The organism is Streptomyces tendae, assembly GCF_014650435.1.
Classification (GTDB): Bacteria; Actinomycetota; Actinomycetes; order Streptomycetales; family Streptomycetaceae; genus Streptomyces; species Streptomyces tendae.
Window position 1 is genome coordinate 57672 of the sequence record NZ_BMUY01000001.1, and the last position, 112006, is coordinate 169677.

A 112006-nucleotide genomic window follows, 5' to 3' on the forward strand; every position below is an offset into this window, starting at 1 on the left:
CGCCGCCCGCGGCCACCGGGACGGCCGCCCCCGGCCCGGCCGTCTCGACGGGCTCGAGCGCCTCCGCGTCCCCCAGTCCCGACGGCGGCAGGAAGAAGGATCAGGACAAGGGCGAGGACAAGGACAAGAGCGAGGGCAAGGGCGAGGGCGAGGAGAGCGGGAAGGACGGCGGGACCGGGGACGCGGCCGCCGCCGCGGGGGCGGCCGGCGACGGTTCGGACTCCGGCGACGCCTCCGGATCGGGGGGATCCGCCAGTGCGGGAGGGTCGTCCGGCGCGGGTGGCTCGTCCGACACGGACACGTCCGCCGGCTCCGGAAGCGGGTCCGGGGAGAGCGGGGCCGGCGACGACGGCTCGGACGACGGCGGGTCCGCCTCGGGCAGCTTCATGCTGAAGAACGGATCGAGCGGGAAGTGCATGTACGTCGGCACGCCCATCGACGACGGCGCCTGCTCCGGCGACATCGCCGTCTTCCGCTTCCAGAGCACCTCGGGCGGGGCCTTCAGGATCCTCAACGTGGGCACGGCCCAGTGCATCCACTCCAGGAGCGCGAACGCCTGGCTCGTCAAGGGCACCTGCGGCTCGTTCGGAGGAGACTGGCGGGAGAGGGCGAACGGCTCGCTCAGGAACCTCAACACCGGTGGCTGCCTCGACCTCAACCGCCGGGCGTCCATGATCGGCCTGACGACCACGACGTGCACCGGCTCCGCCTCCCAGCGCTGGACCAGGACGTAGCCCCGTGCCCGCGTCCTAGTCCTTGCCCCGGTCCTGGTCCTTGTCCCCGTCCTTCTCGTCGTCCTTCTCCAGGGACTTCAGGAAGTCGGGGTTGTCGTCGGGAGCCACCCACTGCCGCCGACCGCCGCCGCCCTGCCAGGGCGAGGATCCGGTCGGCTGCCGCTTCTTCCCGGCGATGATCCAGGAGATCGAGCCGACCAGCGGGAAGAGCAGCACGAGGATCGCCCACAGCGGCTTCGGCATGTGGCGGATGTCGGCATCCTTCGTGCTGATGCAGTCGATGAACGCGTAGACGCTCAAGGCCAGTGGGACGAGGAACATCAGCACCCGGAGCATGGGCCTCTCCAGCTCAAGCGAGGGGTGGGGACGCGTCACGGCCCCCAGGTACAGGGCCAGGGTAGCCGCTCGGGGATACTGGACCGCATGGCTTACGACGATCTTCGCTCCCTGCTCAGGGCGCTGGAGCGCGAGGGCGACCTCAAGCGCATCAAGGCCGAGGTGGATCCGTACCTGGAGGTCGGGGAGATCGTCGACCGGGTGAACAAGGCCGGCGGCCCGGCGTTGCTCTTCGAGAACGTGAAGGGCTCCGACATGCCGCTGGCGATGAACGTCTTCGGCACCGACCGCCGCCTGCTCAAGGCCCTCGGCCTCAAGGCGTACTCCGACATCTCGGACAAGATCGGCGGGCTGCTCCGCCCCGAGCTGCCGCAGGGCTTCATCGGCGTGCGCGAGGCCTTCGGGAAGCTCGGCACGATGACGCACGTACCGCCGAAGAAGGTGAAGCCGGGCAGCGCGCCCGTCCAGGAGGTCGTCCTCACCGGCGACGACGTGGACCTGGACCGCCTCCCCGCCCTCTTCACCTGGCCGGACGACGGCGGTTCCTTCTTCAACCTCGGGCTCACCCACACCAAGGACCCGGAGACGGGCATCCGGAACCTGGGCCTCTACCGCCTCCAGCGCCACGACAAGCGCACCATCGGAATGCACTGGCAGATCCACAAGGACAGCCGGAACCACTACCAGGTCGCCGCCCGGCGCGGCGAGCGCCTGCCGGTCGCCATCGCCTTCGGCTGCCCGCCCGCCGTGACCTACGCCTCCACGGCGCCGCTCCCCGGCGACATCGACGAGTACCTGTTCGCCGGGTTCCTCCAGGGCAAGCGGGTCGAGATGGTCGACTGCAAGACCGTCCCGCTCCAGGTCCCCGCGCAGGCGGAGGTCGTCATCGAGGGCTGGCTGGAGCCCGGCGAGATGCTCCCCGAGGGCCCCTTCGGCGACCACACCGGCTTCTACACCCCGCAGGAGCCCTTCCCCGCCCTGAAGATCGACTGCGTGACGATGCGGAAGCGCCCGCTGCTCCAGTCGATCGTGGTCGGCCGCCCCCCGACCGAGGACGGCCCCCTCGGCCGGGCCACGGAGCGCTTCTTCCTGCCCCTGCTGAAGATCATCGTCCCGGACATCGTGGACTACCACCTCCCCGAGGCCGGCGGCTTCCACAACTGCGCGATCGTCTCGATCGACAAGAAGTACCCCAAGCACGCCCAGAAGGTGATGCACGCCATCTGGGGCGCCCACATGATGTCCCTGACCAAGCTGATCGTGGTCGTCGACTCCGACTGCGACGTCCACGACCTGCACGAGGTCGCCTGGCGGGCCCTCGGCAACACCGACTACGGCCGTGACCTCACCGTCGTGGAAGGCCCGGTCGACCACCTCGACCACGCCTCCTACCAGCAGTTCTGGGGCGGCAAGGCGGGCATCGACGCCACGAAGAAGCTGCCCGAGGAGGGGTACACCCGCGACGGGGGCTGGCCGGACATGGTGCTGTCCGACCCGGAGACGGCGGCGAAGGTCGACCGCCGCTGGAAGGAGTACGGACTGTGACCTCGGCTTCCGCCGCCCTGCCCCAGCAGCCGGGGCGCACCAAGGCGTTCCTGCGCCTGGTGATGATCGAGCACTCGGTGTTCGCGCTGCCCTTCGCCTACATCGCCGCGCTGACCGCGATGTACGAGTGGGACGAGAACATCCACTGGGGCAGGCTGCTCCTGGTCACCGTCGCCATGGTGGGCCTGCGCACCTTCGCGATGGCGGTCAACCGGATCATCGACCGCGAGATCGACGCCCGCAACCCGCGCACCGCCCACCGCGAACTGGTCACCGGTGCCATGTCGATCAAGCACGCCTGGACCGGCGCGCTCATCGCCCTCGTCGTCTTCCTGGGCGCGGCGGCCCTGCTCAACCCGCTCTGCCTGGCCCTGGCCCCCGTCGCGGTGATCCCGATGGTGGTCTACCCGTACGGCAAGCGGTTCACGAACTTCCCGCAGGCCATCCTGGGTCTCGCCCAGGCCATGGGCCCGATCGGCGGCTGGCTGGCGATCAGCGGCGAGTGGTCCTGGGAGGCCGTGATCCTCGGCCTCGCGGTCGGCATCTGGATCGGCGGCTTCGACCTGATCTACGCCTGCCAGGACGTCGAGACCGACCGGCAGGTCGGCGTGAAGTCGGTCCCGGCCCGCTTCGGCGTCCAGGCCGCGATCTGGGGCGCCCGCGCCTGCCACACGGTCACCACGGCCCTGTTCGCCTGGTACGCCGTCGCCACCGACGCCGGTGTCTTCTTCTGGCTCGGCCTGCTGATCGTCGCGGGCGCGTTCCTCTACGAGCACACCATCGTCCGCCCCACCGACCTGACCCGCCTCAACAGGGCGTTCTTCAGCGTCAACGGCTTCATCGGCATCGCACTCTTCGTGTGCGCGCTGCTGGATCTGCTCGTACGGGGCCTCACGGTCTGAATACCCTGAGCCTGCGACTAGGCTCGACATCATGAAGCCAGGACAGACGCAGCGCGTGCCTTGGATCGTGGGGGTGTCCGGGGCCTCCGGCACCCCGTACGCCGCCGCCGTGCTGCGTGCGCTGCTCGCCGCCGGCGAGAGCGTCGACCTGGTGGTCAGCCGGGCCTCGCGGCTCACCCTGCTCGACGAGACCGGCATCTCCTTCCGCGACGCCCACTGGCGGCACGACCTGCGCGAATGGCTGGCCCGCGGAGCCGACGGCAAGCCCGGCACCTTCGACGTCGACCTCGACGGCGACCGGGTACGGCACTGGAGCGCGGGCGACCTCGCGGCCGGGCCGTCCTCGGGGTCGTACCCGACGAAGGGCATGCTGATCGTGCCCGCGTCCACGGCCTGCGTGGCCGGTGTCGCGCTCGGGCTGTCCAAGGACCTGCTCCAACGCACCGCGAGCGTGACCCTCAAGGAGCGCCGCAGGCTGGTCGTGGCCGTACGGGAGACCCCGCTGGACGGCCGGACGCTGCGTCACCTGGTGACCCTGGACGACGCCGGCGCGAGCGTGGTGCCCGCCTCCCCGGCCTTCTACGCGGGGGCGACGCACATCCAGGACCTGGTGGACTTCGTCGCCGGACGCGTCCTCGACGCGGCGGGCGTCGGGCACGGCCTCTACCGCCGCTGGCGCGGCGACCTCGGCGGGGCCCGCCCCACCGACTGAGCACCATCTCCCCCCACACGTTTGTTACCCACATCTTCAGAATTCTTCAGTGGAAGGCTTCGATCGCATGGACGCGGTGGACAGGCAGCTCATCCAGGCCCTGAGGGAGAACGGCCGGGCCTCCTACGCGGAGCTGGGGCGCCTGGTCGGACTCTCCGGACCCAGCGTCACCGACCGCATCAACCGGCTGGAGGCGGCCGGAGTCATCACCGGCTACCGGGCCACCGTTGACGCCGCCTCGCTCGGCCTCGGCGTCACCGCCCTGATCGGCGTCTCGCTCTCCGACGCCGCCGACCACGAGGACGTGGCGCAGCGTCTCAAGGAGCTGCGGGAGATCGAGGACTGCTGGTTCATCGCCGGTGACGACTCCTACATGCTCAAGGTTCGCGCCGCCGACGTGGACGGCCTGGAGAGCATCATCCGGCGGCTGTCGGGCACGAAGGGCGTGTCCCGCACCCGCACCACCATCGTCCTCTCCACCAAGTGGGAGAACCGGGTGGGCGAGCTGCCCGAAGAGGTCTAGCCTCCGGGACCGGCCGCCGGGCCGAGGCGTACGGTTGACCAGTCTGTCTCAGAAAGAGGTATCGCATGGACGCCGGGCTCAAGCGCGAGCTGGAGCAGAAGGTCCGCTCCGGTGAGCGGCTGACCCGCGAGGACGGCATCGCGCTGTACGAGTCGGACGATCTCGCCTGGCTCGGCGGCCTCGCGCACGAGGTGCGGACGCGGAAGAACGGCGACGTCGTCCACTTCAACGTCAACCGCCACCTCAACATGACCAACGTGTGCACCGCCTCCTGCGCGTACTGCTCCTTCCAGCGCAAGCCGGGGGAGAAGGACGCGTACACGATGCGCATCGAGGAGGCGGTGAAGCTCGCCAAGGCGATGGAGGGCGAGAACCTCACCGAGCTGCACATCGTCAACGGCCTGCACCCCAACCTGCCGTGGCGCTACTACCCGCGCTCGCTCAGGGAGCTGAAGGCCGCGCTGCCGGACGTCTCGCTGAAGGCGTTCACGGCGACCGAGATCCACCACTTCGAGACCATCTCCGGGATGTCCGCCTCCGACATCCTGGACGAGCTGATCGACGCCGGTCTCGAGTCCCTCACCGGCGGCGGCGCGGAGATCTTCGACTGGGAGGTGCGGCAGCACATCGTCGACCACCGCACCCACTGGGAGGACTGGTCCCGCATCCACCGCCTGGCCCACGAGAAGGGCCTGAAGACGCCGTGCACCATGCTCTACGGCCACATCGAGGAGCCCCGCCACCGCGTGGACCACGTGCTGCGCCTGCGTGAGCTGCAGGACGAGACGGGCGGCTTCCAGGTCTTCATCCCGCTGCGCTACCAGCACGACTTCGTGGACATGAAGGACGGCAAGATCCGCAACCGGCTCCAGGCACGGACGCAGATGGCGACCGGCGCGGAGGCCCTGAAGACCTTCGCGGTCTCGCGACTGCTCTTTGACAACGTCCCGCACGTCAAGGTCTTCTGGGTCATGCACGGCGTCCAGACCGCCCAGCTGGCCCTCCAGCACGGCGCGGACGACATGGACGGCTCGGTGGTCGAGTACAAGATCACCCACGACGCGGACGACTTCGGCACGCCGAACAAGCTGACGCGGGAGGACCTGCTGGACCTCATCCGCGACGCCGGGTTCCGGCCGGTGGAGCGGAACACGCGGTACGAGGTCCTCCGGGAGTACGAGGGTCCCGACCCGGCGCGTCGGGAGGCGCCGCAGCCGATGCGGGTGTGAATTCCGCGGTAGTTCTCCGGCTGCCGGCCGGTGGGGGCTGGTCGCGCAGTTCCCCGCGCCCCTTTCAGGGGCGGTCCAGTGCACGTGCCCCGAAGGGGCGCGGGGAACTGCGCGAGCAACCCCTCACCCACCCGCACCCGGCACGGATCCGAACCGCCCCCGGCGGGTACCCGCACCGCATGGCCGGTACCGAGGACGCTTACACCGCCGAACCCTTCGTTCCGAGGCGCGGCGGCCTCCCCGCCCTGCGCCGGGCGGCAGCCGAATGCCGCGGCTGCCCGCTGCACCGGGACGCCACCCGGACCGTCTTCGGCGCCGGCAAGGCGTCCGCCCGCGTCATGCTCGTCGGCGAGCAGCCCGGCGACCAGGAGGACCGGCAGGGCAAACCCTTCGTCGGCCCCGCCGGGCACCTCCTGGACCGGGCGCTGGCGGAAGCCGGCATCGACCCCGCGGACGCGTACGTCACCAACGCGGTCAAGCACTTCAAGTTCACCCGGACCGAGCCCCGCAAGCGCCGCATCCACAAGGCGCCCACCCTGCGCGAGATGACCGCCTGCGGCCCCTGGCTGGCCGCCGAGCTGGAGCGCGTGGAACCCGAGCTGATCGTGGTGCTGGGCGCCACCGCGGGCAAGGCGCTGCTCGGCTCGTCCTTCCGGGTCACTCAGGTGCGCGGCACGGTGCTGGAGGAGGAGATCCACGGGCGTCCGGAACGGCTGGTGCCGACCGTGCACCCGTCGGCGGTGCTGCGGGCCGACGACCGGGACGCCGCCTACCGGGGACTGCTCTCGGACCTGAAAGTCGCCGCACGGGCGCTCGCGTAATAGCTACTATGGCTGAGTGTCCCTTACTTTCACTTTCGATCCGGCCGTCACCCCCGACCTCCGCGACGGCGTCCTCGACCTGTGGACCGACGTCTCCAACGCCGGCGGCTCGGTGGGCTTCGTACCGCCGGTGACCCGGGAGGACATCCGTCCCGCGCTGGTCAAGCACCTGGCGGGCATGGCCGAAGGGCGTACCCGTCTCCTCGTCGGACACGACGAGGAGGGGCGGGTGGCCGCCACCGCGTTCCTCGCCCTCAACACGCACCGGCTGATGCGGCACTGGCTGTGGCTCTACACGGCCATGGTCCACCCGCGCCACCAGGGCCGGGGTTACGGCCGCGACCTGATGACCGCCGCCGCCGACGCCGCCCGCACCTGCGACGGCATCGAGGCGATACGCCTCACCTGCCGCGGCGGGCTCGGCCTGGAGCGGTTCTACGAGTCCTGCGGCTACAAGGAGGTCGGCCGGGTCCCCGGCGCGATCCGGGTCGCCCCGGGCGACGACCGGGACGACGTCTTCCTGCTGCTGCCCCTGGCCTGACCCCCCGGCCGCCGCCCGGCCGACCCCCCTGCAAGATCGACGGACCGGCATGTTTCACTGGACAGTGCCTCTTTGTGCCAGAAACGGAAGAGTGGATTGAGATGCTCCGCTACACGCTGATGCGCCTCGGGATCTTCGCAGGCTGCCTCGTGGTCGTCTGGGGGCTCGTCTACGCCGGAGTGTTCCCGCGCGGTCTCGGCGACTCCAACGGCATGTGGATCCTGCTGCTCTCCCTGCTGATCTCCGCCCCGATCAGCTACGTCGCGCTGCGCAAGGAGCGGGACCGGGCCTCGGTCCAGGTCGTGGGCCGGGTGGACCGCATGAAGGCCAACCTGGAGGCCAACCGCGGCCAGGAGGACGGCGCCGACGACACGGCGCGCGCCCAGGGCCAGACCTCGTAACGTCCGTCACGCTCGTACGCCGCCCCGGCTTCCGAATTCACCGGAAACCGGGGCGCTTTGCGTTTTGCGGGCAGTAGCGCACTCCTGCCTCTCAAAGTATGGCTTTGAGTGTCTCAAAGCATGGGTGTTAAAGTCGTGTGCATGAAGCAAGCAGCCGCGCCCACCTCACCACAGCGCCTCGCGCTCGTGGCGCGCCTGCACGTGGACCTCTGCCGGTGCGCGTCCGCGAACTGTCGCCCCTGACGTTCCCCCCTCGCCAGTCGTCCCCACGTCAGCTCAGCGCATCCCATCCCGCGTCCCGTCCCCCTACGGAGCATGTCCGTGTCTTCACCCTCTTCTTTCACGAAGTACCTGAAGGTGCCCTTCTGGGCCCAGATACTCGCCGGTCTCGTACTCGGCGTCCTGCTGGGCTGGCTGGCCCGCAGCCAGGACATATCGTGGCTGGTCACCACCCTGGAGAAGGTCGGTGACACCTTCATCGGCCTGCTGAAGCTGGCCGTCGCCCCGCTGGTCTTCTTCGCGATCCTCGTCTCGATCACCAACCTGCGGAAGGTCAACAACGCGGCCCGCCTGGCGTCCCGCACCCTCCTCTGGTTCATGATCACGTCGCTGATCGCGGTGGCCATCGGCCTCGTCATCGGCCTGGTCACCAACCCCGGCTCCGGCACCGGCCTCACCCCGGCCGACGGCGCCAAGCCCGAACACACCGGTTCCTGGATCGACTTCCTGACCGGCATCGTGCCGACCGACGTCATCACGCCGTTCACCGAGCTGAACGTCCTGCAGATCGTCTTCATGGCCGCCGTCGCCGGTATCGCCGCCCTCCAGCTCGGCGAGAAGGCCCAGCCGATCCTGAACCTGAGCGAGTCGATCCTCGAACTCCTCCAGAAGGCCCTGTGGTGGGTCATCCGCCTCGCCCCGCTCGGCACCGTCGGCCTCATCGGCAAGGCCATCGCCACCTACGGCTGGGACCTGATCGGCAAGTACGCCACCTTCACCGCCGACATCTACGTCGGCTGCGCCATCGTGATGTTCGTGGTCTACCCGACGCTGCTCGCCACCGTCGCCAAGGCCAGCCCGCTCCAGTTCTTCAAGGGCGCCTGGCCCGCCATCCAGCTGGCCTTCGTCTCCCGCTCCTCGGTCGGCACCATGCCGCTGACCCAGAAGGTCACCGAGCGCCTCGGCGTCCCGAAGGAGTACGCGTCCTTCGCGGTGCCGTTCGGCGCGACGACCAAGATGGACGGCTGCGCCGCGATCTACCCGGCGATCGCCGCGATCTTCGTCGCGCAGATCTTCGACATCCAGCTCGGTGTCGGCGACTACCTGCTGATCGCCTTCGTCTCGGTGGTCGGCTCCGCCGCCACGGCCGGCCTCACCGGCGCCACGGTCATGCTCACCCTGACCCTGTCCACCCTGGGCCTGCCCATGGAGGGCGTCGGCCTCCTCCTCGCCATCGACCCGATCCTGGACATGATGCGCACGGCGACGAACGTCGCGGGCCAGGCTCTCGTTCCGGTCATCGTCTCGGCCCGCGAGGGGCTGCTCGACCGCAAGGCGTACGACGAGGCGCACGCGTCGCCGATCGACGAGCCCGAGCGGGAGAAGCAGGACGCGGAGCCGGTTCCGGTCGCCGCCTGACCGTCGACCGACAGGTCGGACGACGCCCCGTACCGGGATCCGGTGCGGGGCGTCTCCCTGCACGGGCGGGGACCTCGGCGCGAACCGCTGGGCCTGGACCGAGCCCATACGCCTGCCTACGCTGGACACGTCCCGATTGCGCCGGGCGGGGGGGGCGGAGCATGAGCGCGGAACATGTCGTGGGCATCGTCGGAATCGTCGTCATCGCGGCGTGCCTCGTGGTCATCGAGGAGATGCTGCGCAGGGACATCAAGAAGCACGGGAAGCGGGTCCTCCCCGCCCCGACACCGCGGTGCACGTCCTGTGGACACGACAACGCGTATCACCAGCGGGGCAGTTGCCGGTACGAGCGCGGTGACGTCCGCGACGGAAACGACTCCTACGGCACCACCTGGAAGGGGTACACCACCCGGGAGCTGTGCGGTTGCACCAAGACACCGTCTCAGCTGTAGTCCGACCAGTGACCCGCCTCGGGGTCGGACGTGTCGCGGTGCACGGGGTTGTGGGTGTCCACGGAGACCCAGACGAGGAACGCGCCCGCGCACACCACCAGCAGACCGATCGGAATCAGTACGGCGATCAGCCACTCCGGCATCGATTCCCCCCCATCGTCCGGCGGGCCGTGACGTTCATCGTCCCACCACGCGTCGTCGATGCGTAGGTGCCGTGCCGTGCCGCACCGTGCCGGGTGCGCGGACGTCCCGGTCACCGCCGCGCGGACCGTACGCTGATGCGCATGGGTGCTGGGAAGACCAAGCGGATGCCGCGTGCGGTCCGCGAGCAGCAGATGCTGGACGCCGCCGTGAGCGTCTTCGGGCGGCGCGGGTACATGGCGGCGTCGATGGACGAGATCGCCGAACTGGCGGGCGTGTCCAAGCCGCTGGTGTATCTGTACCTGAACTCGAAGGACGACCTCTTCAGCGCCTGCATCGGCCGCGAGGCCCGTGCCCTCACCGAGGCGGTGCGGGCCGGTGTGCGTCCTGGGCTGTCCGCCGACGGGCAACTCTGGTCGGGCCTGCGGGCGTTCTTCGACCACACCGCGCGGCATCCGGACGCCTGGCGGATGCTGCACCTGCACGCCCGGACCCACGGCGAGCGGTTCGCGGCCGAGGTCGCGGCGATGCGCGAGGAGATCGTGGCGTTCGTGACGCAGCTGATCGCCGCCGCGGCGCGTGACGCGCACCGGGACCCGCACCTGCCCGAGGGCGAGGTCGCCGGGCTGGCCGAGGCGCTGGTCGGCGCCGCGGAGTCGCTGGCCGACTGGGCCGGTGCCACCGAGGGCGTCACCGCCAAGCAGGCGGCGGCGACCCTGATGAACTTCGCCTGGGCGGGTCTGGGCGACCTGATGGCGGGACGGCCCTGGTCCCCGCCGGAGGACGCCGAGCCGGTGCCGGATGCCGAGCGGGTGCCGGACGCCGAGCCGGTGGCTCAGGCCGCCGGGTAGGGGCCCACCTCGCCGGTCAGGTGCAGCCGCCGTCCTCCGTCGCCGCCGCGCAGCTCGAACCGGCCGTCCTCGGCGCCGTACGCCACCGTCCCCGGCAGCAGCACCGGCGCCCTGAACTGCGCCCGCACCACGGCCGCGTCCGGCGTCCCGTGCTCGGCGAGGCACCGGGCCACCGTCCACATGCCGTGTGCGATGGCCCGCGGAAAGCCGAACAGGCGGGCGGTGAGCGGGTGCAGGTGGATCGGGTTGCGGTCGCCGGAGGCGGCACCGTAGCGGCGTCCGACGTCACCGGCGAGGTGCCACTCGGCGCGAGCGGGGAGAGGTTCCCGCTCTCCCGCGGGGCCCCCACCGGCGGCGGGGGGCGGGGCGGCGGTGCGGTGCCGGGCCAGGTAGGTGCTGCGGGACTCCCACACGAGGTCGCCTCCGGTACGGACCTCCGTGACCACCGTCGCCTCGGTGCCGCGCCGGTGCGGGGCCAGCCCTTCGACGTGCACGGTGAGTTCGTACTCGGCGGTCGCGGGCAGGGCGGTGCGCCGGGTGATGCCGATGGACGTGTGGACGAGCCCGAGCAGGGGCAGCGGGAAGTCCCGGCCGCTCATCAGGCGCATGGCCAGCGGGAAGCCCAGCACGTGCGGATACGTCACCGGCAGCGCGTCCGCACCGGTCGCGAACCCGCACGCCCGCTCGTACGCCGCCAGCCGCGCGAGGTCCACGCGCAGGCCGGGCAGCACCAGCCGGGTGCGGGGGAAGTCCGCGTCCGGGCGGGGGCGCCTGAGGGGCGACAGCAGGGCGCCGCGGGCGAGGAGCGGCGCGAGGGCGGGGACGCCGGTCAGGGTGCTGGTGGTCGGGGCGGCGGTGGTCATCACGCCCCCAGCAGGCTCTGGCCGCAGACCCGTACGACCTGGCCGTTGACCGCGCCGGACGCCGGGTGCGCGAGCCAGGCGGTGGTCTCGGCGACGTCCACCGGCAGGCCGCCCTGGGCCAGGGAGTTCATGCGGCGCCCGGCCTCGCGGATGAAGAGGGGGACCGCCGCCGTCATCTTGGTCTCGATGAAGCCCGGTGCCACCGCGTTCACCGTCACCCCGTGGGCGTCGAGCGCGCGCGGTGCGAGGGAACGGACCAGGCCGACGATCCCGGCCTTGCTCGCGCCGTAGTTGGTCTGCCCCGCGTTGCCCGCGAGCCCGGCGATGGAGGCCGTCGCCACGATCCGGCCGCCCCGGTTCACGGCGCCCGCGGCGAGCAGCGCGTCCGTGGTGCGCAGGACGCTCGCGAGGTTGACGTCGAGGACGGAACTCCAGCGTTCGGCAGGCATGTTGACCAGCCGCCGGTCGCGGGTGACGCCCGCGTTGTGGATCAGGATGTCGAGCCCGCCGGGCAGCGCGGCGGCGATCCGCTCGCCCGCGTCGGCGGCCGTGATGTCCAGCGCGAGGGCGATGCCGCCAAGGCGTTCGGCGGCCCGGCGGGCGGCGTCCTCGGCCTGCGGCACGTCCAGGACGACGACCTGGGCGCCCTGACCCGCCAGCGTCTCGGCCACCGCCGAGCCGATGCCGCGGGCGGCGCCGGTGACCAGGGCGGTGCGCCCGGCCAGGGGGAGGGTCCAGTCGTCAGGGCCGGCGCCCTCGCCCGCCGCCCCCACCTCGATCACCTGGCCGCTGACGTAGGCGGAGGCGGGGGAGAGGAGGAAGCGGAGGGTGGACTCGGCGGGTGCCGCGTCGGTGAGCCGTACGAGGTTGACGGTCCTGCCGCGCCCGATCTCCTTGCCGAGCGAGCGCGTGAACCCCTCCAACGCCTGCTGGGCGGCGGCCTGGTGGTGGTCGGCCGGGTCGAGCGGGGCGCCGAGCACCACCACGCGGCCGCTCGCGGCGACGGACCGTACGACGGGGTGCAGTGCGGCGTGCACCTCGGCGAGCGCGTCGACGTCCCGTACGCCGGTGGCGTCGAGGACGACGGCTGCGGGCCGGCCGTCCTCGTCCCGGGGCAGGCCCGTGCGGGCCAGGACGGGCACGAGGTCGAGGTCCGTCTTGCCGGCCGTGAGGTGCAGCAGACCGCCGTCGAAGGCGTCGCGCCGCAGCTCGGCGGGTTGTGGCAGCCCGAGCCTGCGGGTGAGGAAACGGCCGGGTGCGGTGCCGGTGAAGCTGAGATAGCGGTCGGCCATGTCTGTCTCCCAGGCGGCGGATGGGGGTCCCCCGCGCGAGCGTGTTCGAGCGTGGGGGAGTGTCCAGGGGCCGGCGGTCGGGCTCGTGCCGCCCACTGATGCTTACTCTGGAGTAAGGTTACCGGAGGTAAGCCTATGTCACGGGTGAGGAGCAGGTCGAGATGAGCCCTCTGGCACCGCAGCCCCCACGCCGCGTCGCGGTCATCGGCGGCGCCCGCGTCCCCTTCGCCCGCTCCGACGGGCCGTACGCCACCGCCTCCAACCAGGAGATGCTCACCGCGGCCCTGGACGCCTTGGTCGAGCGGCACGGCCTCCAGGGGCCGGGCGCGGTCGGCGAGTTCGTGGCCGGCGCGGTCCTCAAGCACAGCCGGGACTTCAACCTCGCCCGCGAGACGGTCCTCGGCTCGGCCCTCGACCCGCGCACCCCCGCCTACGACATCCAGCAGGCCTGCGGCACCGGCCTCCAGGCCGTGATCGCCGCCGCCAACAAGATCGCCCTCGGTCAGACCGAGTCGGCGATCGCGGGCGGCGCCGACACCGCGAGCGACGCCCCGCTCGGCGTCAACGACCGCCTGCGCCGCATCCTCTTGGAGGCCCGCCGGGCGAAGACCACCGGCGGCAGGCTGAAGGCCCTGGCCAAGGTCCGCCCGGGACACCTGGTCCCCGACATCCCGCGCAACGCCGAGCCGCGCACCGGCCTCTCGATGGGCGAGCATGCCGCGGTCACCGCACGCGCCTGGGGCATCTCCCGTGAGGAACAGGACGTGTTGGCCGCCGCGAGCCACCAGCGGCTGGCGGCGGCGTACGAACGCGGCCTCTTCCAGGACCTGGTGGTCCCCTTCCGCGGCCTGGCCCGCGACCAGAACATGCGCCCCGGCTCGACGGTGGAGAAACTGGCCGCGCTCAAGCCGGTGTTCGGCCTCGGCGCCCCCGGTCCCACCATGACGGCGGGCAACTCCACGCCCCTGACGGACGGCGCCGCGACGGTGCTGCTGGCGAGCGAGGAGTGGGCCGAGGCCCGCGGCATCGAACCCCTCGCGTACCTCACGGCGTACGAGACGGCCGCCGTGGACTTCGTCGGCGGGGACGTGGCCGGTGGCGAGGACGGCCTGCTGATGGCGCCCGCGTACGCGGTGCCGCGGATGCTGGAGCGGGCGGGGCTCGGCATCGGGGACTTCGACCTCGTCGAGATCCACGAGGCGTTCGCCTCCCAGGTGCTGGCCACACTGGCCGCCTGGGAGAAGCGCGGCCTGGCCCCGGTGGACCGGGCCCGCCTGAACGTGGCAGGCTCCTCCCTCGCCACCGGCCACCCCTTCGCCGCCACCGGCGCCCGGATCGTGGCGACCCTGGCCACCCTGCTCGCCGAGCGGGAAGGGCCGGGGCGCGGCCTGATCTCCGTCTGCGCGGCGGGCGGCCAGGGCGTCACCGCCATACTGGAACGAACGTGACTTACCCTCAGGTAACCCCCAACACTGCACACGTCCGGCGCGGGAAGATCGTGGAACGCGCACCAAGTCCCCACCTGGGCGCCGTACGATCCCGGAACTGACCGCCGGTAACCCCTTTCCGCGGAACCGGCGATGAACGCCTCGGCGCGCGAGGCACGTACGTCATGCAGCAGAACCAGCGACAGCCGAAGCAGCGGCACCGGAAGCCGCGACCGCAGAAGCAGAAGCAGTGTCTTTGCTGCACGTCCCAGGAGCCGCCCGTGTCCACCCCGCTTCCGTCCTTCGCCGCATCCGCCGCCTACGCCGACTCGCCGGGTCCCACCCTGGTGGCGCCCGAGACGCGGATGCTGGACGGGACCGTCAGGGAGGCGTACGTACCGCCGTTCGCCCCGCCGGTGCGCCGCGGGTCCCTGGCCGACCTGCCCTTCGACAACGCGGCGGCGGTGCCCGGGCAGGTCGTCCTCAGCCGCAGGTCGCCGGACGGCGACTGGAGCGACGTCACGGCGGCCGAGTTCGCCGGGCAGGTGCTGGCGGTGGCCAAGGGCATGATCGCCGAGGGGCTGATGCCGGGCGACCGCATCGCGATCATGGCCCGGACGACGTACGAGTGGACGCTGCTGGACTTCGCCGCGTGGGCGGCGGGACTGGTCACCGTGCCGATCTACCCCACCTCCTCGCTCTTCCAGACCCGCTGGATCCTCCAGGACTCCGGCGCCGTCACCCTGGTCACCGAGACCGCCGCGCAGGCCGCGGCCCTCGGCCCCGAGCTGGACCGCATCCCCGACCTGGGGCACCTGTGGGTCATGGAGAAGGGCCACGTGGAGCGGCTGGCCGAGCTGGGCGAGCGGCTCCCGGACGCGGAGGTGGAGGTGCGCCGCGGCATGCTCGGCCCGTCCACCCTCGCCACCCTCATCTACACCTCCGGCACCACCGGCCGCCCCAAGGGCTGCGTGCTCACCCACGGCAACTTCTTCGCCGAGGTCGACAACGCGATCGAGCTGCTCTACCCCGTCTTCAAGGCGGAGACCGGCGAGGAGCCCTCGATCCTGCTCTTCCTGCCGATGTCCCACGTCTTCGGCCGCATGGTCGCGGTGGCCTGCGTCCGCGCCCGGGTCCGCCTCGGCCACGCGCCCAGCCTGAAACCCGAGGACCTCCTCCCCGACCTGGCGGCCTTCCGGCCGACCTGTCTGCTGACCATCCCGTACATGCTGGAGAAGGTCTTCAACAGCGCCCGCGCCAAGGCCGAGTCCGGCGGCCGAGCCTCGGCCTTCGACCGCGCCGTCTCGGTGGCGGTGCGCTACGGTGAGGCCAAGGAGGCCCGCCAGACCGGCACCGGCAGCGGCCCCGGCCGCGGCCTGAAGACCGCCCGCTCCTTCTACGACCCGCTCGTCTTCCGGAAGATCCGGGGCGCCATGGGCGGCCGGGTCAAGTACGCCATCTGCGGCGGTTCCCCGCTCGGCCGTCGCCTGGCCGCCTTCTACGCCGGCGCCGGTATCGAGATCTTCGAGGGCTACGGCCTCACCGAGACCACCGCCGCGGCCACCGTCACGCCCCCGCTCAAACCGCGCCTGGGCACCGTCGGCTGGCCGCTGCCCGGCACCCGTATCCGCATCGCCGCCGACGGCGAGATCCTCGTCGCGGGGGAGCAGGTCCTGCACGGCTACTGGGACCCGCAGGCCGGCGGCGTCGTCCAGGCCGCACCCGACGGCTGGTTCGCCACCGGCGACATCGGCAGCCTGGACGACGAGGGCTATCTGACGATCACCGGCCGCAAGAAGGAGCTGCTGATCACCGCGGGCGGCAAGAGCGTCGCCCCGGCCCCGCTGGAGAACTGGCTGCGCTCCCACCCCCTGATCTCCCAGTGCATCGTCCTGGGCGACCGCCGGCCCTACGTCTCCGCCCTGTTCACCCTCGATGCGGACGGCGTCACCCACTGGCGCCGCATGAACGGCAAGCACCCGGTGCCGCCGGAGCTGCTGGTGGACGACGAGGAGGTCCACGCGGTGCTCCAGCGCGCCGTCGACGAGGCCAACAAACTGGTCTCCCGCCCGGAGTCCATCCGCCGCTTCGCCGTCCTGCCCAGGGACTTCACCGAGTGGGAGGGCCACCTGACCCCCTCCATGAAGCTCCGCCGCGAGGTGATCATGCGGGACTTCGCGGGGGCGGTGGAGGGGCTGTACGAGGGATAGGACCCCCTGGGCTCAGCGACAGGACCCCCTGGGCTCAGCGGCGGGCGATGAGGAACGCCTGCGGGACCTGGGCGAGGGTGGTCTCCTCGGTGAACCGCACCGTCCGGGACAGCACGGTGAACCCGACCTGCTCCAGCAGCTCGGCCATCGGCTCCGGCCGTCGCCGTTCGAAGTCCAGGGCGACCGGGTGGCCCCACGGGCGATTGTGGTGGTTCGGCTCGTCACCGACCTGGAAGCCGAGCAGCAGATGCCCGCCCGGGGCCAGCACGCGCCGCACCTCGCCGAAGAGGTCCGGCAGCCGCTCCCACGGCGTGTGGATCGAGGAGTACCAGGAGACCGCTCCCGCGAGGGCGCCGTCGGGCAGGTCCAGCTCCAGCATGGACCCCTGCTCGAACCGCAGCCCGGGGTTCTCCCGGCGCGCGATCGCGAGCATCGAGGAGGACAGGTCGAGGCCGAAGACCCGTAGGCCCAGCGAGGCGAGGTGCGCGGTGACCAGGCCGGGCCCGCAGCCGAGGTCGGCCACCTGCCCCTCCGGCCCGACCAGCTCGGCGAAGGCGCCCATCAGCGCCCGGTCCAGCGGGGCGTCGTCGAGCACGGTGCGGAAGCGGGCGTGGTAGTCCTCGGCGATGGCGTCGTAGAAGGTCCGGGTGGTGGTCACGAAGGCGGGGTCGGCAGTCATGGGCGGACCCTAGCGGCAGCCACTGACAGCCGGGTCCGGTGACGACAGCCGGGTCCCGGTGAGGAATTCACGAAGGATTCATGAAAGGCAGGAGCCCCGTCGCCGAAACCGGCGCGGGGCTCCTTGGGTACTGCTGTCAATCAGACAGGAGTGACATTCTCCGCCTGCGGACCCTTGGGGCCCTGCGTGACGTCGAAGGACACCTGCTGGTTCTCCTCGAGGGACCGGAATCCGGTCGCGTTGATCGCGGAGTAGTGGACGAAGACGTCGGGGCCGCCGCCTTCCTGGGCGATGAAACCAAAGCCCTTTTCGGCGTTGAACCACTTCACGGTTCCGGTAGCCATAAGCCCTCCTTGGGCCCAAAGGGTTGCCCTGCTCCAGAACCAGCAAGTGTGAAGACTTTGAATGTCGCACAACTGCATACGTCTGAGAACGACGAGAGCCCGCGGTCACATGCTCCGCAGGCTCTGTACTGCAAGGGAAACCAAACTGCAACTTGCTGTGAGCCTAGCACGCAGGCCCCCGAGCGCAACAGAGGTCAAGATCACTTCACCCGGACGTTTGAACCCCTGTGCCGTTCGGCTGACGCCGGGGGTCGGCGACGGGCGGTTCCCGGGGGAGGGCTAGCCTCGCGATGTGGACAATTCTCGCACCCGGCCGCGCGTCGGCCACATCCAGTTCCTGAACTGCCTGCCCCTGTACTGGGGGCTCGCGAGAACGGGGACGCTCCTCGACTTCGAGCTGACGAAGGACACCCCGGAGAAGCTCAGCGAGCAGCTGGTGCGCGGTGATCTCGACATCGGTCCCGTCACCCTGGTCGAATTCCTCAAGAACGCCGACGACCTCGTCGCCTTCCCGGACATCGCCGTCGGCTGCGACGGCCCCGTGATGTCGTGCGTGATCGTCTCCCAGGTCCCGCTGGACCGCCTGGACGGAGCCCGCGTCGCCCTCGGGTCGACCTCGCGCACCTCCGTACGCCTCGCCCAGCTCCTGCTCGCCGAGCGCTTCGGGGTCCAGCCGGACTACTACACCTGCCCGCCGGACCTGAGCCTGATGATGCAGGAGGCCGACGCGGCCGTCCTGATCGGGGACGCCGCCCTGCGCGCCAACATGATCGACGGCCCGCGCTACGGCCTCGACGTGCACGACCTGGGCGCCCTGTGGAAGGAGTGGACGGGCCTGCCGTTCGTCTTCGCGGTCTGGGCGGCCCGGCGCGACTACGCGGAGCGCGAGCCGCTCATCACCCGCAAGGTGCACGAGGCGTTCCTGGCCTCCCGCAACCTCTCCCTGGAGGAGGTCGAGAAGGTCGCGGAGCAGGCCGCCCGCTGGGAGGCCTTCGACGAGGACACCCTCGCGAAGTACTTCACCACCCTCGACTTCCGCTTCGGCGCCCCGCAGCTGGAGGCGGTCACCGAGTTCGCCCGCCGCGTCGGCCCCACCACGGGCTTCCCGGCGGACGTGAAGGTGGAGCTGCTGAAGCCCTGACACGGCCGGGGCGTCGCCGCGGGCCGCCCACTACCCTGCTGGCAGGTACCGGCGTACGGGGGAGGGGTGGACGCCATGCGGCCGCTCGAAGTCGACGAACCCACCGTCGTGGGCCCCTACCGGCTGCTCGGCCGGCTGGGCTCCGGCGGCATGGGCCGGGTCTACCTGGGCCGCAGCGCCGGCGGCCGCACGGTCGCGGTGAAGATCGTGCACCCGCACTTCGCGCTGGACGAGGAGTTCCGGGCCCGGTTCCGGCGCGAGGTGGCCGCCGCGCGCCGGGTCGGCGGCGCCTGGACCGCACCCGTGCTGGACGCGGACCCCGAGGCGCGCGTGCCGTGGGTCGCCACGGCGTACGCGGCCGGCCCCTCCCTGACGTCGGCCGTAGCGGACGGCGGCCCGCTGCCCGCCCACTCGGTACGGGCGCTCGGCGCGGGCCTCGGCGAGGCGCTGGCCGCGGTGCACGAGCTGGGCCTGGTCCACCGCGACGTGAAGCCGTCCAACGTCCTCCTCACCCTCGACGGCCCCCTCCTGATCGACTTCGGCATCGCCCGCGCCACGGACGGCACCGCCTCCCTGACCTCGACGGGTGTGTCCATCGGCTCGCCCGGCTACATGTCCCCCGAGCAGATCCTCGGCAAGGGCGTGACCGGGGCGGCGGACGTCTTCTCGCTGGGCGCCGTGCTGGCGTACGCGACGACGGGGCAGCCGCCCTTCCCGGGTGACTCCTCGGCCGCGCTGCTCTACAAGGTCGTCCACGAGGAGCCGAGCCTCGACGGCCTGGGCGACGGGGAGCTGCGCGAGCTGGTCGCGTCCTGCCTCGCGAAGGACCCGTCCGCCCGTCCGGCCCCCGCCGAGGTCGCCCGGCGCCTGGCCCCCGAGGGCGCGGCCCGCCTGGTGACCGGCGGCTGGCTGCCGGGAGCGCTGGTGGAACGGGTCAGCCGGAGCGCCGTACAGCTGCTGAACCTGGAGGCGGGGGAGGCGGAGACCGGGGCCTCGGGGCCCGTGGGGTTCAGCCGGCCGTCGGTCACGGCGGGGGGCGACGCCGGGACGGCGGCCCCGGCGCCCGGTGTCTTCGGCCCGCCCCCGGTGATGCCGACGCCCACGTCGCCCTCGTATCCGCCCTCGTCGCCCGCCCCTGCCCCTGCCCCTGTCCCTTCTCCCGCCCTCCCGTCCGTCCCCGGCCCGAGGGACCCCGGGCCACCGAACGACGGCGCGGGCGCCGGGGCGGGCACGACGCACTCCCCGGGCAGGCTCGCCCTCTCCGTCGCGGCGACCTCGACGCAGGGCGCCCAGGGACGCGGCCGGCGGATCAGCTGCACCGTGGCCCTGGCGGTGGCGGGCGCGCTGGCGGCGGTGACGGTGGGGTCGGTGTTCGTCCTGGACCTGCTGCCGGGCCCGGGCAACGACGCGAACAACGCGGGCGGCAACGAGGCGTCCCACGATCCCCCGGCCGCCACCCCCGGCGGGCTGCCCGCGCGCTACCTCGGCGCCTGGGAGGGCCAGGCCGCCGCCCTGGACGGCAAGCTGCCGCTGGGCACCTTCCGGATCACCATCAAGCAGGCGAAGGTCGGCCAGGAACTGGGCAGGCTCCACCAGACCGACGCGCTGGGCGGCGTCTGCGTCGACGTGATCACCCTCAAGAAGGTCACGGAGAAGCAGCTCGTCGCCGGTTCCGTCGGCGCCGAGGGCAACCACGACGGCTGCAACCCGGCGCCCACGACCGTCACCTTCACCCCGGTCGGCGACGACCTCGACTACGCCTCGAAGAGCGAGGAGTCGGGCCGGCCGAAGGCACGGCTGTCGAAGATCGGGTAGCGGCGCCCCGGTCTCCACCGGTCCGCCGCCTCCACGCCGCCATGCCCCGGTAATGGCCCTGACCCCGTTGTCACTACTGTGGCTGCGACACGAACACCGGCGATGAGTTGACCGTTCGTCAAGGCGTTCGCCAAGGTTTCGCTACGGGGAAGGCCCGCCATGGAGACACTGCAGTCGGACGATCCGCGTGAGCTGGGCAGTTACCGCCTCCTGCGAAGGCTCGGCGCCGGTGGAATGGGCCGTGTCTACCTCGCCCGATCGCCCGGCGGCCGTACCGTCGCCGTCAAGGTGGTCCGCCCCGATCTCGCCGCCGACCACGACTTCCGCGAGCGCTTCCGGCACGAGGTCGAGATCGCGAAGGCGGTCTCCGGCCGGTTCACCGCCCCCGTCGCGGACGCCGACCCGGACGCGCCGCTGCCCTGGCTCGCCACGTCGTACGTCCTCGGGCCCGACCTGACCGACGTGGTCGCGGTCCATGGGGCGCTGCCCGAACGCACGGTTCGCGCACTGGCCGCCGGTCTCGCCGCGGCTCTGCGGGACATCCACGCGGCGGGCCTGGTGCACCGGGACCTCAAGCCGTCCAACGTCCTGCTCGCCGCCGACGGACCCCGGCTCATCGACTTCGGCATCGCACGGGCGGTGGACGGCAGCCGTATGACCCAGACCGGAGTGGTGGTCGGCTCGCCCGGCTACATGTCGCCGGAGCAGGCGATGGGCAAGGACGTCGGCGTCGCGGGTGACGTCTTCTCCCTCGGTTCCGTGCTCGTGTTCGCGGCCACCGGGCGGGGTGCCTTCGGCGACGGCACGACCTCGCACGCGGGGATGCTCTACCAGGTCGTGCACGGCGAACCCGAGCTGACGGACGTGCCTCCGTCGTTGCTGGGACTCGTCCGTGCCTGCCTGATGAAGGACCCGGCGCAGCGTCCGGCGCCGGGTGAGATCGTCGCCGCGCTGGCCGGGCAGGGCATCGACGCCGCCCTCCACGACTGGCTGCCGTCGGCCGTCGCGTCGACCATCGCGACCCACGCCGCGGGGATCCTGGACCTGGAGGCACCCGGAACGCCGCGGACCGCTCCGCAGCCGGAGCACCGTCCGGCGACCGGCTTCGGCCCGGCACCGACCATGCTCGACGGCGCGTCGTCGACCGGAACGCCCGCCCACGGCACGGCGCCCGGCGGCACCCCGGTACCCGCGTACGGGACTCCGCTGCCCGGCACCGTCCGAGTCGGACAGGCCGCACAACCCGCTCCCGCCCGCTCCCGTCGTCGCGTCCTCGGCATCGCCCTGGGCGGCGCGGCGGCCGTCGCGGTGGCCGGGGGCGGCATCGCGTGGGCACTCACGTCGGACGACGCCTCCGACGATGCGAAGGGGACAACCGGCACCGGGACTTCGGCCGATCCGGCGGACGACGACTTCACGACCCCGCCCGCCGGGGTGGCTCCCCAGCCGCTGTGGCACAAGTCGGCCGGGAAGGACAGCACCAGCCCGCGCGTACCGCCCCTCACCCACGACGGACTGCTCCTGGTCAGCGGCGACCCGCTCGTGGCCTACGACGTCCGGACCGGCGAGGCCCGCTGGACCAAGGCGGGCATCTGTCGGCCGGGGGCCCAACTCCTCTTTCACAACGGCAAGGTGTTCCTCGCCGACGGCGACTACGAGGGCGCCCTGGTCGCCTACGACGTCAAGACCGGCGAGGAGGCATGGCGCAGCCGCCTCGGCAAGCAACTGTCCGTCGAGGACACCATCGCGATCGACGACAAGAACGTCTACGTCACGGCCACCGACTACGGCCAGTCCAAGAGCGCCACCGAGTACCGCACGGCCGTCGCGGCCGTCAGCCACACCACGGGAAAGAAGACGTGGATACAGCACCGGGACTGGGGCACGAAGGACTACGACGTCCAGGGCACCGCCTCCGGCAAGTACCTGGTCTACGCCGACTCGAACCTCAACCTCACCGTCCGGGACACCGCCACCGGCGGCCAGGTGTGGACCAGGAAGATCGGTGACGAGTGGTCCTGGCAGCCCACGGTCGCAGGCGGCCTCGTCTTCCTGCCGGGCGACGAACTCGAGGCCGTCGACGTGGAGAAGGGCGAAACGGCCTGGACACTCGCCCCGGCCGGCCGACGCGGCTTCGACAACCCGACGGTCGTCGACGGCGTGCTCTACGTCAGCGACCACGACGACGGCGTATGGGCGGTGAACGTCAGGACCGGCAAGCGGAACTGGCTCTGCGACGAACTGGACATCGACGGCCCGGAGTCGTTCCGCCGCGTGGGCTCGACCCTGTACGGCGCCAGCGGCGCCGTCGACGGCGGCATCGTCGCCCTGGAGACGCGGACGGGCAAGCTCCGCTGGACGTACACCGACAGCAAGGCCGTCGGCGAGCCGTGGCAGGTCGCCCTCGCGGGCAACCGATTGATGGCGACGCACGGCCACGAGATCTACGCGCTGCCGGCGGTGTAGCGAGAGCGAGGACGACGGGCCGCGGAGACCTCTCGGTCCCGCGGCCCGTCGTCCTTTCCGGGCGGCCGGTGCCCGTCACATCGGCGTCGTGACCGTCAGGTGCTCCCCGCTGCCGAGGTGCAGCATGCCCTTGCCGGGAGTGATCTGGCCGCCGACCATGCTCCGGTTCGTGCGGATGCCGATCAGCTCTCCCGCGGAGCTGTCCTGCGGGGACAGCAGGATGCCGCGGCGGGCCTTCTTCATGTCGACCTGCCAACCGGAGAAGCCGTCGCAGATCTCCTCCTCGTCACCGGCGATGACGACGGCCAGACCTTCCTCCACCCCGCGTTCGACGATGCGCTTGAAGACGTCCTCCGCGTCGCAGTCGTCGTGCACCTCCGCGTCGTCGACCAGGACGACGATCGGCTGCTCGGGACTGGCCGTCCCGACGAGCTCCTCCATCTCGTCCTCGTCGATGTCCCGGCCGGTGAAGACCTTAAGGACGCCCTCCGTCCCCTCCAGTTCACGCAGCGGCGACGGGCGGGGCGCCGCCAGGACCAGCCGTACGCCCTGGGCGAGGCAGGAGCGCGCCACGTTCAGCAGCACGGTGCTGCGCCCGGACTTCGCGGGCCCGCCGATCACGAACGCCGGGACGCCCTGGGCGAGGTCGGGGCCGAAGGCGGTGAGCTCGTCGCCGCCGACACCGACCAGCGCCCACAGCGGGGAGGCGCTCGCCGCCGGGTCGCGCATGGCCCAGGCGTCGGCGAAGGAGATCCGGCTGGGCAGGACGTCGACGCGGAACGGGCGGCGGGAGCGCGGCAGCCCGGCGTCCCGGGCGGTCGCCGCCTCGCCGATCGCGGCGAGCGCGGCAGCCTGACCCTGACCGGTGGTGTCTTCGGCGAGCAGGGCGAACTGGGTCTCGGTCGCCGTCCCGCTCGCGAAGCCGCGGCCGGGCGGAATCTCCTCGGGGATCTTGCGCGCGTTGATGTCCAGCAACGAGAAGTCGCCGCGGTCCGCGAGGCGCAGACCGTACTTGTCCTCGGTGAGGGAGGAGATCCGCCCCGTCAGCAGTTGACGGTCGCCGGTGATCACCAGGTGCAGGCCGACGCTCGCGCCCTCGCGCATCATCGCCATCACCTGGTCGGTGAGGTCGCCGTGGTTGTACTCGCCGAGCGTGGGCAGCCAGCCCTCCCAGCGGTCGAGGAGGACCACGATGTGGGGCAGTCGCTCGTCCTCGGCCGCGGCGGCCCGCTGCTCCCCGATGTCGGCGTAGCCCTCCTCCGCCAGCAGGTCCTGCCGCCGGGTGAGTTCACCGGTGAGCCGATTGAAGAACCGGATGACGCGTTCCTGCTGATTGCGGCTGACGACCGCGCCGCAGTGCGGCAGCCGGGTCAGCGCGTTGAGGGCGCCGTTGCCGCAGTCGATGCCGTACAGATGGACGTCGGCGCTCGACAGGGTGCGGGCCAGGGAGCCCGCGATGGTGCGCAGTACCTGCGAGCGGCCGCTGCGCGGGCCACCGGCGACGAGCAGGTGCCCGAAGGCGGCGAAGTCGACGACCACGGGGCGGCGGGCCTGGTCGGACGGCAGGTCCGCGATGCCGTACGGGGCCGCCGGCAGCGCCCCCTGGCTGCGCACCTCCGGAATGTCGTCCAACAGCAGGGCCTCGTCCAGGGCGGGCAGCCACGGAGAGTGCTGGGCCGGAATGCCGAGGCTGTGGTTGGCCTCCCGGATGGCGTCGACCAGGACCTTGAGGTCGGTGATCTCGTCGTCCTCCCGCGCCTCGGACTTGGGCTTCGTCAGCGCGGCCCGTCCCAGTTCCTGCCAGGAGAGCTGCCCGGCCCACGGGGCGAGCGCCGCCGGATCGGCCGCACCCGGGCGGCGGCCACCCACGCGGCCGGACTGGAAGGGGATGAGGGAGGCGTGGCCGAGACGGACGTACGCGCGGCCCGGGGTGCTCTTGGCGATGTGACCGGCTTCGGGAGCGTCGATGACGTCCGTCGACTCACCGGCGTCGGTCACGCGCAGGGCGATCCGCAGGTTGGTGTTGGCGCGGATCTCGGGCGAGACGACACCACTCGGCCGCTGGGTGGCCAGCAGGAGGTGAATGCCGAGGGAGCGGCCTCGCTGCGCGATGTTGACGAGGCCCGTCACGAAGTCCGGCAGGTCGCGCACCATGGAAGCGAACTCGTCGATGACGATGAGCAGTCGGGGAACGGGTGCGTGGGACGGGTCCCGGCGCGCCAGGTCCTGGTAGTCCTCGATGTCCTTGGCGTCGGCGGCGGCGAGGATGTGCTCGCGCCGCTTCAGCTCCGCGCCCAGCGATTCCAGGGCGCGTTCGACGAGGTGCGCGTCGAGGTCGGTGACCATGCCGACGGTGTGCGGGAGCTTGACGCAGTCCTTGAAGGCGGACCCGCCCTTGTAGTCGACGAGGACGAACGTCATGTTCTCGGGGGTGTTGGCCACGGCGAGCGCGGCCACGATGGTCTGGAGCAGCTCCGACTTGCCCGAACCGGTCGTACCGGCGATGAGGCCGTGCGGGCCGTCGCGCCGGATGTCGATGCCGAAGGGACCGTCGTAGGACTCACCGATCACCGCCATGGTGGACTGGCCGCCCATGCGCCAGCGCGCGGCGACGTCGTCGCGGGTCGGGGGCTCCAGCTGGAGCACGTCGAGGAGCCGGCTCGAGGACGGGAGCGCGGAGTCCTCGGTCTCGCCACTGATGTCGCGCAGGGGCGCCAGCGCCCGGGACAGCCGCGCGCACCAGGCGGGCGAGACGAGGTCGGGCCGCACACCGGACCTGCGCCGGGCGCCGGTCTGCTCGACACGCAGTCGCAGTTCGGGGGCCCGCTCGGCGGCCTGCTCGTTCTGCTGGGCGCCCTGGTGCCAGGCTTGGAAGGAGGGGAAGCCACCGGCGGCGGCCGGCGGGGCGTTGCCGGGCCGTGCCGCGGCGGTGGCGTCGTGGGCCAGTGGCTCGGCGACGACGAATGCCTGGCATTCGCCGGGCAGGAAGCGCTCCTCCTCGTCCAGGCAGATCGCGTACATGGCGACCGCCGGCCCTTCCCGCAGGAGCCGTACCACGCCCGGCAGCGACCTCAGCCGGCGCGATCCGTCCCACACGACGACGATGTCCGGGTCGGAGAAGGCGGGGCCGGCACCACCGCTGTTGTTCTCCTTCAGGGCCTTCTGCCTGGCGTCGAGCAACTGCGTCAGCTCGCCGACCCGGGCGCTCACGGTCTCGGAGTCCGTCCCGATCACCACGTTGACGTCCTGGCCGCTCGCGGGGCGGGCGTGCGGGAGCCAGCGGACCCAGTCCCAGCGCGGCTGCGCGTGGTTCTCGGTGAGCACGTAGAACTGGACGTCCATCGGGCTGTGCAGCACCGCGGTCTGCGCCACGGCCCATCTCGCGAGTGCCTGCGCCGAGTCGCCGGGCCCGGCGACACCGATGACGCCCAGGTCCCTCAGCGGCAGTGTGACGGGCGAGTCCTCGATCTCCCAGGTGACCTGACGCTTGTGCTCGTCCTGCTCCGGGTCGTCGAGAACGACTTCGGACGGCACCTGGCCGGTGCCGACCCGCAGGAGCAGATGGTCGGCGTCCGTGCGCCGCCTCTCCCACAGCCGGGTGCGCGGGCCGGTGCCGAAGGCCAGCACGGAGGCGGGGTCGGGACTGGCGCCGCGTCGGTCGAGCCGTTCCAGCCGCAGCGCGTCCTGGGCGTCCTTCTCGATCCGCTCCTTGGTCTCCTTGTACTCCTTGACCTGCTTCGCATGGGACTTGCGCCCGTGCTTCTTGTCATTGAAGTAGTTGCCGAAAAGCATGATCGGACTCAGCAGAGCCATGATCAGGTAGTACCAGCGCCCGAAGATCATGACGGATACGACCGCGCCGACCAGCGGGAACAGGGCCATCAGCCAGGGCAGCGGCCGGACTTCGTACTCCCTGGGCGGAGAAGGCAGCCGGAACTGCGTCGTGCGCTCCGCCGGGCGCAGTCGCGGAGGCCGGTTGTAGTCGAGCCCGGCTCCGTCCTCCGACCATTTCAGGGCAGCGTCGGGAGGGGTGTAGGCGGCTATCTCCAGGAGCGTGTTGCCGAGGGCGAGTTGGGCCCCCAGGGGCCAGCTGCCACCCTCGAACGCCTCGCCGTCGAGCCGGGGATGCGCGCTGTCGCCGGCGCTCTCCGCCTCCTCCTTATTCTTCCCCTTCTCCCTCTTCTTCTCCTCGTCCGCGGTGTTCTTCGGCTCGATGCCGTGCAGAGTGACGTCGCAGGTACCGTCCATGGCGATGGACAGCGTGGCGGCACGCGTGGCGAGTTCGGGGTCGTCGATGCGCAGGTGCGCGGCCGGGCCGCTGCCGATGTCGTACCGACCGACACCCAGCCGGTGCACGGCACCGGCCGCGGGACCGCTGGCCACGCGGAACTCCACGACCCCCGTCGGCTCGCCGGACACGCAGCCCGCTGGATCGTGCAGACTGACGACAGCGCCCTCGCGCAGTGGCGAGCCGACGATGTTGGCGTCGGGGTCGAGGGCGTAGCCGTCGACGAAGGCCTGCGGTGTACCGCCGGGGCCGGGTCGCCCGCCGATGGGGATGATCTCCGCACCACCGGTGACACCGACATGGCGCGCCAGCTCCCGAGTGATGTCGCCGACCGACGACTCCGGATCGGCGTCGAGCACTACATCGGTGCTGGCTCCGCCGACCGGGTCGACGACGGTCAGACTCAGGCGCACGTTCGTCCTCCTCGCTGGGCTGAGGCCGCCCCCGGAAACGCTTCACACAGTGAAGCGACCTTAGCCGCCGTACCTCACCCCCGTGCAACGGGATGCGCCGGGCCGCACGGGTCGGGATGTGCACCGGTTCACGCTGGTGCTGCCGGGCATCCCTGTCGTCCCAAGTGCCTCACCCGTAGGATCTTTGCTCATGCGGACGGCCGGTGGACGAACGGCCGGGTGGACCGCGTCAGTCACGCCACGGGGGAAGGCCCTGAGGCGATGGGAGGGAGAGCTGTCATGGCGAAGGACACGGACCTTACTTATGCCGAGATGGAGAAGAAGGCCACCGACCTGATCAAGGCGATGGGCGACATGGAAGACATGTTGAAGGCCATCGAGAAGGGTGTGGAGGAGCTGGTCGCCAACGGCTTCACCACGCAGAAGGCGTCCGGTGCGTACGACGAGTCCATCAAGGACTTCACCAAGGGCGCGGCCAAGACCGTCAAGGGCCTGGAGGGCCTGTCCAAGTTCCTCACCAACGCCAAGAAGGCGTACGAGGACCTGGACGAGCAGCTCGCCAAGGGCGCCAAGGGCTGAGCCGGGGCGCACGTGACACAGCCCGGTGTGGCGGGGCGTGAGCCGTCCTGTCGCACCGGGTCGTCCGTCTGGACAAAGCCTCCAGAAGGTGGCCGGAACCGGCGTGCCCTGTCTGTAGCCGCACGAAAGGTCCGAGCATGACCGCACCGGACGATCCCGCTCCGCTGGATGAGACCTTCGAGTGCACCTTCGAGTTCCAGCCCGGCTGGATCGATCTCACGTTGCGCGAAGGAACCCGGGCCGAGGCCAAGGCGCTGGCCACGGAGGTCGTGAACCGGCTCAATCCACTGGGCCTCGAGATCGAGAAGAGCGCGGTCTTCGACGATGTGGTCGAACGTGCCGTGGACCTCAACGGCGACGTGCCCACACTCGCGGCGGCGTACTACTCCGAGGCGGGGGAGGCTCTGGCCAACCTCACGGTCGACTCGTACGGAGACGAGGGCGTACCCCGTCCAGGCCCGGAAGAGGTTATCCCGCTGCTTCTGCAGTGGGGCAACGCACAGGTCACGGGTGACCCCCAGATCACCCGCCTCGCGTTGGCCGCGGGGCCCGCCGTGCGCATTCAGGCGATGCTCAAGGTCAGGCGGATGCTCGGCTTCGGCCGCAAGCTGGCCGCGTTCATCAAGTACGCCGCCTTCCCACCCGGCATGGAGAGTCTCGTCGTCGTCACGGTGATCTGGGAGAAGGTCGCCCTCACGGAGCAGATCACCGAGCTGGCCGACGAAGCGGTCCGGACCATGCGCGTCACTCCGCTCCCTGGCGGGTGACACGGAGGCCACGGGTCGGGCCACCCGGACTCTTCGCCGGGCTGAGGCCGCTTCACTGGCCGGATATGTGCACCGGTTCACGTTTCCGCCGTCAGGCGTCCCTGTCGTCCCAACAGCTCCACCCGTAGGATCTTCGCTCATGCGGACGGCCGGTGGACGAACGGCCGGGTGGACCGCGTCAGTCACGCCACGGGGGAAGGCCCTGAGGCGATGGGAGGGAGAGCTGTCATGGCGAAGGACACGGACCTTACTTATGCCGAGATGGAGAAGAAGGCCACCGACCTGATCAAGGCGATGGGCGACATGGAAGACATGTTGAAGGCCATCGAGAAGGGTGTGGAGGAGCTGGTCGCCAACGGCTTCACCACGCAGAAGGCGTCCGGTGCGTACGACGAGTCCATCAAGGACTTCACCAAGGGCGCGGCCAAGACCGTCAAGGGCCTGGAGGGCCTGTCCAAGTTCCTCACCAACGCCAAGAAGGCGTACGAGGACCTGGACGAGCAGCTGGCCAAGGGCGCCAAGGGCTGATGTCGACGTCACTCCCTTGTCCGGGCGTGAGGCGGCACATACCGTGTCCAGCCGTGCCCGGATGAGGCGGTGCCTGAGGAAGAAAGTCTGAACGGGTGGCAGACAGAACTCGGCTCGACCTTGACGTGATCAAGGAATGCTCGAAGTCCCTGTACCGGATGCACCGGGAGTTCAAGGACAACGGCAACCCCGCCGAAGAGTACGGCGACGCGCTGGGCAGCGACAAACTGCGGGACGTCTTCAGCGACTTCTCCGACACCTGGAAGAAGAACCGCAAGAAGCTCATGGAAGACATCGAGAACCTCGCCAAGTACACCGGTAACGCGGCCAAGGCGTATGAGGACGTCGACCACGAGCTGGCGAACGCGCTCAGGGACGCCAAGAAGAGCGGGAAGAAGGAGAAGTAGCAGTGACAGCCCGTCCGCAGGACTGGTCACCGATGTACGACTCCGATCCGGTGCCCGGCGACCCGTATGAGGTGGCGCGGCTCGGCAAGGAGCTGCGCGGCATGGCAGACGAGATCGACAAGCAGGCGCGGAACATCAAGGCGCTGGCGTCGGTCGACGGCTGGGACAGCGACGCCGGCCGGGCGTTCCACGAGATCGCAGGCGACACATCGAGTCGCCTCAAGGACGCCTACGACCGCTACGACGAAGCCGCGATCGCCATGGGCACCAAGGTCCGGGAAGGAGGTGGAGAGTCGTCCGAGTACGCCAGCGAACTGCACCGGGCCCAGCAGTTGGCGGACAAGGGACTTCAGGAGTATCGGGACGCCGAGGTCGACTACAAGGCGGCCAACAAGATCCTGGACCCGCTCAATGGGAAAGTGCTGACGGGCGACGACGCGGTGCAGCACAGCAAGCAGCAGAAGAAGAGCGACGACGCCGCGCAGCTCATGCTCGAAGGCGAAAAAAAGATCATGAGGGCGAAGGCCATCCGGGACGATGCGGCGCGCCATGCCGCCCGGAAGATCAAGAACGTGATCCACCATGACGGGGTCAAGGACCCCGGAGGCTTCATGAACTGGATCGCGGATCACGCTGACTTGTTTTCCGCCGTGGGGACGTTCTTGGCCGTGGCGGCTTTGGTGGCTGCGGTTGTTCTTTCCGGCGGTACCCTCGCGGTGTTCCTCGTCGTTGCAGCCGGAGTGATGAGTGCCACCGCGCTGTCAGGGCGCCTTTATGACTACTTCGCTCGAGGTGGAAAGCTCGACCTGCTCAAGATGGGCCTCGACGTCCTGGGGATCATTCCCGGACTCGGGGCGATCAAGGGCCTCACGGCGGCGGCAAAGGGAGCACGCCTGCTCGCTGCGAGGAACGCCATCTGGTCCGGATTCACCAACGGGTTCGCGGTGAAGAACTTCAACAAGGGAGTCGTCTGGGCCTCGAAGTTCTTGAAGAGCAAGGACATCACCAAGATCAAGCTGCCGCCGGGTGGATTCAGCCCGGAAGTCCTTACCCGTTACATCAAGGGTGGATCGTTGGTCAACTTGGGCGTACACAGCGTGGTGAAGTTGAAGAACCGGTTCGAAGAACTCGGTGACTCGTCCAACGAGGGCAGGACACCGAACCAAGGACCCCGGCCCACACCGTCGCCATCGCCGCAGCCAAGCCCGAAACCGCGGTCGACGGCATTCCATTCCGCACTCGCCCCCACTGGGTAAGGAGATGACCCTGTGAGCGACTACCACGCCATGGAGCCCGGAACGTTCGTCGACGACCAGGGTGCCGTCCACACCATGGTGCCGTCGTCGGTCGTGGCCGCCGTTCCGGAAGCCAAGGCCGCCGCCGAGCGTTTCGGGCAAGAGGTGCGCTTCGACTTCCTTGACGACAGGGCCGTGCACTGGATGCTCTTCCAGCGGCGTGAGGACACGGAGAAGGGGAGCCTTCTTGGGTGTCTGCTCGCCCTGCCACTGTTTGTCTTCGGTGTGGGGGCCTGGCCTTTCTGGGATCTCGTCGCATCCCAGAAGCCGCGCCAGTTCCAGATCGCCTTCATCGCCGTGGACGCCGTCATCGTCTGCGCCGCAATTGTCGCCATCGTCCTGGTCCGGCGGCGCAGCCTCCTCGACCCGGTCGTGCGCAATGTGCGGTGCCGCGCCCGTCTGTACCGAAAGATCGTCGGCATGGCCCGCAAAGGTGGGGCCGAAATTCCGAGCATGTACCCCTATTACGGTATGTACGCCACCTCGCGGAAGTTCTTCCCCGAAGCGCCGGAACGCCCCATACCTGAGAGGGAAGAGTCCCCGTGACGAGCCAGCCCGAACTCGCCGAGTTGATACCCACCCACCCTGCCCCGCCCGTGCTCCGCGCAGACGATATCCAGGTGCGGTGGGTGATGCCGGAGATCTTCCACGACATCCCGATCCAGGAGACGGACGACGACGAGGCGGTCCGCCTGCTGGGCGAACTCGTGGAGAAGGCCCTTCCGGGGGCCGGGCAAGAGGCTCAGACGGCACTCGCAGTCACGTGTGCGCTGGGCGTCGACGACCTGCTGGCGGCGGGCGCCCAGTACGCCGGTCTCTGCGTCACGGCGGTCGACGACACCCCCTGCACCGCGACGGTGTACGCCGCCCTGGTGGACAGTCCGGAAGACTCGGACGTGGCCGATGCGGTGAAGGCGATCGCCGCGGACCTTCGCAAGTCCGGCGACGCGGAGGTCTCCGAGATCGAGCTGCCGTGTGGATCAGCCGTGTCGTATATCGGCAGCCGCGAGGACAAGCTGGTCGCTGAACTTACGGCCTCGGGCGAGGAGCTCACCTTCCCGAACTGGTACATACGGGTCTACGTGCCGCTTCCGAACGGCACCTCTCTCATGATGGAGATGTCGACGCCCACCATGGCGGGGTGGGACGTGTTTTCGACCATGTTCGGCAACACCGTCAGCAGCATCCGCTTGTTCCGCGCCGACGGAACGCCGCTCATCACCTCCGCGGCGGCAACGTGACCGGGCCCGTACCTGACGCCCCGCCCTCGGACTACCGCATCCTCGTACCCCGCGACTGGTTTCGTGTCGACCTCACGCAGGAGCGCTGGCGCGGTCAGTTGAAGACTTACGTGGACAAGGAGTTCGCCGGGAGCGGGACTTCCGGGGACGTCCCCCGCAGCGTCTGGACCATCCTCCGCAACACGGCCGAGAACGGCCTGGCCCGCGGTGCGCTGGAATTCTTCCTCCGCACGGAATCGTCCGAGGGCACGGCGATCGCACCGGCCTCCCTTCTGATCTCCTGGCCACCGATGCCTCGCGGAGTTGCGCCGACGGCCGAGGCATTCGCCGAGGCGTTGAGCGAGCGCAGAAGCTCGGATCGCGACGCCGAGGCCGACGTGGGCGTCGTCGACATGCCGGCCGGGCCTACGGTGCGAGTCCGCACGGCGACGACGCTGGATCACCATGTTCGGATGCCGGGTGATGCGGGCTACCTGCACCTGGCTTTTTCGATGCCGCTCAGCGGTACCGAGGGACCCATGGGCGATCTTTGTGACGCCATGGCCGAATCCCTGCGCTGGGTTCCGGGGCGGTCACTGTAACCACAAGGACCCTTCTCTCCTACACGGCGAACCCGCCCCATCAGCGGTTGACCGCCTGGATTTCCTGGACCGTGACGGCCTGGGCGTTCTCGAAGGTGCCGTCGGGCAGGTCGCCGCCCGCGCCGCCGGTGCCGGTCCAGGCGATCTCCCAGGTGATGGTGGCCTGGAGGTCGAAGGTGCCGTCTCCGGAGGAGCGGAGGTACTTGATGCCGCAGGGCGGAGTCCGGTCGGCCTTGCCCTGGGCGTAGGGCTCGCCGATCGAGCCGTCGACGTTGATCGTGCACTCGCCTGAGGCGGGGTACGTCTCGGCATCCGGGGTGCCCGGCTCCAGCTTGAGCGATACCGGCTTCGCGGTGGTCGTGGCCGTGAGGGCGAAGCCGGGGGCGTCGATGGCCGCCGTGGCCTGGACCTCGTGGAAGTCGGCCTTGTCGAGCCAGGCCCAGGTCGGCAGGTTCACCTTCGTGGTCACGGCGGGGGCGAGGGTGACCTCGGTGCCGGGCAGCTCCATGTGCTGGTACGCGAGGGCGGCGAGTATCTCCGGCGTGATGGCCTCCTCGTACTGGGGCGGCGGGGCCTCGCCGTTGTCGACCCAGAACGGGAGGTCGGTGCACGAGTTGCGCTTCAGATAGTCGGGCTCGTTCGGATTCTCGACGCCGGCCCAGAACATCCCCTCGCCGTCCTTGGCGACGTTGTAGTCCTTGTAACCGGGGGTGTCCGTCCAGCCGTACTCGTCCTCGTAGTGCGCCTTCGTCTGGCCGATCGCCGCGGCGGGGGTCCCGGTCATGCCGGGCGCGCTCGCGGCCTCCTCTATCTCGGCGGACATCTTCTTCTTGAAGTCCTTGGCGCCGAGGTAGGGGGCGTACCAGCAGGGCGGGGGAGTCCAATCGACGTCGGCGGACGTCACGTTTCCGGTGCCGCCGTTCGGGGCGACGGAACCGGAGTACGTGATGCGTGCGGCTGCGTAGATGCCGGTCTTGTCGCCGCCGCCGGACTGTTCGGTGTCGGCGCCCTGGCCGTTGCTCGGCTGCTCTCCCGCGTACGCAGGATCCGCGAGGGAGGTGCCCAGGGCCAACGTCAGAGCAGCCAGGCCGGTGATGAGGGCCGTGCGCCGTGACGTCGTCACTGACATTTCGCCGCCTTCGTTTCGACGAACACCTTGGACGCCTGCCACATCCCGTCCCCCGTCGGGTACTTGGACATGACGATCTTGAAGTAGTCGAAGTCCGTGATGCTGGGTGTGCCCTTCAGGACTTTCCCGGTCTTGACCTCTTTGGAGTAGAACTTGCTCGAGTCCACGCAGAACGCGACTTCCACCGAGTTGCCGTTGGGGGCGGACCGAGTGGTGGCCTGGTAGTGGCGGCGGGTGCCGGTCGACGTCCAGTCGCCTTCGAGTCGGGCGTCGATCTGCGTGCGCGCGTACTTCAGCCCGTCCCCGGTGGCGTAGGTGGCCAAGGAGGCGTCCTTGGTCGTGCGCTTGTCGACGCCCCGGTAGATGGCGCGAACGTAGTTTGCCGCGTCGTCCATCGCGGCCGCTTCGTTCTTGTCCTTCGGCTTGTCCCAGTCGAAGACCAGGTTCATGTCCTTGGGGAGGGACAGGTCCACGCCGTCCGGCTTGTCCTCCGCCGGTGCCGCCGAAGACTCGGCTGTCGCGCTCGGGGTCACAGACCCCTGGTCCGCTCCCGCGATCTTGTCGTTGTCGCTGGACTTGTCGTCCCCGCCTCCGCAGGCCGTCAGCAGCAAGGCGGCTGAGGCGGCGAGCGCGGCAGCAACGGGCAAAGAGCGGCGCTTCACAGTGGACTCCCCGTGAGACAGAAGTGCGGTCGAGGCTACTGACCGTATCTGCGTGCTTCCCGATTTCGCCAGAGCGCTAGGCAAGTGACGGATTCGAGGGCCAGTCGACCCCGGAGTCCCGGAGCACGCGACTGTATTTCCTGTACCGGTGCCGTGCGATGGCGAGGCCCGTCAGCCACAGGGCGGCGAAGAACAGCCAGACGGCGCCGCACACCAGCAGCGACTGGGCGCTGAAACCGGTCTGGGACAGGGGAATGAGCATGGCCACCAGCAGGACCAGGAGGGCGGTCAGTCCCCGGCGTCGGTGGGTGCGGCTGTAGTCGACCATGATGCGGGCGTGCAGGAGATCGACCTCGTGCCGCACCTCGGGCAGTGGCCGCAGGCGGCGGCCCCCGGGGCGCATGCCGGGCAGCGGCCCGCCGTCCGGCGCAGCGGGGTAGTGCTGTGCGCTCCACGCCGCCCGCTCCGGCGCGTCCGGCAGTCGGCGGAAGGCGAAGTACGGGTTCGGGCTCCCCTTGGGGGAGAGCGGGGAGAGCCCGTCGTACCGGTATCCGTACTGCTCGGCGATGTAGGCGAAGGCCGCGAATCTGCGCCACGACCATTGGAGATTGCGCGTTTCATACCGCTCCCGGCTCCGCGCACTCTCCCGGAGCAGCGCTCTGAGCTGAGCTTTCAGCATCCATGCCGTCCCGGGGCAGGGTCGGCGTCCCCGTGTGGCTCGCCGAACCTGAGCGTGCGGCCGATGTGGGCGAGGCGCGCGCTGTAGGAGTCGAGCAGGAAGACGGACGGTGTGGAGATGGTGACGTACACGCAGTAGCTGTGGGGTGCCGGGACGATCAACTGCAGGGCCGCCATCGGAAGGGGTGGTACGGCGATCCCGGCCTCGATGGGGGGAAGTCGCAGCGTGCGCAGGGACGTCGACATGACGCCCGGCCCGCACGGAAGCTTCGTGGCGAGCACCATGTCCTGGGGACCCTGCAGCCCCTCTCCCAGAGGGAAGGCGATCTCTTCCAGGCGGTCTTCGACGACGTTTGCGAAGAACTTCTTGGCGGTCGCCTGGTAGATGCCCTCGGCGGTGAAAAGTCGTCGGGCGGGGCTGTGCCCACTCGGGCGGACGGTGACCGCGAGCAGGCCCATGGACAGGCGTTCTCCCCCGTCCACCTCCTCCGTGCCGACGCACATGGCGGTGAGGAGCACGTTCTCCCTGGCGCTCAGCAGCGGCAACTGGCGGCGCAGGCCCTCGCTGGCGGCGTCCCGTGCCTCCGCGTCCGCTCCCGGCAGCAGTTCCGCCATGGCCTCGCGCCAGCCGTCGGACTCCGTCGGTTCCGGAAGCCGGACGAATTCGTCCGGAACGTCGTGGTGGAAGGCGTAGTGAAAGGGCGCGGTCGTGCTGCGCTCGATGTCACCGGTCGGGCCGTGGGACACGGCGCTCATGCGGCCGTACCCATCTGCGAGGGATCGAGGTGCTTGGTGAAGGTACCGCCCGACGAGGTGAGGGCGGTCTGCGTGTCGAAGGTGGGGGACGTCGGTCCGGGTGCCATGACCTCGCCGTCGTCGGTGGCGCCGAAGTAGTCCATGAACGGTCCGACGACCGGAATGTCGCCGATCTTGAACTCGCCGTCCGTCCACCGGCCCTGGTCCCAGGTGCCGTTGTGCATGTTGGAGCCGATCGCCAGCGCGGCACCGGACCACGTCGCCGCCTTGTCGACGGCGGTGCCGGCGGCGACGAACGACCAGCCCTTGCCTGCCATGCCCAGACCCCGTGCGGAGTTGGCGACCCCGCTGGGAAGCCCGCGCAGGCCGTTGAGGATGTTGCCGAACCGGACGTTGCCGAGTGCCTTCATGAAGCCGGACGACAGCCGCAGTTCCCGGCCGGCGTTGACCAGGGCGCGGCCGGACTGGGCGAGCCGGGCGCCGGCCAGGCTGAGACCGCCGGCGAACACACCGACGGCGTCCCATGCGATGGTCTCCCAGGTCACGTCGGCTCCACCGGCCTTGGCAGCCAGGTGGAAGGCGAGCGCCAGCCCTGCGATGACGAACGCGGCCACTCCGAGGCCGGAGAAGAAGATCGCGAGGACACCGACGACCATGGCGATGTCCGCGAGAATGTCACCGATCAGCTTCCAGAAGTTCGGGTCCGTGATGGTGTCCCAGGCGTCCGAGAGCAGGTCGCCCACCGCGTCCAGCGCCTCCTCGAACCAGCCTGGCTCGGGAGGCGCGTCGTCCGCGGCACCCTTGACCAGACGCGTGACGTCCGCCGCCGCCTGACCATGCTCGCTCTGGAGCGAGTGCGCCCGGCTGCGGATGGCGGACAGTTCTCCGCTGGCGGTCTCCAGGGACTTCTTCTTCTCCTTGGAGTCCTTCTCGTGCTTCTTCTCGTCCGCGTCCGACAGCCCTACGGTGGACGAGGGCAGCGAATCCACCGCGCTCTGCGCGGAGTTGACTTTCCGGGCCGCTTCCGCCGCCTCTTCCTCCAGCTTCCGTGCCCTGGACTGGAATCCGTCCAGCTGCGTCTCCCAGCTGCCGAGGGCCCGGTGCGCGGCGTCCAGCGACCCCAGAGCCTTCTTCAGGTACGGGGGAACGGGCGAGTAGGTGTCCTGGAACGCCGTGGCCGCTTTGCCCGCCCAAATGCCGTCCGCGGTTCCCATTTTGCTCAGCTCCGTCTGGGCGGTGTCGCTGCCGCTGGTGACACGGCCCACCGCCTTCACCAGATCCCGGACGGCCTCAAGATCGCCGGGTGCTGGATCGAACCCCAGATTCGGGTATTTTTCGGAACTCATCGGACTTCTCCCCGTGCTTTTGTGCTGGCTGAGCCGGTAAGTTACCAGCGGCGTCCGTATGTCACGATGGGGCGGCCCCGTACGAGCCGAGGAGGAGGCGGTCATGGACGAACGGCATCTCCTGAACGGGCTGATGAAGGCTGTCGCGGAGGAGGCGCGTGAGTTCACCGTCAGACCGCATTTTCCCGGCCTGAAGAAATTCGCGGCCTTCGCGTATGTTGCCGCGAGTTTCGGCTATCGCTACGTCGGACACGCTCCCGGAAACGCCGCCCTGAACAATCCCTTCTTCCTGTTTGTTCGCATGCCTGACGCTCGTGAGCGGACCGCGGCTCTCCAAGCCGTCCGCCGACAGGCTCCCGGCCGGACCCCGCTGCCGGGCATGCGCCCGGGATCTGGTCTCACTCCGGTCCCGGAGGTACGGCCCCAGGTGGAACTGCTCTACTCGCAGATGGTTGTCGACGCGAGCGGCCGGTACAACCCGCGCGTCCTGAGCAACATCCTCATTCTGCCGGTCGTCATGGCGATCTTCCTCATCTTTCCCGGGTACACGGTGAAGAACGTCCTCGTCGCGGCGGGAATCTGGCTCGTCTTCTTCGTCCTCTACCTCGTCGGTCTCGGCGTGACGCGGCGGCGAAGGCGCACACATCTCAGCCGTCTATCCGCCGCGGGCGTGGAGTGGCCGCCACGAGTCGAGGTGTGAGCCGTTACTTCTCGGACTTCGCTGCGGTCTTCTTCAGCTCGTCGTAGAGCGACTGATCCATTTTGAGGAACTCCTCGGACGCCTTGTTCGCGAACTTGGAGACACCCTTCGTCAGCTTCGACAACTGTCCGAATCCGTAGTCCCAGGAATCGGCGAAGTCGTCGCATGCCGACTGGAGTTCGGCGTGCCCGACCTGGCTGGAGTCGGCCCGCTTCATCTCCTGCGACGCCTCCTTCATGCGGCCGCCGCTGTTCTCCAGCGTTTTCGCCATCTCCTTGACGTCGTCGGAGAAGAATTTCAGGAACGACATGTGTGCCTGCTCTGTGGGGTGGTGGTCATCGGTCGATCAACTGGATTTCCTGCACGGTGACCGCCTGGGCGTTCTCGAAGGTGCCGTCGGCAGTCGCCGGTGGCGCAGGTGGCCAAGGCGCTTCACAGTGGACTCCCCGTGAGGCAGAAGTGCGGTCAAGGCTACTGACGCTATCCGCGTGCTTCCCGGTTTCGCCAGAGTGAACTGACTCGGGAATCGCTACGGTGCTCTGGACGCGCGAGGGACTTCCGCCACGTGACTCCTCGTCCCCCGCCACTCCGTAGGGGGAGAGGGGGTCAGTGGTGGTCGTCGAGCAGTGCGCGCAGCTGCGGGGAGAGCTCCGGTACGCTTGCGCCCGCTGCCTGCGCGGCCTGAAGCTCCTTGACGTACTTCAGGGCTTCCTCGCGCAGCGCCTCCTTCTCGCGGCCCTGGCGACGGCCCGCGAGCCAGACCCAGATGGCCACGGGGACGAGGAGGAGGGCCGCGAATCCGACCTCCGTGCCCACGGTGACGGCCCATGTCACGCCGCCCCCGCCGGCCAGGACCAGGAGCCAACCCACCTCGTCGTGCCAGCCGCCCGCGTCCGCCGTTTGCTCGTAGTAGGACACGGCCCAGGGCTTCGGCGGGACGGGGACAGGGGCGGTGGCGGGCAGGGTGACCGAGGACGAGGGGGCCGTCTCCGTCTCGGCGGGGGCCTCCGGTGCCGGTTCCACCGGCGGATACGTCGGGATCGGGGCCGCGCCCGTTCCGCCTCCGCCGTTCGTCCGGCCCTCCAGCCATGGCGGTATGTGTGCCAGCGGGATGCCGTGGGCGCGGGCGACGCCGAGGACCTCGCGGTAACCGGCCAAGGGGCCGTTGCGCAGTGCGTGCTTCCACTGGGCTCGCGCGTGTACGAGCAGGGCAGCGCCGATGACCGTCAGGCCGCCGGCGGTCCCCAGCACGGCGAACAGGTGGGCGTCCAGCACCGGGGACAGCGGGATCCCGAACGGCAGGAACATGCCTGCCATCAGCGTCAGCAGCCCCAGATAGGCCGCCGGTCGGCGTTGTTCCCTCTCCAGGGACCTGCGGCGCTCGGTCAGCAGCGCCGTCACGGCCGCGTCGTCGGTGTAGTCGACGCCGTACCGGGCACCGATGCCCCGCGCGGCCTCCCGTACCCGGGCGTCGGCTCTCAACGCCGCGCCGCTCACCGGAAGTAGCCCCATTTCTGTCCCCCACTCTCTCTGCGTACGCACCCCGTCACCGATCCGAGCGAAGATCATGGCACGGGCCGTCGGGTCCCTCGTGAGTGAATCGTGCAGGACCGATGGGCGCTGCGTGACGAACAGCACGCGGACGGTGTCCGGGGCTGGTCGTCGTGGATTCGCGCGAGCACAGTGAGAGTGACTGCTTGGCGGGCCGTGCTCAAAGGGGCTCCACCGGTGCGAAGTTGCAGATGAGTAACGGCGTGCGGGGGTGTCGGGCAGGGGGTGGGCATGCCTTGAGGGGCTTATGTGCGGCTGATACGGTGCGATGGCTTGACACTCGCCTTACTGCTGGTTATTCGCCCAGGTCGGGCGGGTGCGTCAGGGGATGCCCCGGGACGCCAACGGTCGGGCGGGCACGGGCGAAGTGTCCGAAATTGCAGATGATTCTGCGGACTTGGGCGATCGACGCCCGAGTGAGTACGTGGCAGACAACTTTCTTGGTCGTACGGGGAGCGGTTGCGTGAAGATCCAGGAGCGTACGGGGGCGGGCGCGGGACGTTCCGCGGCTCCGGCTCAGCCGTCGGTCGGTGACCGGCTTCCCAGCCCTCCTCGCGAGCGCAAACCGGCGCTGGCCGCGCTGGCGGTGCTGCTGATCCTGGTGGGCGCGCTGGGCGCGACGATGCTGGTGCTGCGGGCCGGGGACCGGGTGGAGGCCATCCAGCTGACGGCCGACGTCAAGGCAGGTGAGTCCATCACCGACGACAACATCAAGTCCGTCATGGTGAACGACGACTCCGGGGCCAACTTCGTCGCCTGGTCCCAGCGCGAGAGCCTGATGAAGCTCCAGGCCAAGTCCACCCTCTACAAGGGCACGGTGGTCGTCGGCGAGATGTTCGCCGACAAGTCCGGCATGGAGGAGGGCAAGGCCACCGTCGGTGTCTCCCTCAAGGAGGGCCAGTACCCGAAGGGCCTGGGCTCGGGCGACAACGTCGCCGTCTACCGCGTCGGCAACAAGACCTCCGGCGGCGACCAGGACGGCGGCGCCTCCGGCTCGGCCGGTGCCGACAACTCGCTGCTGGTCGAGCGCGCGGTGGTCGAGTCCGCCGGTGCGAGCTCGAGCGACAGCATCACCAGCACCAACCTGCCCGTCACACTGACCGTCGACGCCGCGGACGTCCCGGCGCTGACACAGGCCGCGTCCGCCGGCGAGGTCGCCGTCGTCCTCATCCCCGGCAACTAGAAGGCGACGACGTAGCCATGGCCCTCATCGCTCTCGCCGCCGACAAGGGTTCCCCCGGCGTCACCACCGCGGCCGTCGCCCTCGCGGCGGTCTGGCCGCGCCGTGTCCTGCTCGCCGAGACCGACCCGGCGGGCGGCGACCTGGTGTACCGGTCGGCCGCCGCGCACGGCGGTCCGCTGAACCCGAACACCGGCATGCTGTCGATCGCCGCCACCGCGCGCCGCGGCCTCGTGCCCGACCAGCTCTGGGACCACGTACAGCCGCTCAGCGGCGGCCTCGAAGTCCTCGTCGGACTCGGCATCTCCGAGCAGGCCGCCGGGCTCGCCGGGCTGTGGCCCACCCTGGGCCGGGCCTTCGCCTCCCTCGCCGACTCCCCGAACGCGCCCGCCGACGTCATCGCCGACTGCGGCCGCGTCAGCGGGGACTCCCCGGCCACCGAACTCTTCCCGCACGCCGCCCTGGTGCTGCTGATCTCCCGTACCGAACCGGAGGCCATCGCCCGGGTACGGGACCGCGCCGCCGCCCTGTCCAACAAGCTGCACGGCGGAGCGCGCGGTGCCTCCGGGCTCGGCCTGCCGCTGATCGGCGTCGTCCTCGTCGCCGACACGAACAACGCGGCCAAGCTCTCCGGCCAGGTCAACGACATGCTGGTGCACGCCCAGACCGGCGCCCGCGTGGTCGGCACGATCGCCGACGACCCGGCAGGCGCGGACCAGTTGGCCGGGCGCAGGCGGGGCCGGCTGGAGAAGTCGCTGCTCATCCGCTCGGCCCGCAAGGTCACCTCGGACCTGTACCAGCAGTTCGGCGCCGCCTGGTCGATGCCCACCACCGGTCCGGCCGGCCACCCCGGCCCCGGTGCCGCGGGCCATGCCGGGCCGGCCGGCATGTCCGGCCAGGCGGGGGCCGGCCGATGACCGCTGTCGACCACTCGTTGGTCAAGCGGTTCCGGCAGGACGCCGGTGACCGCATCGCCGAGCAGCGCCGCCAGGACCAGGTCTCCGGTGTCACGCCGATGTCCACCGAGGACGAACGGCACTACGCCCGCGCCGTCATCGCGCAGATACTCGAGGAGTACGCCCGCGCCGAGATCAACGCCGGGCGTACGCCGCTGGACGCGGAGACGGAGGAGGCGTACGCGGCCGCCGTGCACGCCGCGCTCTTCGGCGTCGGGCGGCTGCAGCCGCTGCTCGACGACCCCGAGGTCGAGAACATCGACATCAACGGCTGCGACCACGTCTTCGTCGGCTACTCCGACGGGCGTGAGACGCGCGGCGAGCCGGTCGCCGAGACCGACGAGGAACTCATCGAGCTGATCCAGATCCTCGGCGCCTACTCGGGCCTGTCCTCCCGCCCCTTCGACTCCGCCAACCCGCAGCTCGACCTCAGGCTGCCGGACGGTTCGCGACTGTCGGCGGTCATGGACGTCGCCCGGCGCCCGGCGCTCTCCATCCGCCGCGCCCGCCTGGGCAAGGTCTTCATCTCCGACCTGGTCGGCAACGGCACCCTCACCCCCGAGCTGGGCCACTTCCTGGCCTGCGCGGTCCGGGCCCGCAAGAACATCATGATCGCGGGCGCCACCAACGCCGGCAAGACGACGCTGCTGCGCGCCCTCGCCAACGAGATCCCGCCGCACGAGCGGCTGATCACCGTGGAACGCGCGCTGGAGCTGGGCCTGGACACCTTCCCCGAACTCCACCCCAACGTCGTGGCGTTCGAGGAGCGGCTGCCCAACTCCGAGGGCCAGGGCGCCATCACCATGGCGGAACTGGTCCGCCGTTCCCTGCGTATGAACCCCTCCCGCGTCATCGTCGGTGAGGTGCTCGGCGACGAGATCGTCACCATGCTGAACGCGATGTCGCAGGGCAACGACGGCTCGCTCTCCACGATCCACGCCAACAGCTCGCACGAGGTCTTCAACCGCATCTCCACGTACGCCCTCCAGGCGACCGAGCGGCTGCCGATCGAGGCCAGCCAGATGCTGGTGGCCGGCGCCGTCAACTTCGTCGTCTTCGTCCAGCGGCGCAACGACTTCCAGAGCGGCGGCCGCCTCCAGCGCATGGTGACCTCGGTCCGCGAGGTCAACGGTGTCGACGGCCGCGTGCTGTCCAGCGAGGTGTTCGCCGAGGCGCCCGACGGCCAGGTCGTACCGCACGCCCCCATCGCCTGCCTGGAGGATCTCATCGCCTACGGCTACCGGCCCAACGGAACGTGGGGGTGACGAGGACGATGCGGACGACCACACTCGCGGCACTGGACTCGCTCGGCTCCATGGGCGGACTGTTCTCGACCACGATCCTGTACGCGCTCGGCTGCGGTGTCGCCGTCGGCGGCGGCCTCGCCCTCTTCCTGGTCGCGGTACGCGGACTGCCCGCCAAGCCCGAGCACGAGAAGCGGCAGGCCAGCGAGCGCGTCAACGAGCTGATCCGCTGGGCCGGCCGGCGCGGTTCCGCCGCGGCCCTCGTCGGCCTCGTCGTCCTGCTCCTGACCCGCTGGGCGGTGCTCGGCATCGCGGCCGGCGTCCTGGTCTTCTTCTGGGACCGCCTCTTCGGCGGTGCCGCCGAGGAACGCGCCGCCATGAAGCGGGTCGAGGCGCTCGCCTCCTGGACCGAGTCGCTGCGCGACACCATCGCGGGCGCGGTCGGCCTTGAGCAGGCCATCCCCGCCTCCGCCCGAGCCGCCGCGCCGGTACTCCGCCCCCACCTGGACGCCCTGGTCGACCGGCTGCGCTCGCGCACCCCGCTGCCCGACGCGCTCCAGCACCTCGCGGACGAGATCGACGACGCGTCCGCCGACATCATCGTCGCGGCGCTGATCCTCAACGCGCGGCTGCGCGGCCCGGGTCTGCGGCAGGTCCTCGGCGCGCTCGCCAAGTCGGCGCGCGAGGAGGTCGACATGCGCCAGCGCGTGATGGCGCAGCGCGCCTCGACCCGCCGCTCCGTACAGATCGTGGTCGCGGTGTCCGTGCTCTTCGTCCTCGGCCTGTCCATCTTCAACCGGGACTTCGTCGAGCCGTACGGCTCACCCGTCGGCCAGCTCGTCCTGGCCTGCGTGTGCGGGCTGTTCGCGCTCGGCTTCTGGTGGCTGCGCAAGCTGTCGACCATCGAGACGCCGGAACGCTTCCTGGTCCGCGACGGTTCCGACGTCCAGTTCGTACGGCCCCGCACGCCGGGTCAGCCGGGCCACGCCGGCCAGCCGGGCCAGCCCGTGCAGCGCCTGCCGCATCCGACGCAGTCGGCGCAACCGGCGCAGCCGTCGTCGGCGTCTGGGGACGAGGGGGTACGACGATGAACCTGACAATGCCGGTGCTGGTCGGCGCCGTCATCGGGCTGGGGATCTACGCCCTGGTCCGGGCCCTGATGCCGAGCAGACGCAGCCCGATCCAGCAGGTCGCCCGGATCGACGCGATGCGGGCGCGCGGGGCGGCGTACGAGTCGTCCCGTGCGGCGAAGGACACCAGCCGTCTCGGTTCGCTGCGGGCCCAGGTCGGCGCCCGGGTCGCCGAGCTGTACCTCCAGCAGGGCTGGGAGCAGCGCTCGCTGCGCGCGGACCTGGCGGTGCTCGACCGGAGCTGGGAGAAGTTCCTGGCGACCAAGGCGCTGCTGGCCGCGGGCGGGCTGTTCTTCGGCCCGTTCCTGTTCGCCATCGTCTGGCAGCTGGGCTTCGGCAGCAGTCCGATCATCCCGGTCTGGCTGGCCCTGCTCTGCGCCGGGCTCTTCTTCTTCCTCCCCGACCTGGAGGTGCGCAGGGACGCCGCCGAGAAGCGCCGTGACCTGCGGCGCGTGATCGGCGCCTACCTGGACCTGGTCTCCATGAGCCTGGCCGGCGGCCGCGGTCTGCCGGAGGCGCTGATGGCGGCGGCGGAGGTGTCGGACGGCTGGGCCACCCACCGCATCCGCAACGCGCTGGCCGACGCGCGCATCACGGGCATCAGCCAGTGGCAGGCGCTGGGCCAGCTCGGCGAGGACCTGGGCGTCGAGGAACTCAAGGACCTCTCCGCCTCCCTCGCCCTGGTGGCGGACGACGGCGCCAAGGTCCGCGAGTCCCTCGCCTCCCGCGCCGAGACCATGCGGCACCGCGAACTCGCCGAGATCGAGGGCAGCGCGGGCGAGAAGTCCCAGTCGATGCTCGTGGCCCAGCTCCTGCTGTGCGCCGGGTTCCTGGTGTTCCTGATCTATCCGGCGGCGATGAGGGTGTTCCAGGTGTGACGCACTCTCCGGCGCACCTGCCGCCGCCCCGATCCAGCAGCTCCGAGCCGCTTCGCTCCCAGAACTGACACGAGAGGACAGAACCCACCATGAACGGACGGAACTTCCGCACCGGCACCACGGGCATCGTGCCCGTCGACTTCCTGATCACTTTCCTGCGGGCCCGTGTGGACCGCGCCCGCTCCGGTGAGCTGGACCGCGGCGCCTCCGCGGTCGAGTGGGTCATCATCTCCGCGGTCGTCGTCGCGATCGTCGGCGTCGTGGCCGCCATCATCAACGCCGCGCTCAGCGACGGCGCCAACAAGGTCGGCGACTGCATCAAGGGCGCGGACGCGGGCAAGACCTGCTGACCGGCCGCCGGCGCAGGGCACTGACGGGGACGACGTGACGGGACAGACGGGGACGAGGGCGCCGGGCGCTGTGCGCGGCGTGCTCAAGGGCGCACTCGGGGGCGTGCACAGACGGGTGCGCCGCAGGGTGGACGCCGCGCGGGAGGCAGCGACCACCCGCGGCGACGACTCCGGCATGACCGCGATCGAGTTCGTGCTGCTCACTCCGGTCCTGTTCTTCATGATCTTCGCGACGGTGCAGTTCGGTCTGTACTTCTTCGCCGACCACGTGGCGCAGGCCGCGGCCCAGGCGGGCGCGCGCAAGGCCCGCGCGACGGCCGACGCCCAGCCCGGCGCGTGGCGGGGCGAGGCCCAGGACGTGGTCGACAGCTACATCCGCCAACTCGGCCCGCAACTGGTCCTGTCACCGGACGTGAAGCTGCTCCAGCCGGAGCAGAACACGGTCGGCGTGGAGATCACGGCCCGCATCCCCACGGTCTTCCCGGGCCTGGACCTGACGGTGCACGCCCAGTCGGCGGGCCCGGTCGAGCGCTTCGTGCAGGAGGGCGGCAACTAGATGAACCTCTCCCGCCGCTTGGACGACCGTCTGCGTCGCGACGGGGCCGACCGGGGCCTGTCCACCATCGAGGTGGTCATCCTGGCCCCCGTGATGATCCTCTTCATCCTCGTCCTGGTGGCCTTCGGCCAGCTGGTCGACGGCCGCGGCGCACTCGACGGCGCCGCAAGGGACGCGGCCCGCGCGGGCTCGATCCAGAAGGATCACGGTACGGCGATCGCGGAGGCGAAGAGGGCCGCCGAGGCCAACCTCGCGGACGTCTGCTCCGGCCCGGTCACGGTCGTCCAGAAGAGCCCCGGCTTCGAACCGGACACCCTCTTCACGGTCGAGGTGAGCTGCGAAGTGCGCGGCCTGGCCTCGATCGGCCTGAACATCCCCACCACCCTGTCGGCGACCTTCAGCTCCCCGCTGGACCCGTACCGGAGGACGGCGTGAGATCCCAGGTACGCGAGTGGCTCGCGGACCGGCGCACCCGGCTGGACGACCGCGGCTCGGGCGCCGGCGCGGTCATCATCTTCGCGCTGGTCTTCCTCTCCCTGTCGGCCTTCGTCATCGACGGCGGCATGTCCATCTCCAAGCGGGAACGCGCCGCGGACATCGCCGAACAGGCGGCGCGCTACGCCGCCCAGGACATCGACCGCGAGGCCCTCTACGACGACGTGGGCGGCCCGGCCCCCATCAACTACGAGAACTGCAACGCCCGGGTCAAGGCATTCGCCGCCGAGATGGACATGACCGGCGCGGACATCGCCGCCACCCACTGCGTCACGGCCGACGCGGCGCAGGTACAGGTCGAGGTCCAGCTCACGTACTCCCCGGTCTTCACCGGCATGTTCTACGGCGGCGACGTGGTGGTCCACGGCCAGGCGGTGGCGGAGAACGAGGTGGGGTGAGCGAGCGCAACGACGACGCTCAGCCCATGGGGATCCCGAGATCCCGCGTCAGAATCTCGACTAGCCTGCTCTCCGGGACCTCCGGGGGCGAGTAGCCCAACTCTCCGACGCACGCGACGAAGTCTCCGGGCAGGGCCAGGTGATACCGGTCCACGTAGTATGCGAGATCGTCCCGCCAGAGCCAGACACCGTCCGTGAGAAGCGAACCGGCGCTCACCAGGACCGGCCCTTCGGGATCCAGCACGTCCGCCTGCGCGCCCATCTCCGACCAGATCCCGGCGCCTTGCCGGAGGTACTCGACGAGTCGGTGCTCGTCCGCGTCCGCCGACGACCTCACCGCGTCCTTGATCGCGCCCTCGGTGGGGAAGCCCCAGCCGGGCGAGAGTTCGTCGAAGAACCCGACGGCCCGGACCGTACGTGCGCCCCGGGGACCCTCAGTCGGGCAACGGGATGCCCTCGGCCCGTGCGATGTCGAGTGCTCGTTCAACGCTGACCTCCGGGGCCGAGAAACGGAGCGAGACGGCGTGCTGGACGAAGGCCGGTGGCGGCGCCACGCGGTGATGGCGGACGTGGTCCGACCAGGCGAGGGTCCAGACCCAGTGTCCGTCGGTCATGATCCCCACGCGTACACGCATGTGCGCCGAGTCGGAGAACGGGTCCGGGAGAGTGCCTGGAGCGAACAGTACGGGTTCCGCCTCCTCCAGGAACCTGGCCAGGGCCTCGGCGGCCTCGTCGGGGAGCGTGCCGGGAGCGAAGTCGGCCCCCAGCTGCGGCTCGCCGACGAGGTGAGGCACGGGCACCCTGGCCATCGGCTACTTGTCCTTGCCGCCCTTGCCGCCGCCCTTGTCCTCCGTCTTCACGGCGTCGTTGACCTTCTTGGTGAGATCGTCATCGAGTTTCTTGAACTCGCGGACCACGGTGTCCGACATGCTCGCGAGGGCGTCGAGCTGCTGGGTGATGTCCTCGCGGCCGTCCTCCCAGTTGGACTCGAAGTCGTCGAGCGCGTCGTTGACGCTGCCGTCGCCGATGTCGTCCTTGTAGGACTCGAAGAGCTTCTTCGTGTGGTTCAGCCGCGTCTTGAGCGACCGCAGCTGGCGACCGTAGTCCTCCAAGTCGCTCAACGGGATCGCGAGGTCGCTCTTGCCCATGGCCCGAAGTCCCTTCTGCGGGTCAGACGAAACGGAACGTGCCGGTCACAGCGTCGAAGATGTCGTGGAACGCCCTGGTTCCCGGGACAGAGGAATTATGTCTGCGTCAGCACCATACGAAAGATGCGAGCACGTGCGATGCCCTCGCTCGGCCCGCCCGGTCAGATCGTGGCCCTCTTGAGGCTCTGAACGAGGGCGTCGAAAGAGCCGACGGGGATGGTGAGTGTGCCCTGGGAGGGCGCCTTCGAGTCGCGTATGGCTATGCGGGTGTGCAGGTCTGCGATCTCCACGCAGGTGTTGCCGTCGCCGCCGCCGGAGAACGACGATTTCCGCCAGCGCAGCGTCTCGGTCACTGCTCGCCTCACAGTTCCTTCGTCAAACGGTGGATGAAGTCCCGGGACGCCGCAGGGCTCAGCGACGCCTTCTCCACCTTACGGAACAGTGTTCGAAGCTGGTTCAGTTGAGGTTCCGCATCAATGAAGGCAGTGCCCGTGGGTGAGTCCCGAAGCACCGTGTCCAACCGGGGCACAGGACCGCATGCCTGCATCATCGAAGCTTCGGCGCCGGCGAAACCGTCCTGGTCGGCGGGGATGATGCGGACGGTCGCGTGACCGTCCTCGATCTGCGTCAGAATCTGGCGTAGCTGAGCCTGTGCCACGGCACGGTCGGCAACACGAACCCTGAGGGCGAACTCATGAATGATCGTCTCGTAGGGCGTCGGTTCGGCACCCTCGATCACGCAGCGCCGCCGCATCCGGTGCTCGATGCGCGGCGTCAGTTCGCTGTCGGGCAGGCCCGGCATCATGTACGTGTACACCGCGCGGGCATAGTCGGTGGTCTGGAGCAGTCCGGGGACGTGAGTGATCACGATTTCCCGCAGGGCCGTCGCATGATGTTCGACCTCGGCGGTGTCCAGGAAAACTGGGGGCAGTACGCCCCGATACTCCTCCCACCAGCCACGGGTGCGGTCGGTGGCCATGGCCACCAGTGCCTCGATCAGCCCTTCGTCCGGGCAGGCGTAGTGCACCGCGAGACGGCGTACGCGTTTGGCGCTTACTCCGGCGACCCCGGACTCGATTTGGCTCATCTGGACCGAGTCGGCGCCGAGTAGTGCGGCGGCCTCCCTGGACTTCATGCCCATCGACTCACGCAGTTTGCGCAGCTCAGAGCCCAAGCGCACCCTGCGGGCCGTGAGATGTCTCTTCGGCGGCAACCGACGCCTCCTGGTTTCAACTGCTCGCGCTGCGTAGCTCGTTCGGGGGTCAGAATACGGTAGGCGCTTGCAGTTTCCTAAAACTAGGAAATACCGTCGGTGACGCAACGCGTACTGTGCGATGCCGACGTGTGCCGGAAGTGCACCGATTCACTACGCCTTGGTGAGCGGCGAAGCCACCGGCCAACCATCCAACCACCGAACGGAGTTCACCCATGCCCGAGAACGAGCCTGTCGATCCTGCAGCCCCCTGGGAGTACACCCTCTACATCCCCAACGACCTGCGCGCCGTCACCGTCTGCCGCCGCACTCTCCGTCTCATCCTCACCATGCACGGCCTCATCCGCCTCGTGGACACCGCCGAACTGCTCGCGACCGAACTCGTCTCCAATGCCGTACGGCACACCAAGGGGCCCGCCGCGCTGCGGGTGCGGTGGGCGGCGGGTGTGCTGCGGGTCGGGGCGTGGGATGCCGACCCGGGGCCGCCGGAGCCGTCCGGGAACCTGGACGCGCTCACGGACTCGGAGGAGGGGCGCGGTCTCGCGCTCGTGCGGGCGTGCGCGGACCTGTGGGGGTGGCAGCCGCTGGCCAGGGGCGGGGACCGGGGCAAGTACGTGTGGTGCGACCTTGTCGCGGCGTAACGGGACGATCGGGCCGTACCGGAGAGGTGGGACGCATGCCTAGGAAGATCCGTTACTTCTTCGACAACCCAGTGGCTCTGCAGGTGCGTGAGGAAGGCCGGGTCGAGGGCCGGATCGAGGAGCGTGCCCGGATGACGCTCCGCATTCTCGAGTGGCGGGGCATCCCGGTGTGCTTCGCTCTGCGGGAGCGCGTGCTCGACTGCTGGGACCTCGGCCGGCTCGAAGTCTGGGCGCGGCGTGCGCTCAGCGTCGAACGGGCCGAGGATCTGTTCAGCGGTTGATGGACTGGATTTCCTGGACTTCCATGTCCTGGGTCGTCTCGAAGGTGCCGTCCGGCAGGTCGCCCTGGGCGCCGTCGGTGCCCTCCCAGGAGATCTCCCAGGTGATCGAGGCATTCAGCTGGTACGGCTCGCCGTTCGACGCGCGGAGGTAGCGGATGCCGCAGGGCGGGGTCTGGTCGGCCTTGCCCTTCGTGTACGGCGTACCGATGGAGCCGTCGGCGTTGATCTCGCAGTCGCCGGAGGCGGGGAAGGTCTCGGCGTCGGCCGTGCCGGGTTCCAGGTGGAGGGCGACGGGCTTCGCGGTCGTCTCCGCCCACAGCCCGGTGCCCGGCAGCTCGGCCCGGACCTTGACCTCCTTGAAAGTGCCCTTGTCCAGCCAGACCCAAGTCGGCAGGTTCACCGTCGACTTCGTCTGGGGCTTCAGCTCGACCTCGGTCTTGGGTACGTCGATCTGGTCGTACGCGTAGGCCGCGAGCGTCTCCGGGGTGGGGGCGTGGGGGTCGTCCGGGATCGTGCCGGCGTCCTGCCAGAACATGACGCGGCCGCAGTCCCATGCCTCGGTGTCGTGCTCGTGCCCCTTGCGGACCACGCTGCGCCAGAACATCCCGTCCTTGCCCACGTTGTAGTCCTTGTAGCCGTTGGCCATGGTGTTCTTCGACGAGTTGATGTCGAAGTTGTCCTGCTCCTCGCCCTCCTCGTAGTGATCCACGAAGATGCCCGAGGTCCAGAACTCATGGGCGTTCACGGCGCCCAGGCCGCCGTTCTTCTTCAGGTCCGCGACCGCGGACTTCAGCTGCTCCGGCGTGAACACCGGCTCGTACCAGCAGACGGGCGGTTCCCAGTTGGGGTCGACGGAGGTCAGATCCTCCATGGAGCCGCTGCCGGTCCGGCCGTCGGGGTAGGTGACCTGGATCCTGGACTGGGAGACCGACGACAGCAGGGTGCGGCCGTTCGCGTCGCCCTTCGGCTTGTCGCTGCCTCCCGGCGTCGGGGTGGTGCCACCCACAGGTTTGTCGGCATTGGCCACTCCCGCCGCCCACAACACGGAACCAGCGGCAAGCGCAACGGCCCACTTCGCACGGCCGGGAGCGATCAGCCTCGGCATTCCGCGGCCTTCCCCTCAACGGTGATCTGCTGAGCCCGCCATACCGGCGAGTCCTGCTGGGGTGCCATGAGGAGGCTGAACTTCTGGTAGCTGGCCAGGCTCTCCTCGGTGCGGTGGACCTTTCCGGTCTTCACTTCCCTGCCGTAGGCCTTGGACTGGTCCTCGCAGAACGTGACGAGGATCGACTTGGCCTTCTCGCCGTCACCCACAGGGCTGGTTTCTGCCTGGTAGTACCGGTCCTCACCGGTCAGGGTCCAGCCGCCGTCCACGTACTCCTGGATCTGCGACTCGGCGTACCGAGCGGCGCCGGCCGCCGAATAGAAGCCGTAGGCGGGGTCCTTGACATCCTGCTCGGTGATGCCGTGGTTCAGCGCTCTGATGTAGTTTGCGGCGTCGTCCAGCGCGGCAGCGGCGTCAGCGTCCGACGGCTTCTCGAAGTCGAAGACCAGCTTCAGGTCCTCGGGCAGGCTCACATCCGGGCGCTTCACGTCGGCCGCATCCGACGCCGAGGCCGACGGCGAGGAACTGCTCGCCCCCGTCTCCGCCCCCTTGATGTCGTCCGGCGAGGAATCCTCTCCGCCGCAGGCGGTCAGGAGCAGGGCCGTCGTCGCGGCGAAGGTGGCGGCGGTCATGGTGAGTGCGCTGCGGGCCACTGGTGTTCCCCCCGGAGGTACGGCGTGTGCGACAGGGAACGAAGCTACCAGGGGCGCGTGCACGGCCTCTGGCCGGTTTTCGGGGATTGTGTGCGGTGTGTGAAGGCGGTCTCCGCAGAGGCGGTCAAAGGGCGTGAAACGGGCGGGCGTTGTGATGTGGGCCTCCCTGGCCCCTTCGCCGCCGCCGGTGGGAGTCCATAAGATCTCGGTAGGCTCAGCACACCCTCTTGCCGGACGCCCCCGCGGCCTTCGCCGCCCACGACCACGACCCAGGACTTGGCCCATGCCGCGACGCCGCACCACCAGCTCGTCAAGCTCGACGGCTCCCTCGGCACCGAGAAACCGCACGCCGCAGCCCGTGCGGGTGCGGCGGCGGTCGTTCGGGGACTTCGTCAAGGCGTTCCTCGCCTTCCTGGTGCTGCTGGTGCTGGTCGTCGGGGTGCCGCTCGCGCTGGCCACCCAGATCGGCTGGCCGTTGCCCGACGGCGCGCCGAGCCTCGACTGGCTGCAGCGTGAGATCACCGTGCAGACCTTCCTGCACATCCTCACCGTCATCGTCTGGTTCGCCTGGGCGCAGTTCACCGCCTGTGTGCTCGTCGAGGTCAAGGCCGCGCTGTCCGGTGTCGGGGTGCCGGGGCGGGTGCCCGGATCCGGGCCCAGTCAGCTGCTGGCCCGGCAGCTCGTCGCCGCCCTGCTCCTCGTCGGTGCCACCGCGGCGAGCCTCACGCCTGGGCTGTCGCAGCTGGGGCAGAGCCTGGAGGGGAACCAGAAGCCCTCCGTCGCCGCCGCCCAGCAGACGCCGGGGATCTTCGCCCAGCAGCAGGAGCAGGCGGCCGCCACCGCCAACGCCCTCGCCGAGCAGGCGGGACAGGCGGGCCAGGACGCCGCCCGCGCCGACGGCGGCTCCTCCGCCGCGCACGGCGACACGAAGTACTACCGGATCCAGCCGCCCGAGGGACGTCACCACGACTCCCTCTGGGAGGTGGCCGAACGGCACCTCGGTGACGGGCGGCGGTACAAGGAGATCTTCGAGCTCAACAAGGACCGGGTGCAGCCGGACGGTTCCCGGCTGTCCGAGGCCAGCCTCATCCGGCCCGGCTGGATCATGGAGATGCCCGGCGACGCCCGCGGCGGCGAGCTGGTCGAGATGCCCGACGAGGCGCCGAACGTCTCCGAGCAGGTGCAGCAGCAAATCAGCGACTACGCCCGGACCGGGGACCATGCCCAAGGGAGTGGCGGTGGTGACGCCCAGGTCTCCCTGCCCGAGCAGCGGCCCGCGCCTGCCAGCCCCGCCAACCCCATCAACCCCGTCACGCCCGCCACCCCCGTCCCCGGCACGGGTGGGGAACACGCCGCTCCCGTCGCCGGACAGGAGGGCCACTCCTTCGGGCTGCCCGAGGCGCTCCTCACCGCGCCGCTCCTCGCCGCCGGTCTCCTCGGCGCCCTCGGGCGCAGGCGCCGGCAGGCGATGTGGCAGTCGGCGCTCGGCGCGGTCGGCGGCCGGCGCGGCATGGAGCCGCCCACGCCGACCGGCGACGCCCAGGACGCGCAGGACGCGCTCCTCGTCGGCGCCGACCCCGAGGGCGTACGCCTGCTCGACCGGTCGCTGCGCGGGCTGGCCGCCTCCCTCGCCGCCGAGTCCCGCCCGCTGCCCGTCGTCTACGCGGCCTGGATGAGCGGCAACGGCGACCTGCACCTCCAGCTCGCCCAGCCCGCCGGGAAGCCGCCCACGCCCTGGCAGCAGGGGCAGGACCAGACCTTCTGGATGCTCGCCCGCTCCGACGCCGAGGGGTACGAGGAGGCCGAGACGGCCGCGCCGTACCCCGGGCTCGTCAGCCTCGGCACCATGGACGACTCCCGGCTGCTGCTCAACCTGGAGGCCGTGCCCGGCATCGTCTCGCTCGGCGGCACCGAGGCCGACCGCGCCGCCGTCTTCGCGTCGGTCGCCGCCGAACTGGCCACCAACGGCTGGTCGGACCGTATGACCATCACCCTGGTCGGGTTCGGGGACGACCTCACGCCCCTCGCGCCCAACCGGATCCGGCACCTCGACGGGTTCGAGGACCTGTTCGAGACCATGTCGGCCGAGACCCGGCAGCGGCGCGGCGCGCTCGGCGCCGCCGGGCACGACTCCGTGCTCACCGGCCGCACCGGGCCCGCCCAGCACACCCGCTGGGCCCCGCACCTCGTCCTCCTCGCCGCCCAGCCCTCCGACGACGACGCGCTCAGGCTCGCCGAACTCGCCGCCGACGCCGGTCGGCTCGGCATCGGCTACCTCGTCGGCACCCAGGGCACCGACCTGCCCGGCGCCGCCTGGGAGATGGAGATCACCCGAGAGGGCCGACTGCTCGCACCGCTGCTCGGGCTCGAACTGGACGCCCAGATGCTGCCGACCGCCCAGCGGCGCGCCGTCGTCGAGCTGTTCACCGACGCCGATCCCGGCTCCGACCCCGAGGGCGGCCCCGGCCGGCCGGCCAACGCCCCGCCGTTCCTCGTCGACATCAGCGAGCAGGGCCGCCCCGCGGTGTACGCCCGCCTCGTCGGGTCGTACGAGATCATCGGTCTGGACACGCCCGACGGCGAGCGCAGCGCCCTGCTGCACGAGGCACTGGCGCTGCTCCTGCTGCACCGCGAGGGCGTCCACCCGCGCGTGCTGTCCTCCGCGCTGTGGCCGCGCGGCGTGACGGCGGACGTGCGCGACGCACTGTTGGAGCGGCTGCGGACCTGGCTCGGCTCCGACCCCGACGGCACGCCCCGGCTCGCCACCGACGCCACCGGACGCCTCACCCTCGCCAAGTCCGTCGTCTCCGACCTCGACGTGCTGCGCTCCCTCTACTACGAGGCTACGCAGGGCCGGGGCGTCGACAGCCGCCAGGTGCGCGGGCGGCTGCTCACCGACGCCCTGGTGCTGGTGCGCGGACCGCTGCTCGCCGACCGGCCCGAGGGCCGCTACCGCTGGCTCACCCACGAGATCGTCGACGCCCAGCTCCCGCTGCTCGTCGCCGACACCGGGCTTGCGCTCTCCGAGTTCCACCTGGAGCGGGACCGCGCGGAGAAGGCCATCGAGGCGCTGAACGCGGCCCTGCGCACGGCTCCCGCCGACGAGCGCCTGTGGCACGAGCTGCTGCGCGCCACCCACACCACCGGCGACCCCGACCGGCTGCGCGCCCTCGCCGCCGACCTCGTCGACCGCAGCGGGGCACGCGGGCTGCCGCCCCGCACCGAGGCGCTGCTCGACGAACTGCTGCCGACCTGGCGCGAGGGCGTCTCCGCCGCCGGATGAGCATCGATCTCGACCTCCTCGCCGTCCTCGTCGCCGCGGTGTGGGGCGCGGCGACGGGCGCGTTGCTGCCTCGCGCGGCCTACCGGTTCTCCGCCCCGTCCGGGGAGGCGTGGCACGAGCGGTGTCCGGACGGGCACCCCGTACGCGGCTGGCTCGGCCGGGCCCGGTGCGGGCAGTGCGCGGCAGATCAGGCGTCCTACGGCCCGCGCACCGCGTCCCTCGCCGTCGCCACCGCCCTGGTCTGCGCCGCGCTCGCCGCCGCCACCGGCACCTGTCCCGAGGTCGCCGTCTGGCTGCTGCTCGCCCCGGTCGGCGTGCTGCTGGCCGTCGTCGACCTGAAGGTACGGCGGCTGCCCGACCCGCTCACCCTGCCGCTGGCCGGGGCCGCGCTGGTCCTGCTGGGCCTCACCGCGCTCGTGCCCGAGCACGCGGGGGAGTGGACCACCGCCCTGCTGGGCGCCCTCGCCCTCGGCGCCGGCTATCTCGTGCTGTTCCTCATCAACCCGGCCGGCATGGGCTTCGGCGACGTCAAGCTCGCCCTCACGGCCGGAGCCGTCCTCGGCTGGTACGGCTGGCCCACGCTGATGCTGGGCACCTTCGCCGGGTTCCTGCTCGGGGCGTTGTACGGCGGCGCCCTCCTCGTCGCCCGGCGCGCGCACCGCAAGACGGCCATCCCCTTCGGGCCGTTCCTCATCGCGGGCGCCTTCCTCGGCGTCCTGGCCGGGGCCTACGCGGCCTGAGCACGAGCGGGCAAAACGCCTGGCGTACGCTGGGCGGGTCCGTCCACAACCCTTACGAACCTTGCGAAAGGGACGCCGGTGACCGAGAAGGCCGACCTTCAGCCCATCCTCGACCGCGCCGCCGCCGGTGGGCGGATCACCCCCGAAGAGGCGCTCGTCCTCTATCGCGACGCCCCGCTGCACGCGCTGGGCGCCGCCGCCGACGCCGTACGCAGGCGCCGGTACGCGGGTACGGAGCACATCGCCACGTACATCATCGAGCGCAACATCAACTACACGAACGTGTGTGTCACGGCGTGCAAGTTCTGCGCCTTCTACGCGGCCCCCAAGGACACCAAGAAGGGCTGGTCCCGCGACCTCGACGACATCCTGCGCCGCTGTGCGGAGACGGTCGAGCTGGGCGGCACGCAGATCATGTTCCAGGGCGGCCACCACCCGGACTACGGCGTCGAGTACTACGAGAGGCACTTCGCCGCCATCAAGAAGGAGTTCCCCGAGCTGGTCATCCACAGCCTGGGGGCGAGCGAGGTCGAGCACATGGCGCGGATCTCGAAGGTGTCGGTCGAGGAGGCCATCACCCGTATCCACGCCGCCGGGCTCGACTCCTTCGCCGGTGCCGGCGCCGAGCTGCTGCCCGAGCGGCCGCGCAAGGCCATCGCGCCGCTGAAGGAGTCCGGCGAGCGCTGGCTGGAGATCATGGAGATCGCGCACGGGCTGGGCGTCGAGTCGACGTCCACCATGCTGATGGGCACCGGCGAGACCAACGCCGAGCGCATCGAGCACCTGCGCATGATCCGGGACGTGCAGGACCGCACCGGCGGCTTCCGCGCCTTCATCCCGTACACCTACCAGCCCGAGAACAACCACCTGAAGGGCCGCACGCAGGCCACGCTCTTCGAGTACCTGCGCATGATCGCCATCGCCCGGCTGTTCATGGACAACGTCGCCCACATCCAGGGCTCCTGGCTGACCACCGGCAAGGAGGTGGGCCAGCTCTCCCTGCACTACGGCGCGGACGACCTCGGCTCGATCATGCTGGAGGAGAACGTCGTCTCCTCCGCCGGCGCCAAGCACCGGTCCAACCGGCTGGAGATCATCGACCTGATCCGCAAGGCGGGGCGCGTCCCGGCGCAGCGGGCCACGACGTACGAGCACCTCGTCGTGCACGACGACCCGGCGAACGACCCCGTCGACGAGCGCGTCGTCTCCCACATCTCCTCCACGGCGATCGAGGGCGGCACGGCGCACCCCGAGCTGAAGCTGCTCGCCTCCAACTGACGCCGCCGTGCTGACGATCCACGTCGCCGAAGCCTCGCCCGAGGCGGCCGTAGTGGTCGACGGCGCGCAACTCGCCGCCGTCGGCCCGTACGAGGCACTGGCCGCCGACCACCCGCGGGCGCGGGTGCGCCGGTGGCCCGGCATCCTGACGCCCGGCCTGCTCAACCCGTACGGGCCGGAGCTGCTGGAGCAGGCGTACCACCCCGACCCGCGTGAAGCGGACCGGCTGGGCGCCGAGCCGATCTTCGGGAAGCGCGCGCTCGCACTGCTCGGCGCGGACGCGTCCGCGCGGGGCGCCAGCGCGCGCCGAGGGGTACAGCGCATGCTGGCGCACGGAACGGTCGCCGTCGCCGGTGAACTGCGGGGGCGCGCGGCGCTGGACGCGGTGCGGGGAGCGGGGCTCGCCCTGGCGGGGCGTCCGGCCGGACTGCCCGGGCCCGCGTCCTTCTCGCCGGTGCCGCTGGTGCTGCTGCCCGCGCTCGCTCCCGGCAGGCCCGCCCGGTTCGCGGTGTTCGACGTACCCGACCGGGCCGCGCTCGTGCGAGAGGGCGCGGCCACGTGCGTGGCCACCGTCGTGGGCGGCCGTCTGGTGTACCGGGGGCGCTGACCGCGCGGCCCCGCCGGGCCCGTCCGACGTCCCCGGGCTACGCGCCGAACGCCGTCCCGAACGCCCCGTCCTCCTGCGCCACGCCGCTGCACGTGGTGAGCGCGTCGGTGGCCGAGGCGTCCTCGGCGCACTGCTTGTCCCGGAAGGCCGCCCACATCGACACCCAGGCGACGCCCTTCTCCTCGGCGAAGGCACGCACCTCGGCCGCGTCCGCGAGCGTGAACGTCTCACCGGCGACGTCGTTGACGCCGAGCATCGAGGTGAGTGCCATGCCCCGCCAGGCGTCCGCGTCGGAGGTGCCGAAGACCTTCCTCAGCTGGGTGTGCGCCGCCTTCGCCGAGGTGAGGGCGTAGTCACCCATGTCGTCGGTGTACGACTCGCCGTAGTTCATGGTCATGAGGTTGACGGTGGCGACCCGTACGCCGTGGTCGTTGGCCGACGCCAGCAGCGCCAGACCGTCGGTGTCCAGACCGGAGGGCATCACCGGGAGGGTGAAGGAGACCTCCAGGCCGCTGCGTTCCTCCTGGAGCAGCGCGATCGCCTCCGAGCGCAGGGCGACGGACTCGGCGTCGGTCAGCGCGTCGCCCTCGATGTCGAAGTCCGCCTGCGTGGACCCGGCGGCGTCCAGGGCCGCCCCGTACGCCGCCGCCAGTGCCGAGGCGCTGTCGCAGGCCGCCGCCAGCTCCGTGCCGGACGCGCCGCCGAAGGAGAGGCGGACGGTGGCGCCGGACTCCGTCAGCTTCTCGACGCGGGAGGCGACGGAGGCGTCGTCGATGTCCTGGACGCCGTTCCAGCGCGGCACGCAGTCGTCGCCGGACGAGATGACGAACGCCAGGTTGTACGCCGTGGGGGAGCCCGCCGAGTCGGTGTCGGAGGCGGTGGTGGCACTGACGTAGGGGGCGTAGGCGGTGGTTGACGCGGAAGATCCGGAAGACCCGGATGACGCCGACGGCGATGCGGGGGCCGCGTCGGTCGTGCCGTCGTCCTGTCCGGCGCAGCCCGCGGTGGCCAGGGCGAACAACAGGGCGCACCCGGCTGCCGCGGTCCGGTGAACCCTCATGAGCGCACTCTCCCGTTTCTTGTCCAATGTCGTCGTCGGACCAGTGAAGGTGCCACGTCTACCTGGGCCTTCGCTGAGGAAAGGGCACTGTTTGACGTCATCTCCCAGGAAACGGACAGGAATGGCCGCCTTTCACCGGGATCTCTCAGGGAACTGCCAGTTCGCGACAGACAAGGCTCCCTAACGTCCGGGGAATGCGATCCGAGCCTGTCACCGCCTCCCGAGCCGCCACGCGCGGCCGTCGTCGCAACCGCGGCACCGCGCCCGCCGAGGGGCCCGTGTTCGTCGACAGCACCGGACGCCGGGCCCGGCTGCTGCGCCGGCTCGGGCTCCTGCTCGGGGCCGTGTGCGTCGGCTACACGGCCGTCCTGGGCCTGGCCTTCATGGGCGTCGGCATCTCGGTCAACCCGTCCTCGCTGCTGCCCTTCGGCGTCGGCGGCGGCGGGGGACCCGAGGGTGGCCCGGGGCCCGGCGGCGGCACGCGTCCGCAGGGCGGCGTCGCACCCACGGGCGCTCCGCCGAGCACCGCGCCCTCCGTCTCCCCCAGCACGGTCCCCAGCACCGCCGGCACCGCATCCGCCTCCACCGCATCCGCCTCCACCGACTGACCGGACGCCCTCACCCTCATGACCACGCCCACCACGCCCAGCACACCCCCCACCCCGCCCGCCCGCGGCCGCCGCCGCGCCCCGTCCCGCATGGAGCGGGCCGCGGGCCGGGCCGCCGCGCTGCAGCGCCCCCGCGTCCTCCTCGCCCTGCTGCTCCTGCTCGCGCTGACCTGCGTGATGCTCCTCGACGGCTATCTGCGCGCCGAGGTCGGTGGCGACCAGCGCGTCCGCACCGGCGCCTCGGCCAGCGACGTCCCCGACGACGTACTCGACGGCGGGCCGATCCTGTCCTTCCCGGGCGGACAGGCCACCACCGTCTCCGTACCGGACAAGACGATCGTGCTGACCTTCGACGACGGCCCCGATCCCACCTGGACGCCGCAGGTGCTGGAGATCCTGGAGAAGTACGACGTGCCCGGCACGTTCTTCCTGGTCGGCTCGATGGTCTCGCGCCACCCGGGCATCGTGCGGGACATGGTCGAGCAGGGCAACGAGGTGGGCGTCCACACCTTCACCCACGTCGACCTCTCCTACCAGAGCCAGGCCCGCGTCACCCGCGAGATCGAGCAGACCCAGCTGGCCCTGGCGGGTGCGGCCGGCATCACCACCACGCTGTTCCGGGCGCCGTACTCCTCCGAGACGGACGCCATCGACAACTACAGCTGGCCCGTCTACGAGAGCCTCGGCGCGGACGGCTACACCAGCGTCTTCATCGACACCGACAGCGACGACTGGAAGCGGCCCGGCGTCTCGAAGATCGTCGAGTGGGCCACGCCGGAGGACGACGAGGGCGCGTCCGTGCTCTTCCACGACGCCGGGGGCGAGCGGTCGCAGACGATCGAGGCGCTGCCGAAGTACATCGAGAAGATGAAGGCGAAGGGCTACACCTTCACCACCGTCAGCGGTGCCATGGCCGATCAGCAGCCCACCGGCGCCGGACCCGCCGGCGAGCAGGGCCTCCAGGCCGCCCACCACGAGGCCACCGGCGCGACCCTCTACGAGGGCAAGGCGCTCGTCGCCGCCGTCGCCGTCGCCGAGTGGACGGTCCCGGCGCTGTCGGTCGGGCTCGTGATCGTGGGCGTGGCCGTGATGGGCCGGTTCGCGATGATGCTGGTCCTGGCCCGTCGCCACCACCGGCAGCGCAACAGACGCCGCTTCAGCTGGGGCCCGTCCGTCACCGGCCCGGTGAGCGTGGTCGTCCCGGCGTACAACGAGAAGGAGTGCATCGAGGCGACCCTGAGATCGCTGGCGCGCAGTACGCACCCGATCGAGATCGTCGTCGTGGACGACGGCTCGACGGACGGCACGGCGGAGATCGCCGAGTCCCTGGGGCTGCCCGGCGTCCGCGTCGTGCGGCAGGCAAACGCGGGCAAGCCCGCCGCCCTCAACAACGGCGTCCGGCACGCCCGGTACGACATCGTCGTGATGATGGACGGCGACACCGTCTTCGAGCCCGACACCGTACGGCACCTGGTGCAGCCCTTCGCCGACCCCTCCGTCGGCGCGGTCGCGGGCAACGCCAAGGTCGGCAACCGGCGCACCCTCATCGGCGCCTGGCAGCACATCGAGTACGTCATGGGCTTCAACCTCGACCGGCGCATGTACGACCTGCTGCGCTGCATGCCGACCATCCCCGGTGCGATCGGCGCCTTCCGACGGGAGGCGGTCCTCCAGGTCGGCGGCATGAGCCACGACACCCTCGCCGAGGACACGGACATCACCATCGCCCTGCACCGCGCGGGCTGGCGGGTGGTCTACGAGGAGCACGCCCGCGCCTGGACCGAGGCGCCGGGGTCGCTCGGCCAGCTCTGGTCGCAGCGCTACCGCTGGTCGTACGGCACGATGCAGGCGCTGTGGAAGCACCGCCGGTCCCTGACGGACAAGGGCCCCTCGGGCCGCTTCGGGCGGGTCGGCATGCCCCTGGTGGTGCTCTTCCAGGTGGTCACGCCGGTCTTCGCGCCGCTCATCGACGTGTTCACCGTCTACTCGATGGTCTTCGTCGACTTCCGCGCGGCGCTCCTCGCCTGGCTCGCGGTGCTGGCCGTGCAGCTGGTGTGCGCGGCGTACGCCTTCCGGCTCGACCGGGAGAAGTACCGGTACCTGCTGATGATGCCGCTCCAGCAGCTGGCGTACCGGCAGATGATGTACCTCGTCCTCATCCACTCCTGCGTCACCGCGCTGACCGGCGGGCGGCTGCGCTGGCAGAAGCTGAAACGGACCGGCGAGGTCGGGACCCCGGCGGGGACGGCGGGGACCACGGGGACGGGCACGGGCTGATGGGCGCGCACCGCAAGGACCCGGTGCCCGCCGGGCAGGCCGTGCGGGCCGGGCGGGCCGTGCGCGTCGATGCGGGTGTCCCGGCACCGAGCGGGCGGGACCGGTACTTCGACACCCTGCGTGCCCTCGCCCTCGTCCGGGTCGTCGCGTACCACGCCTTCGGCTGGCCCTGGGCCGGGCTGGTCTTCCCGTCGATGGGGGTGATGTTCGGCCTGGCCGGCACCCTGATGGCCCGCTCGCTGCAGCGGCCCGCCGCGGCGGTGGTCCGGAGCCGGCTGCGCCGTCTGCTGCCGCCGTTCTGGTGCTGGGGCCTCTTCGTGGTCGGCGCGATGCTGGTGCGCGGCTGGATGCCGGGGTGGCAGATCGTCTACTGGGTCGTGCCGCTCGGCGATCCGCCGGGCAGCGCGTGGGGCGAGCAGGCATGGGAGATCCTCTGGTACCTCAGGACGTACCTGTGGTTCGTGCTGCTGTCCCCGCTGCTGCTGCGGGTCTTCCGGCTCGCGCCCGTGCCGGTGCTGCTGCTGTCCCTGGCGCCGATCGTGGCGTTCCAGTTCGTCTGGCAGCCGCCGGAGAACCGCTTCGGCACCGGACTGCTCGACCTGGCGACGTACCTCTTCTGCTGGGTCCTCGGCTTCGCCCACCGCGACGGTGTGCTGGCCCGCCTGAAACCGGCCGCCGTCGTCGTCCTGTCGCTCGCGGCCCTCGTCTGCGGCGCCTGGTACGCCTTCGCGCACCGGGCCGAGTACGGCACCTACGACCTCGACGACATCCCGCTCGCGCAGGCATTCTGGTCGGCCGGGTTCGTGACGCTGCTGATGTACTCCAAGGCGCGGCTGAGGGTCGACTTCTCGGGACTGGTCCGGCTGCGGCGGCTGGACCGGCTGGTGAGCGTGTTCAACGCCCGCGCGGTGACTGTCTACCTCTGGCACGAGCTGGCCCTGGTCCTGGCCGTGCCGCTGATCGACCGGTGCTGGGACGTGCCCGCCTTCGAGGCGTACCTGCCGCTGGGGAGCCAGTGGTTCCTGCTGGCGGTGGGCTGGGTCCTGGTCGCGGTGTTCGTGCTGCTGTTCGGGTGGGTGGAGGACGTCGCCGCGCGGCGCAGACCCCGCCTGCTGCCGTGAGCCGGGGCTGCGGCTCGGGGTGCGGGGTGGGGCCGCGGGACGGTGGCGTGGGACGGGGCTGCAACAATGGGCCCGTGACCCGCGCCTCCCTGAACAAGCAGCCGCACGAAGTCGCCTCGATGTTCGACCACGTCGCGGAACGGTACGACCTGACGAACGCCGTGCTCTCGCTCGGCCAGGACCGGGCGTGGCGCAAGGCGGTCGCCAGAGCCGTCGACGCCCGCCCCGCGCAGAAGGTCCTGGACCTGGCGGCCGGCACCGCCACCTCCTCTCTGCCCTTCGCCCGCACCGGTGCCTACGTCGTCCCCTGCGACTTCTCCCAGGGCATGCTCCAGGTCGGCAAGGAACGGCACTCCTGGCTGCCGTTCACCGCGGGCGACGCGACGCGGCTGCCGTTCAGGGACGACGTCTTCGACGCCGTCACCATCTCCTTCGGGCTGCGCAACGTCCAGGACACGGACGCCGCGCTGCGCGAGATGTACCGGGTGACGCGTCCCGGCGGGCGGGTCGTCATCTGCGAGTTCTCGCACCCGACCTGGGCGCCGTTCCGCACCGTCTACACCGAGTACCTGATGCGCGCCCTGCCGCCGGTGGCCCGGGCGGTGTCGTCCAACCCGGACGCGTACGTCTACCTCGCCGAGTCCATCCGGGCCTGGCCCGATCAGCCCGCGCTCGCCGCGCGGCTGGGCAAGGCCGGCTGGTCGAAGGTCGCCTGGCGCAATCTGACGGGCGGCGTGGTGACGCTGCACCGCGGCTTCAAGACGAGCTGAGCGCGGCGCAGTAGGACGGCGGTTCCCCCGGCTCCGCCAGCTCCCGGCGGAGCCCGCCCAGCGGAGGACGCGGCACACGCGGCTCGCGGATGCCCCCGCCGCCCTCGCCCTCCCCGAAGTCGAACCACACGTACACCGCCGACTTCCGCGGCACCTGCGCGCCGGGCGGCGGGTACTGGCGTACGACGTGGTCGACGGCGGCGGCCCGGAGATCGGGCCGGTCCGGCGCGGTCAGGAACAGGTCCTGCGCGCGGGCGGCCTCGTGCGCGTCCACGGCCATCAGACCGACCAGGCGCGGCACGCGGACGTCGCGGTTCTCGGGAATCTCGGGTACCAGGCGCACGGACGTCACCCCCAGCGGTACCCGGCAGCGTAGCCCCGCCGCGCACCGCCCGGAAGCGTCAAGTGGCTTACTGTGACAGTCGATTACCCTGCGTCACGCACTGGTGGGGGCAGCGGACGGCTGGGACAGGGGAAGGCGGTAGCAGTGCCCCCGCTGCTCGGACGACGGGATCGTGAAGACCTCGGCGAGCCGCATGCCCAGCCGCTCCGTGACCGCGATGGACCGGGCGTTGCGCGCGTTGACCATCGCGACCACCTCCGCCACACCCGCACCGCGCACCCGCTCCAGCGTCTGCCGGGCGGCCGCCGTGACGTACCCCTTGCCCCAGTGGGCCCGGCCGAGCCGCCAGCCGATCTCGATCTCGCCCCTGGGGCCCCAGTCACCCGGCCACGGCTGGGCGCCGGTGAACCCTATGACCTGCCCGGACTCGTCCACCATGGTCCACAGGCAGAAGCCGTGCTCGGCGTCGTGCCGGCGCTGGCGGGCGGTCAGCTCCTCGTAGACGGACAGCTCCGCGGGCCTCCCTCCGTGGAACTCCATGACGTCCGGGTCGTCGAAGATCCGGTGCCAGGCGACGGCGTCCTCGTCGGTGGGGACGCGCAACCGTACAACGGGGAGAGGTCGCTTCACTGGGCAGCCCTTCAGCCGGGTGATCGGTGACGCTGAATAGACTGCCCATGACCAGTGCCGGTCGGCACGCAGATTCCGAACTTGGGGAGATCCCGCCGTGACCGTCGAGACTGAGCCGCTCTCCGAGAACACCGCCGACGTCATCGTCGTGGGCGCGGGGCCGGCCGGCTCCACCACCGCGTACCACCTGGCCAAGTCGGGACTCGACGTCCTGCTGCTGGAGAAGACCGCCTTTCCCAGGGAGAAGGTCTGCGGCGACGGCCTGACCCCGCGCGCGGTCAAGCAGCTGGTCGCCATGGGCATCGACATCTCCGAGGAGGCCGGCTGGCTGCGCAACAAGGGCCTGCGCATCATCGGCGGCGGCTCGCGCCTCCAGCTGGACTGGCCGGATCTGGCCTCCTTCCCCGACTACGGACTCGTCCGCAAGCGCGACGACTTCGACGAGCAGCTCGCCCGGCAGGCCCAGAAGGCCGGCGCGCGCCTGTACGAGCGCTGCAACGTCGGCGCGCCGATCGTCGACGACCGCACCGGCCGCATCACCGGCGTGCACGCCAAGCTGGGCGAGGACAAGCGCGAGGTCACCTTCCACGCGCCGCTGGTCGTGGCCGCCGACGGCAACTCCACCCGGCTGTCCCTGGCCATGGGCCTGCACCGCCGCGAGGACCGCCCCATGGGCGTCGCCGTCCGCACGTACTTCACCTCGCCCCGCCACGACGACGACTACCTGGAGTCCTGGCTGGAGCTGTGGGACCGGCGCGGCGCGCAGGACCGTCTGCTGCCGGGCTACGGCTGGGTCTTCGGCATGGGCGACGGCACCTCCAACGTCGGCCTCGGCGTCCTGAACACCTCCGCCGCCTTCAAGGAGCTGGACTGGCGCGAGATCCTCAAGGCATGGTGCGCGTCCATGCCCGAGGACTGGGGTTACACCCCGGACAACATGACCGGCCCGATCCGCGGCGCCGCCCTGCCCATGGCCTTCAACCGCCAGCCCCACTACACCAAGGGCCTGCTCCTCGTCGGCGACGCCGGCGGCCTGGTGAACCCCTTCAACGGCGAGGGCATCGCCTACGCCATGGAGTCCGGCCAGATCGCCGCCGACGTCGTCGTCCAGGCCCACGCGCGGGCGACGCCGGCCCAGCGCGAGATCGCCCTGCAGCGCTATCCGCGCGTCCTGAAGGACACCTACGGCGGCTACTACAACCTGGGCCGCGCCTTCGTGAAGCTCATCGGCAACCCGAAGGTCATGCAGATCGCGACCCAGCGCGGCCTCACCCACCCGATCCTGATGAAGTTCACCCTGAAGATGCTCGCCAACCTGACGGACCCGACGGGCGGCGACGCGATGGACCGCATCATCAACGGACTGAGCAAGGTCGCACCGAAGGCGTGAGGCCGGCGCCTTGGGCAGGGCCCTGAGCCTGGGGCCCGGCCGGACTCCGGGCCCCAGGGCCGGTCAGGCGGTGAAGGCCGCGGCGTTGGCGGCCCGGCGCGCGAAGACCTCCTCGCGCCGGTCCGCCGACTGCCGCAGCGCCGCCTTCCGCTCCCGGCCGGAGAGCCGGTCGAGGTAGACGTGCCCGTTCACGTGGTCGGTCTCGTGGGCGAGGCAGCGCGCGAAGTAGCCCGTGCCCTCGACGAGGAGCGGCGCGCCGTCCTTGTCCAGGCCGCGCACGACGGCCCGGTCGGGCCGCGGTACGGCCATGGTGGCGCCCGGCACCGACAGGCACCCCTCGCCCTCGTCGAGCAGCCGGCGCGCGGCCGGGTCGAGGGCCTCCAGCACCGGATTGACGATGTGCCCGACATGTCGGACACCATCGTCGTCCGGGCAGTCGTAGACGAACAGACGCAGGTCGACCCCGACCTGATTGGCCGCCAGGCCGGCTCCCTCCGCGACGTACATCGTGCGGAACATGTCGTCGATGAGCGCGGCGAGGTCGGGCCCGAACTCCGTGACGTCCCGGCACGGCCTGTGCAGCACCTCCTCGCCGACCTCGGTGACGCGCCGCACCGATCCGCGCCGGGCCTCGGGCGCGAACGGGGGATAGGAGGCGGTGGGCCGCCCCTGGACGAAGACGCTCGGCATGACGTTCTCTCTCCTTCGGCTCGTGGACGGGCCGGAAGGAACCGGCCCGCGCCCGAGCATGCCAGGAGCCCGCGAAGGGCCGCAGCCCCCGAGCGGCTGCGGCCCTTCGCGCGTACTTCGTGTGTACGGGTGGGTGCGGTTACAGCACGCGCACCGCGCCGCTCGGCGGGTCGTACGAGAGCGGCTTCTCGACGACGCCCGTGGAGGAGTTCTGCGCGCCGACGAACATGCCGCCGCCGACGTAGACACCCACGTGGTACGCGCTGCCCGCGCCGCCCCAGTAGAGGATGTCGCCCGGCTGGAGGTTGTCCAGCCCGACCTGGGTGCCGGCCGTCGACTGCGCCTGGGAGACGCGCGGCAGGCTGATGCCGACCTGCTTGAAGGCGGCCTGCACGAGACCGGAGCAGTCGTAGGCGGACGGGCCGGTGGCGCCGGAGACGTACGCCTTGCCGACCTGGGCCTGCACGAAGGAGACGACGGCGGCGGCCGAACCGGTGGCCGTGGACGTGCCGGTGCTGCTGTTGCTGCTCGTGCCGGTGGAGGAACCGGTGTCCGAGGAAGCGCTCAGAGTGGTGCGCTCGGCGGCGCGCGAGGCGCGCTCGGCGGCCTCCTTGCGCTCGGCCTCCTCGGCCTTCTTCTTGGCTTCCGCGGCCTTCTTCTTGGCCTCGGCGAGGTCCGTCTTGGCCTGCTTGGCGGCCTTTGCGGCCGCCGCGTCACGCTCGGCCTGCAGCTGGTAGCTCGCGGCCGCCTGCTGCGTGACGTCCGCGGACTGGGCGACCTGAGCGGCCAGGTCGGCCGTCAGGGTGGGCAGTTCAAGGGTCTGCGTCACCGGTTCGGCCGCGTTGGCCGACCCCGACGCACCGGCCACTGCCAGGGTGCTGAGGACGCCACCGGCAACTCCGGCCCGCATCGCGATCGTCGACGCGCTGCGGCGGGGCTTCCGGTGGCTGCGTATGTGAGCGGTGTGGGACATAGGGACAACCGGTATCAGTAGCTCCTCCATACCTTCAAGAAACGTGTGCTGCGCCACAGTTGTTCAATCGAGCCGTTGAATCCCGGGCGTGTCGCTCTTTATTGACGCCGTAACGGACATAGTGGACGGGCCGTAACCAGCCTGTGATCACGGTCTTTGATCGTTACGCCCGAATTGCCCCACGCTTACCACTTGTTGGGACACTTGGCCAAGCCCGGTTCTCAGACACCTCTCATGAATGTGGCACAGGTCACGGAACGGTTACCCCGACGCACGCGTCCGTCGCGTGCGAGGCACCACGGCAACGCCTGCCGGCGCTCGTGAACGCGTGCACGTGTCCACACCGGTCCCCGACCCTCCCCCTCAGGTGTGAACGCCTCCTCTATCAAGGGACTGCGTCCAGCACCAATTTGCATGCAAGGGAAGCCTCTTGATATGGAGACGCGCTGTGTGTCGACCCTCTGGCCAGCGGCGACGAGCGAAATTGTCACCTCTGGTGATCAGGTGAACGCTTCTTGTGTGAAGATCACCGCTCATCCGACTTCATGATCGTTCGTCAGGTGGTGGAGATCACAAAGCTTGTGTAATACCCCGTGTCGCAGATCACAGAGTGTCGGGCATAGGATGCGAGGCAGTTGGGCTTGTGACCTGCTTCACATGTTCGCGATCTTCGTCGGGACGGGCGGGGCTCGTGGGGCTGTTGGGGCGGCTGTGAGTCCAGTGCAACCGCCAGCAGTCAGTGCCGACTGAGAGGAGCGAGGAGCGGTGAACGCGTATGCGCCCATCCTCGTACTGGGAGCCCTCGGGGCAGGCTTTGCGATCTTCTCCGTGGTGATGGCCACGCTGATCGGTCCGAAGCGGTACAACCGGGCGAAGCTCGAGGCCTACGAGTGCGGCATCGAGCCGACCCCCACGCCGGCCGGCGGCGGGCGCTTCCCCATCAAGTACTACCTGACGGCGATGCTCTTCATCATCTTCGATATCGAGATCGTCTTCCTCTACCCCTGGGCCGTCACCTTCGACGCCCTGGGGATTTTCGGGCTCGTGGAGATGCTGCTCTTCGTGCTCACCGTCTTCGTCGCGTACGCGTACGTATGGCGGCGCGGCGGCCTGGAATGGGACTGAGGGGCCTTTGACATGGGACTCGAAGAAAAACTGCCGAGCGGCTTCCTGCTGACCACCGTCGAGCAGGCCGCGGGCTGGGTGCGCAAGTCGTCCGTCTTCCCGGCCACGTTCGGCCTCGCCTGCTGTGCCATCGAGATGATGACCACCGGCGCCGGCCGCTACGACCTGGCGCGCTTCGGCATGGAGGTCTTCCGCGGCTCACCGCGGCAGGCGGACCTCATGATCGTCGCGGGCCGGGTCAGCCAGAAGATGGCGCCGGTGCTGCGGCAGGTCTACGACCAGATGCCGAACCCGAAGTGGGTCATCTCCATGGGGGTCTGCGCCTCCTCGGGCGGCATGTTCAACAACTACGCCATCGTCCAGGGCGTCGACCACGTCGTCCCGGTCGACATCTACCTGCCCGGCTGCCCGCCGCGGCCCGAGATGCTGATGGACGCCATCCTCAAGCTCCACCAGAAGATCCAGAGCTCCAAGCTCGGGGTGAACGCGGAGGAAGCGGCCCGCGAGGCGGAGGAAGCGGCACTCAAGGCCCTGCCCACGATCGAGATGAAGGGGCTGCTGCGGTGAGCGACGCGAACAACACCGCGGGTGACGCGAACGAGGTCAACCCCGAGAAGGACCTGTCCGCGGAGAACCTGCCAGGCCAGCGGGGCCAGGGCGGCGAGGAGATCCGCGTCCAGCGCGGCATGTTCGGCGCCAACAACGGCGGCGACACCTCCGGCTACGGCGGCCTGGTCCGCTCCGTCCGGCTCCCCGGACCGGCGAGCCGGCCCTACGGGGGTTGGTTCGACGAGGTCGCCGACGAGCTCGAGGGCGCGCTGGAGGAGCAGGGGCTCCTGCCCGACAACGCCATCGAGAAGACGGTCGTCGACCGCGACGAGCTGACCTTCCACATCGAGCGCGAGCACCTGGTCCGCGTCGCCCGCACCCTGCGCGACGACCCGGCCCTGCGCTTCGAACTGTGCACCGGCGTCAGCGGCGTCCACTACCCGCACGACAAGGGCCGCGAGCTGCACGCCGTCTACCACCTGCGCTCGATCACCCACAACCGGCTGATCCGCCTCGAAGTCAGCGCCCCCGACGGTGACCCGCACATCCCGTCGCTGGTCTCCGTCTATCCGACGAACGACTGGCACGAGCGCGAGACGTACGACTTCTTCGGCATCGTCTTCGACGGTCACCCGGCCCTGACGCGGATCATGATGCCGGACGACTGGCAGGGCTTTCCGCAGCGCAAGGACTACCCCCTCGGCGGCATCCCCGTCGAGTACAAGGGCGCCCAGATCCCGGCTCCGGACCAGCGGAGGTCGTACTCGTGAGCACTTCCCACGCCTCCCCGAGGGAGACGACCGAAGGCACCGTCTACACGGTCACCGGCGGCGACTGGGACGAGGTCGTCCAGTCCGCGGCCCGCGCCGACGACGAGCGCATCGTCGTCAACATGGGCCCCCAGCACCCGTCCACGCACGGCGTGCTCCGCCTCATCCTGGAGATCGACGGCGAGACGGTCACCGAGGCCCGCTGCGGCATCGGCTACCTGCACACCGGCATCGAGAAGAACCTCGAGTACCGGACCTGGACGCAGGGCACCACGTTCGTGACGCGCATGGACTACCTGACGCCGTTCTTCAACGAGGCGGCGTACTGCCTGGGCGTCGAGAAGCTCCTCGGCATCGAGGACCAGATCCCGGACCGGGCCACGATCATCCGGGTCCTGCTGATGGAGCTGAACCGGCTCTCCTCGCACCTGGTGGCCATCGCCACCGGCGGCATGGAGCTGGGCGCCACCACGATCATGATCTACGGCTTCCGCGATCGTGAACTGATTCTCGACATCTACGAGCTGATCACCGGCCTCAGGATGAACCACGCGTACATCCGCCCAGGCGGGCTCGCCCAGGACCTGCCCCCGGGCGCGGTGGACCAGATCCGCGAGTTCGTGAAGAAGATGAACAAGAACCTCCCGGAGTACGACAAGCTCGCCACCGGGAACCCCATCTTCAAGGCCCGCATGCAGGACGTCGGCTACCTCGACCTGGCCGGCTGCATGGCGCTCGGCGCCACCGGCCCCGTCCTCAGGTCCACCGGCCTCCCGCACGACCTGCGCAAGACCCAGCCGTACTGCGGCTACGAGACGTACGACTTCGACGTCCCGACCGCCGACACCTGCGACTCCTACGGCCGCTTCCTGATCCGGCTGGAGGAGATGCGCCAGTCGCTCAGGATCGTCGAGCAGTGCCTGGACCGGCTCCAGCCCGGCCCGGTCATGGTCGCCGACAAGAAGATCGCCTGGCCCGCACAGCTCGCCCTGGGGCCGGACGGCCTCGGCAACTCCCTCGACCACATCAAGAAGATCATGGGCACCTCCATGGAGGCCCTGATCCACCACTTCAAGCTGGTCACCGAGGGCTTCCGGGTGCCGCCGGGACAGGCGTACGCGGCGGTCGAGTCGCCCAAGGGCGAACTCGGGGTGCACGTCGTCTCCGACGGCGGCACCCGCCCCTTCCGGGTCCACTACCGCGACCCGTCCTTCACCAACCTGCAGGCCATGGCGGCGATGTGCGAGGGCGGCCAGGTCGCCGACGTCATCGTCGCCGTGGCATCCATCGACCCCGTGATGGGAGGCGTCGACCGGTGACCACCTCTTCTTCGGAGCGGGGCGTCAGCCTGGGCATGCCGGAACTGCCCGCGCCCGCCTACCCGGACGACGTCCGGGCCCGGCTGGAGACCGACGCGCGCGAGGTCATCGCCCGCTACCCGGACTCCCGGTCCGCCCTCCTGCCGCTGCTGCACCTCGTGCAGTCGCAGGAGGGGCACGTCACGCGCACCGGGATGCAGTTCTGCGCGGACATGCTGGGCCTCACCACCGCCGAGGTCACCGCGGTCGCCACCTTCTACACCATGTACCGGCGCGGGCCGAGCGGTGACTACCAGGTCGGCGTGTGCACCAACACGCTGTGCGCGGTGATGGGCGGCGACGCCATCTTCGAGTCCCTCCAGGAACACCTCGGCGTCGGCAACGGCGAGACCACCGAGGACGGCAAGGTCACCCTGGAGCACATCGAGTGCAACGCGGCCTGCGACTTCGCACCGGTCGTGATGGTCAACTGGGAGTTCTTCGACAACCAGACCCCGGCGAGCGTCAAGGCGCTCGTCGACGACCTGCGCGCGGGACGGCCGGTGACGCCCACGCGCGGTGCGCCGCTGTGCACCTTCAAGGAGACCGCCCGGATCCTGGCGGGCTTCCCCGACGAGCGGGACGGCGCCGTCGCGGCCGGCGGCAGCGCGGGTCCCGCCTCCCTGGCCGGACTGAAGCTGGCGAAGGGCGAGGCGTCCGCCGCGCGCGTCGTGCACCCGCGGGACGGCGGACCGCACGACGCGCCGCAGGACCGGGCCGTGCACGACCCGTCCCCGACGGAACACCTCAGCTCGCACGACGCGCCGCAGGACACATCGGCATCCGACCCTTCCAACCCGGCAGGGCCTACCGCCGAGGAGGGGGAGTGATGACCGTGGCAGCCGAGATCAGGGGCAGCAGCCCGGAGAAGCTGCTCGCACCCGTGCTGTCGGCCTTCTGGGACGAGGACGAGTCGTGGACTCTCGACGTCTACCGGAGGCACGAGGGGTACGAGGGGCTCCGCAAGGCGCTGGCGATGGCGCCGGACGACCTGATCGCGTACGTCAAGGAGTCCGGTCTGCGTGGACGCGGCGGTGCCGGGTTCCCGACGGGGATGAAGTGGCAGTTCATTCCTCAGGGGGACGGCAAGCCTCACTATCTAGTTGTCAACGCCGACGAATCGGAGCCGGGGACCTGCAAGGACATCCCGCTCCTCTTCGCGAACCCGCACAGCCTCATCGAGGGCATCGTCATCGCGTGTTACGCCATCAGGTCTTCGCATGCCTTCATCTATCTGCGTGGTGAAGTCGTCCCAGTGCTGCGGCGGTTGCACGAGGCCGTGCGCGAGGCCCACGAGGCCGGCTTCCTCGGCGAGAACATCCTGGGCAGCGGACTCGATCTCACCCTCACCGTGCACGCGGGCGCGGGCGCGTACATCTGCGGTGAGGAGACCGCACTGCTCGACTCGCTCGAAGGCCGCCGGGGTCAACCGCGGCTCCGTCCCCCCTTCCCTGCTGTGGCCGGCCTCTATGCCTGCCCGACTGTGGTGAATAACGTCGAATCGATCGCTTCGGTTCCCGCGATCCTGAACAAGGGCAAGGACTGGTTCAGGTCGATGGGCAGCGAGAAGTCCCCGGGCTTCACGCTCTACTCGCTCAGCGGCCACGTCGCGGGACCCGGCCAGTACGAGGCGCCGCTCGGCATCACGCTGCGCCAGCTCCTCGACATGAGCGGCGGCATGCGGCCCGGCCACCGCCTCAAGTTCTGGACGCCCGGCGGTTCCTCGACGCCGATGTTCACCGACGAGCACCTCGACGTCCCCCTGGACTACGAAGGAGTGGGCGCCGCCGGTTCCATGCTCGGCACCAAGGCGCTCCAGTGCTTCGACGAGACGACCTGCGTCGTGCGCGCCGTCACCCGCTGGACCGAGTTCTACGCCCACGAGTCCTGCGGCAAGTGCACACCCTGCCGCGAAGGCACGTACTGGCTCGTCCAGTTGCTGCGCGACATCGAGGCCGGCAAGGGACAGATGTCCGACCTCGACAAGCTGAACGACATCGCCGACAACATCAACGGCAAGTCCTTCTGCGCCCTCGGCGACGGTGCCGCCTCGCCGATCTTCTCCTCGCTCAAGTACTTCCGCGAGGAGTACGAGGAGCACATCACGGGCCGCGGCTGCCCCTTCGACCCGGCCAAGTCGACGGCCTGGGCCGACCGCACGGAGGTGAAGGCATGACAGTGACCACCAATGCTCCCTCGGGAGGGGGAGAGGCGGCGGTCCCGCCGGAGGACCTCGTGTCGCTGACGATCGACGGCGCCGAGATCAGTGTCCCCAAGGGCACCCTGGTCATCCGGGCCGCCGAGCAGCTCGGCATCGAGATCCCCCGGTTCTGCGACCACCCCCTCCTCGACCCGGCCGGCGCCTGCCGCCAGTGCATCGTCGAGGTCGAGGGCCAGCGCAAGCCCATGGCGTCCTGCACCATCACCTGCACCGACGGCATGGTGGTGAAGACCCAGCTCACCTCGCCCGTCGCCGAGAAGGCCCAGCACGGTGTGATGGAGCTGCTGCTCATCAACCACCCGCTGGACTGCCCGGTCTGCGACAAGGGCGGCGAGTGCCCCCTGCAGAACCAGGCCATGTCGCACGGCCAGGCCGACTCCCGCTTCGAGGGCAAGAAGCGGACCTACGAGAAGCCCGTGCCGATCTCCACACAGGTCCTGCTCGACCGCGAGCGCTGCGTCCTGTGCGCCCGCTGCACCCGGTTCTCCAACCAGGTCGCGGGCGACCCGATGATCGAGCTGATCGAGCGGGGCGCGCTCCAGCAGGTCGGCACCGGCGAGGTCGACCCCTTCGAGTCGTACTTCTCCGGCAACACCATCCAGATCTGCCCGGTCGGCGCGCTCACCTCGGCGGCCTACCGGTTCCGCTCCCGGCCCTTCGACCTGATCTCCTCGCCGTCGGTGTGCGAGCACTGCTCCGGCGGCTGCGCCACCCGCACCGACCACCGGCGCGGCAAGGTCATGCGGCGCCTCGCGGCCAACGAGCCCGAGGTCAACGAGGAGTGGATCTGCGACAAGGGGCGCTTCGGATTCCGGTACGCCCAGCAGCGCGACCGGCTCACCACGCCCCTGGTGCGCAACGCCGAGGGCGAGCTGGAGCCGGCCTCCTGGCCGGAGGCGCTGCAGATCGCCGCACAGGGACTGCTGGCCTCCAGGGGCCGCACCGGCGTCCTGACCGGCGGACGGCTCACCGTCGAGGACGCCTACGCGTACAGCAAGTTCGCGCGCGTGGCGCTCGACACCAACGACATCGACTTCCGCGCGCGCGTGCACAGCGCCGAGGAGGCCGACTTCCTGGCCGCCCGGATCGCCGGACGGGGCCGCGACCTCGACGGAACCGGCGTCACGTACACGTCGCTGGAGAAGGCGCCCGCCGTCCTGCTGGTCGGCTTCGAGGCCGAGGAGGAGGCGCCCGGCGTCTTCCTCCGGCTGCGCAAGGCGTGGCGCAAGCACGGGCAGAAGGTCTTCTCCCTGGCCACGCACGCCACGCGGGGCCTGGAGAAGGCGGGCGGCACCCTGCTCCCCGCCGCTCCCGGCACCGAGACCGAGTGGCTGGACGCCCTCGCCAGCGGCGTCGGCCTGGAGGAGGGCGGCACCCAGGCCGCCGAGGCACTGCGCGCCGAGGGCGCCGTGATCGTCGTCGGTGAGCGGCTGGCGTCCGTGGCCGGCGGCCTCACCTCCGCCGTACGGACCTCGGCGGCGACCGGCGCCCGGCTGGTGTGGATCCCGCGCCGGGCCGGGGAGCGCGGTGCGATCGAGGCGGGTGCGCTGCCGTCGCTGCTGCCCGGCGGACGCCCGGCGACCGACCCGCGCGCGCGTGAGGAGGTCGCCGCCCTGTGGGGCCTGGCCGACCTGCCGCACCGCTACGGGCGCGACACCGGCGAGATCGTCGAGGCCGCGGCCCGGGGCGAACTGCAGGCGCTGCTCGTGGCGGGCGTGGAGGTCGCCGACCTGCCCGACCCCACGCGCGCGCGTGCGGCACTGGACGAGGCCGGGTTCGTGGTGTCGCTGGAGCTGCGGCCCGGCGAGGTCACCGAACGCGCCGACGTGGTCCTGCCCGTCGCCGCGGTCGCCGAGAAGCCCGGCACCTTCCTCAACTGGGAGGGCAGGGTGCGCTTCTTCGAGGCCGCGCTCAAGCCCGACCAGATGACCCGGCGGCTGGCTCCCACCGACGCCCGCGTCCTGCAGATGCTGGCCGACGCCATGGACGTACACCTGGGCCTGCCCGATCTGCGCACCACGCGCGCGGAGATCGACCGGCTCGGCGCCTGGGACGGGCCGCGGGCCGGTGAGCCGCTGCAGACCGCGAGCGCGCTGCCGCGGCCGGCCGCAGGAGAGGCCGTACTGGCCGGGCACCGGCTGCTGCTCGACCAGGGCCTGCTCCAGCAGGGCGACGAGGCGCTGGCCGGCACCCGGCACGCCGCCCGCGCGCGGCTGTCGGCCGCAACGGCCGCCGAGGCGGGCGTCAAGGACGGCGACGTCCTTGCCGTGACCGGGCCCGCCGGAGCCGTCGAATTCCCGCTGCAGGTCACCGAGATGCCCGACCGGGTGGTCTGGCTCCCGTTGAACTCGGCCGGCACCGGCGTCGCCTCCAACGCCGGGGTACTGCCCGGCACCCTCGTCCGCATCGGTCCGGCGACGCCCGAGGGTGCCGCCCCCAAGGAGGTGGAGGCATGAGCCCGTACCTCGCCGCTGAAGACCTCTCGATGTTCGGCACCGACCCCTGGTGGCTGGTCGTCATCAAGGCGGTCTTCTGCTTCGCCTTCCTGATGGTGACCGTGCTGTTCTCCATCGTGTGGGAGCGCAAGGTCGTCGCCTGGATGCAGCTGCGCATCGGCCCGAACCGGCACGGCCCCTGGGGCATGCTCCAGTCGCTCGCCGACGGCATCAAGCTGATGCTCAAGGAAGACGTCGTCGTCAAGCGCGCCGACAAGGCGGTTTACATCCTCGCGCCGATCGTGGCGGCCATCCCGGCCTTCATGGCGATCGCGGTGATCCCCTTCGGGCCGGCCGGCAACGAGGTCTCGATCTTCGGCCACCGCACCGCCATGCAGCTCACCGACCTGCCGATCGCGATGCTGTTCATCCTGGCGGTCGCCTCGGTCGGCATCTACGGCATCGTGCTCGCCGGCTGGAGCTCCGGATCGACGTACCCGCTGCTCGGCGGACTGCGCTCCTGCGCGCAGATGATCTCCTACGAGATCGCGATGGGCGCCGCGTTCGCCTCGGTGTTCCTCTACTCGGGTTCGATGTCGACCTCGGAGATCGTCGCCCAGCAGGACGACCGCTGGTACATCGTGCTGCTGCCGGTCTCCTTCATCCTGTACATCGTCACGATGGTCGGCGAGACCAACCGCGCCCCCTTCGACATGCCCGAGTCCGAGGGCGACCTGGTGGGCGGCTTCAACACCGAGTACTCGTCGATCAAGTTCGCGATGTTCATGCTCGCCGAGTACGTGAACATGGTGACGGTCTCGGCGGTCGCCACCACGCTGTTCCTCGGCGGCTGGCGGGCCCCCTGGCCGATCAGCACCTTCTGGGAGGGCGCCAACCACGGCTGGTGGCCGCTGCTCTGGTTCGTGGTCAAGGTCCAGTTGCTGCTGTTCTTCTTCATCTGGCTGCGCGGCACCCTGCCCCGGGTCCGCTACGACCAGTTGATGAAGCTCGGCTGGAAGGTCCTCATCCCGGTCTCCCTGGTCTGGCTGATGCTGGTCGCGACCGTGCGGGCCCTCAGGAACGAGAACTACGGCTTCAGCGACATCGCCCTCTACATCGGCGGCGGCGTCCTGGTCCTGCTGCTGTTGTCGTTCCTCGTGGACATGTACCGCGACAAGGGCGGCAAGGCCGCCGACCAGCCTGCCGAGACCGGGACCGGGACGGAGGCCGGGACCGGGACGGAGGCCGCCTTCGACCCGATGGCCGGCGGATTCCCCGTCCCGCCGATGCCCGGACAGCAGGTGCCGCCGGTGCCCAGGCGCCGTCCCCGCCGGGAGCGGGAGCTGATTGTCAGTGGTGGGCCCGATACTCACAGTGACGGACCTGCGGGCGGACCTACGGATGGAAAGGAGGTGTCCGATGGCTGAGGAACGCGAGGAACACCGGGACACCACGGAAAACGTGGACCGCAAGGGGACCGAGCCCGGTTTCATGAACCCCGTGGCCGGCTTCGGCGTGACCTTCAAGGCCATGTTCAAGAAGCGGCTGACCGAGCAGTACCCGGAACAGAAGAAGACCACCGCTCCGCGCTTCCACGGACGGCACCAGCTCAACCGCCATCCGGACGGCCTGGAGAAGTGCGTCGGCTGCGAGTTGTGCGCCTGGGCCTGTCCCGCCGACGCCATCTACGTCGAGGGCGCGGACAACACCGACGAGGAGCGCTACTCGCCGGGCGAGCGGTACGGCCGCGTCTACCAGATCAACTACGCCCGCTGCATCCTGTGCGGCCTGTGCATCGAGGCGTGCCCCACGCGCGCGCTGACGATGACCAACGAGTTCGAGCTGGCCGACTCCAGCCGCGCCAACCTCATCTTCACCAAGGACCAGCTGCTCGCCGGTCTGGAGGAGGGCATGGTCGACTCGCCGCACGCCATCTACCCCGGCACCGACGAGCAGGACTACTACCGGGGCCTGGTCACCGAGGCCGCGCCGGGCACGGTCCAGCAGGTCGCCCACTCCAAGGGCGAGGTCGTCCAGGAGGGCGACTCGACCTTCGGCGCGACCGAGCCGGCGTCGGAGGAGGTGATCCGCCGATGAGCGCGCAGCTCGCCGCCGCGGCGACCCTCTCCGCCGGCACCTCCACCGGAGAGGCCGTCCAGTTCTGGATCCTCGGCACGGTCGCGGTGATCGGCGCCCTGTGCACCGTCTTCATGAAGAAGGCCGTGCACAGTGCGCTGTGCCTCGCCGGGACGATGATCGTCCTGGCGGTGTTCTACCTGGCCAACGGCGCCTACTTCCTCGGCATCGTGCAGATCGTCGTCTACACCGGCGCCATCATGATGCTGTTCCTGTTCGTGGTGATGCTCGTCGGTGTCACCGCGGCGGACTCGCTGAAGGAGACCATCAAGGGCCAGCGCTGGCTGGCCCTGCTGTCCGGGCTCGGCTTCGGCATCCTGCTGATCGCCGGCATCGGCAACGCCTCCGTCTCCGAGTTCACCGGCCTCGCCCAGGCCAACGCGAACGGCAACGTGGAGGGCATCGCGTCCCTCATCTTCACGAAGTACGTCTTCGCCTTCGAGATCACCGGCGCGCTGCTCATCACGGCAGCCGTCGGCGCGATGGTGCTCACCCACCGCGAGCGCACCGAGCGCGCAAGGACCCAGCGCGAGCTGTCCGAGCAGCGCATCCGCGACGGCAAGCACCTGCCGCCGCTGCCGGCACCCGGCGTGTACGCCCGGCACAACGCGGTCGACATCGCGGGCCTGCTGCCCGACGGCACCCCCTCCGAGCTGACCGTCAGCAAGACGCTGCGCGAGCGGGGCCAGATCCGCGACGTGTCGATGGAGGCGCTCGGCGACCTCAAGGCGCTGGAGCAGCGGGCCGAGGAGCGCCTCGAACGCAAGGCGGTCGGCCCGGCGGGCTCCGGGCGGTCCGGAGCCGGGCGGTCCGACTCCACGCGGTCCGAGGAGGCGTCGAAGTGAATCCCGTGAACTACCTCTACCTCGCGGCCCTGTTGTTCACGATCGGCGCCACCGGCGTGCTGATCCGGCGCAACGCGATCGTGGTCTTCATGTGCATCGAGCTGATGCTCAACGCCTGCAACCTCGCGTTCGTCGCCTTCTCCCGCATGCACGGCAACCTGGACGGCCAGATCATCGCCTTCTTCACGATGGTCGTCGCCGCCGCGGAGGTCGTGGTCGGGCTCGCGATCATCGTGTCCCTGTTCCGTTCCCGCCACTCGGCCTCGGTCGACGACGCCAGCCTGATGAAGCTGTGAGGGGCTGCTGAAACGTGGAGAACCTGATTGCGCTGCTGGTGGCGGCGCCCCTGCTAGGAGCGGTCGTCCTGCTGTGCGGCGGACGCCGGCTGGACCGCGTCGGCCACTGGATCGGCACGCTGCTGGCCGCCGTGTCCTTCGTGATCGGCGTCGTCCTCTTCGCCGACCTGCTCGGCAGCGGCGCCGAGGACCGCACCCTGACGCAGCACCTGTTCAGCTGGATCCCGGTGGAGGGCTTCCAGGCCGACGTCGCCTTCCGGCTCGACCAGCTGTCGATGACGTTCGTCCTGCTCATCACCGGTGTCGGCTCGCTCATCCACCTGTACTCGGTCGCGTACATGGAGCACGACGAGCGCCGCCGCCGCTTCTTCGGCTACCTGAACCTGTTCCTCGCGGCGATGCTGATCCTCGTCCTCGCCGACAACTACCTGCTGCTGTACGTCGGCTGGGAGGGCGTCGGTCTCGCCTCCTACCTGCTGATCGGCTTCTGGCAGCACAAGCCCAGCGCCGCCACCGCCGCGAAGAAGGCCTTCCTGGTCAACCGCGTCGGCGACATGGGCCTGTCCATCGCGATCATGCTGATGTTCCTGTGGTTCGGCACCTTCGCCTTCGGGCCGGTGCTCGGCGGCCACGGGGAGGCCGGACTCGCGAGCGGGGCGGACGAGGGCAAGCTCACCGCCATCGCCCTGATGTTGCTGCTCGCCGCCTGCGGCAAGTCCGCCCAGGTGCCGCTGCAGTCCTGGCTCGGCGACGCGATGGAGGGCCCGACCCCGGTCTCGGCCCTCATCCACGCCGCGACCATGGTGACCGCGGGCGTGTACCTGATCGTGCGGTCCGGCGCCATCTTCAACGGCGCGCCGGACGCGCAACTGGTCGTCACCATCGTCGGCGCGTTCACGCTGCTCTTCGGTGCGATCGTCGGTTGCGCGAAGGACGACATCAAGAAGGCGCTGGCCGGCTCGACCATGTCGCAGATCGGCTACATGGTGCTGGCCGCGGGCCTCGGCCCCATCGGCTACGTCTTCGCGATCATGCACCTGGTGACGCACGGCTTCTTCAAGGCCGGGCTGTTCCTCGGCGCCGGCTCCGTCATGCACGGCATGAACGACGAGGTCGACATGCGCCGCTACGGCGGACTGCGCAAGTACATGCCGGTCACCTTCGTCACCTTCGGCCTCGGCTACCTCGCCATCATCGGCTTCCCCGGCCTGTCCGGCTTCTTCTCCAAGGACAAGATCATCGAGGCGGCGTTCGCCAAGGGCGGCACCGAGGGCTGGATCCTCGGCGCCTGCGCCCTGCTGGGCGCGGCCATCACCGCGTACTACATGACGCGCGTGATGCTGATGACGTTCTTCGGCGAGGAGCGCTGGCGCAACGCCCCGACGCCGTCGCCGGCCAAGCCCGACGTGGAGCCCGCCGCCGAGACGCGCGGCGAGTACGAGCCGCCGCACCCGCACGAGTCGCCGGGTCTCATGACGATCCCGATGATCGTGCTGGCCGTCGGATCGGTCGCGGGCGGTGCCTTCTTCAGCATCGGCGACCGCTTCCTGCACTGGCTGGAGCCCATCACCGGGCACAGCCACGGCGACGCGCCGATCAGCGCCGGTACGGTCACCGGGGCGACGGTGGCCTGCATGGTCGTCGGCGTCGCCCTCGCCTGGGCGCAGTACGGGCGCCGTCCGGTCCCGGCCGTCGCCCCGCGCGGGTCGCTGCTCACCCGGGCCGCCCGCCGCGACCTGCTCCAGGACGACTTCAACCACGTGGTCCTGGTCCGCGGCGGCGAACACCTCACGCGCTCCCTGGTCTACGTCGACCACACCCTGGTCGACGGAGTCGTCAACGGCACGGCGGCCTCGGTCGGCGGCCTGTCCGGGCGGATGCGCAAGCTGCAGAACGGCTTCGCGCGCTCGTACGCGGTCTCGATGTTCGGCGGTGCGGCGCTCCTGGTCGCCGCGACCCTGCTGATGAGGGCGGTCTGATACCGATGTCCTTTCCCCTGCTGACAGTCACGGCGGCCCTCCCGGCCGTCGGGGCGATCGCCACGGCAGCCGTGCCGGCCGCGAAACGCACCGCGGCCAAGTGGCTGGCGCTGCTGGTCTCGCTGGCCACGCTCGGGCTGGCGATCGCGGTCCTGGTCCGCTTCGACCCCGACGGCGACCGCTACCAGCTCACCGAGTCCCACTCCTGGATCGCGGACTTCGGCGTCCGGTACGAACTGGGCGTGGACGGCATCGCGGTGGCGCTGATCGCGCTGACCACCCTGCTGATCCCGTTCATCATCCTCGCGGGCTGGCACGACGCCGATCCGCTGGAGACCGGCAGCAGCCGGTGGCGGCCGACGCAGGGCTTCTTCGCCCTGATCCTGGCCGTCGAGGCGATGGTGATCATCTCCTTCGAGGCCACCGACGTCTTCCTCTTCTACATCTTCTTCGAAGCCATGCTGATCCCGCTGTACTTCCTGATCGGCGGCTTCGGGGACCGGGCGCACGAGCACGGTGAGAAGACGGCGGCGACCCAGCGGTCGTACGCCGCGGTGAAGTTCCTCCTCTACAACCTGGCCGGCGGTCTGATCATGCTGGCCGCGGTGATCGGCCTGTACGTGGTCGCCGGGAACTTCTCGCTCACGGAGATCGCCGAGGCGCGGGCCAACGGCTCGCTGGACATGGCGACCAGCACCGAGCGCTGGCTGTTCCTCGGCTTCTTCTTCGCCTTCGCGGTGAAGGCGCCGCTGTTCCCGCTGCACACCTGGCTGCCCAACGCCATGGGGGAGTCGACCGCGCCGGTCGCCGTGCTCATCACGGCGGTCGTCGACAAGGTCGGCACCTTCGCGATGCTCCGCTTCTGCCTCCAGCTCTTCCCGGAGGCCAGCAAGTGGGCGACGCCGGTCATCCTGGTCCTGGCGGTCATCAGCATCATCTACGGCGCGCTGCTCGCGGTCGGCCAGCGCGACATCAAGCGGCTGATCGCCTACGCGTCGATCTCGCACTTCGGTTTCATCGTCATGGGCATCTTCGCGATGACCAGCCAGGGCCAGTCCGGCGCCACGCTGTACATGGTCAACCACGGCATCTCGACCGCCGTGCTGATGCTGATCGCCGGGTTCCTGATCTCGCGGCGCGGCTCGCGGCTCATCGCCGACTTCGGCGGTGTGCAGAAGGTCGCCCCGATCCTGGCCGGCACCTTCCTGATCGGCGGCCTCGCGACCCTCTCCCTGCCGGGCCTCGCGCCCTTCGTCAGTGAGTTCCTGGTCCTGGTCGGCACGTTCACGCGCTATCCGGTGATCGGCATCATCGCCACCCTCGGCATCGTCCTCGCCGCGCTCTACACCCTCGTCCTCTACCAGCGGACGATGACGGGCCCGGTGAAGGCGGAGGTCAACGGGATGCCCGACCTGCGGGTGCGCGAGCTGGTGGTGGTGGCGCCGCTGGTGGCGCTGCTGATCTTCCTCGGCGTCTTCCCGAAGCCCGTGACGGACATCGTCAACCCGGCGGTGGAGCAGACCATGTCCGACGTACACAAGACGGACCCTCAGCCTGAGGTGGAGGCGGCCAAGTGAGCGCAACAGCCGTCCACAGCCTGTGGACAACGGCGGCGACGGCGGCCGACCCGATCGCCAAGATCGACGCGCCGAAGATCGAGTACGGGCAGCTGTCGCCCGTCCTCATCGTCCTCGGCGCGGCGATCATCGGAATCCTGGTCGAAGCATTCGTGCCGCGCAGGTCCCGCTACTACGCGCAGATGTTCGTGTCCGCCGTCGCGCTGATCGCGGCGTTCGCGGCGATCGTCGCCCTCGCGGCGGGCGGATACGGCACGACCAAGGCCGGCATCGCGGCGATGGGTGCCGTCGCCGTCGACGGACCGGCCCTGTTCCTGCAGGGCACCATCCTGCTGACCAGCCTGGTCGGCCTGTTCACCTTCGCCGAGCGGCGCCTCGACCCCGAGCAGCACGGCAACCGCGTCGACTCCTTCGCCGCGCAGGCGGCAGCCGTACCCGGCAGCGAGAGCGAGCAGAAGGCGGTCAAGGCCGGCTTCACCACGACGGAGGTCTTCCCGCTCCTCCTCTTCGCCGTCGCCGGCATGCTGGTCTTCCCGGCGGCCAACGACCTGCTGACGCTCTTCGTGGCGCTGGAGGTCTTCTCCCTCCCGCTGTACCTGCTGTGCGCGCTGGCCCGCCGCAAGCGGCTCATGTCGCAGGAGGCGGCGGTCAAGTACTTCCTGCTCGGCGCCTTCGCCTCGGCGTTCACCCTGTTCGGCATCGCGCTGCTCTACGGCTACGCGGGCTCCATGTCGTACGGCACGATCGCCAAGGTCGTCGACGGCACCGTCCAGAACGTCACCCCGGCGCTCGCGGACACCATGGGCAACGACGCGCTGCTGCTCGTCGGCTCCGCGCTGATCGTGATGGGCCTGCTGTTCAAGGTAGGCGCGGTGCCGTTCCACATGTGGACGCCGGACGTGTACCAGGGTGCGCCGACGCCGGTGACCGGCTTCATGGCGGCGGCGACCAAGGTGGCCGCCTTCGGCGCCCTGCTCCGCATCCTCTACGTCGTCCTGCCCGGCCTGCGCTGGGACTGGCGGCCGGTGATGTGGGGCGTGGCGATCATCACGATGCTGGCCGGTGCGATCGTCGCGATCACCCAGACCGACATCAAGCGGCTGCTGGCGTACTCGTCGATCGCGCACGCGGGCTTCATCCTCGCCGGTGTCATCGCGACCACGCCGGAGGGCATCTCGTCCGTCCTCTTCTACCTGGCCGCGTACTCCTTCGTCACGATCGGCGCCTTCGCGGTCGTGACACTGGTGCGCGACGCGGGCGGCGAGGCGACGCACCTGTCGAAGTGGGCCGGACTCGGCCGCAGGTCCCCGCTGGTGGCGGCCGTCTTCGCGGTGTTCCTGCTGGCCTTCGCCGGTATCCCGCTGACCTCCGGGTTCTCCGGGAAGTTCGCCGTGTTCAAGGCGGCGGCGGAGGGCGGCGCGGCCCCGCTGGTCGTGATCGGTGTGATCTCGTCCGCGATCGCGGCGTTCTTCTACATCCGGGTGATCGTGCTGATGTTCTTCAGCGAGCCGCGCCCGGAGGGCCCGACCGTCGCGGTGCCGTCCCCGCTGACGATGACGGCGATCGCCGTGGGCGTGGCGGTCACGGTGGTGCTCGGCGTGGCGCCGCAGTACTTCCTGGACCTGGCGGGTCAGGCGGGGGTGTTCGTGCGCTGACGCGGCGCTCGCGGCTTCGTGGCTGCACGGCGTGGTCCGGTACCTCCTCGAGGAGATGCCGGACCACAGCCGTTCGCGGGGGGAGGGGGCTACTCGCCGCCGCGGCGCGGTTTGACGGCGGTCAGGTCCAGGTCCATCGGGAAGGGGGCGCTCACCTTCATGCGCTCGCGGAAGATGCCGACGCTGGTGTAGGCACGGGTGGTGGGCTCCAGCTCGAAGGCGTGGACGACGGCGAGGCCTTTCTCGCTCTCCACCCGCCAGTAGTGGGCGATACCGGCCCGGGCGTACTTCACGGGTTTGGTCTCGCGGTCGCGGGAGACCGACTCCGCGGAGACGACTTCGATGGCCAGGGTGACGGCCTCGGCGGGGTAGCGGGTCTGCTCCGGGTCGTCCACCACGTCGCCTCGCACGACGATCACGTCCGGCTCCGGCCGGTTCTGCCGGTCGATGTCGATGGTGAACTCTCGGACGACCTCGAACTCCGCCGGGGCGAGGGAGTGAAGCTGCCAGTTGAAGAAGTCGACAGCGCGTGAGTGGAAAAGAGTCTGCGGACTCACGAAGACGAGACTCCCGTCGATCAGCTCCGTGTGCGGAGGCAGGTTCGGAAGCCGGTCCAGGTCGTCCGCGGTCCAGCCGCCCTCCGGCGGGGTCGGCCAGTCGGGTGTGGACGCCTTCGGTGCGACGCTCATCAGTGCTCCCATGGGACGGAGTCTCGCGGGTGCAATCAGACTATCCGCCGGAAACGGGCAGGTCTCCCGCGAACGTGTGAACGATCGTCGTGTTCTTGACGCAGGCCGCGTCGGGCAGCCTGTGGATAACTCCCGGGCTGTCGGTGCGGACCCCTATCGTTGAGGCAGTGGTCGAGGCAGGACGGACCAGATGGACCGGACAGACCGGACGGGCGAGGTAGTACGTACGGGGGACGAGACGATGGGCGGGACGGGCGTGATCGGCGAGATGACTGAGGCGGCGCAGGTGAGGGACGGGGACAGCGAGGCGCTGGCCACCCTGCACCGGGTCTTCGGGTACGACGCCTTCCGCGGTGAGCAGGAGGCGATCGTCGAGCACGTGATCGCCGGCGGCGACGCCGTCGTGCTCATGCCGACCGGCGGTGGAAAGTCCCTGTGCTACCAGATCCCGTCCCTGGTCAGGCCGGGCACCGGCATAGTGGTCTCGCCGCTGATCGCGCTGATGCAGGACCAGGTCGACGCGCTGCGGGCGCTCGGCGTGCGGGCCGGGTTCATGAACTCGACGCAGGACTTCGACGAGCGGCGCGTGGTGGAGGCCGAGTTCCTCGCCGGGGAGCTGGACCTGCTGTACCTGGCGCCCGAGCGGCTGCGCCTGGACAGCACCCTCGACCTGCTCTCCCGCGGCAAGATCTCCCTCTTCGCCATCGACGAGGCGCACTGCGTCTCCCAGTGGGGCCACGACTTCCGGCCCGACTACCTCTCCCTGTCGCTGCTCGGTGAGCGCTGGCCGGACGTGCCCCGGCTCGCGCTCACGGCCACGGCCACCGACGCCACCCACCGCGAGATCACCGAGCGGCTGCACATGCCGGCGGCGCGGCACTTCGTGGCCAGCTTCGACCGGCCCAACATCCAGTACCGGATCGTGCCGAAGTCCGACCCCAAGAAACAGCTCCTGAGCTTCCTGCGGCAGGAGCACCCCGGGGACGCCGGCATCGTGTACTGCCTCTCGCGCAACTCGGTCGAGAAGACCGCCGAGTTCCTCTCGCGCAACGGAGTCGAGGCGGTGCCGTACCACGCCGGTCTGGACGCGGGCACCCGCGCGGCGCACCAGTCGAGGTTCCTGCGCGAGGAGGGCCTGGTGGTCGTGGCCACCATCGCCTTCGGCATGGGCATCGACAAGCCGGACGTGCGGTTCGTCGCCCACCTCGACCTGCCCAAGTCGGTGGAGGGCTACTACCAGGAGACCGGCCGCGCGGGGCGGGACGGCCTGCCCTCCACGGCGTGGATGGCGTACGGCCTCAACGACGTCATTCAGCAGCGCAAGCTGATCCAGTCCGGCGAGGGCGACGAGGCGTTCCGCCGCCGGGCCCAGTCCCACCTGGACGCCATGCTCGCCCTGTGCGAGACCGCCCGGTGCCGCCGGGGTCAGCTCCTCGCCTACTTCGGCCAGGACCCGGACGGGTCCGCCTGCGGCAACTGCGACACCTGCCTGACCCCGCCCGAGACCTGGGACGGCACGGTCGCGGCGCAGAAGGTGCTGTCGACGGTGGTGCGGCTGAAGCGGGAGCGCGGGCAGAAGTTCGGCGCCGGGCAGATCATCGACATCCTGCTGGGCAAGCGCACCGCCAAGGTCATCCAGTTCGACCACGACCAGCTCTCCGTGTTCGGCATCGGCGAGGAGCTGACCGAGGGCGAGTGGCGGGGCGTCGCCCGGCAGCTGCTGGCCCAGGGCCTGCTCGCGGTCGAGGGTGAGTACGGCACGCTGGTGCTGACCGACAGCAGCGGCGAGGTCCTGCGGCGCGAGCGTGAGGTGCCGCTGCGCAAGGAGCCCAAGAGGCCCGCCGCGGCCAAGTCGGCGGGCGGCGGACGCGGCGAGCGCAAGGCGAAGGCGGCCGCGGTCGAGCTGCCGGCGGAGCTGGTCCCCGCCTTCGAGGCGCTGCGCGCCTGGCGCGCGGAACAGGCACGTGAGCAGGGCGTCCCGGCGTACGTCATCTTCCACGACGCCACCCTCCGGGAGATCGCCACCGTCTGGCCCACCTCGGTGGCGCAGCTCGGCGGCATCAGCGGCGTCGGTGAGAAGAAGCTGGCGACGTACGGGGAGGGCGTGGTCGAGGTGCTGGCCGGACTGGAGGGACCGGGCTCCGCCCCGGCGCCCGCGCCCGACTCGGCGCCCGCGCCCGCCCCGGCGGACGGGCCGGGCAGCGCTTCCGGTGGGCACGGCGACGCGGACGACTGGCCCGAGCACGAGCCGGAGCCCGAGCCGGAGGACTGGATATAGGGACTCGCCGGAGGGGAGCCTCCGTGCCCGTCCCCGGAGTCACAACGCCCGGTTCGCGTACGCCCTGACGTCGGCGTCCGTGTCGCCGGTGACGGTCGCCAGCGCCGTCCGGGCGTCCTCGGTGGTGGCCGTGTGCCGGGTCAGGGCGAGGACCGCCGCCTTGCGGACGTCGGCGTTCCGGTCGGCGAGGGCCTTGGCGAGGACGGGGACCGCGCGGTCGGAACGGGCGGCGGACAGCGCGGTGGCCGCGCCCGCCCGCACCTGCCAGGCGGGGTCGGACAGCGCGGTGACCGCACGGGTCACCAGGGGGTCCGGGCAGCCCGTGTCCGCCAGGGCCGCGAGGGCGGCGCCGCGGACCAGGGCGTCGGGGTCCTCGGTGAGCCGGTCGAGGGCGCCGCCGGCGCGGGGCGCCGCCCGCAGTGTCCCCAGCGCCTTGGCGACCGCGACCCGCACCTCGCGGGACGGATCGTCGGCGGCCGGGGCGAGCGACTCGGCGGCGTCCAGCGAGACCAGCCCGCGCACCGCTTCGATACGCACCCGGGCATCGGGGTCGTCCAGGGCCGCGGCGAACGTGCCGGTGCTGCCCAGCCGCAGGATGCGCAGCAGGTCGAGGGCGGTGGCGCGGACGACGGGGTCGGTCTGGGCCAGTGCCTCGGCGAGGGGGCCGCCCAGGGCGGGTTCGGGCGTCAGCGTCTCGGCCAGTTCACGCAGGGAGGCGGCCGCGGCGGAGCGCACCTCGCCGTCGGGGTCGGACAGGGCGGCGGCGAGCGCCGGACCGGTACCGGCCGGGACGGTCTCGGTGAGCACGGTGACCGCCGTGCGCCGGACGCCCGGTTCGGGATCGGACAGATACGGGCGGAGGACGGGGAGTTCGGGCTCGTCCTCGGCCAGGGCGAGCAGTTCCAGCAGCCGGGGGGAACCGGCGGCGCCGGGTTCGACGGCCGTGGTGGCCGTGGGGCGGAGCCCGGCCCCGGTGGCGAGGGGCGCGGCGTCGCGGGCCCCGGCCGTCGCCACCTGCTCCGGGTGCACCTCGCCGAGGTACCGGGAGGGGCCGCCGACCGGCGTGAAGTCGTCGATCGGAACCAGATAGGGAGCCACGGGACGAGCCGTGAACTCCATCGCACCGGAGGGGGACTTGTGCAGATCGAGGTGGTGGAACCAGGACGCGTCGTCGCGCTCGGGGATGTCGACGCGCTCGTGGTAGAGGCCCCAGCGGGACTCCGTGCGGGCCAGGGAGGCCCGGGCGGCCATCTCCGCGCAGTCGCGGATGAAGGTGACCTCGGCGCAGCGCATCAGCTCGTGCGGGGTGCGGGCGCCCATCGCCGCGATGTCCGTGCGCATCCGCTCGAAGGACTCCAGGGCGAGCGACAGCCGGGCACCGGACTTCGGCGGCGCCACGTAGTCGTTGACGAAGCGCCGCAGCTTGTACTCGACCTGCGGCTGCGGCGGGCCGTCGGGGTTGCCGAGCGGGCGGTAGACCAGCTCGTGCGCCTCGCGCAGTTGCTCGGGCGGCAGTTCACCGGCGTAGGTCGTGTACTGGGCGGCGTCCGCGCCCGCCAGGTCGCCGAAGACGAACGCGCCGATCATGTAGTTGTGCGGCACGCAGGCCAGGTCACCGGCCGCGTAGAGACGGGGGACGGTGGTGCGGGCGTGGTCGTCGACGCGGACGCCCGAGGCGGAGTGGCCGCCGCACAGACCGATCTCGGAGATGTGCATCTCGACGTCGTGGGTGCGGTAGTCGTGCCCGCGGCCGGCGTGGAAGGTGCCGCGTGTCGGCCGTTCGGTGGAGTGCAGGATGGACTCCAGGGCGGAGACCGACTCCTCCGGGAGGTGGCTGAGCTTCAGGTACACTGGACCGCGGTCGCTGGCGACCTCCGCGGCGAACTCGGCCATCATCTGGCCCGACCAGTAGTCGGAGTCGACGAAGCGCTCGCCGTGCCGGTTGACCTGGTAGCCGCCGAAGGGGTTGGCGACGTAGGCGCAGGCCGGGCCGTTGTAGTCCTTGATCAGCGGGTTGATCTGGAAGCATTCGATGCCGGTCAGCTCGGCGCCCGCGTGGTAGGCCATGGAGTAGCCGTCACCGGCGTTGGTGGGGTTCTCGTAGGTGCCGTAGAGGTAGCCGGAGGCGGGCAGGCCGAGCCGGCCGGCGGCGCCGGTCGCGAGGATCACGGCGCCCGCGCGGACGGTCACGAAGCGTCCCGTGCGGGTGTTGAAGCCCGCCGCGCCCACCGCCCGCCCCTCCGCGGTCAGGATCCGCACCGGCATCACCCGGTTCTCGATGCGGATCCGCTCGCGCATCTCGCGCCGCCGCAGCTGCCGGTACAGGACCTTCTTGACGTCCTTGCCCTCCGGCATCGGCAGCACGTAGGAGCCGGACCGGTGCACCTGGCGGACGGCGTAGTCGCCGTGCTCGTCCTTCTCGAACTTCACCCCGTACGACTCGAGCCGTTGGACCATGGCGAAGCCGCGGGTGGCGGTCTGGCGGACGGTGGACTGGTCGACGATGCCGTCGTTGGCGCGGGTGATCTCGGCGACGTAGTCGTCGGGCTCGGCGCGGCCGGGGACGACGGCGTTGTTGACGCCGTCCATGCCCATGGCGAGGGCGCCGGAGTGGCGGACGTGGGCCTTCTCCAGCAGCAGCACGTTCGCGCCGTGCTCGGCGGCGGTCAGCGCGGCCATGGTGCCGGCGGTGCCGCCGCCGATGACGAGGACGTCGCAGGAGAGTTCTTCGGCGTCGGTGAGGGCGGGGATCTCCACCAGGTGGCCTTTCAGGTGCCGAGGGATGTCAGGACGTCGCGCCGCAGCGCCGTGCGGGCCGGGTCGTCGCGCGCGGTGCGGTCCCGGGGTCGGGGCACGTCGCGTACGGCGGTCAGGCGGCCGGCGCCGAGCAGGGCGACGCGGTCGCCGAGGAACAGGGCCTCGTCCACGTCGTGGGTGACGAAGACGACCGTGGCTCCGGTGCCGTGCAGTACCTCCACCAGCAGGTCCTGCATCCCGGCGCGGGTCTGGGCGTCGAGGGCGCCGAAGGGCTCGTCCATCAGGACGGCGCGGGGGCGTCCGGCCAGCGCACGGGCCAACTGGGCGCGCTGGCGCTGTCCCCCGGAGACACGGTGCGGCAACTGTCCGGCCTGTGCGGCGAGGCCGACCCGCTCCAGCCAGGCCGTCGCCTGGTCCCGGCGCTCGGCGCGGGGCAGGCCCTGGACGGCGAGGGGAAGTTCGACGTTGGCGCGCAGGGAGCGCCAGGGCAGGAGGGCGTCCTCCTGGAAGACCAGTGCCCGGTCCGCCCCGGGGCCGTCGATGGGACGCCCGTCCTGTTCCGCCGTTCCGGCCAGCGGCGGCAGCAGACCGGCCAGTGTGCGCAGCAGCGTCGACTTGCCGCAGCCCGAGGGCCCGACCACGGTGAGGATCTCGCCGGGGGAGACGTCGACGTCCACACCGCTCACCGCGGCGGCGTCCGGACGGCCGAGGGCGGCGTCGCGCAGGGTGAGCCGGGTGCCGCGGCCCGGCGCCCCGGCACCGGTCCCCGGCCCAGCCCCGGTACTCGTCCCAGTCCTCGTCCCCGTCTCGGTCTCGGTCTCGGTCTCAGTCTCGGACGAGGTGCTCATCGCGTGCCTCCTCGGGACGGGTGCGGATGGAGTCCTTGCGTCCGGCGGTGGCCGCGGGCGGGGGTGCCGCCCCGGACCGCGCGGACTTCGGGCGGGCGGCGGGGCCCTGCGCCGTGCGTGGCAGCCAGCGGGTCAGGCGGCGGCCCAGCAGTTCCACGGCCGTGGAGGTGAGCCAGCCGAGCACGCCGATGGTGACCATGCCGACGAAGACGCCGGGGTAGTCGACGACCGTGTAGTCCTGCCAGGTGCGGTACCCCACGCCGTACTGGCCGGAGATCATCTCGGCGGAGATCACACAGATCCACGAGACGCCGATGCCGACCGACAGACCACCGAAGACACCGGGCAGCGCGCCCGGAAGGACCACCGAGCCGAGGACCCGCCACCGGCCACCGCCCATGGTGCGGACCGCCTCCTCCCACACGGGGGTCAGCGCGCGTACCGCGTGCCGGGTGGAGACCAGGACGGGGAAGAAGGCGGCGGTGCAGGTGATGAAGACGATGCCCTGCTCGTTGGACGGGAAGAGGAGGATCGCCACCGGGACCAGGGCGATGGCGGGAATGGGCCGGACCACTTCGAGGACCGGGCCGAGCAGGTCCTCGGCGAGCCGGGAGCGGGCCACGAGCACACCGGTGGCCACGCCCAGGACGGCGGCGAGCAGGAAGCCGCTGAGGATGCGGGTCAGGCTGTCGGTGAGGTCGGTCCAGTAGTCGGGCCCCGCCAGCCGGTCGGCGAAGGTGTGGGCCACGTCGGTGACGGTGGGGAACTGCGAGAAGCGCAGCCACAGGTCGATGTCCTGGCTGGTCAGCAGCTGCCACAGGCCCAGGGCGACGGCGAGCGAGGCGATCCGCAGCGCGTAGCGGGCGGAGCGGTTCACGACGCCAGCTCCAGTGCCTCGGCGTACGGCACGAAGCGCGCTCCGCCGTGCCCTGCGATGTACGCCCGTGCGGTCTCCGGTGCGACGAAGGGCAGCAGAGCGCCGCCGTCGGCCACCCACACCGCCCGGTCGGCGAACCACGGGGTGCCGGTGGTGGTGTCGGGGACGTACGCGGCCCGGACTTCGTCGCGGTGCCCGGCCACGTGCCGCAGCAGCGCCGTGGGGGAGGGGAAGGAGAGGGTCTTCCCCGCGCCCTTGGGCCAGACCTCGCCGGCCGGCTTCGGAGGCGTCGCCGCAATCCGCTCGGCGTACGCGGTCGGGCCGAGCGCCTTCTTCACGTACTGGTCGTCGACGAAGGCGTCGACGTCCACGTCGCCGGTGAGTTTCGCGTCCTTGAGGATCGAGACGTCCTCCTTGAGAGCCGCGACGAGCTGCGGTTTGATCGCCGGGTCGAAGGTGGCGATGCCCTGGGCGCCGTTGTAGAGGTACACGGTTTCGGCCGGCAGGCCGGTGGCTTTCGCGACCTTCTCGGCGGCGGCCACGGGATGCGCGTCCAGGTAGTCGGTCGCCTGCGTCTGGGCCTTCAGGAACGCCTCCAGCACGGCGGGGCGCTTCTTCGCGAACCCCTCGACGGCGGTGACGCCGTGGAAGGTGGGCAGGTCCAGCCGGGCTCCGTCGTACAGGGCCTTCGCCTTGCCCTGCTGGGCGAGCAGGCCGGGCCAGGCGACGAACTGCGACAGGGCGTCCGCGCTTCCCGCGTCCAGGGCCGAAGCGCCCACGGCGGGCTGCTGGTTGAGCTTCTCGATGTCCTCGGCCGGGTCGAGACCGGCACGCTGCAGGGCGCGTACGAGGGTGCCGTCGGCGGCCGAGCCGACGCTCGTCGAGACCTTCTTGCCCTTGAGGTCCTTCAGGGAGGTGAGGGGCGAATCGGGTGCGACGACGATGGTGTTGAGGCCGCCGCGGAGGTTGTAGCCGGTGACCGAGACCAGGCGGGTCGGCTTGCCGAGCTGCTTGCCGCGGGCCGCGTTGATGAGCAGTGGGAAGTCGCCCATCGAGCCGATGTCGATCTTCCCGGCGGTCATCTGGGCGGTGATGGGCGCGCCGGTCGCGTAGTCCTGCCAGTCGACCTTGTAGGTGACTCCGTCGCCGAGGGAGTTGAGCTGCTTCTCGAAGTAGCCGAGGGAGCGCAGCAGGGTGCCGGCGGTGACCGTGTTGATCGTCCTGGACTGGTAGCCGACCGTCACGGTGACCGTGGAGCCGTTCCCGTCGGCGGACGCGTCGCCACCGCACGCGGTGAGGGGGAGGAGCAGGGCCACGGTTGCCGCGCCGGCGGTGGCGGGGAGCGCGGTGCGTTTCGCTTTCATGTTCATGGGGAGTCGGCCTCTCACCGGAGCAGGTAGGGCATGTTGACCGTGACGGCCCCGGTGGGGCAGCGGGCGGCGCACGGGCCGCAGTACCAGCACTCGTCGACATGCATGTACGCCTTGCCGTTGCGCTCGTCGATGGCGAGGGAGTCCAGCGGGCACATGTCCACGCAGAGCGTGCAGCCTTCGATGCACTTCGACTCGTCGATGGTCACGGGCACGTCGGCCCGCTGGGGCGCCAAGGGCATGGCTGTCTCCAGGGAGGGTGCGCGAAAGGGTGGTGAGGGGGATTAAAGGGACCGGTGCAGCAGGCCGCTCATCGCGATGCGGTCACCCCGGAAGCGGACGAACTCCAGGTCGACCGGGCGGCCGTCGGCGAGGTGGGTGAGCCGTTCGAGCATGAGGACCGCCGTGCCGCGCGGTGCCTCCAGTACGGCGGCGGAGTGCGCGTCGGCGGTGACGGCCTCCAGGGTGATCTCGGCGTGGCCGAGCGGCCGGCCGGTGACGGATTCCAGGAGACGGAACACGTCGGTGTTCTCCAGGTCGGCGCCGAGCAGGGCGGTCCCGATGTCGAGCGGGAGGTAGGTGAGGTCCAGGGAGAGGGGGACGCCGTTGAGCCGGCGCAGGCGTTCGATGTAGAGGACGTCGGCGCCGGGAGGGACACGGAGGCGTTCGGCGACCGGGGCGGGGGCCGGGACGGGGACGGTCGTGCGGACCTCGTTGGTGACGCGGCCGTGTTCGTGCAGGGTCTCGGCGAGGCCCATCAGACGGTCGAGCCCGTGCGCGTACTTGCGGGCCACGACCACGGTGCCGATGCCGGGCTGGCGGGCCACGAGGCCCTCGGCGCGCAGCAGGTCGAGCGCCTGGCGGACGGTGTTGCGGGTGGTGTCGTAGTCGGCGGCGAGGGTGTCCTCGTGGGGGAGGGTGCCGTCGGGGAAGGCGTCGTCGAGGAGTTGGCGGCGGAGCAGGTCGGCCAGTTGACGGGCCCGGTCGGCGCGCAACCGGCGCCGCGTGCGGTGGGCGGCGACGGTGGTCGCGCCCTGGCCGGCGTGGTCTCGGATGCGGTCGGGGGGCGGCATGGCTGGAACCATACCTATCCGGTGGGATTAGCGGTGTTGCGGGAATGTTGCGCCACCGGGGGCTCCGCCGGTGGTGCGGGTGAGCTGGGGTTTCTCTTGGGGGTGGGGGAGTTCTGCCACCGGGTCTTCTTGCCGGGGGTGCGAGGTGCCCGGGGTGGGTGTGGGCGCGGTGGTGGGTCGCGTGGCCCGGCGCTTACGGGGCGCCGCCTGCGCCCACCCGTGCCGCCTGGGGGTAACTCCCAGGCCGTTCAGGCACTGGGGGAGGCACGACTGCCCGCAGCTGGGGGCGGGTGCCCGCAGGCTAGGGGGCCGTTAGGTCAGGGCTGTCAGGCCCGGGGCGAAGGTGATGAGGAGGGGGAGGAGGGGGACCAGGGCGGCCGTTGCCGTGGTCAGGGCGCGGTGGCGGCGGGGTGGGCGGGGCTGGGGCTCCAGGAGACGGTCGACCCGTTCGCCGAGGAGGCGGTGGCTGGAGGCGCAGGAGAGGACACCGCGGTGCTGGTTCAGCTCGATCAGGGCCAGCGCGGTGGTCAGGTGGCCGCAGCGCCGGGAGGCGGTGTCGTCGGCCGAGAGCTCGACCAGCCGGTGGGTCTGGTCGCAGAAGTGGGCGAAGAGCGGGACGCTCGGGAACCCGGTGGCCAGTGCGGTCGACAGGTGCAGCAGCCAGTCGTGGCGGGCCCGGGCGTGGCCGCGCTCGTGGGTGAGGACGGCGTCCAGCTGATGGTCGGTGAGGCGGTGCAGGGCACCGGTGGTGACGATCAGCTGCGGCGGGCTCCCGGGCATCCACCAGGCGTCCGGGTACTCGTCCTCCAGGACCAGCAGGGGTCCGCGAGAGGCGGGGAGCCCGGCGGGCAGGTCGGGGGCGCGCTCGCGCAGATGGGCGCGGGACCGGGCGCGCCGACGGCGGGCCTCGACCAGTTCACGCGCGAGCATCGCGGTCGTCCAGGCGGCACCCGCCGCCAGCAGCAGGGTGAGGACGGCCGCCCAGACCGGGCCGGCGGAGAGGTTGTACGCCGCGGTCACCGCGGGCGGTGCCGGTGCGAAGAGCTGGGCGCGGACGGTCCCGAAGACGGCCGCGGCACCCAGGACGAGGGCTGTAAGACAGCACAGCAGCACGGTGGCGACCAGGCACTGCCAGACCCACAGTCCGACCACGGGGTCACGTTCGGGCCACGCGGAACGGGTCAGCGCACGCGGCACCGGCACCGCGGCTGTCACGGCGACGACGAACAGCAGGAGCAGGCAGACGGTCATGCCACTGGCTCCGGATCCTGGTCGAAGGATGGGCGGCTCTGGCGGTACTGGGGCTGTGCAGTGCTGTGCCGGGCCGTGCGCGCACCGCCCGACGCCAGTATGACGGGGCCGGGCGGTGTGAGTCAGGGGTCGGCGGGCACCGGATTCCTGATTCGTGCCCCCACCAGCCGCCCGCACGGAAGCGCCCGGCCGCACAACACGGCGCCCGCACGAAACCGTCCACCCGCCCGCGTCGCCGCGCACGCCTCCCGGGGCGCTCCCGGTGCCGCGTCAGACGTCCCGTCCGACCACCCGTCCGGTCACCTCTCCCAGGCCCACCCGCACACCGTCCGGCCCCGGGGCCCAGGCCGAGAGTGTCACCACGTCACCGTCCTCCAGGAACGTCCGCTTGCCGTCGGGGAGTTCCAGCGGGTCGCGGCCGTTCCAGGTCAGTTCGAGCAGCGAACCCCGCTCCCGCTCGGTCGGCCCGCTCACCGTGCCCGAGCCGTAGAGGTCGCCGGTGCGCAGCGACGCGCCGTTGACCGTCATGTGGGCCAACTGCTGGGCGGCCGTCCAGTACATGGTGGAGAACGGAGGCTCGGAGACGACGTGGCCGTTGAGGGCGACGGAGATCCGCAGGTCGTAGCCGCCGGGACCGTCCTGGTCGGCGTCCGTGTCGTCCAGGTAGGGCAGCAGTTCGTGCGTGCGCTCGGGCGGCGCCACCCGGGCGTCCTCCAGGGCGTCCAGCGGTGTGATCCACGCCGACACCGACGTGGCGAAGGACTTGCCGAGGAACGGGCCGAGGGGGACGTACTCCCATGCCTGGACGTCCCGCGCGGACCAGTCGTTGAGCAGGCAGAGCCCGAAGACGTGCTCTCGGAAGTCGCCGAGCGCCACCGGGCTGCCCGGTGCGGAGGGCACGCCCACCACGAAACCGACCTCGGCCTCGATGTCGAGGCGGACGGACGGGCCGAAGACGGGAGCGGCGTCGGCCGGTGCCTTGCGCTGCCCCGACGGGCGTACGACATCCGTGCCGGAGACGACGACCGTGCCGGAGCGGCCGTGGTAGCCGATCGGGAGGTGCTTCCAGTTCGGGGTGAGGGAGTCCGCGGCGTCGGGGCGGAAGATCTGACCGACGTTGCGGGCGTGGTTCTCGGAGGCGTAGAAGTCGACGTAGTCGGCGACCTCGAAAGGCAGGTGCAGGGTCACCGACGACAGCGGGTGGAAGAACGGCTCCAGGACCTCGCGGTGGGAGGGGACCGTCACCCATGCCGTCAGCGCGCGTCGCACGTCCGACCACGCCGTGCGCCCGGCCGCCAGCAGCGGGTTGAGGGTGGGCCGGGCGAGCAGGGACGCGTACGGCGAGCCCAGCGCGTGGGCCGCCGCGCCCACGTCGAGGACGTGGTCGCCGAGCCGGACGCCCACCGTCCGGTCCGAGCCGGGGATCGAGAACACGCCGTACGGAAGGTTGTGCGGGCCGAAGGGGTCGCCCTCGGGGACATCGAAGGGGGGCATCGGGTGCTGCCTCGCTTTCGTGCTCGCCATGTGCGCCGTGCGCGCCGTGTGTCGTGCGAGCCACGTTACGGGTGACCCACCGGTCTTGGGCAGTGCGGCAGGAGGCGGTACCCGACAGGTCGTGGTGTCGCCGAACGGCGCGGAGGCCCCGAACCCGCTTCAGCCGATGAGGTGTCAGGTTGTGGGACGTGATCGGGCGTTCGCGTGCATCGGCGGCCGGGTTCGAACGCACTCACCACGCCCTCGTTCGGAAGCGATCACGGGTGAGTCGGACGGGCGCGGTGTCCGTATTCTCTGATCATGGACCGCACCGCATATTCACTCGTCGCCACCGACCTGGACGGCACGCTGCTCCGCGGCGACGACACCGTCTCCGACCGGTCGCTGGCCGCGCTGGCGCGGGTCGCCGGGGCGGGTGCACGCCACCTGGTGGTGACGGGGCGGCCGGCCCCCCGGGTGCGCCCGCTGCTCGACCGGCTCGGCTGCACGGGACTCGCGGTGTGCGGGCAGGGTGCGCAGGTGTACGACGCAGGGGCGCACCGGATGCTGTGGTCGGTCACCCTGGACCGGGAGCTGGCCGAGACCGCGCTCGGCAAGATCGAGGCCGAGGTGGGGCAGGTGCACGCCGCCGTCGACCAGGACGGCGTCGACGGGCTGACGCTCATCGAGCCGGGCTACCTGATGCCCCACCCCACGCTGCCCGCGGTGCGCGTGGAGCGGCGCGAGCAGCTGTGGTCCACGCCGATCAGCAAGGTGCTGCTGCGCCACCCCGAGCTGACCGACGACGAACTGGCGGGGACGGCGCGCGCGGTGGTCGGCTCCCTCGCGACGGTCACCATGTCGGGGCCCGGCACCGTGGAGCTCCAGCCCTGCGGCATCACCAAGGCGACCGGCCTGGCGCTGGCCGCCGAGCACCTGGGTCTGGGACGGCGGCGGACGATCGCCTTCGGGGACATGCCCAACGACATCCCCATGTTCCAGTGGGCGGCCCACGGCGTCGCCATGGCCGGCGCCCACCCCGAACTCAAGGCGGTGGCCGACGAGGTCACCACGACGAACGAGGACGACGGCGTGGCCGTCGTCCTCGAGCGGATCTTCGGTACCTCTTAGGGCCTGTCCGGCGGGCCCTGGGCGAGGTTCAGGCGGCGTACGGCTCAGTACGCGCTGAAGACGTTGTCCATCGAGCCGTAGCGGTCGGCCGCGTAGTTGCAGGCGGCGGTGATGTTGGCGACCGGGTCGTACGGGTCCCAGGAGGTGCCCTCGACGTGGTACGCCTGGAAGGTCGGGTCGATCACCTGGAGCAGACCCTTGGACGGGGTGCCGTTGATGGCGTTGATGTCCCAGTTGTTGATGGCGAGCGGGTTGCCGGAGGACTCACGCATGATGTTGCGGTGAATGCCCTCGTAGGTCCCGGGAATGCCGTGCTGGGCCATGATGTCCAGCGACTCGCGGATCCAGCCGTCGAGGTTGTCCGGGTAGGTCGTGGCCGCCGTAGTGGCGGTCGTGGCGGCGGCCGGGGTGGCCGCGGAGGCGGTGGTGGCGCCGATGAGCGGCAGCGCGAGCACCGCGGCACCGGTGCCGGCCACGGCGAGCTTGCGGGCGAGGCGGCTGGTGCGGGCGTGACGGTTCTGACCGTTGGCAGACATGCGGTGTCCCTCTCCTTACGCCTACGAGGTGAGCTGTCGGGTTCGGGCGGGGAGGTGCCCGGCCGTGCCCTGACGGGTACGGCTTCACCCCGAGCCGCTCCGGTGGTGACCGGTGCGGCGACTTACCTGGGTCCCCCGCTCCTGCCTGCGAGTTTGTTGGGTGGATGACTGTGCGACGGGCGGTGGCAGGATTCGGCGTCCACCCGACAGGCCGGGAACGTATGCGAGAGCACATGTCCGGAACAAGTGCAGGAATCACCCAACGCGCCTGTTGACCATGGTCTGAGGTGTTTGAGGCTCTTGATCCTTTGCTGTTGCCAAGCCTCAACTGGCTTGCGGGGCAAAGGGAGGGCACAGGTTTCGACGGGGTTGCCCGCAGGTGGTCCGGAGTGAGCCAACTCACTGGCCTCAACAAGCACGGCAAAACGGGCATTAGCCTCAACTGTGCGTCAACCGGCCGTGGGAGGCGACGGCTTCGGGTGTCGAGCGGCGAGGTGAGGGAAGCGAGTGGGGAGCGGGAGGCCGGGAAGGCGGCTGCCGTACCCGCCGGGCACGCGTGTGAACCGGTGCGGAAGGGGGCGGGCGCGTGTGTCGATCGGGTGACGTTCTCGAAGTGCGGGCCGTTGGGGGGAGTGGTGGGATCTTCGGTGGCGGCTTCCGCTCCGTCCGTCCTCCGGGTCCGGCTCCTCTTCTTCTCTGGTCCGCTGGCGATGTCACTCGAAATCTGCTCATATCACCTGATCAAAAACATACCGTTCATGATCCGATACCGACCAGCCTGTAACCGTGGGCGCTAGCGGTGATCGAAACGTGACCGGATACGCTGACTTGAGTGGTGGCAGCGACCTATCGACAAACCAGGTAATCGCCAGTAGACACCAGCAGACAGGAGACCCCTCGTGACCGTCGTCGGGCCGTTCGGGCTGAGCGTGCGGGACCAGGCTCTGGAAGCCGATGTCCAGGCCGGATTGGTTGCTGTCGAGGAAGGGTTGCTTGAGGCAACCAAAAGCGAGGTGCCGTTCATCACGGAGGCCGCCCAGCACCTGGTGCGGGCCGGCGGGAAACGGTTCCGTCCGCTGCTGGTGATGCTCTCGGCCCAGTTCGGCGACCCCTACGCCCCCGGGATCGTGCCCTCCGCCGTGGTCGTGGAGCTGACCCACCTCGCCACCCTCTACCACGACGACGTGATGGACGAGGCCGCCGTGCGGCGCGGGGTGCCCAGCGCGAACACCCGCTGGGACAACTCGGTCGCGGTCCTCACCGGTGACTTCCTGTTCGCCCGCGCCTCGCAGATCCTCGCCGACCTCGGTCCCGAGGCGGTCCGCGTCCAGGCCCTCGCGTTCGAGCGGCTGGTCACCGGCCAGATCCTCGAGACGGCCGGCCCCCAGGACGGCCGCGACCCGGTCGACCACTACCTGGATGTGCTGGGAGGCAAGACGGGCTCGCTGGTGGCCGTCTCCTGCCGGTTCGGCGCGATGATGTCCGGCGCCGACGAGACGGTGGTGGACGTGCTGACCCAGTACGGCGAGCGGCTCGGCGTCGCCTTCCAGCTCGCGGACGACGTCCTGGACATCGCCTCCGACTCCGACGAGTCCGGCAAGACGCCCGGCACGGACCTGCGCGAGGGCATCCCCACCCTGCCCGTACTGCGGCTGCGCGAGCGGGCGGCCCGGCTGGGGCTCGCCGAGGACCTCGCGCTGTGCGAGCTGCTCGACTCCGACCTGAGTGACGACGCGCGGCACGCCGAGGCGCTGCGCCTGCTGCGCGCCCACCCCGCGCTGGAGCAGGCCCGCCGGGACACCGTCCGCTACGCCAAGGACGCCCGGGCCGCGCTGGCCCCGCTGCGGGAGTGCGACGCGAAGGCCGCGCTGATCGAACTGTGCGACGCGGTGGTCCACCGGGCCGGCTGACCGCCCGTCGGCCCGTCACGTGCCGCCCGCTGTCTGCCGGTGCCGTCAGCTGTCCGCTGTGTCGTCCGCTGTCTGCAGGTGCCGTCCACCGCGCGCCGTTCGTTGCGTGTCGTCCCGGGGGCGTCGTCGGCCGCATGCCGCCCGTCGTGTGCCATCCGTGACGTGCGTCACGCGTCGCGGGCCCTCCGCTGCCGGGTGGCGTACAGCGGCCCCTACGGGCCGGAGGCGTCCGCACCCTTGCGTGTCATCCCGCAGGAGTAGGCGGAGTTGAGCCCGCGGTCTGACGCCCGTGCTCCGGTGATTTGGTCAGATGGACACCACGGAAAACACCAATCCTCACCGATTCGGGTGAGAATGGCGGCTCACGGGTGAACGCGTGCGAGGTCGCGAGACAGCCGCCGCCGACGACGGAGGTAGGGCAGACATGGCACCGATCGATTCCGACGACAGCACGACCGCCGGGGAGGGCGAGGAGCTGCGGGCCGGACGACGCAAGGCCGCGCGGTACGTCGTCCCGGTCGCGGTGATGGGAGTGGCGGCCGCGACGATCGGGCTCGTCCCCGCGCTCGCCGACTCCGGCGACCCCGACCTGCCGAAGGTCACGGCGGAGCAGCTCATAGAGAAGATCGCCAAGTCGGACGTCGAGCAGCTCTCCGGCACGGTGCGCATCAACACCGACCTGGGCCTGCCGGACCTCGGCGGGCTGGAGAGCGGCCTGATGTCCGGAATGTCCGGCGGTCCGGGCTCCGACGGGGACGGCGAGGGTTCCGCCGCCGACCCGTCGGCCAAGCTCACCGAGCTGGTGTCGGGCAGCCACACGCTGCGCGTCGCGGCCGACGGCCCCGACCGGCAGAAGCTCTCCCTCATGGAGAACGCCGCCGAATACAGCCTGATCCACAACGGCAAGGACGTCTGGGGCTACGACAGCCAGTCCAACGAGGTCTACCACTCCACCGCCCCCGACGGCGCCGAGCGGCCGGAGAAGGACGTGCCGGCCACGCCGAAGGACTTCGCCGACCAGGCGCTCAAGTCGGTCGACGACACCACGTCCGTGACCGTCGGCGGCACCGCGCAGGTGGCCGGCCGGGACGCCTACCGCCTGGTCGTCGAGCCCAAGCAGGAGGGTTCCACGGTCGGTGCGATCACCGTCGCCGTGGACGCCGAGACCGGCACCCCGCTGAAGTTCACCCTGACCCCGGCGAGCGGCGGCGCGGCCGTCGTGGACGTGGGCTTCACCAAGGTCAGCTTCGCGAAGCCGGACGCGTCGACGTTCGACTTCACACCGCCCGCGGGAGCAAAGGTCACCGAGGCCGACGAGGCCGGCGCGCCCGCCGAGGCCCCGGAGCCCGGTCGCAAGGCCGAGGGCGACCTCGCCAAGGGGATGGACGGCCTCAAGGTGATCGGCGAGGGCTGGAACTCGATCGCCACCTTCGACACCGGCGCCCAGGGCGGCCTGCCCACGGGCTCCACGGGCGGCGACCTCGGCGGCCTGGGCGGCTTCCTCGGCTCCTTCGGGGACCAGGTCAAGGGCGACTTCGGCTCGGGCACGGTCTTCAAGACCCGCCTGGTCAACGCCCTGATCACGGACGACGGCAAGGTCTACGCCGGAGCGGTCACCAAGGACGCGCTGGTGAAGGCGGCCGACGCCGCGCAGTAGTAGGACGTACGCAGTACGCACCCGTACGGCGAAGAGGACGAGAAGAGGGAGCCGATGGCCGAAGCGTCCGCCACGGAGCCGAAGCGCCCGGGCCGCGAGCCGGACCGGGGGGAGCGCGCGGATGACGCCGTCATCGCCACCCGCGGGCTCACCAAGCGCTACCGCGGCGGACAACTCGCCGTCGACGGTCTGGACCTGACCGTCCCGGCGGGCAGCGTCTTCGGCTTCCTCGGGCCCAACGGCTCCGGCAAGACCACCACCATCCGGATGCTGATGGGGCTGATCGAACCCACCTCGGGCAGCGCCCGGGTTCTCGGCCGGCCCATGCCGCGCGCGTCCCGCACCGTACTGCCCCGGGTCGGCGCCCTCATCGAGGGCCCGGCCCTGTACGGCTTCCTCTCCGGGCGCGACAACCTGCTGCGCTACGACGCCGCCGACCCGACCGCCGACCCGCGCACCCGGCGCGAGCGCGTCGCCGCGGCGCTGGACCGGGTGGGCCTCGCGGCCGCCGGCGGCAAGAAGGCGAAGGCGTACTCGCTCGGCATGAAGCAGCGGCTGGGTCTCGCCGCGGCGCTGCTCCAGCCGCGCCGACTGCTGGTGCTGGACGAGCCGACCAACGGACTCGACCCGCAGGGCATGCGCGAGATCCGCACCCTCGTACGCGAACTGGCCTCCGACGGCACCACCGTCTTCCTCTCCTCCCACCTGCTGGACGAGATCGAGCAGGTGTGCACCCACGCCGCGGTGATGGCGCAGGGACGGTTGATCACCCAGGGCGCGGTCGCCGACCTGGCGGCCGGGGCGCGCGGCCGGCTGGTGGTGACCACGCCGGACGCGGGCGAGGCCGCCCGGGTGCTGAAGGAGCAGGGGGCCGCGGACGTGGTGGTCGACGGGGAGAGGGTGACGTCGGAGCCACCGGAGCGCGACCTCGCCGAGGTGAACGCGGCGCTGGTCGCGGCCCGGGTCCGGGTCCGCGGCTTCGTGCTGGAACGGGCCTCGCTGGAGGACGCGTTCGTGGCGTTGACCGGGGAGGGCTTCGATGTCGCGGGCTGATGCACAGGACGACCGGGCGGGGGAGTCCGCGCTCACGGCGCCGGACCCAGGTGTGGTGATGGACCCAGGTGTGGTGGCGGGTCCGGGCGTGGTGGCGGGTCCGAGTGTGGTGGCGGGCCAGGGTGCCGTGCGCTCCCCGAGTCCGCTGTGGTCCCTCGGGCTGTTCCGCAGCGAGCTGCTGACCACCTTCCGGCGCTGGCGGACCCTCGCCCTGCTGGCCGTGCTCGCCGCCGTGCCGATCCTGGTGGGCATCGCCGTGAAGATCGAGACGGGCGACGGGTCCTCACTCGGCGGCGGCGGTGGCGGCGCCGGGGGACCGGCGTTCATCTCGCAGATCAGCAACAACGGGCTGTTCCTGGTCTTCACCGCGCTCGCCGCGACCCTCCCGTTCTTCCTGCCGATGGCCATCGGCGTCGTCGCGGGCGACGCGATCGCGGGCGAGTCGAGCGCGGGCACGCTCCGCTACCTCCTGGTCGCCCCGGCCGGCCGCTCCCGGCTGCTGCTCACCAAGTACGCGACGGTGATCACCTTCTGCCTCGCCGCCACCCTGGTGGTCGCGGTCTCGGCGCTCGCCGTGGGCGCGCTGCTGTTCCCGGTCGGTGATCTGATCACCATCTCCGGCACCCGGATCACCTACGCCGAGGGCCTGGGACGGGCGCTGCTGATCGCCCTGGTCGTGGCCGCCTCACTGGTCGGCATCGCGGCCCTGGGCCTGTTCGTCTCCACCCTGACGGGCAGCGGCATCGCGGCGATGGCCACCACGGTCGGACTGCTGATCACCGTCCAGATCCTCGACCAGATCCCCCAGCTCGACGCCCTCCAACCGTACTTCTTCTCGCACTACTGGCTCTCCTTCGCCGACGTGATGCGCGAACCGGTCTACTGGGACGACCTGGTGAAGAACCTCGGCCTCCAGGCCCTCTACGCGGCCGTCTTCGGCTCGGCGGCCTGGGCCCGGTTCACGACCAAGGACATCACCGCGTAGCCGCGGCGTCCGCCTGCTCGTACGGGAAGCGCGCGAACGGTGCCTCCTGCGCGAAGAAGGTCTTGGCGCGGGCGAGCGCCTCGGTGTCCCGCAGGACGTCACCGGGCTTGCTGCCGTTGCCCAGCAGCACCCCGCCGAACCGCATGCCCATGTACGCCGCCGAGTTGTTCAGGGCGCCGATCAGCGGGTCGGCGACCTCCTGCTCCTCGTGGGCGAGCGCGGTGACGCCCCACAGGGTGCGGCCGGCCAGGGTCGCCTTGAAGTCGAGGCCGGGGGTGCGCAGCCAGCCGGACCAGTGGTCGAGGTAGCGCTTGACCGGCGTGGACAGCGTGTACCAGTACAGCGGCGAGGCGATCACGATGTCCGTGGCGGCGAGGGTGGCGTCGAGCAGCAGGCGCGCGTTGCCCTCCGTGGGGCGCTTGTGGTCGCTGTCGTGGCGCAGGTCCTCGAACTCCGGCAGGGGGTGCCGGGCCAGGTCGACCCAGCGCTGCTCGACGTCCGCGGACAACTGGTCGGCGGCGCGGCGGGCGAGCGACTCGGTGTTGCCGTCGGGCCGGGTGCTGCCCGTCAGGAAGAGGAAGCGGCGCGTCATGAGGACCCCAAGTTGATAGGCGACAGACGATAACCTGCGCCTGCATTATATGCACACGCATTGATGTCGCGCCCGCGTGCACGGTCAACCCGCGGCGTGACCTCCTGGAACGAGCCTGTGACACCCCGGTGACGTGAGAATCGGGAGCGAGCAGAGAGACTCGACAGTAGGTGCACAACAGGCATGACAGGCTCTGGACGGCAGGAACGGGAACCGCCGACGGAAGCCGCCGATGAGTGGGGGAACGATGTCTCGACTCGGCCGCGACAGGCAGCGGGAACACGAGCGCGCCGAGGGCTCGCCCGATCCCGGCGCGACGCCGATCGACGTCCGCGTGCCGGGCGGCGACCACGGCGCACGAGGTGCCACGGTCGACGGTTCGCCGGTCGTCGCGGCCCCGGGCGAGGAGATCCAGAACGCCGTCCTGAACCGGCTCCACCGCCTCGCCCTCGCCGCCGGTCACCCCGTCCTCGCCACGATCCACGACCGGCGCCTCGGCTACTCCGTCCCCCTCCGGGTCGATCCGGACGGCTCCAGCCACCTCGCCGCGGAACCGATGCCGACGGCGCCCGAGGGCGTGCCCGCACAGACGCCCGTGACGGCACCCGTGGCAGCACCGCCGACCGCGGCAGCACCCGTACGGCATGACCGGCACACCCGCGTCCTGCGTCCAGTGGCACCGGTCCGGGAGAGTGCGCCGACGGTCCCACTGCCGGCGTTGCCCGGCACCGGGCGGGAGCGGTCCGGTGGCGAGTCGGCGCCGACGTTCACGCTGCGCGCCCTGCCGGAACCGGCCGGGCAGACGCCGCCCGGCACGGTGGCGCCGCCGACGGGTGAGTTCGGGCCGCCGCCGCTCATGGACGCCGCTGCCGCGCCGGGCGCCTCGCAGGAGGCGGGGCCGCGACCGACGCCCGGCCCGTTCACCGCCGCACCGGCGCCTGCCCCCGCACCGGAACCGATTCCCGAACCGGCACCGGAGCCGACCCCCGAACCGGCACCGGCACCGGCACCGAATCCCAAGCCGGCACCGGCACCAATCCCCGAACCGGCACCGATCCCCGCATCCGCACCGGCCCCCGCTGCCGCCCCCGCCCCCAAGCCGAAGACCGCGCCCGCCCCGGACCTCGGCCCCCGCCCCGACCCGTACTCCGACCCCGATCCCAAGCCCACCCCCGCCCGCGGGTTCGACGCCGTGGCCGAGGCCGTGCTCGGGGACGCGCCGCCCACCGCGCCCGGCGACGCCACCGCCCCCGCGCTGCTCGCGGAGCCGACGGTCCGCATCAACGAGGCCGTCAAGGAGGGACGTACGGAGGTCGCGGCACGGCTGGCGGAGGAGACGGTGGCAGATGCCTCGCGCACCCTGGGGCCGGAGCACCCGGAGGTACTCCGGCTCCGGGAACTCACGGCGTACATCGCCTACTTGTCGGGCGACCCGGACCGCGCCTTCCAGCTCTCCCTCGACCTGGCCCGGATACACCGGCGCTCGGGCGACGCCGAGGCCGCGTACGGCAACGTCCAGAGCGCGGCGACCGCCTGGCGTGCCGTACGCGACCCCGCACGGGGCCTGGAGCTGGGGAACGACCTGGTCGGGCTGTGGGACGAACTCGCCGCCGAGGAGGGCCCGGCCGCCGAGGACGCCGAGGAACTGGAGTCCGCCCGCACCCGCATGGGCCGCCTCACCGAACGCGTCCGCGCCCAGACGGGCTGACGCGACCCGTGCGGGGGTGGATGCCCTACTGCGACAGTTCCCAGACCGCGTACGCGATCGCGTCGCTGTTGCGGTCCAGGGCCGTGTCGTTGATGTTGGCGGTCGTGTCGCAGGACGAGTGGTAGCAGCGGTCGAAGGGCTGGCCCACGGTGCCGCCCCACTTGGCGGCCTGCGCGGACGTCTTGCGGTAGTCCGCGCCACTGAAGAGCCCGCCCACGGGGACGCCCGCGCTCTTGAACGGCGCGTGGTCGGAGCGTCCGTCGCCCTCGGTCTCGATCTCCGTGGGGATGCCCAGACCGGCGTAGTAGTCCTTGAACGTCTTCTCGATCGTGGGATCGTCGTCGTAGACGAAGTAGCCGGGGTTGGGCGAGCCGATCATGTCGAAGTTCAGATAGCCGCTGATCTTCGCGCGCTCGGCGGAGCCGAGGCTGTTCACGTAGTAGCGGGAGCCGACGAGGCCCAGCTCCTCCGCGCCCCACCAGGCGAAGCGCAGGTGCTTGGTGGGCCGGTAGTCGGACCGGGCCACGGCGAGCGCGGTCTCCAGGACGGCCGAGGAGCCGGAGCCGTTGTCGTTGATGCCCGGCCCGGAGGTGACGCTGTCCAGGTGTGACCCGGCCATGACAACCTGGTTCGCGTCGCCGCCGGGCCAGTCCGCTATCAGGTTGTACCCGGTGCGGCCCGAGGCGGTGAACTGCTGCACGCGGGTGGTGAACCCGGCCGCGTCCAGCTTGGCCTTCACGTAGTTGAGGGACGCCTGGTAGCCGGCGCGGCCGTGGGCGCGGTTGCCGCCGTTCGCCGTGGCGATCGACTGGAGCTGCGAGAGATGGGCCTTGACGTTGGCTATCGGTATGTCGGGCGCGGCGGCGGCAGCGGCGCCGGCGGGATGCGCGGGTGCGGGCGCGGTCGCCGCGCCGGCGGCGGAACCGCCGGTCACCAGAGTGGCGACGGCGACGGCTCCGGCCGTCAGCGCACGCCCGGAAAGGAGGAGCTTCATGTGGGGGGCTCCGGATTCCTAGGGGGTCCCTGGGGAGGGGACTCCGCAGTGAATGGGGTGCCTGGATGGTGCGGGCGGGACTGACCGCCCGTCAAGACCGTTATTCGGCCACGGTGTCACACATACCGGAAGCCCTCTGCTCGTACCCCGGGTGAACCCGCCCCTGGCGCCGCCCTAGTGGACGCAGAACTCGTTCCCCTCGGGATCCGTCATCACCACCCACTCCCCGCCCGCCTCCTCAACCTGCCGCTGCACACTCGCCCCCAGTGCCTCGAGCCGGGCGACCTCCTCCTGCCGCCGGCCGTCCGCGGCGTGCACGTCGAGGTGGACCCGGTTCTTGACGGTCTTGGTCTCCGGTACGCGCTGGAACAGCAGCCGTCGCCCCAGCCCGGTGCCGCTCTCCTCCTGGAAGGGGTCGTCGGGGTGGCGTACGGCGGCCAGGTCCCGCCAGGCGCGGCGGCCGTGGGACTCGACGGTCAGCTCCGTCGGCACCGCCCCGAAACCCAGCAGCTTCTCGATGAGCGCGCTGTTGTCCTCCACCTCGTAGTGGAGGGCCGCGGCCCAGAAGTCCGCCTGCGCGTGCGGGGCGGCCGCGTCGATGACGATCTTGAAGTGCAGGGGTGCGGGTCTTGAGGTCGCTGTCATGTAACCACTTATACTGGTTACATGACCGAGCGGACAGCGGAATCGCCGGAATCGCGGAGGTCGCGGGAATCGCCGAAGCCGGTCCCGGGCCGCCCTCCCGGACTGACGCTGGTGTCGTCCCAGGGGAAGGCGTACCGCTTCGACCCGGGCGCGCTCTGCCTCGAACTGCTGACGACGGGAGGGCCGGGCGACTTCGCGCACTGGGAGGTGCTGCACGAGCCCGCAGATCTGGTGACCTGGGTCGACCGCAGCCGGCTGCCGGGCGGGCTCGACCTGTCGGTGGACCGGACGGACGTGGCACGGGCCAGGGCCCTGCGCGACGCCCTCTTCCTCCTCGCCGCCGACCGCGCCCACGGCAGGCCGCTCCGCCCCGCCCACCTGGACGTCGTCAACGCCGCCGCGGCCGTGCCCCCGCTCGCCACCCGCCTCGAACCGGACGGCAGGCGCGCTTGGGCTCCGGGTGCCACCGGACCCGGGCTGCTGTCGACGGTGGCGCGCGACGCGATCGAGCTGTTCACCGGCCCCTACGCGGACCGCATCCGCGAGTGCGGCGCGCACAACTGCTTCCTGCTGTTCGTCGACACCTCACGCCCCGGACGCCGCCGCTGGTGCGCGATGGAACACTGCGGCAACCGGGAGAAGGTCCGTGCCCACCGCGCCCGGCAGACACCGGACGAGCGCTGACCCGGCCGGCGCTCAGGCGGTGGGTGCCGTTACGGCTGCCCCGCCCCGGCGCCCTGCTGCTGCCGGGGCGCGTCGCCGGAACCCGGCTCCGGAGTCCCGGAGGCCACGACCCCCGGCTTGCGCGGAGCGGTTTCCCCCTTGACCGGCGGCACGCCCGCGCCCGCCCGGTCCAACTGCTCCCGCAGTGCTCGCGCGCTCCGGTGGGCCGTGCGCAACGCGTCCCAGGTGAGCAGCGTCAGCGCCAGCCAGACCAGCCCGAAGCCCGCCCAGCGCTCGGGCGGCATGGCCTCGCCGAAGTAGAGGACGCCGAGCAGGAACTGGAAGACCGGCGCCAGGTACTGCAGCAGCCCCAGCGTGGACAGCGGCACGCGGATCGCCGCCGCGCCGAAGCAGACCAGCGGGATCGCCGTGACGATGCCGGTCGCGGCGAGCAGGGCCGAGTGTCCGAGGCCCTCGGTGGTGAAGGTCGAATCGCCCTGGGTGCCCAGCCACAGCAGATAGCCGAGCGCCGGCAGGAACTGGATCGCCGTCTCCGCGGCCAGCGACTCGACGCCACCGAGGTTGACCTTCTTCTTCACCAGTCCGTACGTGGCGAAGGAGAAGGCCAGGCACAGCGAGATCCACGGCGGCTGGCCGTAGCCGATGGCGAGAACCAGCACGGCCGCGAAGCCGGTGCCGACCGCCGCCCACTGCGCGGGCCGCAGCCGCTCCTTGAGCAGCAGCACACCCATCGCGATGGTGACCAGCGGGTTGATGAAGTACCCGAGCGAGGCCTCGACGACGTGGCCGCTGTTCACGGCCCAGATGTAGACGCCCCAGTTGATGGTGATGACCGCCGCGGCGACGGTGACCAGGGCGAGTCTGCGCGGCTGCCGCAGCAGCTCACCGGCCCAGGCCCAGCGCCGTACGAAGAGCAGGGCGACCGCGACGAAGGCGAGGGACCACACCATCCGGTGGGCGAGGATCTCCCCGGCCCCGGCGGGCTTGAGCAGCGGCCAGAACAGGGGGACGAGGCCCCACATCCCGTATGCCGCGAAGCCGTTCAGCAGGCCTATGCGCTGATCACTCCTGGACGACCCGGCCACGGGCACCTCCTTCTCGCACACGGCATGCCGGGGACGGGGAGGCATGCCAGGACGAAGGTAGCGCTGCACCCGCCCGCCTGTCATGCCCGTATCGCCATACGGTCATGACAGGCGAGGTGTGCGAGGAGAGCGGAGGTCAGCCCTTGAGTGCGGTGGCGACGGCCTCCGCGAGCGGCGTCGTCGGGCGGCCGGCCAGCCGGGACAGGTCGCCGGTGGAGACGACCAGCTCGCCCTTGGCGATGGCGGCGTCCACGCCCGCGAAGACGTCCGCGAGCGGTCCGGGCACCCCGGCGCCGGTCAGGATGGCGGTGTAGTCCTCGACGGAGACGGGGTTGTAGGCGATCTCCCTGCCCGTCTGCCGGCTCAGCTCGGCGGCGTACTCGGCGAAGCCCCACGCCTCGTCGCCGCCCAGCTCGTACGCCGTGTTCTCGTGGCCCTCACCGGTCAGTACGGCGACGGCGGCGGCCGCGTAGTCGGCGCGGGAGGCGGACGAGATCCGGCCCTCGCCGGCCGCCTGCACGACGGCGCCGTGCTCCAGGACCGGGGCGAGCTGCTCGGTGTAGTTCTCGTGGTACCAGCCGTTGCGCAGCAGCACGTACGGCACGCCCGAGCCGACCAGCACCTCCTCGGTGGCCCGGTGGTCGTCGGCGAGCGCGGCCTTCAGGCTGCTGGGGGCGCTGGTGTAGGCGAGCAGCGCGACACCGGCCTTCTTCGCCGCGTCGATGACGATCGTGTGCTGCCGCACGCGGCCCTTGTCGAACTCGTTGCCGGAGATCAGCAGGACACGGTCGCCGGCCGCGAACAGGTCGTCGAAGGTCTCGGGCGAGTTGTAGTCGGCGACCGCGAGCCGTACGCCCCGGGCGGCCAGGTCGGCGGCCTTGTCGCGGTCCCGGACGACGGCGGTGACCTGGTCGGCCGGCACCTTCTCCAGCAGTTGCCGCACGACGTGGCGGCCGAGGTGTCCGGTGGCTCCGGTGACGACGATGCTCATGGCTTCAGTGCTCCTAGTGGGGGTGCGTTGTTACTAACCCTAGGAGCTGCGCTATCTGAAGGAAAGTGCCCACTTCAAAGTAAGGTACGCACTTGTGGGTAAGGAAAGGGCCCGGACGATCCCCGTCCGGGCCCTCGTGTGCCGTGCACGGCGGCCGGTCAGCCGACGACCGTCCAGGTGTCGTTGCCGGCGAGCAGTGCGGCCAGGTCGCCCTTGCCGTGCTGCTCGACGGCGGTGTCCAGCTGGTCGGACATCAGCGTGTCGTAGACCGGCCGCTCGACGGAGCGCAGTACGCCGATCGGTGTGTGGTGCAGGGTGTCGGGATCGGCGAGGCGCGAGAGCGCGAACGCCGTGGTCGGGGACGTCGCGTGGGCGTCGTGGACCAGGATGTCCGCCTCGTTGTCCGCGGTGACGGTGACGACCTCCAGGTCACCGGTGCGCGGGTCGCGTACGACGCCCTTGGCGCCGTCGGCACCGAAACGGATCGGCTG

111 protein-coding genes and 1 riboswitch (2 of these 112 only partly in view) are annotated in these 112006 nt (G+C 70.9%); of the genes, 69 read left to right on the forward strand and 42 right to left on the reverse strand.

Features of this window, described 5'->3' with window-relative positions:
* Positions 1-734, forward strand: partial view of a serine/threonine protein kinase gene (locus IE258_RS00250; protein WP_189737412.1) — the 3' portion only. It extends 1216 nt beyond the left edge of the window; the window shows 734 of its 1950 coding nt (coding positions 1217-1950); its start codon lies beyond the left edge, outside the window; its stop codon occupies positions 732-734.
* A 15-nt stretch (positions 735-749) separates the two neighbouring features.
* On the opposite strand, the gene IE258_RS00255 is transcribed toward IE258_RS00250, so the two are convergent.
* Positions 750-1070, reverse strand: coding sequence for a PLD nuclease N-terminal domain-containing protein (locus IE258_RS00255; RefSeq protein WP_189737415.1), 321 nt, complete (start codon positions 1068-1070; stop codon positions 750-752).
* A gap of 87 nt (positions 1071-1157) precedes the next feature.
* Between IE258_RS00255 and IE258_RS00260 the strand changes: the two genes are divergently transcribed.
* From IE258_RS00260 to IE258_RS00305, 11 genes are all read left to right on the forward strand, one after another.
* Complete coding sequence (locus IE258_RS00260; protein ID WP_159328594.1) at positions 1158-2615, forward strand: menaquinone biosynthesis decarboxylase; 1458 nt, start codon at positions 1158-1160, stop codon at positions 2613-2615.
* Positions 2612-3517, forward strand: coding sequence for a menaquinone biosynthesis prenyltransferase MqnP (mqnP, locus tag IE258_RS00265; protein ID WP_189737418.1), 906 nt, complete (start codon positions 2612-2614; stop codon positions 3515-3517). Before IE258_RS00260 ends, mqnP begins: the two co-directional genes overlap by 4 nt.
* Positions 3518-3572: 55 nt before the next feature.
* Positions 3573-4229, forward strand: a complete 657-nt coding sequence (locus IE258_RS00270) for a UbiX family flavin prenyltransferase (protein ID WP_087807871.1) — start codon at positions 3573-3575, stop codon at positions 4227-4229.
* 67 nt (positions 4230-4296) lie between these two features.
* Positions 4297-4752, forward strand: coding sequence for an Lrp/AsnC family transcriptional regulator (locus IE258_RS00275; protein WP_030401669.1), 456 nt, complete (start codon positions 4297-4299; stop codon positions 4750-4752).
* Positions 4753-4817: 65 nt separating this feature from the next.
* Positions 4818-5981: an aminofutalosine synthase MqnE gene (gene mqnE, locus IE258_RS00280; RefSeq protein ID WP_127893872.1), complete on the forward strand. Its 1164-nt coding sequence runs from the start codon at positions 4818-4820 to the stop codon at positions 5979-5981.
* Positions 5982-6160: 179 nt separating this feature from the next.
* Positions 6161-6802, forward strand: coding sequence for a UdgX family uracil-DNA binding protein (locus IE258_RS00285; protein ID WP_189737421.1), 642 nt, complete (start codon positions 6161-6163; stop codon positions 6800-6802).
* A 16-nt stretch (positions 6803-6818) separates the two neighbouring features.
* Positions 6819-7343: a GNAT family N-acetyltransferase gene (locus IE258_RS00290; protein ID WP_189737424.1), complete on the forward strand. Its 525-nt coding sequence runs from the start codon at positions 6819-6821 to the stop codon at positions 7341-7343.
* A gap of 101 nt (positions 7344-7444) precedes the next feature.
* Positions 7445-7744 (forward strand): DUF4229 domain-containing protein, encoded by a 300-nt coding sequence (locus IE258_RS00295; protein ID WP_003974452.1) that lies wholly within the window; start codon positions 7445-7447, stop codon positions 7742-7744.
* Positions 7745-7885: 141 nt separating this feature from the next.
* Positions 7886-7987: a putative leader peptide gene (locus IE258_RS41970; protein ID WP_328822937.1), complete on the forward strand. Its 102-nt coding sequence runs from the start codon at positions 7886-7888 to the stop codon at positions 7985-7987.
* A gap of 72 nt (positions 7988-8059) precedes the next feature.
* Positions 8060-9382 (forward strand): dicarboxylate/amino acid:cation symporter, encoded by a 1323-nt coding sequence (locus IE258_RS00300; RefSeq protein ID WP_189737427.1) that lies wholly within the window; start codon positions 8060-8062, stop codon positions 9380-9382.
* A gap of 161 nt (positions 9383-9543) precedes the next feature.
* On the forward strand, positions 9544-9834 hold the full coding sequence (locus tag IE258_RS00305) for a hypothetical protein (RefSeq protein WP_189737429.1): 291 nt from the start codon (positions 9544-9546) through the stop codon (positions 9832-9834).
* Here the strand turns inward: IE258_RS00305 and IE258_RS00310 are convergent.
* Positions 9825-9977 (reverse strand): hypothetical protein, encoded by a 153-nt coding sequence (locus tag IE258_RS00310; RefSeq protein ID WP_189737432.1) that lies wholly within the window; start codon positions 9975-9977, stop codon positions 9825-9827. The genes IE258_RS00305 and IE258_RS00310 overlap by 10 nt on opposite strands.
* 141 nt (positions 9978-10118) lie before the next feature.
* On the opposite strand from IE258_RS00310, the gene IE258_RS00315 reads away from it, so the two are divergent.
* Entirely contained in the window at positions 10119-10826 is a 708-nt protein-coding gene (locus IE258_RS00315; protein ID WP_189737436.1) for a TetR/AcrR family transcriptional regulator, read from the forward strand.
* Here the strand turns inward: IE258_RS00315 and IE258_RS00320 are convergent.
* Together IE258_RS00320 and IE258_RS00325 are read right to left on the reverse strand one after the other, a co-directional pair.
* The gene (locus IE258_RS00320; protein ID WP_189737440.1) at positions 10811-11689 is read right to left on the reverse strand and encodes a MaoC family dehydratase; all 879 of its coding nucleotides are present in this window, start codon (positions 11687-11689) and stop codon (positions 10811-10813) included. The genes IE258_RS00315 and IE258_RS00320 overlap by 16 nt on opposite strands.
* On the reverse strand, positions 11689-12981 hold the full coding sequence (locus tag IE258_RS00325) for a 3-oxoacyl-ACP reductase (protein ID WP_189737443.1): 1293 nt from the start codon (positions 12979-12981) through the stop codon (positions 11689-11691). Before IE258_RS00325 ends, IE258_RS00320 begins: the two co-directional genes overlap by 1 nt.
* 161 nt (positions 12982-13142) lie before the next feature.
* Between IE258_RS00325 and IE258_RS00330 the strand changes: the two genes are divergently transcribed.
* Positions 13143-14429 carry an acetyl-CoA C-acetyltransferase gene (locus tag IE258_RS00330; RefSeq protein WP_189737446.1) on the forward strand — a complete coding sequence of 429 codons (1287 nt, stop codon included), beginning with the start codon at positions 13143-13145 and terminating at the stop codon, positions 14427-14429.
* A 260-nt stretch (positions 14430-14689) separates the two neighbouring features.
* Entirely contained in the window at positions 14690-16618 is a 1929-nt protein-coding gene (locus IE258_RS00335; RefSeq protein WP_189737449.1) for an AMP-dependent synthetase/ligase, read from the forward strand.
* 34 nt (positions 16619-16652) lie between these two features.
* Here the strand turns inward: IE258_RS00335 and IE258_RS00340 are convergent, their stop codons facing one another.
* Together IE258_RS00340 and IE258_RS00345 are read right to left on the reverse strand one after the other, a co-directional pair.
* Entirely contained in the window at positions 16653-17297 is a 645-nt protein-coding gene (locus tag IE258_RS00340) for a class I SAM-dependent DNA methyltransferase (RefSeq protein ID WP_189737453.1), read from the reverse strand.
* A 140-nt stretch (positions 17298-17437) separates the two neighbouring features.
* Positions 17438-17641 (reverse strand): cold-shock protein, encoded by a 204-nt coding sequence (locus IE258_RS00345; RefSeq protein ID WP_004984723.1) that lies wholly within the window; start codon positions 17639-17641, stop codon positions 17438-17440.
* A 292-nt stretch (positions 17642-17933) separates the two neighbouring features.
* On the opposite strand from IE258_RS00345, the gene IE258_RS00350 reads away from it, so the two are divergent.
* The 3 genes from IE258_RS00350 (at position 17934) to IE258_RS00360 (ending at position 23063) form a co-directional block, all read left to right on the forward strand.
* Positions 17934-18782, forward strand: a complete 849-nt coding sequence (locus IE258_RS00350; protein WP_159328614.1) for a menaquinone biosynthetic enzyme MqnA/MqnD family protein — start codon at positions 17934-17936, stop codon at positions 18780-18782.
* A 75-nt stretch (positions 18783-18857) separates the two neighbouring features.
* A complete protein-coding gene (locus tag IE258_RS00355) occupies positions 18858-20597 on the forward strand; it encodes a serine/threonine-protein kinase (RefSeq protein ID WP_189737456.1) in 1740 nt (579 codons plus the stop codon).
* A gap of 159 nt (positions 20598-20756) precedes the next feature.
* Positions 20757-23063, forward strand: a complete 2307-nt coding sequence (locus IE258_RS00360) for an outer membrane protein assembly factor BamB family protein (protein ID WP_189737459.1) — start codon at positions 20757-20759, stop codon at positions 23061-23063.
* A 75-nt stretch (positions 23064-23138) separates the two neighbouring features.
* Here IE258_RS00360 and IE258_RS00365 read toward each other — a convergent pair whose 3' ends face one another.
* Positions 23139-27764 carry an FtsK/SpoIIIE domain-containing protein gene (locus IE258_RS00365; RefSeq protein ID WP_189737462.1) on the reverse strand — a complete coding sequence of 1542 codons (4626 nt, stop codon included), beginning with the start codon at positions 27762-27764 and terminating at the stop codon, positions 23139-23141.
* Positions 27765-28043: 279 nt separating this feature from the next.
* Here IE258_RS00365 and IE258_RS00370 point away from each other — a divergent pair, with 279 nt between their 5' ends.
* The 8 genes from IE258_RS00370 (at position 28044) to IE258_RS00405 (ending at position 33162) form a co-directional block, all read left to right on the forward strand.
* A complete protein-coding gene (locus IE258_RS00370) occupies positions 28044-28343 on the forward strand; it encodes a WXG100 family type VII secretion target (RefSeq protein ID WP_087807860.1) in 300 nt (99 codons plus the stop codon).
* A gap of 137 nt (positions 28344-28480) precedes the next feature.
* Positions 28481-29110 carry a hypothetical protein gene (locus IE258_RS00375; RefSeq protein ID WP_189737466.1) on the forward strand — a complete coding sequence of 210 codons (630 nt, stop codon included), beginning with the start codon at positions 28481-28483 and terminating at the stop codon, positions 29108-29110.
* Between the two features lie 228 nt (positions 29111-29338).
* A complete protein-coding gene (locus tag IE258_RS00380; protein WP_087807860.1) occupies positions 29339-29638 on the forward strand; it encodes a WXG100 family type VII secretion target in 300 nt (99 codons plus the stop codon).
* Positions 29639-29733: 95 nt separating this feature from the next.
* Entirely contained in the window at positions 29734-30045 is a 312-nt protein-coding gene (locus IE258_RS00385) for a hypothetical protein (protein WP_189737469.1), read from the forward strand.
* 2 nt (positions 30046-30047) lie between these two features.
* Positions 30048-31301: a putative T7SS-secreted protein gene (locus tag IE258_RS00390; RefSeq protein WP_189737472.1), complete on the forward strand. Its 1254-nt coding sequence runs from the start codon at positions 30048-30050 to the stop codon at positions 31299-31301.
* Positions 31302-31313: 12 nt separating this feature from the next.
* The gene (locus IE258_RS00395) at positions 31314-31886 is read left to right on the forward strand and encodes a hypothetical protein (protein ID WP_189737475.1); all 573 of its coding nucleotides are present in this window, start codon (positions 31314-31316) and stop codon (positions 31884-31886) included.
* The gene (locus tag IE258_RS00400) at positions 31883-32581 is read left to right on the forward strand and encodes a hypothetical protein (protein WP_189737479.1); all 699 of its coding nucleotides are present in this window, start codon (positions 31883-31885) and stop codon (positions 32579-32581) included. The genes IE258_RS00395 and IE258_RS00400 overlap by 4 nt, the downstream gene beginning before the upstream one ends.
* Before the next feature lie 110 nt (positions 32582-32691).
* Complete coding sequence (locus tag IE258_RS00405; protein ID WP_229891891.1) at positions 32692-33162, forward strand: hypothetical protein; 471 nt, start codon at positions 32692-32694, stop codon at positions 33160-33162.
* A gap of 40 nt (positions 33163-33202) precedes the next feature.
* Here the strand turns inward: IE258_RS00405 and IE258_RS00410 are convergent, their stop codons facing one another.
* The 5 genes from IE258_RS00410 to IE258_RS00430 form a co-directional block, all read right to left on the reverse strand.
* Positions 33203-34291 (reverse strand): hypothetical protein, encoded by a 1089-nt coding sequence (locus tag IE258_RS00410; RefSeq protein ID WP_189737481.1) that lies wholly within the window; start codon positions 34289-34291, stop codon positions 33203-33205.
* Positions 34282-34953: a hypothetical protein gene (locus tag IE258_RS00415; RefSeq protein ID WP_189737483.1), complete on the reverse strand. Its 672-nt coding sequence runs from the start codon at positions 34951-34953 to the stop codon at positions 34282-34284. Before IE258_RS00415 ends, IE258_RS00410 begins: the two co-directional genes overlap by 10 nt.
* A gap of 76 nt (positions 34954-35029) precedes the next feature.
* On the reverse strand, positions 35030-35632 hold the full coding sequence (locus IE258_RS00420; protein ID WP_189737486.1) for a hypothetical protein: 603 nt from the start codon (positions 35630-35632) through the stop codon (positions 35030-35032).
* Complete coding sequence (locus IE258_RS00425; protein ID WP_189737489.1) at positions 35626-36387, reverse strand: hypothetical protein; 762 nt, start codon at positions 36385-36387, stop codon at positions 35626-35628. The genes IE258_RS00420 and IE258_RS00425 overlap by 7 nt, the downstream gene beginning before the upstream one ends.
* A complete protein-coding gene (locus IE258_RS00430; RefSeq protein WP_189737492.1) occupies positions 36384-37733 on the reverse strand; it encodes a putative T7SS-secreted protein in 1350 nt (449 codons plus the stop codon). The genes IE258_RS00425 and IE258_RS00430 overlap by 4 nt, the downstream gene beginning before the upstream one ends.
* 103 nt (positions 37734-37836) lie before the next feature.
* Between IE258_RS00430 and IE258_RS00435 the strand changes: the two genes are divergently transcribed.
* The gene (locus IE258_RS00435) at positions 37837-38433 is read left to right on the forward strand and encodes a hypothetical protein (protein ID WP_159329384.1); all 597 of its coding nucleotides are present in this window, start codon (positions 37837-37839) and stop codon (positions 38431-38433) included.
* A 4-nt stretch (positions 38434-38437) separates the two neighbouring features.
* Here IE258_RS00435 and IE258_RS00440 read toward each other — a convergent pair whose 3' ends face one another.
* On the reverse strand, positions 38438-38743 hold the full coding sequence (locus IE258_RS00440) for a DUF6317 family protein (RefSeq protein ID WP_189737494.1): 306 nt from the start codon (positions 38741-38743) through the stop codon (positions 38438-38440).
* 296 nt (positions 38744-39039) lie between these two features.
* Positions 39040-39945 (reverse strand): hypothetical protein, encoded by a 906-nt coding sequence (locus IE258_RS00445; protein ID WP_189737497.1) that lies wholly within the window; start codon positions 39943-39945, stop codon positions 39040-39042.
* Between the two features lie 502 nt (positions 39946-40447).
* Here IE258_RS00445 and IE258_RS00450 point away from each other — a divergent pair.
* The 9 genes from IE258_RS00450 (at position 40448) to IE258_RS00490 (ending at position 47171) form a co-directional block, all read left to right on the forward strand.
* Positions 40448-41167, forward strand: coding sequence for a hypothetical protein (locus tag IE258_RS00450; protein ID WP_159329388.1), 720 nt, complete (start codon positions 40448-40450; stop codon positions 41165-41167).
* 17 nt (positions 41168-41184) lie between these two features.
* Positions 41185-42081 carry a hypothetical protein gene (locus IE258_RS00455; protein ID WP_189737499.1) on the forward strand — a complete coding sequence of 299 codons (897 nt, stop codon included), beginning with the start codon at positions 41185-41187 and terminating at the stop codon, positions 42079-42081.
* Positions 42078-43385: a TadA family conjugal transfer-associated ATPase gene (locus IE258_RS00460; RefSeq protein ID WP_189737502.1), complete on the forward strand. Its 1308-nt coding sequence runs from the start codon at positions 42078-42080 to the stop codon at positions 43383-43385. The genes IE258_RS00455 and IE258_RS00460 overlap by 4 nt, the downstream gene beginning before the upstream one ends.
* A gap of 50 nt (positions 43386-43435) precedes the next feature.
* A complete protein-coding gene (locus IE258_RS00465) occupies positions 43436-44455 on the forward strand; it encodes a type II secretion system F family protein (protein WP_189739211.1) in 1020 nt (339 codons plus the stop codon).
* On the forward strand, positions 44452-45372 hold the full coding sequence (locus IE258_RS00470; protein WP_164459003.1) for a type II secretion system F family protein: 921 nt from the start codon (positions 44452-44454) through the stop codon (positions 45370-45372). Before IE258_RS00465 ends, IE258_RS00470 begins: the two co-directional genes overlap by 4 nt.
* Positions 45373-45461: 89 nt before the next feature.
* Positions 45462-45722, forward strand: a complete 261-nt coding sequence (locus IE258_RS00475) for a hypothetical protein (RefSeq protein ID WP_031035077.1) — start codon at positions 45462-45464, stop codon at positions 45720-45722.
* Positions 45723-45897: 175 nt separating this feature from the next.
* Positions 45898-46278 carry a TadE family protein gene (locus IE258_RS00480; RefSeq protein ID WP_229891923.1) on the forward strand — a complete coding sequence of 127 codons (381 nt, stop codon included), beginning with the start codon at positions 45898-45900 and terminating at the stop codon, positions 46276-46278.
* The gene (locus tag IE258_RS00485; RefSeq protein WP_189737505.1) at positions 46279-46713 is read left to right on the forward strand and encodes a TadE/TadG family type IV pilus assembly protein; all 435 of its coding nucleotides are present in this window, start codon (positions 46279-46281) and stop codon (positions 46711-46713) included.
* A complete protein-coding gene (locus IE258_RS00490; RefSeq protein ID WP_052839435.1) occupies positions 46710-47171 on the forward strand; it encodes a TadE/TadG family type IV pilus assembly protein in 462 nt (153 codons plus the stop codon). Before IE258_RS00485 ends, IE258_RS00490 begins: the two co-directional genes overlap by 4 nt.
* A 19-nt stretch (positions 47172-47190) precedes the next feature.
* Here IE258_RS00490 and IE258_RS00495 read toward each other — a convergent pair whose 3' ends face one another.
* The 5 genes from IE258_RS00495 to IE258_RS00515 form a co-directional block, all read right to left on the reverse strand.
* Positions 47191-47658, reverse strand: a complete 468-nt coding sequence (locus IE258_RS00495) for a hypothetical protein (protein ID WP_189737508.1) — start codon at positions 47656-47658, stop codon at positions 47191-47193.
* Positions 47606-47980 (reverse strand): hypothetical protein, encoded by a 375-nt coding sequence (locus tag IE258_RS00500; RefSeq protein ID WP_189737511.1) that lies wholly within the window; start codon positions 47978-47980, stop codon positions 47606-47608. The genes IE258_RS00495 and IE258_RS00500 overlap by 53 nt, the downstream gene beginning before the upstream one ends.
* A gap of 3 nt (positions 47981-47983) precedes the next feature.
* On the reverse strand, positions 47984-48319 hold the full coding sequence (locus IE258_RS00505; protein WP_189737514.1) for a hypothetical protein: 336 nt from the start codon (positions 48317-48319) through the stop codon (positions 47984-47986).
* Between the two features lie 161 nt (positions 48320-48480).
* The gene (locus IE258_RS00510) at positions 48481-48672 is read right to left on the reverse strand and encodes a DUF397 domain-containing protein (RefSeq protein WP_189739216.1); all 192 of its coding nucleotides are present in this window, start codon (positions 48670-48672) and stop codon (positions 48481-48483) included.
* Between the two features lie 8 nt (positions 48673-48680).
* Positions 48681-49454, reverse strand: a complete 774-nt coding sequence (locus IE258_RS00515) for a DUF5753 domain-containing protein (RefSeq protein ID WP_229891924.1) — start codon at positions 49452-49454, stop codon at positions 48681-48683.
* Positions 49455-49747: 293 nt separating this feature from the next.
* On the opposite strand from IE258_RS00515, the gene IE258_RS00520 reads away from it, so the two are divergent.
* Both IE258_RS00520 and IE258_RS00525 read left to right on the forward strand, forming a co-directional pair.
* On the forward strand, positions 49748-50173 hold the full coding sequence (locus IE258_RS00520; RefSeq protein ID WP_189737520.1) for an ATP-binding protein: 426 nt from the start codon (positions 49748-49750) through the stop codon (positions 50171-50173).
* 35 nt (positions 50174-50208) lie between these two features.
* Positions 50209-50454: a hypothetical protein gene (locus IE258_RS00525; RefSeq protein WP_189737523.1), complete on the forward strand. Its 246-nt coding sequence runs from the start codon at positions 50209-50211 to the stop codon at positions 50452-50454.
* Here the strand turns inward: IE258_RS00525 and IE258_RS00530 are convergent.
* The gene (locus IE258_RS00530; protein WP_189737526.1) at positions 50444-51559 is read right to left on the reverse strand and encodes a hypothetical protein; all 1116 of its coding nucleotides are present in this window, start codon (positions 51557-51559) and stop codon (positions 50444-50446) included. The two genes, IE258_RS00525 and IE258_RS00530, sit on opposite strands and share 11 nt — an antisense overlap.
* Complete coding sequence (locus IE258_RS00535) at positions 51547-52212, reverse strand: hypothetical protein (protein WP_189737529.1); 666 nt, start codon at positions 52210-52212, stop codon at positions 51547-51549. Before IE258_RS00535 ends, IE258_RS00530 begins: the two co-directional genes overlap by 13 nt.
* Positions 52213-52495: 283 nt before the next feature.
* On the opposite strand from IE258_RS00535, the gene IE258_RS00540 reads away from it, so the two are divergent.
* From IE258_RS00540 to IE258_RS00555, 4 genes are all read left to right on the forward strand, one after another.
* Positions 52496-55495 carry a bacterial transcriptional activator domain-containing protein gene (locus tag IE258_RS00540; RefSeq protein WP_189737532.1) on the forward strand — a complete coding sequence of 1000 codons (3000 nt, stop codon included), beginning with the start codon at positions 52496-52498 and terminating at the stop codon, positions 55493-55495.
* The gene (locus IE258_RS00545) at positions 55492-56235 is read left to right on the forward strand and encodes a prepilin peptidase (protein ID WP_189737535.1); all 744 of its coding nucleotides are present in this window, start codon (positions 55492-55494) and stop codon (positions 56233-56235) included. The genes IE258_RS00540 and IE258_RS00545 overlap by 4 nt, the downstream gene beginning before the upstream one ends.
* Before the next feature lie 78 nt (positions 56236-56313).
* Complete coding sequence (gene mqnC / locus IE258_RS00550) at positions 56314-57513, forward strand: cyclic dehypoxanthinyl futalosine synthase (RefSeq protein WP_189737538.1); 1200 nt, start codon at positions 56314-56316, stop codon at positions 57511-57513.
* Positions 57514-57520: 7 nt separating this feature from the next.
* Positions 57521-58120 carry a hypothetical protein gene (locus tag IE258_RS00555; protein WP_189737542.1) on the forward strand — a complete coding sequence of 200 codons (600 nt, stop codon included), beginning with the start codon at positions 57521-57523 and terminating at the stop codon, positions 58118-58120.
* Positions 58121-58157: 37 nt separating this feature from the next.
* Here IE258_RS00555 and IE258_RS00560 read toward each other — a convergent pair whose 3' ends face one another.
* Positions 58158-59180 carry a chitinase gene (locus IE258_RS00560; protein WP_189737545.1) on the reverse strand — a complete coding sequence of 341 codons (1023 nt, stop codon included), beginning with the start codon at positions 59178-59180 and terminating at the stop codon, positions 58158-58160.
* 194 nt (positions 59181-59374) lie between these two features.
* Between IE258_RS00560 and IE258_RS00565 the strand changes: the two genes are divergently transcribed.
* The 4 genes from IE258_RS00565 (at position 59375) to IE258_RS00580 (ending at position 63956) form a co-directional block, all read left to right on the forward strand.
* Complete coding sequence (locus IE258_RS00565; protein ID WP_189737547.1) at positions 59375-59788, forward strand: hypothetical protein; 414 nt, start codon at positions 59375-59377, stop codon at positions 59786-59788.
* A gap of 18 nt (positions 59789-59806) precedes the next feature.
* Complete coding sequence (locus IE258_RS00570) at positions 59807-62065, forward strand: bifunctional polysaccharide deacetylase/glycosyltransferase family 2 protein (protein ID WP_189737550.1); 2259 nt, start codon at positions 59807-59809, stop codon at positions 62063-62065.
* Entirely contained in the window at positions 62065-63186 is a 1122-nt protein-coding gene (locus IE258_RS00575; RefSeq protein ID WP_189737553.1) for an acyltransferase family protein, read from the forward strand. Before IE258_RS00570 ends, IE258_RS00575 begins: the two co-directional genes overlap by 1 nt.
* A gap of 74 nt (positions 63187-63260) precedes the next feature.
* Positions 63261-63956, forward strand: coding sequence for a demethylmenaquinone methyltransferase (locus IE258_RS00580; protein WP_127893442.1), 696 nt, complete (start codon positions 63261-63263; stop codon positions 63954-63956).
* On the opposite strand, the gene IE258_RS00585 is transcribed toward IE258_RS00580, so the two are convergent.
* Together IE258_RS00585 and IE258_RS00590 are read right to left on the reverse strand one after the other, a co-directional pair.
* A complete protein-coding gene (locus IE258_RS00585) occupies positions 63943-64299 on the reverse strand; it encodes a PASTA domain-containing protein (RefSeq protein WP_189737555.1) in 357 nt (118 codons plus the stop codon). The genes IE258_RS00580 and IE258_RS00585 overlap by 14 nt on opposite strands.
* Before the next feature lie 93 nt (positions 64300-64392).
* On the reverse strand, positions 64393-64929 hold the full coding sequence (locus tag IE258_RS00590) for a GNAT family N-acetyltransferase (protein WP_189737558.1): 537 nt from the start codon (positions 64927-64929) through the stop codon (positions 64393-64395).
* Between the two features lie 97 nt (positions 64930-65026).
* Between IE258_RS00590 and IE258_RS00595 the strand changes: the two genes are divergently transcribed.
* A complete protein-coding gene (locus IE258_RS00595) occupies positions 65027-66319 on the forward strand; it encodes a geranylgeranyl reductase family protein (RefSeq protein ID WP_189737561.1) in 1293 nt (430 codons plus the stop codon).
* Between the two features lie 63 nt (positions 66320-66382).
* On the opposite strand, the gene def is transcribed toward IE258_RS00595, so the two are convergent.
* The gene (gene def, locus IE258_RS00600) at positions 66383-67009 is read right to left on the reverse strand and encodes a peptide deformylase (RefSeq protein ID WP_159329407.1); all 627 of its coding nucleotides are present in this window, start codon (positions 67007-67009) and stop codon (positions 66383-66385) included.
* A gap of 139 nt (positions 67010-67148) precedes the next feature.
* Complete coding sequence (locus IE258_RS00605) at positions 67149-67982, reverse strand: C40 family peptidase (RefSeq protein ID WP_159329408.1); 834 nt, start codon at positions 67980-67982, stop codon at positions 67149-67151.
* Between the two features lie 765 nt (positions 67983-68747).
* Between IE258_RS00605 and IE258_RS00610 the strand changes: the two genes are divergently transcribed.
* The 14 genes from IE258_RS00610 to nuoN are packed head-to-tail and all read left to right on the forward strand — an operon-like array spanning position 68748 to position 84928.
* Positions 68748-69107 (forward strand): NADH-quinone oxidoreductase subunit A, encoded by a 360-nt coding sequence (locus tag IE258_RS00610; protein WP_003974383.1) that lies wholly within the window; start codon positions 68748-68750, stop codon positions 69105-69107.
* A 12-nt stretch (positions 69108-69119) separates the two neighbouring features.
* Entirely contained in the window at positions 69120-69674 is a 555-nt protein-coding gene (locus IE258_RS00615) for a NuoB/complex I 20 kDa subunit family protein (RefSeq protein ID WP_006133126.1), read from the forward strand.
* On the forward strand, positions 69671-70426 hold the full coding sequence (locus tag IE258_RS00620) for an NADH-quinone oxidoreductase subunit C (protein ID WP_189737564.1): 756 nt from the start codon (positions 69671-69673) through the stop codon (positions 70424-70426). Before IE258_RS00615 ends, IE258_RS00620 begins: the two co-directional genes overlap by 4 nt.
* The gene (locus IE258_RS00625) at positions 70423-71745 is read left to right on the forward strand and encodes an NADH-quinone oxidoreductase subunit D (RefSeq protein WP_189737567.1); all 1323 of its coding nucleotides are present in this window, start codon (positions 70423-70425) and stop codon (positions 71743-71745) included. Before IE258_RS00620 ends, IE258_RS00625 begins: the two co-directional genes overlap by 4 nt.
* Complete coding sequence (gene nuoE, locus IE258_RS00630; RefSeq protein WP_127893448.1) at positions 71742-72614, forward strand: NADH-quinone oxidoreductase subunit NuoE; 873 nt, start codon at positions 71742-71744, stop codon at positions 72612-72614. The genes IE258_RS00625 and nuoE overlap by 4 nt, the downstream gene beginning before the upstream one ends.
* Positions 72611-73960, forward strand: a complete 1350-nt coding sequence (gene nuoF, locus IE258_RS00635; RefSeq protein WP_189737570.1) for an NADH-quinone oxidoreductase subunit NuoF — start codon at positions 72611-72613, stop codon at positions 73958-73960. The genes nuoE and nuoF overlap by 4 nt, the downstream gene beginning before the upstream one ends.
* A complete protein-coding gene (locus IE258_RS00640; protein WP_189737573.1) occupies positions 73957-76461 on the forward strand; it encodes an NADH-quinone oxidoreductase subunit G in 2505 nt (834 codons plus the stop codon). Before nuoF ends, IE258_RS00640 begins: the two co-directional genes overlap by 4 nt.
* On the forward strand, positions 76458-77867 hold the full coding sequence (gene nuoH / locus IE258_RS00645) for an NADH-quinone oxidoreductase subunit NuoH (RefSeq protein ID WP_189737576.1): 1410 nt from the start codon (positions 76458-76460) through the stop codon (positions 77865-77867). Before IE258_RS00640 ends, nuoH begins: the two co-directional genes overlap by 4 nt.
* A complete protein-coding gene (nuoI, locus tag IE258_RS00650; RefSeq protein ID WP_189737579.1) occupies positions 77860-78537 on the forward strand; it encodes an NADH-quinone oxidoreductase subunit NuoI in 678 nt (225 codons plus the stop codon). Before nuoH ends, nuoI begins: the two co-directional genes overlap by 8 nt.
* On the forward strand, positions 78534-79421 hold the full coding sequence (locus IE258_RS00655; protein ID WP_189737582.1) for an NADH-quinone oxidoreductase subunit J: 888 nt from the start codon (positions 78534-78536) through the stop codon (positions 79419-79421). Before nuoI ends, IE258_RS00655 begins: the two co-directional genes overlap by 4 nt.
* Positions 79418-79717: an NADH-quinone oxidoreductase subunit NuoK gene (nuoK, locus tag IE258_RS00660; RefSeq protein ID WP_003974374.1), complete on the forward strand. Its 300-nt coding sequence runs from the start codon at positions 79418-79420 to the stop codon at positions 79715-79717. The genes IE258_RS00655 and nuoK overlap by 4 nt, the downstream gene beginning before the upstream one ends.
* A gap of 14 nt (positions 79718-79731) precedes the next feature.
* Positions 79732-81696, forward strand: coding sequence for an NADH-quinone oxidoreductase subunit L (gene nuoL, locus IE258_RS00665; RefSeq protein WP_189737584.1), 1965 nt, complete (start codon positions 79732-79734; stop codon positions 81694-81696).
* A 5-nt stretch (positions 81697-81701) separates the two neighbouring features.
* Positions 81702-83273 carry an NADH-quinone oxidoreductase subunit M gene (locus IE258_RS00670; protein WP_189737586.1) on the forward strand — a complete coding sequence of 524 codons (1572 nt, stop codon included), beginning with the start codon at positions 81702-81704 and terminating at the stop codon, positions 83271-83273.
* Entirely contained in the window at positions 83270-84928 is a 1659-nt protein-coding gene (gene nuoN / locus IE258_RS00675; protein ID WP_189737589.1) for an NADH-quinone oxidoreductase subunit NuoN, read from the forward strand. Before IE258_RS00670 ends, nuoN begins: the two co-directional genes overlap by 4 nt.
* A gap of 89 nt (positions 84929-85017) precedes the next feature.
* Here the strand turns inward: nuoN and IE258_RS00680 are convergent, their stop codons facing one another.
* Complete coding sequence (locus IE258_RS00680) at positions 85018-85617, reverse strand: Uma2 family endonuclease (RefSeq protein WP_189737592.1); 600 nt, start codon at positions 85615-85617, stop codon at positions 85018-85020.
* Between the two features lie 241 nt (positions 85618-85858).
* Here IE258_RS00680 and recQ point away from each other — a divergent pair, with 241 nt between their 5' ends.
* Complete coding sequence (gene recQ / locus IE258_RS00685; RefSeq protein ID WP_189739219.1) at positions 85859-87895, forward strand: DNA helicase RecQ; 2037 nt, start codon at positions 85859-85861, stop codon at positions 87893-87895.
* A 39-nt stretch (positions 87896-87934) separates the two neighbouring features.
* On the opposite strand, the gene IE258_RS00690 is transcribed toward recQ, so the two are convergent.
* The 8 genes from IE258_RS00690 to fahA form a co-directional block, all read right to left on the reverse strand.
* Positions 87935-90652: a fumarate reductase/succinate dehydrogenase flavoprotein subunit gene (locus IE258_RS00690; RefSeq protein WP_189737595.1), complete on the reverse strand. Its 2718-nt coding sequence runs from the start codon at positions 90650-90652 to the stop codon at positions 87935-87937.
* 11 nt (positions 90653-90663) lie between these two features.
* Positions 90664-91500, reverse strand: a complete 837-nt coding sequence (locus IE258_RS00695) for an ABC transporter ATP-binding protein (RefSeq protein WP_189737598.1) — start codon at positions 91498-91500, stop codon at positions 90664-90666.
* A complete protein-coding gene (locus tag IE258_RS00700) occupies positions 91478-92377 on the reverse strand; it encodes an ABC transporter permease (RefSeq protein ID WP_189737601.1) in 900 nt (299 codons plus the stop codon). Before IE258_RS00700 ends, IE258_RS00695 begins: the two co-directional genes overlap by 23 nt.
* Positions 92374-93741, reverse strand: a complete 1368-nt coding sequence (locus IE258_RS00705; RefSeq protein ID WP_189739223.1) for an ABC transporter substrate-binding protein — start codon at positions 93739-93741, stop codon at positions 92374-92376. Before IE258_RS00705 ends, IE258_RS00700 begins: the two co-directional genes overlap by 4 nt.
* Positions 93742-93761: 20 nt before the next feature.
* On the reverse strand, positions 93762-93989 hold the full coding sequence (locus tag IE258_RS00710) for a 4Fe-4S dicluster domain-containing protein (protein ID WP_030145386.1): 228 nt from the start codon (positions 93987-93989) through the stop codon (positions 93762-93764).
* Positions 93990-94031: 42 nt separating this feature from the next.
* Positions 94032-94820 carry a GntR family transcriptional regulator gene (locus IE258_RS00715; protein WP_159329421.1) on the reverse strand — a complete coding sequence of 263 codons (789 nt, stop codon included), beginning with the start codon at positions 94818-94820 and terminating at the stop codon, positions 94032-94034.
* Positions 94821-95132: 312 nt separating this feature from the next.
* Positions 95133-96071, reverse strand: a complete 939-nt coding sequence (locus IE258_RS00720) for a M56 family metallopeptidase (RefSeq protein WP_189737603.1) — start codon at positions 96069-96071, stop codon at positions 95133-95135.
* 270 nt (positions 96072-96341) lie between these two features.
* A complete protein-coding gene (gene fahA / locus IE258_RS00725) occupies positions 96342-97565 on the reverse strand; it encodes a fumarylacetoacetase (RefSeq protein WP_189737605.1) in 1224 nt (407 codons plus the stop codon).
* Between the two features lie 300 nt (positions 97566-97865).
* Between fahA and IE258_RS00730 the strand changes: the two genes are divergently transcribed.
* Positions 97866-98675: an HAD family hydrolase gene (locus IE258_RS00730; protein ID WP_127895024.1), complete on the forward strand. Its 810-nt coding sequence runs from the start codon at positions 97866-97868 to the stop codon at positions 98673-98675.
* Between the two features lie 44 nt (positions 98676-98719).
* Here the strand turns inward: IE258_RS00730 and IE258_RS00735 are convergent, their stop codons facing one another.
* Positions 98720-99211: a transglycosylase SLT domain-containing protein gene (locus tag IE258_RS00735; protein ID WP_127895025.1), complete on the reverse strand. Its 492-nt coding sequence runs from the start codon at positions 99209-99211 to the stop codon at positions 98720-98722.
* 4 nt (positions 99212-99215) lie between these two features.
* Positions 99216-99384, reverse strand: a riboswitch (cyclic di-AMP (ydaO/yuaA leader).
* A 726-nt stretch (positions 99385-100110) separates the two neighbouring features.
* Between IE258_RS00735 and IE258_RS00740 the strand changes: the two genes are divergently transcribed.
* The 4 genes from IE258_RS00740 (at position 100111) to IE258_RS00755 (ending at position 104816) form a co-directional block, all read left to right on the forward strand.
* Entirely contained in the window at positions 100111-101121 is a 1011-nt protein-coding gene (locus tag IE258_RS00740) for a polyprenyl synthetase family protein (RefSeq protein ID WP_161376785.1), read from the forward strand.
* A gap of 424 nt (positions 101122-101545) precedes the next feature.
* Complete coding sequence (locus IE258_RS00745; protein ID WP_189737608.1) at positions 101546-102778, forward strand: LolA family protein; 1233 nt, start codon at positions 101546-101548, stop codon at positions 102776-102778.
* A gap of 54 nt (positions 102779-102832) precedes the next feature.
* Positions 102833-103831 (forward strand): ABC transporter ATP-binding protein, encoded by a 999-nt coding sequence (locus tag IE258_RS00750; RefSeq protein WP_189737611.1) that lies wholly within the window; start codon positions 102833-102835, stop codon positions 103829-103831.
* Positions 103818-104816, forward strand: coding sequence for an ABC transporter permease (locus IE258_RS00755; RefSeq protein WP_189737614.1), 999 nt, complete (start codon positions 103818-103820; stop codon positions 104814-104816). The genes IE258_RS00750 and IE258_RS00755 overlap by 14 nt, the downstream gene beginning before the upstream one ends.
* Here IE258_RS00755 and IE258_RS00760 read toward each other — a convergent pair.
* A complete protein-coding gene (locus IE258_RS00760; RefSeq protein WP_189737617.1) occupies positions 104806-105408 on the reverse strand; it encodes a flavodoxin family protein in 603 nt (200 codons plus the stop codon). The two genes, IE258_RS00755 and IE258_RS00760, sit on opposite strands and share 11 nt — an antisense overlap.
* A gap of 247 nt (positions 105409-105655) precedes the next feature.
* Between IE258_RS00760 and IE258_RS00765 the strand changes: the two genes are divergently transcribed.
* A complete protein-coding gene (locus IE258_RS00765) occupies positions 105656-107116 on the forward strand; it encodes a tetratricopeptide repeat protein (RefSeq protein ID WP_189737620.1) in 1461 nt (486 codons plus the stop codon).
* A gap of 25 nt (positions 107117-107141) precedes the next feature.
* On the opposite strand, the gene IE258_RS00770 is transcribed toward IE258_RS00765, so the two are convergent.
* A complete protein-coding gene (locus IE258_RS00770; protein WP_189737623.1) occupies positions 107142-108110 on the reverse strand; it encodes a M28 family metallopeptidase in 969 nt (322 codons plus the stop codon).
* Positions 108111-108284: 174 nt separating this feature from the next.
* Positions 108285-108755, reverse strand: coding sequence for a VOC family protein (locus tag IE258_RS00775; protein ID WP_189737626.1), 471 nt, complete (start codon positions 108753-108755; stop codon positions 108285-108287).
* 108 nt (positions 108756-108863) lie between these two features.
* Between IE258_RS00775 and IE258_RS00780 the strand changes: the two genes are divergently transcribed.
* Positions 108864-109439, forward strand: coding sequence for a CGNR zinc finger domain-containing protein (locus tag IE258_RS00780; RefSeq protein WP_373309712.1), 576 nt, complete (start codon positions 108864-108866; stop codon positions 109437-109439).
* 29 nt (positions 109440-109468) lie between these two features.
* Here the strand turns inward: IE258_RS00780 and rarD are convergent, their stop codons facing one another.
* The 3 genes from rarD to IE258_RS00795 form a co-directional block, all read right to left on the reverse strand.
* Positions 109469-110524, reverse strand: coding sequence for an EamA family transporter RarD (gene rarD, locus IE258_RS00785; protein WP_189737632.1), 1056 nt, complete (start codon positions 110522-110524; stop codon positions 109469-109471).
* Between the two features lie 136 nt (positions 110525-110660).
* Entirely contained in the window at positions 110661-111515 is an 855-nt protein-coding gene (locus IE258_RS00790) for an SDR family oxidoreductase (RefSeq protein ID WP_189737635.1), read from the reverse strand.
* Between the two features lie 158 nt (positions 111516-111673).
* On the reverse strand, positions 111674-112006 hold the end of the coding sequence (locus IE258_RS00795; protein WP_189737638.1) for a 2-oxoacid:ferredoxin oxidoreductase subunit beta. It continues 726 nt past the right edge of the window; 333 of the gene's 1059 nt are visible here — the last part of the coding sequence; its start codon lies off the right edge, out of view; the stop codon is at positions 111674-111676.

Excerpts from the sequence above, each read along its gene's own strand:
- IE258_RS00320 (WP_189737440.1), bottom strand. The coding sequence starts at position 11,689 with ATGACCACCGCCGCCCCGACCACCAGCACCCTGACCGGCGTCCCCGCC.
- IE258_RS00275 (WP_030401669.1), top strand. The coding sequence starts at position 4,297 with ATGGACGCGGTGGACAGGCAGCTCATCCAGGCCCTGAGGGAGAACGGC.
- IE258_RS00710 (WP_030145386.1), bottom strand. The coding sequence starts at position 93,989 with ATGCCCTTGGCGCCCCAGCGGGCCGACGTGCCCGTGACCATCGACGAG.
- IE258_RS00420 (WP_189737486.1), bottom strand. The coding sequence starts at position 35,632 with ATGCTGAAAGCTCAGCTCAGAGCGCTGCTCCGGGAGAGTGCGCGGAGC.
- recQ (WP_189739219.1), top strand. The coding sequence starts at position 85,859 with ATGGGCGGGACGGGCGTGATCGGCGAGATGACTGAGGCGGCGCAGGTG.
- nuoH (WP_189737576.1), top strand. The coding sequence starts at position 76,458 with ATGAGCCCGTACCTCGCCGCTGAAGACCTCTCGATGTTCGGCACCGAC.
- IE258_RS00565 (WP_189737547.1), top strand. The coding sequence starts at position 59,375 with ATGCGATCCGAGCCTGTCACCGCCTCCCGAGCCGCCACGCGCGGCCGT.
- IE258_RS00340 (WP_189737453.1), bottom strand. The coding sequence starts at position 17,297 with ATGACTGCCGACCCCGCCTTCGTGACCACCACCCGGACCTTCTACGAC.
- IE258_RS00615 (WP_006133126.1), top strand. The coding sequence starts at position 69,120 with ATGGGACTCGAAGAAAAACTGCCGAGCGGCTTCCTGCTGACCACCGTC.
- IE258_RS00520 (WP_189737520.1), top strand. The coding sequence starts at position 49,748 with ATGCCCGAGAACGAGCCTGTCGATCCTGCAGCCCCCTGGGAGTACACC.
- IE258_RS00255 (WP_189737415.1), bottom strand. The coding sequence starts at position 1,070 with ATGCTCCGGGTGCTGATGTTCCTCGTCCCACTGGCCTTGAGCGTCTAC.
- IE258_RS00425 (WP_189737489.1), bottom strand. The coding sequence starts at position 36,387 with ATGAGCGCCGTGTCCCACGGCCCGACCGGTGACATCGAGCGCAGCACG.
- IE258_RS00330 (WP_189737446.1), top strand. The coding sequence starts at position 13,143 with ATGAGCCCTCTGGCACCGCAGCCCCCACGCCGCGTCGCGGTCATCGGC.
- IE258_RS00460 (WP_189737502.1), top strand. The coding sequence starts at position 42,078 with ATGACCGCTGTCGACCACTCGTTGGTCAAGCGGTTCCGGCAGGACGCC.
- mqnE (WP_127893872.1), top strand. The coding sequence starts at position 4,818 with ATGGACGCCGGGCTCAAGCGCGAGCTGGAGCAGAAGGTCCGCTCCGGT.
- IE258_RS00505 (WP_189737514.1), bottom strand. The coding sequence starts at position 48,319 with ATGGGCAAGAGCGACCTCGCGATCCCGTTGAGCGACTTGGAGGACTAC.
- IE258_RS00545 (WP_189737535.1), top strand. The coding sequence starts at position 55,492 with ATGAGCATCGATCTCGACCTCCTCGCCGTCCTCGTCGCCGCGGTGTGG.
- IE258_RS00560 (WP_189737545.1), bottom strand. The coding sequence starts at position 59,180 with ATGAGGGTTCACCGGACCGCGGCAGCCGGGTGCGCCCTGTTGTTCGCC.
- IE258_RS00480 (WP_229891923.1), top strand. The coding sequence starts at position 45,898 with ATGACCGCGATCGAGTTCGTGCTGCTCACTCCGGTCCTGTTCTTCATG.
- IE258_RS00570 (WP_189737550.1), top strand. The coding sequence starts at position 59,807 with ATGACCACGCCCACCACGCCCAGCACACCCCCCACCCCGCCCGCCCGC.
- IE258_RS00375 (WP_189737466.1), top strand. The coding sequence starts at position 28,481 with ATGACCGCACCGGACGATCCCGCTCCGCTGGATGAGACCTTCGAGTGC.
- IE258_RS00720 (WP_189737603.1), bottom strand. The coding sequence starts at position 96,071 with ATGACCGTCTGCCTGCTCCTGCTGTTCGTCGTCGCCGTGACAGCCGCG.
- IE258_RS00440 (WP_189737494.1), bottom strand. The coding sequence starts at position 38,743 with ATGTCGTTCCTGAAATTCTTCTCCGACGACGTCAAGGAGATGGCGAAA.
- IE258_RS00705 (WP_189739223.1), bottom strand. The coding sequence starts at position 93,741 with ATGAAAGCGAAACGCACCGCGCTCCCCGCCACCGCCGGCGCGGCAACC.
- IE258_RS00500 (WP_189737511.1), bottom strand. The coding sequence starts at position 47,980 with ATGGCCAGGGTGCCCGTGCCTCACCTCGTCGGCGAGCCGCAGCTGGGG.
- IE258_RS00325 (WP_189737443.1), bottom strand. The coding sequence starts at position 12,981 with ATGGCCGACCGCTATCTCAGCTTCACCGGCACCGCACCCGGCCGTTTC.
- IE258_RS00540 (WP_189737532.1), top strand. The coding sequence starts at position 52,496 with ATGCCGCGACGCCGCACCACCAGCTCGTCAAGCTCGACGGCTCCCTCG.
- IE258_RS00300 (WP_189737427.1), top strand. The coding sequence starts at position 8,060 with ATGTCCGTGTCTTCACCCTCTTCTTTCACGAAGTACCTGAAGGTGCCC.
- IE258_RS00670 (WP_189737586.1), top strand. The coding sequence starts at position 81,702 with ATGTCCTTTCCCCTGCTGACAGTCACGGCGGCCCTCCCGGCCGTCGGG.
- def (WP_159329407.1), bottom strand. The coding sequence starts at position 67,009 with ATGCCGAGCGTCTTCGTCCAGGGGCGGCCCACCGCCTCCTATCCCCCG.
- IE258_RS00360 (WP_189737459.1), top strand. The coding sequence starts at position 20,757 with ATGGAGACACTGCAGTCGGACGATCCGCGTGAGCTGGGCAGTTACCGC.
- IE258_RS00530 (WP_189737526.1), bottom strand. The coding sequence starts at position 51,559 with ATGCCGAGGCTGATCGCTCCCGGCCGTGCGAAGTGGGCCGTTGCGCTT.
- IE258_RS00775 (WP_189737626.1), bottom strand. The coding sequence starts at position 108,755 with ATGACAGCGACCTCAAGACCCGCACCCCTGCACTTCAAGATCGTCATC.
- IE258_RS00680 (WP_189737592.1), bottom strand. The coding sequence starts at position 85,617 with ATGAGCGTCGCACCGAAGGCGTCCACACCCGACTGGCCGACCCCGCCG.
- IE258_RS00310 (WP_189737432.1), bottom strand. The coding sequence starts at position 9,977 with ATGCCGGAGTGGCTGATCGCCGTACTGATTCCGATCGGTCTGCTGGTG.
- IE258_RS00465 (WP_189739211.1), top strand. The coding sequence starts at position 43,436 with ATGGGCGGACTGTTCTCGACCACGATCCTGTACGCGCTCGGCTGCGGT.
- IE258_RS00370 (WP_087807860.1), top strand. The coding sequence starts at position 28,044 with ATGGCGAAGGACACGGACCTTACTTATGCCGAGATGGAGAAGAAGGCC.
- nuoI (WP_189737579.1), top strand. The coding sequence starts at position 77,860 with ATGGCTGAGGAACGCGAGGAACACCGGGACACCACGGAAAACGTGGAC.
- IE258_RS00445 (WP_189737497.1), bottom strand. The coding sequence starts at position 39,945 with ATGGGGCTACTTCCGGTGAGCGGCGCGGCGTTGAGAGCCGACGCCCGG.
- IE258_RS00475 (WP_031035077.1), top strand. The coding sequence starts at position 45,462 with ATGAACGGACGGAACTTCCGCACCGGCACCACGGGCATCGTGCCCGTC.
- IE258_RS00730 (WP_127895024.1), top strand. The coding sequence starts at position 97,866 with ATGGACCGCACCGCATATTCACTCGTCGCCACCGACCTGGACGGCACG.
- fahA (WP_189737605.1), bottom strand. The coding sequence starts at position 97,565 with ATGCCCCCCTTCGATGTCCCCGAGGGCGACCCCTTCGGCCCGCACAAC.
- IE258_RS00735 (WP_127895025.1), bottom strand. The coding sequence starts at position 99,211 with ATGTCTGCCAACGGTCAGAACCGTCACGCCCGCACCAGCCGCCTCGCC.
- IE258_RS00455 (WP_189737499.1), top strand. The coding sequence starts at position 41,185 with ATGGCCCTCATCGCTCTCGCCGCCGACAAGGGTTCCCCCGGCGTCACC.
- IE258_RS00715 (WP_159329421.1), bottom strand. The coding sequence starts at position 94,820 with ATGCCGCCCCCCGACCGCATCCGAGACCACGCCGGCCAGGGCGCGACC.
- IE258_RS00380 (WP_087807860.1), top strand. The coding sequence starts at position 29,339 with ATGGCGAAGGACACGGACCTTACTTATGCCGAGATGGAGAAGAAGGCC.
- IE258_RS00355 (WP_189737456.1), top strand. The coding sequence starts at position 18,858 with ATGCGGCCGCTCGAAGTCGACGAACCCACCGTCGTGGGCCCCTACCGG.
- IE258_RS00470 (WP_164459003.1), top strand. The coding sequence starts at position 44,452 with ATGAACCTGACAATGCCGGTGCTGGTCGGCGCCGTCATCGGGCTGGGG.
- IE258_RS00315 (WP_189737436.1), top strand. The coding sequence starts at position 10,119 with ATGGGTGCTGGGAAGACCAAGCGGATGCCGCGTGCGGTCCGCGAGCAG.
- IE258_RS00410 (WP_189737481.1), bottom strand. The coding sequence starts at position 34,291 with ATGTCAGTGACGACGTCACGGCGCACGGCCCTCATCACCGGCCTGGCT.
- IE258_RS00765 (WP_189737620.1), top strand. The coding sequence starts at position 105,656 with ATGTCTCGACTCGGCCGCGACAGGCAGCGGGAACACGAGCGCGCCGAG.
- IE258_RS41970 (WP_328822937.1), top strand. The coding sequence starts at position 7,886 with ATGAAGCAAGCAGCCGCGCCCACCTCACCACAGCGCCTCGCGCTCGTG.
- IE258_RS00515 (WP_229891924.1), bottom strand. The coding sequence starts at position 49,454 with ATGAAGTCCAGGGAGGCCGCCGCACTACTCGGCGCCGACTCGGTCCAG.
- IE258_RS00605 (WP_159329408.1), bottom strand. The coding sequence starts at position 67,982 with ATGTCCCACACCGCTCACATACGCAGCCACCGGAAGCCCCGCCGCAGC.
- IE258_RS00295 (WP_003974452.1), top strand. The coding sequence starts at position 7,445 with ATGCTCCGCTACACGCTGATGCGCCTCGGGATCTTCGCAGGCTGCCTC.
- IE258_RS00260 (WP_159328594.1), top strand. The coding sequence starts at position 1,158 with ATGGCTTACGACGATCTTCGCTCCCTGCTCAGGGCGCTGGAGCGCGAG.
- IE258_RS00760 (WP_189737617.1), bottom strand. The coding sequence starts at position 105,408 with ATGACGCGCCGCTTCCTCTTCCTGACGGGCAGCACCCGGCCCGACGGC.
- IE258_RS00695 (WP_189737598.1), bottom strand. The coding sequence starts at position 91,500 with ATGAGCACCTCGTCCGAGACTGAGACCGAGACCGAGACCGAGACGGGG.
- IE258_RS00285 (WP_189737421.1), top strand. The coding sequence starts at position 6,161 with ATGGCCGGTACCGAGGACGCTTACACCGCCGAACCCTTCGTTCCGAGG.
- IE258_RS00435 (WP_159329384.1), top strand. The coding sequence starts at position 37,837 with ATGGACGAACGGCATCTCCTGAACGGGCTGATGAAGGCTGTCGCGGAG.
- IE258_RS00745 (WP_189737608.1), top strand. The coding sequence starts at position 101,546 with ATGGCACCGATCGATTCCGACGACAGCACGACCGCCGGGGAGGGCGAG.
- IE258_RS00640 (WP_189737573.1), top strand. The coding sequence starts at position 73,957 with ATGACAGTGACCACCAATGCTCCCTCGGGAGGGGGAGAGGCGGCGGTC.
- IE258_RS00345 (WP_004984723.1), bottom strand. The coding sequence starts at position 17,641 with ATGGCTACCGGAACCGTGAAGTGGTTCAACGCCGAAAAGGGCTTTGGT.
- IE258_RS00430 (WP_189737492.1), bottom strand. The coding sequence starts at position 37,733 with ATGAGTTCCGAAAAATACCCGAATCTGGGGTTCGATCCAGCACCCGGC.
- IE258_RS00790 (WP_189737635.1), bottom strand. The coding sequence starts at position 111,515 with ATGAGCATCGTCGTCACCGGAGCCACCGGACACCTCGGCCGCCACGTC.
- IE258_RS00575 (WP_189737553.1), top strand. The coding sequence starts at position 62,065 with ATGGGCGCGCACCGCAAGGACCCGGTGCCCGCCGGGCAGGCCGTGCGG.
- IE258_RS00655 (WP_189737582.1), top strand. The coding sequence starts at position 78,534 with ATGAGCGCGCAGCTCGCCGCCGCGGCGACCCTCTCCGCCGGCACCTCC.
- IE258_RS00750 (WP_189737611.1), top strand. The coding sequence starts at position 102,833 with ATGGCCGAAGCGTCCGCCACGGAGCCGAAGCGCCCGGGCCGCGAGCCG.
- IE258_RS00755 (WP_189737614.1), top strand. The coding sequence starts at position 103,818 with ATGTCGCGGGCTGATGCACAGGACGACCGGGCGGGGGAGTCCGCGCTC.
- IE258_RS00525 (WP_189737523.1), top strand. The coding sequence starts at position 50,209 with ATGCCTAGGAAGATCCGTTACTTCTTCGACAACCCAGTGGCTCTGCAG.
- IE258_RS00305 (WP_189737429.1), top strand. The coding sequence starts at position 9,544 with ATGAGCGCGGAACATGTCGTGGGCATCGTCGGAATCGTCGTCATCGCG.
- IE258_RS00485 (WP_189737505.1), top strand. The coding sequence starts at position 46,279 with ATGAACCTCTCCCGCCGCTTGGACGACCGTCTGCGTCGCGACGGGGCC.
- IE258_RS00770 (WP_189737623.1), bottom strand. The coding sequence starts at position 108,110 with ATGAAGCTCCTCCTTTCCGGGCGTGCGCTGACGGCCGGAGCCGTCGCC.